General features: G+C 45.9%; 84 protein-coding genes and 2 tRNA genes (2 of these 86 cut by a window edge). 45 read left to right on the top strand and 41 right to left on the bottom strand.

Annotated elements, in window-relative coordinates; translation table 11 throughout:
• Positions 1-1,028, top strand: partial view of an arginine/agmatine antiporter gene (gene adiC, locus BTJ40_RS14345; protein ID WP_255422914.1) — the 3' portion only. It extends 454 nt beyond the left edge of the window; the window shows 1,028 of its 1,482 coding nt (coding positions 455-1,482); its start codon lies off the left edge, out of view; it ends in the stop codon at positions 1,026-1,028.
• A 2-nt stretch (positions 1,029-1,030) separates the two neighbouring features.
• Here adiC and BTJ40_RS14350 read toward each other — a convergent pair whose 3' ends face one another.
• From BTJ40_RS14350 to BTJ40_RS14360, 3 genes are all read right to left on the bottom strand, one after another.
• Positions 1,031-1,501, bottom strand: coding sequence for a YpsA SLOG family protein (locus tag BTJ40_RS14350; RefSeq protein WP_157954081.1), 471 nt, complete (start codon positions 1,499-1,501; stop codon positions 1,031-1,033).
• A gap of 220 nt (positions 1,502-1,721) precedes the next feature.
• Positions 1,722-2,351, bottom strand: coding sequence for a malonic semialdehyde reductase (locus BTJ40_RS14355; protein WP_108733736.1), 630 nt, complete (start codon positions 2,349-2,351; stop codon positions 1,722-1,724).
• Between the two features lie 55 nt (positions 2,352-2,406).
• A complete protein-coding gene (locus tag BTJ40_RS14360) occupies positions 2,407-2,871 on the bottom strand; it encodes a DUF3429 domain-containing protein (protein WP_108733737.1) in 465 nt (154 codons plus the stop codon).
• Between the two features lie 71 nt (positions 2,872-2,942).
• On the opposite strand from BTJ40_RS14360, the gene BTJ40_RS14365 reads away from it, so the two are divergent.
• On the top strand, positions 2,943-3,203 hold the full coding sequence (locus tag BTJ40_RS14365; RefSeq protein ID WP_108733738.1) for a DUF3081 family protein: 261 nt from the start codon (positions 2,943-2,945) through the stop codon (positions 3,201-3,203).
• A gap of 642 nt (positions 3,204-3,845) precedes the next feature.
• Here BTJ40_RS14365 and BTJ40_RS14370 read toward each other — a convergent pair.
• The 3 genes from BTJ40_RS14370 to BTJ40_RS14385 all read right to left on the bottom strand — a co-directional run bounded on the left by BTJ40_RS14370 (position 3,846) and on the right by BTJ40_RS14385 (position 7,257).
• Complete coding sequence (locus BTJ40_RS14370; protein ID WP_108733739.1) at positions 3,846-4,064, bottom strand: hypothetical protein; 219 nt, start codon at positions 4,062-4,064, stop codon at positions 3,846-3,848.
• Positions 4,065-4,531: 467 nt separating this feature from the next.
• Complete coding sequence (locus tag BTJ40_RS14380; protein ID WP_108733741.1) at positions 4,532-4,735, bottom strand: hypothetical protein; 204 nt, start codon at positions 4,733-4,735, stop codon at positions 4,532-4,534.
• A gap of 1,895 nt (positions 4,736-6,630) precedes the next feature.
• Positions 6,631-7,257: a tRNA-(ms[2]io[6]A)-hydroxylase gene (locus tag BTJ40_RS14385; RefSeq protein WP_108733742.1), complete on the bottom strand. Its 627-nt coding sequence runs from the start codon at positions 7,255-7,257 to the stop codon at positions 6,631-6,633.
• A gap of 219 nt (positions 7,258-7,476) precedes the next feature.
• Between BTJ40_RS14385 and BTJ40_RS14390 the strand changes: the two genes are divergently transcribed.
• Positions 7,477-8,412 carry a hypothetical protein gene (locus BTJ40_RS14390; RefSeq protein WP_108733743.1) on the top strand — a complete coding sequence of 312 codons (936 nt, stop codon included), beginning with the start codon at positions 7,477-7,479 and terminating at the stop codon, positions 8,410-8,412.
• Between the two features lie 43 nt (positions 8,413-8,455).
• Here the strand turns inward: BTJ40_RS14390 and BTJ40_RS14395 are convergent, their stop codons facing one another.
• On the bottom strand, positions 8,456-8,905 hold the full coding sequence (locus BTJ40_RS14395; RefSeq protein ID WP_108733744.1) for a DUF1289 domain-containing protein: 450 nt from the start codon (positions 8,903-8,905) through the stop codon (positions 8,456-8,458).
• 304 nt (positions 8,906-9,209) lie between these two features.
• On the opposite strand from BTJ40_RS14395, the gene acnB reads away from it, so the two are divergent.
• Together acnB and BTJ40_RS14405 are read left to right on the top strand one after the other, a co-directional pair.
• Positions 9,210-11,825: a bifunctional aconitate hydratase 2/2-methylisocitrate dehydratase gene (gene acnB, locus BTJ40_RS14400; protein ID WP_108733745.1), complete on the top strand. Its 2,616-nt coding sequence runs from the start codon at positions 9,210-9,212 to the stop codon at positions 11,823-11,825.
• Between the two features lie 531 nt (positions 11,826-12,356).
• Positions 12,357-13,175, top strand: a complete 819-nt coding sequence (locus BTJ40_RS14405; RefSeq protein ID WP_108733746.1) for a sulfotransferase family 2 domain-containing protein — start codon at positions 12,357-12,359, stop codon at positions 13,173-13,175.
• 223 nt (positions 13,176-13,398) lie between these two features.
• Here the strand turns inward: BTJ40_RS14405 and BTJ40_RS14410 are convergent, their stop codons facing one another.
• Complete coding sequence (locus BTJ40_RS14410; RefSeq protein WP_108733747.1) at positions 13,399-13,740, bottom strand: hypothetical protein; 342 nt, start codon at positions 13,738-13,740, stop codon at positions 13,399-13,401.
• Between the two features lie 350 nt (positions 13,741-14,090).
• Here BTJ40_RS14410 and BTJ40_RS14415 point away from each other — a divergent pair, with 350 nt between their 5' ends.
• Positions 14,091-15,908 carry an alginate lyase family protein gene (locus BTJ40_RS14415; RefSeq protein ID WP_238152010.1) on the top strand — a complete coding sequence of 606 codons (1,818 nt, stop codon included), beginning with the start codon at positions 14,091-14,093 and terminating at the stop codon, positions 15,906-15,908.
• A gap of 15 nt (positions 15,909-15,923) precedes the next feature.
• On the opposite strand, the gene BTJ40_RS14420 is transcribed toward BTJ40_RS14415, so the two are convergent.
• Positions 15,924-17,309: an MFS transporter gene (locus BTJ40_RS14420; protein ID WP_108733749.1), complete on the bottom strand. Its 1,386-nt coding sequence runs from the start codon at positions 17,307-17,309 to the stop codon at positions 15,924-15,926.
• A 389-nt stretch (positions 17,310-17,698) separates the two neighbouring features.
• On the opposite strand from BTJ40_RS14420, the gene BTJ40_RS14425 reads away from it, so the two are divergent.
• The 3 genes from BTJ40_RS14425 (at position 17,699) to BTJ40_RS14440 (ending at position 19,600) form a co-directional block, all read left to right on the top strand.
• Complete coding sequence (locus tag BTJ40_RS14425) at positions 17,699-18,169, top strand: hypothetical protein (RefSeq protein WP_108733750.1); 471 nt, start codon at positions 17,699-17,701, stop codon at positions 18,167-18,169.
• A gap of 344 nt (positions 18,170-18,513) precedes the next feature.
• The gene (locus BTJ40_RS14430) at positions 18,514-18,693 is read left to right on the top strand and encodes a hypothetical protein (protein ID WP_108733751.1); all 180 of its coding nucleotides are present in this window, start codon (positions 18,514-18,516) and stop codon (positions 18,691-18,693) included.
• A 469-nt stretch (positions 18,694-19,162) separates the two neighbouring features.
• On the top strand, positions 19,163-19,600 hold the full coding sequence (locus BTJ40_RS14440; protein WP_108733753.1) for a hypothetical protein: 438 nt from the start codon (positions 19,163-19,165) through the stop codon (positions 19,598-19,600).
• A 460-nt stretch (positions 19,601-20,060) separates the two neighbouring features.
• On the opposite strand, the gene BTJ40_RS14445 is transcribed toward BTJ40_RS14440, so the two are convergent.
• The gene (locus BTJ40_RS14445; RefSeq protein ID WP_108733754.1) at positions 20,061-21,434 is read right to left on the bottom strand and encodes an MFS transporter; all 1,374 of its coding nucleotides are present in this window, start codon (positions 21,432-21,434) and stop codon (positions 20,061-20,063) included.
• 326 nt (positions 21,435-21,760) lie between these two features.
• Between BTJ40_RS14445 and BTJ40_RS14450 the strand changes: the two genes are divergently transcribed.
• Positions 21,761-22,102, top strand: a complete 342-nt coding sequence (locus BTJ40_RS14450) for a hypothetical protein (RefSeq protein WP_108733755.1) — start codon at positions 21,761-21,763, stop codon at positions 22,100-22,102.
• 930 nt (positions 22,103-23,032) lie between these two features.
• Here BTJ40_RS14450 and BTJ40_RS14455 read toward each other — a convergent pair.
• On the bottom strand, positions 23,033-23,356 hold the full coding sequence (locus tag BTJ40_RS14455) for a DUF5992 family protein (protein ID WP_157954083.1): 324 nt from the start codon (positions 23,354-23,356) through the stop codon (positions 23,033-23,035).
• A 1,493-nt stretch (positions 23,357-24,849) separates the two neighbouring features.
• Between BTJ40_RS14455 and BTJ40_RS14460 the strand changes: the two genes are divergently transcribed.
• The 3 genes from BTJ40_RS14460 to BTJ40_RS14470 are packed head-to-tail and all read left to right on the top strand — an operon-like array spanning position 24,850 to position 30,620.
• Entirely contained in the window at positions 24,850-28,866 is a 4,017-nt protein-coding gene (locus BTJ40_RS14460; RefSeq protein WP_108733757.1) for an RHS repeat domain-containing protein, read from the top strand.
• Between the two features lie 10 nt (positions 28,867-28,876).
• A complete protein-coding gene (locus BTJ40_RS14465; RefSeq protein ID WP_108733758.1) occupies positions 28,877-30,253 on the top strand; it encodes a polymorphic toxin-type HINT domain-containing protein in 1,377 nt (458 codons plus the stop codon).
• A gap of 1 nt (position 30,254) precedes the next feature.
• Positions 30,255-30,620, top strand: coding sequence for a hypothetical protein (locus tag BTJ40_RS14470; RefSeq protein ID WP_108733759.1), 366 nt, complete (start codon positions 30,255-30,257; stop codon positions 30,618-30,620).
• Between the two features lie 357 nt (positions 30,621-30,977).
• Here BTJ40_RS14470 and BTJ40_RS14475 read toward each other — a convergent pair whose 3' ends face one another.
• The 12 genes from BTJ40_RS14475 to BTJ40_RS14535 form a co-directional block, all read right to left on the bottom strand.
• Complete coding sequence (locus tag BTJ40_RS14475) at positions 30,978-36,170, bottom strand: OmpA family protein (protein ID WP_108733760.1); 5,193 nt, start codon at positions 36,168-36,170, stop codon at positions 30,978-30,980.
• Positions 36,170-49,219 (bottom strand): isopeptide-forming domain-containing fimbrial protein, encoded by a 13,050-nt coding sequence (locus tag BTJ40_RS14480; RefSeq protein ID WP_108733761.1) that lies wholly within the window; start codon positions 49,217-49,219, stop codon positions 36,170-36,172. The genes BTJ40_RS14475 and BTJ40_RS14480 overlap by 1 nt, the downstream gene beginning before the upstream one ends.
• A 304-nt stretch (positions 49,220-49,523) precedes the next feature.
• Entirely contained in the window at positions 49,524-50,903 is a 1,380-nt protein-coding gene (locus BTJ40_RS14485; RefSeq protein WP_108733762.1) for an AgmX/PglI C-terminal domain-containing protein, read from the bottom strand.
• A gap of 9 nt (positions 50,904-50,912) precedes the next feature.
• Positions 50,913-51,452, bottom strand: coding sequence for a biopolymer transporter ExbD (locus BTJ40_RS14490; RefSeq protein ID WP_238152011.1), 540 nt, complete (start codon positions 51,450-51,452; stop codon positions 50,913-50,915).
• Positions 51,449-52,039: a biopolymer transporter ExbD gene (locus BTJ40_RS14495; protein ID WP_108733763.1), complete on the bottom strand. Its 591-nt coding sequence runs from the start codon at positions 52,037-52,039 to the stop codon at positions 51,449-51,451. The genes BTJ40_RS14490 and BTJ40_RS14495 overlap by 4 nt, the downstream gene beginning before the upstream one ends.
• Complete coding sequence (locus BTJ40_RS14500) at positions 52,039-52,770, bottom strand: MotA/TolQ/ExbB proton channel family protein (RefSeq protein WP_108733764.1); 732 nt, start codon at positions 52,768-52,770, stop codon at positions 52,039-52,041. The genes BTJ40_RS14495 and BTJ40_RS14500 overlap by 1 nt, the downstream gene beginning before the upstream one ends.
• 69 nt (positions 52,771-52,839) lie before the next feature.
• On the bottom strand, positions 52,840-53,160 hold the full coding sequence (locus BTJ40_RS14505) for a hypothetical protein (protein ID WP_238152012.1): 321 nt from the start codon (positions 53,158-53,160) through the stop codon (positions 52,840-52,842).
• A complete protein-coding gene (locus BTJ40_RS14510) occupies positions 53,157-53,741 on the bottom strand; it encodes a tetratricopeptide repeat protein (RefSeq protein ID WP_108733765.1) in 585 nt (194 codons plus the stop codon). The genes BTJ40_RS14505 and BTJ40_RS14510 overlap by 4 nt, the downstream gene beginning before the upstream one ends.
• Positions 53,742-53,773: 32 nt before the next feature.
• On the bottom strand, positions 53,774-56,908 hold the full coding sequence (locus BTJ40_RS14515; RefSeq protein ID WP_238152013.1) for a tetratricopeptide repeat protein: 3,135 nt from the start codon (positions 56,906-56,908) through the stop codon (positions 53,774-53,776).
• Complete coding sequence (locus BTJ40_RS14520) at positions 56,905-58,935, bottom strand: tetratricopeptide repeat protein (RefSeq protein WP_108733766.1); 2,031 nt, start codon at positions 58,933-58,935, stop codon at positions 56,905-56,907. Before BTJ40_RS14520 ends, BTJ40_RS14515 begins: the two co-directional genes overlap by 4 nt.
• 2 nt (positions 58,936-58,937) lie before the next feature.
• A complete protein-coding gene (locus BTJ40_RS14525) occupies positions 58,938-59,447 on the bottom strand; it encodes a hypothetical protein (RefSeq protein WP_108733767.1) in 510 nt (169 codons plus the stop codon).
• Between the two features lie 303 nt (positions 59,448-59,750).
• Complete coding sequence (locus BTJ40_RS14535; RefSeq protein WP_108735283.1) at positions 59,751-61,166, bottom strand: MFS transporter; 1,416 nt, start codon at positions 61,164-61,166, stop codon at positions 59,751-59,753.
• Between the two features lie 258 nt (positions 61,167-61,424).
• On the opposite strand from BTJ40_RS14535, the gene BTJ40_RS14540 reads away from it, so the two are divergent.
• Both BTJ40_RS14540 and BTJ40_RS14545 read left to right on the top strand, forming a co-directional pair.
• Positions 61,425-61,838, top strand: coding sequence for a DUF4174 domain-containing protein (locus tag BTJ40_RS14540; RefSeq protein ID WP_108733769.1), 414 nt, complete (start codon positions 61,425-61,427; stop codon positions 61,836-61,838).
• Between the two features lie 233 nt (positions 61,839-62,071).
• A complete protein-coding gene (locus tag BTJ40_RS14545; protein WP_108733770.1) occupies positions 62,072-62,719 on the top strand; it encodes an NAD-dependent epimerase/dehydratase family protein in 648 nt (215 codons plus the stop codon).
• Between the two features lie 60 nt (positions 62,720-62,779).
• Here BTJ40_RS14545 and BTJ40_RS14550 read toward each other — a convergent pair whose 3' ends face one another.
• The gene (locus BTJ40_RS14550) at positions 62,780-63,379 is read right to left on the bottom strand and encodes a CPBP family intramembrane glutamic endopeptidase (protein WP_108733771.1); all 600 of its coding nucleotides are present in this window, start codon (positions 63,377-63,379) and stop codon (positions 62,780-62,782) included.
• 380 nt (positions 63,380-63,759) lie between these two features.
• Here BTJ40_RS14550 and BTJ40_RS14555 point away from each other — a divergent pair, with 380 nt between their 5' ends.
• Positions 63,760-64,341 carry an exopolysaccharide biosynthesis protein gene (locus BTJ40_RS14555; RefSeq protein ID WP_108733772.1) on the top strand — a complete coding sequence of 194 codons (582 nt, stop codon included), beginning with the start codon at positions 63,760-63,762 and terminating at the stop codon, positions 64,339-64,341.
• Positions 64,342-64,364: 23 nt separating this feature from the next.
• On the opposite strand, the gene BTJ40_RS14560 is transcribed toward BTJ40_RS14555, so the two are convergent.
• The 3 genes from BTJ40_RS14560 to BTJ40_RS14570 are packed head-to-tail and all read right to left on the bottom strand — an operon-like array spanning position 64,365 to position 66,836.
• Positions 64,365-64,976 carry a CPBP family intramembrane glutamic endopeptidase gene (locus tag BTJ40_RS14560; protein ID WP_157954084.1) on the bottom strand — a complete coding sequence of 204 codons (612 nt, stop codon included), beginning with the start codon at positions 64,974-64,976 and terminating at the stop codon, positions 64,365-64,367.
• Positions 64,977-64,995: 19 nt separating this feature from the next.
• Positions 64,996-65,523, bottom strand: coding sequence for a GDYXXLXY domain-containing protein (locus tag BTJ40_RS14565; RefSeq protein WP_108733774.1), 528 nt, complete (start codon positions 65,521-65,523; stop codon positions 64,996-64,998).
• Complete coding sequence (locus tag BTJ40_RS14570) at positions 65,520-66,836, bottom strand: DUF2157 domain-containing protein (RefSeq protein ID WP_108733775.1); 1,317 nt, start codon at positions 66,834-66,836, stop codon at positions 65,520-65,522. Before BTJ40_RS14570 ends, BTJ40_RS14565 begins: the two co-directional genes overlap by 4 nt.
• 242 nt (positions 66,837-67,078) lie before the next feature.
• On the opposite strand from BTJ40_RS14570, the gene ahpC (BTJ40_RS14575) reads away from it, so the two are divergent.
• Positions 67,079-67,645 (top strand): alkyl hydroperoxide reductase subunit C, encoded by a 567-nt coding sequence (gene ahpC / locus BTJ40_RS14575; RefSeq protein WP_108733776.1) that lies wholly within the window; start codon positions 67,079-67,081, stop codon positions 67,643-67,645.
• Positions 67,646-67,840: 195 nt separating this feature from the next.
• On the opposite strand, the gene BTJ40_RS14580 is transcribed toward ahpC (BTJ40_RS14575), so the two are convergent.
• Positions 67,841-68,923 carry a sugar MFS transporter gene (locus BTJ40_RS14580; RefSeq protein WP_157954085.1) on the bottom strand — a complete coding sequence of 361 codons (1,083 nt, stop codon included), beginning with the start codon at positions 68,921-68,923 and terminating at the stop codon, positions 67,841-67,843.
• Positions 68,920-72,276, bottom strand: coding sequence for an iron-containing alcohol dehydrogenase (locus tag BTJ40_RS14585; RefSeq protein WP_157954087.1), 3,357 nt, complete (start codon positions 72,274-72,276; stop codon positions 68,920-68,922). The genes BTJ40_RS14580 and BTJ40_RS14585 overlap by 4 nt, the downstream gene beginning before the upstream one ends.
• 389 nt (positions 72,277-72,665) lie before the next feature.
• Here BTJ40_RS14585 and ahpC (BTJ40_RS14590) point away from each other — a divergent pair, with 389 nt between their 5' ends.
• From ahpC (BTJ40_RS14590) to BTJ40_RS14600, 3 genes are all read left to right on the top strand, one after another.
• Entirely contained in the window at positions 72,666-73,232 is a 567-nt protein-coding gene (gene ahpC, locus BTJ40_RS14590) for an alkyl hydroperoxide reductase subunit C (RefSeq protein ID WP_108733779.1), read from the top strand.
• Between the two features lie 76 nt (positions 73,233-73,308).
• Complete coding sequence (gene ahpF / locus BTJ40_RS14595) at positions 73,309-74,859, top strand: alkyl hydroperoxide reductase subunit F (RefSeq protein WP_108733780.1); 1,551 nt, start codon at positions 73,309-73,311, stop codon at positions 74,857-74,859.
• 479 nt (positions 74,860-75,338) lie between these two features.
• Positions 75,339-77,024, top strand: a complete 1,686-nt coding sequence (locus BTJ40_RS14600) for a YHYH protein (RefSeq protein WP_157954088.1) — start codon at positions 75,339-75,341, stop codon at positions 77,022-77,024.
• Between the two features lie 57 nt (positions 77,025-77,081).
• On the opposite strand, the gene BTJ40_RS14605 is transcribed toward BTJ40_RS14600, so the two are convergent.
• Both BTJ40_RS14605 and BTJ40_RS14610 read right to left on the bottom strand, forming a co-directional pair.
• Complete coding sequence (locus BTJ40_RS14605) at positions 77,082-77,483, bottom strand: hypothetical protein (protein ID WP_108733782.1); 402 nt, start codon at positions 77,481-77,483, stop codon at positions 77,082-77,084.
• The gene (locus tag BTJ40_RS14610) at positions 77,477-78,031 is read right to left on the bottom strand and encodes a hypothetical protein (protein WP_157954089.1); all 555 of its coding nucleotides are present in this window, start codon (positions 78,029-78,031) and stop codon (positions 77,477-77,479) included. Before BTJ40_RS14610 ends, BTJ40_RS14605 begins: the two co-directional genes overlap by 7 nt.
• 750 nt (positions 78,032-78,781) lie before the next feature.
• Here BTJ40_RS14610 and BTJ40_RS14615 point away from each other — a divergent pair.
• From BTJ40_RS14615 to BTJ40_RS14625, 3 genes are all read left to right on the top strand, one after another.
• A complete protein-coding gene (locus BTJ40_RS14615; RefSeq protein WP_108733784.1) occupies positions 78,782-79,723 on the top strand; it encodes a right-handed parallel beta-helix repeat-containing protein in 942 nt (313 codons plus the stop codon).
• Between the two features lie 561 nt (positions 79,724-80,284).
• Positions 80,285-80,731, top strand: coding sequence for a hypothetical protein (locus tag BTJ40_RS14620; RefSeq protein ID WP_157954090.1), 447 nt, complete (start codon positions 80,285-80,287; stop codon positions 80,729-80,731).
• A gap of 503 nt (positions 80,732-81,234) precedes the next feature.
• The gene (locus BTJ40_RS14625) at positions 81,235-81,744 is read left to right on the top strand and encodes an ester cyclase (RefSeq protein ID WP_157954091.1); all 510 of its coding nucleotides are present in this window, start codon (positions 81,235-81,237) and stop codon (positions 81,742-81,744) included.
• 455 nt (positions 81,745-82,199) lie between these two features.
• Here the strand turns inward: BTJ40_RS14625 and BTJ40_RS14630 are convergent, their stop codons facing one another.
• The 3 genes from BTJ40_RS14630 to BTJ40_RS14640 all read right to left on the bottom strand — a co-directional run bounded on the left by BTJ40_RS14630 (position 82,200) and on the right by BTJ40_RS14640 (position 85,504).
• Positions 82,200-83,069: an SDR family oxidoreductase gene (locus BTJ40_RS14630; protein WP_108733787.1), complete on the bottom strand. Its 870-nt coding sequence runs from the start codon at positions 83,067-83,069 to the stop codon at positions 82,200-82,202.
• A 596-nt stretch (positions 83,070-83,665) separates the two neighbouring features.
• On the bottom strand, positions 83,666-84,490 hold the full coding sequence (locus BTJ40_RS14635) for an SDR family NAD(P)-dependent oxidoreductase (RefSeq protein WP_108733788.1): 825 nt from the start codon (positions 84,488-84,490) through the stop codon (positions 83,666-83,668).
• 171 nt (positions 84,491-84,661) lie between these two features.
• The gene (locus BTJ40_RS14640; protein WP_108733789.1) at positions 84,662-85,504 is read right to left on the bottom strand and encodes a type 1 glutamine amidotransferase domain-containing protein; all 843 of its coding nucleotides are present in this window, start codon (positions 85,502-85,504) and stop codon (positions 84,662-84,664) included.
• Positions 85,505-85,630: 126 nt separating this feature from the next.
• Here BTJ40_RS14640 and BTJ40_RS14645 point away from each other — a divergent pair, with 126 nt between their 5' ends.
• Positions 85,631-86,542 (top strand): LysR family transcriptional regulator, encoded by a 912-nt coding sequence (locus BTJ40_RS14645; RefSeq protein WP_108733790.1) that lies wholly within the window; start codon positions 85,631-85,633, stop codon positions 86,540-86,542.
• 182 nt (positions 86,543-86,724) lie between these two features.
• Here the strand turns inward: BTJ40_RS14645 and BTJ40_RS14650 are convergent, their stop codons facing one another.
• The gene (locus BTJ40_RS14650) at positions 86,725-89,112 is read right to left on the bottom strand and encodes a phosphoketolase (RefSeq protein ID WP_255422634.1); all 2,388 of its coding nucleotides are present in this window, start codon (positions 89,110-89,112) and stop codon (positions 86,725-86,727) included.
• Between the two features lie 597 nt (positions 89,113-89,709).
• Between BTJ40_RS14650 and BTJ40_RS14655 the strand changes: the two genes are divergently transcribed.
• Both BTJ40_RS14655 and BTJ40_RS14660 read left to right on the top strand, forming a co-directional pair.
• Entirely contained in the window at positions 89,710-89,958 is a 249-nt protein-coding gene (locus BTJ40_RS14655; protein WP_157954092.1) for a hypothetical protein, read from the top strand.
• 192 nt (positions 89,959-90,150) lie between these two features.
• Positions 90,151-91,392: a patatin-like phospholipase family protein gene (locus tag BTJ40_RS14660; protein ID WP_108733793.1), complete on the top strand. Its 1,242-nt coding sequence runs from the start codon at positions 90,151-90,153 to the stop codon at positions 91,390-91,392.
• Between the two features lie 51 nt (positions 91,393-91,443).
• On the opposite strand, the gene BTJ40_RS14665 is transcribed toward BTJ40_RS14660, so the two are convergent.
• From BTJ40_RS14665 to BTJ40_RS14675, 3 genes are all read right to left on the bottom strand, one after another.
• Positions 91,444-93,177: a SulP family inorganic anion transporter gene (locus BTJ40_RS14665; RefSeq protein WP_108733794.1), complete on the bottom strand. Its 1,734-nt coding sequence runs from the start codon at positions 93,175-93,177 to the stop codon at positions 91,444-91,446.
• A 91-nt stretch (positions 93,178-93,268) separates the two neighbouring features.
• Positions 93,269-93,682, bottom strand: coding sequence for a TIGR01244 family sulfur transferase (locus BTJ40_RS14670; RefSeq protein WP_108733795.1), 414 nt, complete (start codon positions 93,680-93,682; stop codon positions 93,269-93,271).
• Between the two features lie 55 nt (positions 93,683-93,737).
• Positions 93,738-94,616 (bottom strand): MBL fold metallo-hydrolase, encoded by an 879-nt coding sequence (locus BTJ40_RS14675; RefSeq protein ID WP_108733796.1) that lies wholly within the window; start codon positions 94,614-94,616, stop codon positions 93,738-93,740.
• Between the two features lie 92 nt (positions 94,617-94,708).
• On the opposite strand from BTJ40_RS14675, the gene BTJ40_RS14680 reads away from it, so the two are divergent.
• The 19 genes from BTJ40_RS14680 (at position 94,709) to BTJ40_RS14765 (ending at position 111,384) form a co-directional block, all read left to right on the top strand.
• On the top strand, positions 94,709-95,023 hold the full coding sequence (locus BTJ40_RS14680) for a metalloregulator ArsR/SmtB family transcription factor (protein WP_108733797.1): 315 nt from the start codon (positions 94,709-94,711) through the stop codon (positions 95,021-95,023).
• Between the two features lie 4 nt (positions 95,024-95,027).
• Positions 95,028-95,468, top strand: a complete 441-nt coding sequence (locus tag BTJ40_RS14685; protein ID WP_108733798.1) for a YeeE/YedE family protein — start codon at positions 95,028-95,030, stop codon at positions 95,466-95,468.
• Positions 95,469-95,470: 2 nt separating this feature from the next.
• Entirely contained in the window at positions 95,471-95,905 is a 435-nt protein-coding gene (locus BTJ40_RS14690; protein ID WP_192879337.1) for a DUF6691 family protein, read from the top strand.
• A 107-nt stretch (positions 95,906-96,012) separates the two neighbouring features.
• Positions 96,013-97,743, top strand: coding sequence for a SulP family inorganic anion transporter (locus BTJ40_RS14695; protein ID WP_108733800.1), 1,731 nt, complete (start codon positions 96,013-96,015; stop codon positions 97,741-97,743).
• A 68-nt stretch (positions 97,744-97,811) separates the two neighbouring features.
• Entirely contained in the window at positions 97,812-100,031 is a 2,220-nt protein-coding gene (locus BTJ40_RS14700; protein WP_108733801.1) for an ATP-dependent helicase, read from the top strand.
• A 166-nt stretch (positions 100,032-100,197) separates the two neighbouring features.
• A complete protein-coding gene (locus BTJ40_RS14705; protein ID WP_108733802.1) occupies positions 100,198-100,455 on the top strand; it encodes a hypothetical protein in 258 nt (85 codons plus the stop codon).
• Complete coding sequence (locus tag BTJ40_RS23200; protein WP_108733803.1) at positions 100,397-100,579, top strand: DUF1993 family protein; 183 nt, start codon at positions 100,397-100,399, stop codon at positions 100,577-100,579. Before BTJ40_RS14705 ends, BTJ40_RS23200 begins: the two co-directional genes overlap by 59 nt.
• Positions 100,539-100,745, top strand: a complete 207-nt coding sequence (locus BTJ40_RS22515) for a hypothetical protein (RefSeq protein ID WP_192879434.1) — start codon at positions 100,539-100,541, stop codon at positions 100,743-100,745. Before BTJ40_RS23200 ends, BTJ40_RS22515 begins: the two co-directional genes overlap by 41 nt.
• Before the next feature lie 84 nt (positions 100,746-100,829).
• Positions 100,830-101,471: a porin family protein gene (locus BTJ40_RS14715; RefSeq protein ID WP_108733804.1), complete on the top strand. Its 642-nt coding sequence runs from the start codon at positions 100,830-100,832 to the stop codon at positions 101,469-101,471.
• A gap of 250 nt (positions 101,472-101,721) precedes the next feature.
• A tRNA-Arg gene (locus BTJ40_RS14720) sits at positions 101,722-101,798 on the top strand.
• Positions 101,799-102,904: 1,106 nt separating this feature from the next.
• The gene (locus tag BTJ40_RS14725) at positions 102,905-103,930 is read left to right on the top strand and encodes a hypothetical protein (protein ID WP_108733805.1); all 1,026 of its coding nucleotides are present in this window, start codon (positions 102,905-102,907) and stop codon (positions 103,928-103,930) included.
• Positions 103,931-104,135: 205 nt separating this feature from the next.
• Positions 104,136-104,212: transfer RNA gene (locus tag BTJ40_RS14730), tRNA-Arg, on the top strand.
• 197 nt (positions 104,213-104,409) lie between these two features.
• Positions 104,410-105,390, top strand: a complete 981-nt coding sequence (locus BTJ40_RS14735) for a right-handed parallel beta-helix repeat-containing protein (RefSeq protein WP_238152014.1) — start codon at positions 104,410-104,412, stop codon at positions 105,388-105,390.
• A 162-nt stretch (positions 105,391-105,552) separates the two neighbouring features.
• The gene (locus BTJ40_RS14740; RefSeq protein WP_157954095.1) at positions 105,553-105,828 is read left to right on the top strand and encodes a hypothetical protein; all 276 of its coding nucleotides are present in this window, start codon (positions 105,553-105,555) and stop codon (positions 105,826-105,828) included.
• 65 nt (positions 105,829-105,893) lie between these two features.
• Entirely contained in the window at positions 105,894-106,370 is a 477-nt protein-coding gene (locus tag BTJ40_RS14745) for a hypothetical protein (protein WP_157954096.1), read from the top strand.
• A gap of 203 nt (positions 106,371-106,573) precedes the next feature.
• Complete coding sequence (locus tag BTJ40_RS14750; protein WP_238152015.1) at positions 106,574-107,407, top strand: GyrI-like domain-containing protein; 834 nt, start codon at positions 106,574-106,576, stop codon at positions 107,405-107,407.
• Between the two features lie 555 nt (positions 107,408-107,962).
• The gene (locus tag BTJ40_RS14755) at positions 107,963-109,123 is read left to right on the top strand and encodes a patatin-like phospholipase family protein (RefSeq protein ID WP_108733810.1); all 1,161 of its coding nucleotides are present in this window, start codon (positions 107,963-107,965) and stop codon (positions 109,121-109,123) included.
• 733 nt (positions 109,124-109,856) lie between these two features.
• Positions 109,857-110,456, top strand: coding sequence for a hypothetical protein (locus BTJ40_RS14760; RefSeq protein WP_108733811.1), 600 nt, complete (start codon positions 109,857-109,859; stop codon positions 110,454-110,456).
• Positions 110,457-110,709: 253 nt separating this feature from the next.
• The gene (locus BTJ40_RS14765) at positions 110,710-111,384 is read left to right on the top strand and encodes an MOSC domain-containing protein (protein ID WP_238152016.1); all 675 of its coding nucleotides are present in this window, start codon (positions 110,710-110,712) and stop codon (positions 111,382-111,384) included.
• A 112-nt stretch (positions 111,385-111,496) separates the two neighbouring features.
• Here BTJ40_RS14765 and BTJ40_RS14770 read toward each other — a convergent pair whose 3' ends face one another.
• The 3 genes from BTJ40_RS14770 to BTJ40_RS14785 all read right to left on the bottom strand — a co-directional run.
• Complete coding sequence (locus BTJ40_RS14770) at positions 111,497-112,981, bottom strand: APC family permease (protein WP_108733812.1); 1,485 nt, start codon at positions 112,979-112,981, stop codon at positions 111,497-111,499.
• A gap of 629 nt (positions 112,982-113,610) precedes the next feature.
• Positions 113,611-114,432 (bottom strand): serine hydrolase, encoded by an 822-nt coding sequence (locus tag BTJ40_RS14780; protein ID WP_238152017.1) that lies wholly within the window; start codon positions 114,430-114,432, stop codon positions 113,611-113,613.
• A 276-nt stretch (positions 114,433-114,708) separates the two neighbouring features.
• Positions 114,709-115,343, bottom strand: the 3' portion of a protein-coding gene (locus tag BTJ40_RS14785; RefSeq protein ID WP_108733815.1) for a hypothetical protein. 472 nt of this gene lie beyond the right edge of the window; 635 of the gene's 1,107 nt are visible here — the last part of the coding sequence; its start codon lies off the right edge, out of view — the gene reads right to left on this strand; the stop codon is at positions 114,709-114,711.

A 115,343-nucleotide genomic window follows, 5' to 3' on the forward strand; every position in this document is an offset into this window, starting at 1 on the left:
CAAGCCTGGTTTTGCTTCCGATCCTCGGCACCGCTATTTTTGGCTGGTTCTGGTTCGATGAGCAAAACTTTGTCAGCAGCTGGAATGTCTCAGGCAAGAGCGACTCCAGTGCCATTATGGCAAGCCTGACCTTCACGCTCTGGGCCTTTATTGGGGTGGAAACTGCCTCAGTATCCGCCGCAGTGGTAAAAGACCCCACCAAGAGCGTCCCAGTCGCGACCGTTGGGGGGGTAATCCTGGCTTCTATTGCCTATGTACTCAGCTCATCGGTCATTATGGGGATGCTGCCAAACCAGGATTTAATCAGCTCCTCCGCTCCCTTTGCCGATGCTGCTCGCCTGGCACTGGGAAATACTGCGGCCAATGTCGTAGCCCTATGTGCCGCTATCGGCTGTATCGGTTCGCTGGGCGGCTGGATACTGCTGGTGGGGCAGTCTGCCAAGGCGGCGGCAGATGATGGCCTGTTTGCAGCGCTATTTGCCCGTACCAACAGCAAAGGCGTGCCTACCGGCGGATTGACCCTGGTGGCTGTGCTGATGTCTGTATTAATACTTACCACCATATCGCCAACGGCCAGCCAGCAGTTTGGCAAAATTGCCTCTGTCGCTGTGATTATGACGCTGATGCCCTATATCTATTCAGCGATAGCTTTGCGGGTTTTGGCCTACGGCAAAATGCCGCCTCAGCAGTACGGTCTGTTTACTGTAATTTTACTGATTGCAGCGGTGTACTGCCTGGTGGCCCTGGTGGGATCTGATGGGCAACAAACCCGCTGGTCCCTGATCTTTGTGATTGCGACAGTCATTTTTTATGCACTAATTTTAAATCGCCGTCGCAGCGTTGAAGAAAAACACTTTCTGCCCGGTGGGCCAGAACCAGCCTGGGTTCACTACTTCACTCTATTCGCCACAATTGCTGCCCTGTGCCTGTTCTTCTGGTTTTCCGTAGGGCAGTATCCGGACCTGGAGTTGCGACTGCGCGCACCCAACCCCTCAGATCATCATATTGAGAAGCACATTGAACCCTAATCTCAACGGGTCAGCGCCCTCTCGATGGTTTCGGCAGTAATTTCAGTAATCCCCTGGGAGTTGGATTCACGATTACCCGCCACATTAAGCGTCTGCGGACGGTTCTTGAGGATAAAGTCGCTCACCAGTTGTACTCGATCGGCGTCGGTCGGACTGACCACCAAGTGCGGTTTTCCCGATACCTGGCAGAATTCAATAGTAAACAGGGTGCCATCACTGCCGGGATTGGTTGTAAAAATAACAGTGGCATCGGCGTTGCGGATATTCTCACGGGTACGCTCTTCCAGGTCCGGGGACGTATTTTCAATCAGTCCAAACCCTTTTAGAAACTCCGGCCGATCCCCGATCTCAGTCCAATAACCCAGCGGTGCTGTACCGCCAGTGGCAATTCCCAGGCGCTGCCCTGCCAACAAGCCACCGATATCAGCCCCTGTCTGGCCACCACTGATAATTTTCTCCGGTCGAAAGATCACTATTTCCTCCGATATTGTAACTCAAACAGATCTCTCCACCATGACCCAACTAATATCTCGGCCAAATAACTACTGAAGAAAATCTTCATTCCCGACAAGAAATATTCTTTCAGGTGAATTAACCGTTGAGATCGTTTAAGAGCCACTAACGCACACCTGGTCTCGATTAATTATTATCAACCCTTGATAAGCGAATACGAATTATATTGAGAGCGGCAACTTACAAAGTTCTGCATACTTCATCGAAATCCAACCGGGGATTGCGCGGGTGTAATTTTTCAGTTTCGCCATAACCGAGATTGCACAGGAAGTTTGACTTGATATGACAACCGGGGAAGTGCTCTGGCAAAAATGCAGGAGCTGAACACTTTTCACTGAAGAACTCCTCATCGACCATTGCATTATCGAAGCCCGACATTGGACCGCAATCAAGCCCCAGGGCCCGCGCCGCCAAAATAAAGTACCCTCCCTGCAGGGAGCCATTGCGAAATGCCGTCACTTCAGAATATTCCGGACTATCAGCAAACCATTCCCGCGCAGGCACCTGAGGATAGAGCCTGGGCAGAAGTTCATAAAAGTGCATATCGTAAGCAATAATCGCTGTCACTGGGGCCCGCATTGTTTTTTCAATATTTCCCGTATTCAAGGCCGGTTTAAGCCTCTCCTTCGCCTCCTTGCTCACAACAAACACCAATCGCATGGGGCAACAATTGGCACTGGTGGGTCCGAACCTGACTAGGTCGTAGAGCTGTTTCAAAACTTCTTCCGACACAGGTCTATCCTGCCAGTGACTATGGGTTCTGGCATTGTTGAACAGTTGATCGAGTACCGCGGAGGAAACCGGTTGCATAACAGCTACCTCTAAATAACTTCTCTAGCTAAAAGTCTAGTTTGCGCCAGCCATTTCAAAGGAGCAGCAGAATCATCAGCAGATGGCAGGCCATCACCAGATAAGTCACGATGCTGCGAGTGCGAAAATACTGGTCCCGTCCTGGCAGGTTGGGGTTTAGCCGAGACTCCGCCCAGGAAACAAAACCGAAAGCGAGTAACAGCACTGGTAGTGCCCAGGCAGTGCGAAACATCAGCAGCGCGACCCAACCAATCAATGTCACCAGATTACTCAACAGCGCCAACATCAACCGATGCGGATGCCCTACCCGATTAAGTGCAGCACCCCACCAGACGCCACAAAGAAAACTGAGAATCACAGCGCTATAAGCCGTGAACAGCAGGCGCGGGCTCACTCCCCAAATAGAAAATCCCAACCACTGCATAAAGATTCCAGCGACAAATGGAATCAAACCAAGGTAAGCCAGCCAGTCAAACAGCCGCGTATCTACCGGAGGGTAGTTATGGATGTCAGTGTCCATGTCGTCTAAGCTTCCAAGTCAAAGACAGTTTCGTCCCAAAACAACAAGCTTAGCGGCAGGAGCAAGCAGCAATGGATGCCGAACACAAAATTGATGTCAAACAAGCGCTGCGGGTATTTGATAGAGCGACAAAGGAGGGGCGTAAGGAGGGTAATGAATGGCATTATCAGGGTTTGGCGGTCAGCACCGACTTTGACGGCTATACGGTTTTTATCAATTCCCCCAAAGTGAAACTCACCATATTTTTCCACAATAAATTTTCTGTGGACTCCACCAGCAGTAAAGAGCTTGAAGAGTTTATAAGGTTGCTAAATAAGCTTGATTCAGAGTAAGAGGCAGTAACCCAGGATCATCAGACTGAGCAAATTTTGAGCATCAAAATGACGCCACTTTGAGAGCAATCCCTCGATACTCACTTAAAGAACACCATAAGCACAAATAGAGACATTATCCGCCACCACACTTAAAAGTCTCAGAATACCGAATACATCCGGTTTAAGATGGGAACCTGACACTGCCGCAGCTATCACCCAGATAAATTGATTATTTTATAGCGTTGTTTGGGTGATACAGATTTTTGAAGCCCCAAGAAACTGACTAATCAAGTCTGAACGACTACATCTTAGCTGTGAGGGTCTTTTCTAAGCACCCTCAAAACACTGGAAAATTTTCTACTGATCCACTGTCTGCATACTTATAAGTTGAGTATGCGATAATTACAATATATGGAAACGACTTTTATTTGTACGATAACAACATTTACCACTGTGCTTCAGCAAAGTTTCACTGGCCTATGAAAGACCAGATACGCTGGCAGTTACGGCAACAAGAAATAATCCATATATAATCTTCATTAAGATTCCGCTTAAATGATCCAGATTTCCATAGTTTCCTGGTTTTCGATTCAACCAGAGAAGATTAACCCAGCGGAACACTGCCCCACCATTTTACCATAAGTCCGCTGGGCTAAAATATTACTCCTCTCCCAGTAGAGCTCTAATTATTGCCCCAATAATATAACCAACATTATCCACCATGGTACCAGATATACCAGCTTCAGCCGTTAATATTTCTTTTGAAAGGGTTTTTCCTTCTGCTAATACCGGATTATGAATCACATCCTCATGCATTGAGCCAGCAACACATACACTGACAGTTGCGGCAATAAAAAACAATCTATATATAATCTTCATTGATATTCCTCATAATTGTTCCAGTTTCCCATCTTCCAACAATCACACTATTTATGGGACATCCACATTAATGGATATTTGAGCGGTCTTCAAACCTATTAGATTAAAATTGAAAGCTCATATGAAACCTTATTAGCTTCCAAGAATGAAATAACGCCAACGAGATCAGCCTAGGCACATCTATCTGACGGGACAATGTGGCCAGCCAGCTTGAACTTGCAGTAGTCGACTGCCCTCTGAATCATATTCAATCTCCCTGGAATCTTAAAAAGCATCAAAAGGTTCAGTGTTATCACCGGGATAAGCGCTAAGTACTTCTCTGCCGTCACTAAAAACAGGAGATCACCACTTGTCCATATGGTGGAATCGATTTTAAAAAATCCAACCACCAATTATCCACAACCAGATATTTCATAAAACACCAGTCCCAAATGACAGCATCTACACCTAGTGTAAAGTCAAGGCCATCAAGGAAGTGAAAGCTTTGCGCCAGATTCTGGATCTGTTGTCATATGTATGACACCATATAACCAAGTAATCATCTCTCCAATTTCCTTTTGAAATCGCTCCTTACATTTCATTGCTTGTAAATATTTTTTAACACCCTCAAGAGTCAATAAAATCTTTACAGCTTTGAAAAAGCTTATTCCAGCCGACATCATTGATCGCATAAAATATCGCCTTGTGCATCAATATTGATGCAGGGTCAGCTATCCATGTTGGCGTTCAAACGGCAAAATATTAACCTATTCCGACAGGGTAAAGTTAGTAATTTGCCATCTTTTTGCAGCCCTTCTTGATGAAAGTCAGGTAGCCTCAACCCCTAAGAGGAGTCTTAAAGACCTTATTGATACGCCCATCTATCCAAGGGTAAATGTAAATCAGGGTCATATCTACTATAGAGCGTCCCAAAGTCCTTTATCTTAGCTACAAACCAAAATGCCAGGCAGTCTGAGTGATCAGACTCACCGTGATAGTGCCTTGTTTTATAAGGCCTTACGCAAGATTTTCCAGTAAAGAACAAAACAGCCTTGCCTTTGTGTTTCTCTCAGAACCTATATATTTATAGGAACTGAACGATAGTTTCTCCATTACTTACTTTTTTTGGAGGGAGGGGAGAAAAACCGGGCCCCGATGGGAATTTTTATACTGGGTCACTTTCAGTGTGAGCTTCATTAAATAATCGCCTCGATCAAGCCAGCCGCCTCAGCCGGCTGTTACCTAGGAAAACTGAGAGATTGACACATTCATCTTATTTCCCCGACCAGATAAACTTGGTGTAACTCCATCGGCCGCGATGCCGCCCCCCCACAGTTAATCACCAGCCTCCTAAAACACAAAGAAACTTCCTATTTGGCATCCACCTAAGTTTGTACAAAAACGGTAACTAGCCCATAAAGCAGTATTAACATACCCGGGTTTCGATTCTGCGCGAAATTGGTACTTCTGAACAATTTAAAGAAAAAAGAGAGTGGAAGACCATCGCCTAAGGCATAGCCCCTCCCTGAACCCGCTGAACCCGCTGAACTCGCTGAACACCTCAAGCAGTTGGAGATGAGTGGATTTTTCATTAATCAGTGTCATCATATCCCGTGAATATCCCCCCCCTTAAAACCCCAAGTATCTTTATTTTAAAAAGCTGGGTTCTGCTCCTATTCTTCCCTTCCAACTTACTCCTTGCTTAGTTAAATAGATCTTTCTATCTGGTTATCAGTAAAAATTTTAGCCAAAGGCCAGCCAGATCTTTTCTTGACACTAGCCCGGACAGGTTCGAGTAGTTTTTGGGAATCTCAATAACTCGCTACCTACTTCTTTTAGAGAGCTCGAAGTAATCAAACCGAAACGAAAGAGTTACAGCACTTGCTTAAGCATTATTGCTCTCTGGGCATAGATGTAGATTACGGACTATTAAGGGGATATTCACTGCACACTTCAAGCATAACGTATGCTCTCTGCTCCTATAATAACTGATTGAAAACAACAGGCTGATTAAGAAGCGGCTCTTGAATTTTCAAAGGATGGCATTTAAAAACTCTATTTCAACGCATTGATGCCATACCAACTTTGCTTTGTCGTTTTAAGGGAAGGATGGTCAGTAGAAATCCACTGGGCAGAGCAAAAAAAGCTTTTATTAAAGCTGGGGCTAATAGGGCTTTTATATGATATCCCTGGAGTACAAATTTTATTTTCCAGCATTCTAATGATGGTACAGCTTAAGAATACCCTTTAGTCTTAAATAATTACTACTCACTCCACTTACCTATAGTGTTCGATCAAGCAATATCGGCTTGTACCAGCGAGATATTAAAGAGATCCATACTGATTTTTAAAGCACAAACGTAGAACGGGGTAAACGTAACAGGATCACCAAGCACTCCCACGATAACACCTTAGCTAACGATTAGAGCTACTACCGGTATAACTCAGCTTAGTGAGCTTTGACAGCTAGTATTCTGGAGTTTCCCCCTATAAAAGGGGCTTCATAGGATCAGGAAGCCTGCAGCCAATAAACACCCATTCAAAAGCTTCCTGAAAATCTGAGCCACCTTAGCAGGCCAGGCGGGAATTACTGCCCGGTACTCTCCGGCACACCACTGTGAAAGCGGAACTGCCCATCACTGCCTTGCACTAATTCCTTTTCTTTCTCCAGCAGCGCTTGAACTCTGGGTTGAATATCTTCATCAGAAGCCTTCTGGGCAAGGTGCAGGTAATCGCGGAAGTGACGCGCCTCAGATTTAAGCAGGGAGAGATAAAATTTCTGCAACTCATCATCTAATTGAGGCGCAATCCGCGCAAAGCGCTCGCAGGAGCGCGCCTCGATAATAGCGCCACAAATCAACGTATCAATCAAACGTCCCGGCTCTGCGCTACGCACTTCGGCGCGAAGGCCGGCGGCGTAGCGGGAAGCACTGACGTGGGGATAGGCGATACCCCGTTTCTCCATAATCGCCAGCACCTGCTCAAAGTGGCGCAGCTCTTCACGGGCCAGACGCGACATTTTGTTCAGAAGCTCAAAGTCATTCAGGTAGCGAAACATCAGGTTCAGGGCAGTACCCGCCGCTTTTTTCTCGCAGTTGGCATGATCGATCAGCATCATTTCCGGCTCCTTCAATGCCGCCTCCACCCAGGCATCAGGCGTGGGACACAACAGGAATTCATTGATAGCGGACAGATCTGGGACTTGAGCATTCATAGGACGAACAAACTTAACCGGAGCAAAATAACTTGGCGCGGGATTATAGCGGCCCTAAGTCACAAAGGCCCGCTTTTAAACCGCCAACGGACTCTACTCCCCGACTGACTAACCCTTGCAGCAATTATCCAGGAAGGTCCCTAGTGACAAATACACTCACCTTGATAACGATTTATTAAGTGCATTAATATAAAGATTGCTTTTTATCCGGCATATCTGATGAATGACTACAGAACTCAGGCAAAAGCTATACCACCGCTATTGGAAAACGTCCATGGCGCCGCCCAGGCCCTGAGAGAATCCCTGGAGTTGCTGCAAAATGCCGAGAAACCCTGGCAGCACTATCTACTTCAGCCCCCTTTCGCACAGGATGCCGCACTCAGTCTCAATCAGAGCTTTGAACGCCCCTATTCGCTATCAGGCGATCTCTACTCACAACTCGACTATCTGGAGCCCATTAGCGCCGGAGGAGATGCCCGCGCTACTTTACAGGTACCGGGTTTATTGGCAGTGCCGGCCAAAACCCTTGAGCTTGCCCAACAACTCAATAACCACAAAGAGATCTTTGCCAAGGCTATTGCCGAACTCCGTAGCGCCCTCGCAGAGCGGCCAGTGGCCGAACAGGATCGCACTGTGCGGGAAATCCTTGCGGATGCTGGGTACCCCCGCGCACATCTACGCCAATGCTACCGCCTGGTGTTGATGTGCCCGAAGCGGCCCGATGCCATCACTCTTTCATGGATCAAGGCGCGTAAATCCATTCGCAAGGTCACGGTGAAATGGTGTGAAAAGAAGTTGGTGCAGCTCGACCCTCAGGGGTCCGATCCCGGTATCCAATACCAGCGCCAGCTACTCGCCGGGCTACATAAAAGCCAGCAGGAGGATTTACGCCAGGTGCAAGTGCAGAGTCGCCCCAATCTCCAGGTAGCGGAAATCTTCTATGGGCACAAGTTAAGAGAGGAAGAGGAGTATCACCAGGTTGGCTATTCCTCCATGCCGATTCTGGTGGAGGCCAATGAGGCCGGGCAGCTGCCCGAATTCACCCGAGTCGACCACCAGCCGAGCTTGAGCCGGCGGCGCCAGCGACGGGATCTGGCAATTGCCAGCGAACCCTTTCTACCAGCGCTCAGAGTATTTTTGCGCCAACAGCGCTGAATCCAAGCCCCCAAATGGGGCTGCCATCAATTTTTGAACCGTCTTATGTAATACCAGGCGCCACATAGCGCTGGTAATAGGCGACAGACAGTGCGTAAAAATCTTCATCAATAAGGCGGCGAATTTCCACCAGTGAGACGCCGCGCGCCTGCGCAGTGGCCTGCAATCCAAACGCTTTCAAGTCGGCTATTTGGCTGGCACCTGCCCGCAACAGTTCAAACACCCAACAGTAGGGATTTTGACTTTCATCAAAACGGACCCGCTGGTGATGGAGCTGCTCCAATAGCATCTCGCGATCCACGATCTCCAATTGGCTGCGCACTGCGTTCACCAAATACCCTTCGCGGCGCTCAGCAATTACCCGGCGCTGTTCTTCACTGTAGGCATTCCAATCAATCACCTCGTGTGCAAAGCGCTTGCAACCACGACAAACATCATCGCCAATTCCCGTGGAACAAACACCGATACAGGGCGTGCGAACCTTCTTATACATTAACTATCCGACCAACCTATTTATGCCGCCCGCGCGGCCTTCAAATTGCGCGTAGCCTATTTTGTTTCCGCCGCCAAGAAAAGGGGGGAAGTACCAGCTTCCAAACCACTATAATTCACCTGGCAAATAGTCATAATTCACTTAAATTATTGATTTTTCGATAAACTTAACAGCAGTAGGGCTTTCCTGTAGTATTCGCCCCCCGCCATCAGCGGCCTCGAAAAAAAAATCCCGGCTGACAGTTAATAGACCGGGAATTCCACCCGCTGTAGGTGCCACCCCACACACCAAGAGGGACTTATCAGTGCTTGAAGCCTATCGCAAACACGTCGCCGAACGCGCCGAACAAGGCATTCCGCCAAAGCCATTGGACGCCGAGCAAGTCGCCGGCCTGGTTGAATTGCTGAAAAATCCGCCAAAAAGCGAAGAACAGGAACTGGTTGACCTGCTCACCCAACGCGTTCCACCGGGCGTTGACGAAGCCGCTTATGTTAAAGCTGGCTTCCTGTCCGCCATCATTAAAGGTGAAGCAGAATCCCCGCTGATCGATCGCAAACACGCTGTAGAGCTGCTGGGCCAAATGCTGGGCGGCTACAACATCTCCACCCTGGTCGAGCTGCTGGACGACAAAGATCTGGCCGAACTGGCTGCCGAGCAGCTAAAAGGCACTCTGCTGATGTTTGACGCCTTCCACGATGTGGAAGAGAAAGCCAAATCCGGCAACGAATTCGCCAAAGCGGTAATGCAATCCTGGGCTGACGCCGAGTGGTTCACCAAGCGCAATAAAGTGCCCGAGAGCATCAAAGTTGCTGTATTCAAGGTAACTGGCGAAACCAACACCGACGACCTGTCTCCGGCACCGGATGCCTGGTCCCGTCCGGACATCCCCCTGCACGCGCTGGCCATGTACAAAATGAAGCGCGACGGCCTGGAGCCAGAAGAAGCAGGCGTTACCGGTCCGCTGAAGCAGATCGAAGAAGTTAAAGCCAAGGGCCTGCCCGTTGCTTTCGTTGGCGACGTAGTAGGTACCGGTTCTTCCCGTAAGTCCGCCACCAACTCCGTGCTGTGGTACTTCGGTGAAGAAATGCCTGGCGTACCTAACAAGAAGGGCGGCGGTATTTGTATCGGCGGTAAAGTTGCCCCGATCTTCTACAACACCATGGAAGATGCCGGCGCGCTGGTATTCGAAGCCCCCGTTGACGAACTGGGCATGGGCGACGTTATCGAGATCCGCCCTTACGACGGCAAGATCCTGGCCGAAGACGGCAAAGTCCTGTCTGAATTCCAACTGAAGTCTGACGTACTGCTGGACGAAGTTCAGGCTGGCGGTCGTATCAACCTGATCATCGGTCGCGGCCTGACCGGCAAAGCCCGTGAAGCCCTGGGCCTGGCGCCTTCCGAGCTGTTCCGCAAGCCTGAGCAGCCCGCCGACACTGGTAAGGGTTACACCCTGGCGCAGAAGATGGTTGGTAAAGCCTGTGGCGTTGAAGGTATCCGTCCGGGCACCTACTGCGAACCGAAAATGACCACCGTGGGCTCCCAGGACACCACTGGCCCCATGACCCGTGACGAACTGAAAGACCTGGCCTGCCTCGGCTTCTCCGCCGACCTGGTAATGCAGTCCTTCTGTCACACTGCTGCCTACCCCAAGCCTGTCGATATCGACACCCAGCACACCCTGCCGGACTTCATCATGAATCGCGGCGGTGTTTCCCTGCGTCCGGCTGACGGCATCATCCACAGCTGGCTGAACCGCATGCTGCTGCCGGACACCGTAGGTACCGGTGGTGACTCCCACACCCGCTTCCCCATGGGTATCTCCTTCCCGGCAGGTTCCGGTCTGGTAGCTTTCGCCGCCGCTACCGGTGTTATGCCGCTGGATATGCCTGAGTCCGTACTGGTGCGCTTCAAGGGCAAAATGCAGCCCGGCATCACCCTGCGCGACCTGGTTCACGCCATTCCTCTCTACGCCATCAAGCAGGGCCTGCTGACCGTTGAGAAGAAAGGCAAGAAGAACATCTTCTCCGGCCGCATCCTCGAGATCGAAGGCCTGGAAGACCTGACTGTAGAGCAGGCATTCGAGCTGTCCGACGCCTCCGCCGAGCGCTCCGCTGCTGGCTGTACCATCAAGCTGTCCGAAGACACCATGTCTGAGTACCTGCGCTCCAACGTAACTCTGTTGCGCTGGATGATCGCTGAAGGTTACGGCTCCAAGCGCACCCTGGAGCGCCGTGCGCGCGCCATGGAAGAGTGGCTGGCCAACCCGAAACTGATGGAAGCGGACGCCGACGCCGAGTACCTGGAAGTGATCGAGATCGATCTGGCCGAGATCAAAGAGCCGATCGTATGTGCTCCTAACGACCCGGACGACGCACGCCTGCTATCCGACGTTGCTGGCGACAAGGTAGACGAAGTCTTTATCGGCTCCTGTATGACCAACATCGGTCACTTCCGCGCTGCCGGTAAATTGCTGCAAGAACACAAAGGTGGCATCTCCACACGCATGTGGATCTCTCCGCCCACCAAGATGGACGAGCACCAGTTGATGGAAGAGGGTTACTACAACATCTACGGTTCTGCCGGTGCCCGCACCGAGATGCCCGGATGTTCCCTGTGCATGGGTAACCAGGCGCGTGTGGCTCCGAACAGCACCGTACTGTCTACCTCTACCCGTAACTTCCCCAACCGTCTGGGCGATGGTGCCAACGTGTACCTGACCTCCGCTGAGCTGGCTTCTGTAGGCGCCATCCTAGGTAAACTGCCGACTCCGGCTGAGTACCAGGAATACGCACAGAACCTGGACTCCATGTCCAGCGAGATCTACCGCTACCTGAACTTTGATCAGATTGAAGACTTCCAGAAGTCTGCCGAAGAAGGCAAGCGCATCGCCGCGACTGAGATCCAGGAAGTGAATGTCTAAGTGACAGCCTGATCCAGACTAAAAGCCCCGCTATTTAGCGGGGCTTTTTTTGCGTATTGAAAATTCATCCAATTAGTGCCCTCCAGCCAAGCAGAACCCAATTTATCGGCATAAATATTTCACATCACTCAAATCCCACAGAAAGCCTTAAAGTCATACCGCTACAACTGCTGGCGAATCACTATTGAAGCCTTCAAGAACTCTTCTGAGAACTGTAAGTACACTCCTACGACCGAGATCCATTGAATTGCTCTTTAAATAAAAGAATAAATAACAAAAAAAACGCCACTTTGTGAAGTTATATATTGCCCTACCCAAAACCATCATCTAAATTGAAAAATTCGCATCTGTAAAAGACTTACTGGAAGCAAAAATTGCAAAAACAGTAAGCTTAAACAATTAAAATGATCTTCAACAAAATATGGATATCAATCAACCTTAAAAATAAACAGAAGCTATCACTTCCACCAAATTAAATCCGATATTCAACCAAATTATAAAATCATTGTGAACCCAATAGAATTTCTTTAAATGAAAAAATTATTGATAAAGTTAAGCCGTCCCACATTGAAAAATTTTCCAGTAAAAATCACCTCCCCACCTAAAATATTTTTTTGCCATATCCCAAAATGTGCAGGCTCTTCCTTACACTCCGCCATTAGCTCTCAATACTATGAACCAAATAAATTAGGCAGTTTCAGTATCAAACGGGCGGTGAGTAAAAGAACAGCAGATATTTTAGAAATACCAATGATGTCAGTACGAGAGACCGTAATGGTCCACAATCTATCTATAAAGTCTAATTATTACGGTCATGGTCACTCATTCTGCCGCCCACAAGTTGTAAAGAACTTTTCTGATGAATGGAATTTTTTGACGGTATTAAGAAATCCTGTCGATAGGTGGATATCCTTGTACACCTACAATACCTACAAGAAAAGTCAGTGGGATAGAAACGCCCTCCCCCTGAATAAATATATCGAATCTGAAGTTGGAAATATGGCGGGGCAAGCATTTATTCGATATTTTTCCAATTTCAACGGCTCCTGCGCATCAGAACATATAGAACAAGCCTTACAAAACTTACACCAGTTCTCTATTGTTGGGACCACTGGCCACCTGGATATACTAACCACTCAAATCGCAAAAGATTTTGATATCAAGCTAGACATCCCCAAAATCAATAAAAATCCCAACAGTAAACTTTCCTTGGAAATCAAATCAGACTCAAAAACAGTCAAAAAGATTGAGAAGGTTTGTCAATACGATATGGAGATCTACGAGAGATTTACCGACGAGCATGGGACAATATATTCCGGCAAGAGTAGAAAGTGGATATCAAAACGTTAATAACTGATCAATTAATGGCATGCTAATAATAACTCTAGAGACAGTAAATCCATTTAAAACACCCATTATCCCTATAACTAAAAAAATAAGAGGTCGAACTACAGACAAAACAAAGTAGATTTTTTCAAGTAAAGATAGGGCAATATCGAAATCCACACAGAAATATTCAAGCTCCCCTCTGAGCAAGTAGCTCACGCACGTATTTCCATACACCCCACATAGATCACCTGTACCAGCATTTACCACAACTGTCAGGGCTCCATATCCAGGTGAAACCTATAACCCCTAAGCTTTGATCAAGTTGCAGGCATTCATAATAACCACGAAAAAACCAGGCAGTTTGGCGCAAAATTTTTTGTCTTCCAGAGGTACCTCTATTTTTACTTGGCCAAGAGTAATAAATATCCCATATGGCGTATTTTTCATCCAAAAATCTCGTGCCAAGCCCTAAAATGAATCCAGCTATAATTATTTGTAGGCCGTAAGAAGCAAGTTCGACCACAATCAATTTATCGGTAGACAACAAGTAATTGCTTAAGAAACCAAAGCCGAATAATAAGAACATAGATGCCAATGCCTATCAAACATTCTGCTCATGAAAAAGAAACAATAGCACTCTACGAGAACAGCTTTTGGTTAAGGTGGCGAGCTCGGTGGATATTTTTCATTAGTAAACTGAAAAGAAAAACTCTGAAATATGCCAAGCGTATAGCCAAAATCATTATTCTCAGGCACCGGCACTTTCCTACTTTTTACTTTCCTAACAATCGCCCCTCCTACCCCAAAACCAGACCGGTTGAGACCTATAATACTTCAATAGATAAAACCCAGACTTTTATTCTCTACAGAATAATCGGCAATGACCTGGTCCCCCGGCACAGTGCAGGGCAATCCCGCAAGAATCTTGAATTCATTTTGCAACATGAACCGTTGCTGGAAGGCTGCGAGAAGATATTTATCCTCAATCGAATTGTCGACCCAAATGAAGAACAAGCCATTGTTAAATTACTCTGTGACTATCAACAGGCCTATCTGAGAATCCCCTTTAGTTGGGACGACTACAAAAAAGCTGAGTGGAATATTCTGGATTACCCCATCAGCTATGCGCCCTATAAATTAAAAGACCTGAAACTACGCCAGGATTTGGCAGTGCAAGCAGAGTTGAGCCTTTATCGCCATAAAAATAACTATGTAATGAATAATAACGGCGCGAGGAATCTTGCTCTGCAAGATGGAAGATCAAAAGCTGACTGGATATTACCTTGGGATGGTAACTGCTTTGTGAGCCAAGCGGCTTGGCGGGCAATAAAGCAGCAAGTGCTCAACAATATCGCTTACCCGTACCATGTTATTCCAATGGCAAGACTATTGGACAACCAATCAATACTGTGTACAGACTTTGAACCGGAACCGACAGAAGAGCCACAAATACTATTCCGATCTGATAGTACAGAGAAATTTGATAGCCGTTTTTGCTACGGGAGACGCCCCAAAGTAGAGCTGTTGTGGCGTCTTGGGGTCCCAGGGAAATGGGATGACTGGGCTATTTTTCCCTGGGACCTTCCCTGTCCCGATTACTCTAAAGACGCAGGCCATTACACTCAGGGCGCCTGGGTAGCCAGACTATTTTCTGGCAAACCACATCTGGAAAGAAAAGATCAACAATCCAGCCGGGAGCGAGGAGAGACCCGCTCCGAAGCCATTCTTACCATGCTTGATCAACTGGATGATTCCAGCTACTCCAACAACACAAGTACCACTACCAGTTTGTTAACCAGAGTAACCTGTACAAGCCACTGTGATGGCTCCAATCTAGCGCTATTGAAAGAGGCCACCAAAAGAGCAGCAGGAAAAAAACACCAGATAGAGTCTTATTCTGTTAATCAATTGCTACAGGATTTAGTGATTGGCAGCCTTGCACAATGCCATTCTGCAAGATCCGAATTCTGCCAACTAATCGGCAATAACCTCAATAAGCTCTTCCCTGACACCCAGGAAAAAGAATGCAGCAAACGACTAAAAGTGGCGGACCCCAGTCTACTGACTCTTTTCCTTTTCACTATAAAAACACTAAAACAAAGACAAGATCCTGGTACGATTAATACTGAACGACTGGATATCCATCTTGAAGATCATCTCAACTGGCTTATAAAAAGCCATCCTGGGCAAATCATGCGCTCCAAGTCGACATATATCGGCACACAGTATGACCTACTGGTTTCCGCAATAAGTCTCTACTTCGGACAAACACAAACTGCCAAGAAGACTTTTAGGGACTCCCGATTTCGGATACTCGAGCAGTTTGATACATCAAACGAAAAACACCTGACACGCAGAACAAAAAATAATCTCCACCACGAATGCCTCAACCTGCAGCTATGGATATACCTTGCGGAGCTTGCAAAAACAATTGATGAGGACCTCTGGAATTTTACTGCAAGAAACGGCAATGGAATCCAACAGGCAATTCGCAGATTCCTAAAAAAATTTGAAAACTACAAAACATTTAGTAAGTTTGACAAGCAAAGGCTTCTTCCAATTTCCGACGCATACCGACAGCAATATGTAGAACCTTTTAACTTGCCAAGCAGGTTCAAAACTGGCCCTATCAGCCAATGCAAGCCTGTTTTTCCAATAGAGACGGGCATCTTTCCATTTTGGAACCTGGGTGCTGGAACAATTCCTAACCATCCGAAAACATCCAAAAAGTTAACACCTGAATACCAGGAATAGGGAATCTATAAACTATTAAAATTGGTCCAAAGACCTTTTATCCTCAATAAACAGAACGCAAATAATAAAAGCAAACATTGCCAGGTAGGCATTGACAGTAAATGCATAGTCGATACCTGACGGCATATCAGTAGCCATTGCCACTATTGTGGTATTTAACCCCAATCCCACGGCGCCTCCTGCTATTTGAAACATAAAAATTATTGCACCTGCTAAGCTCGCCCTACTGGCATCAACAACTGTAATAGCCACAGTTGTAATAGTGGAATTGAATAAACCGATACCTGCACCCAACACCACCAAACCTGGAATTAAAGTAATGTAATGAGTGTCTTTATGGATATGGGATAAAATATACATTCCCAATGTCATCAGCAATGTAGCTGCTGATACTATTTTCTTGGCCCCGAGGACATCATAGAACTTCCCCGCCAGAAAACCAAAAATACTAAAAGATAGCATCATAGGAATGAGCCCCATTCCAGCCTTTATCGCCGATGCACCGTGCATATTGGTTAGAAACTGTGGAATAAAAAACAACCCAGCAAAAAAAAGCGCAGAAATAAGTAAGGTAGCGATTCCAGCAAAAACAAACTGCTTATTACCTGCCACATCTGGAGGAATTAATGCCTGCTGGCCCACCCTTTTCTCAACAGCAACAAAGAAACAAATAAGTACGAAAAAGGAGGCTATAAAACCAAGGACCAACGGGCTTTTGAAGCCAATATCAACAACAAGATCGAAAGCAAGCAACAGTGCAAATAGCGCCATCGATAGAAATGCAATCCCACCGTAGTCAATACGCTCGTCACAAGCTTCGGGAGAGTCATCGGGAATGACTTTCCAGCACACGTATAGTGCAATTGCTGATATAGGCAGATTGATAAAGAAGATCCACCTCCAACTGGCATAATCAGCCAGAGCACCTCCCAACAGGGGACCGACTGAATTGGCGATACCGCATACAGTAATTACCAATCCCCCCGCCAATCCCGCTCGCTTTTCAGTCATCAAACTGTAAGTCATGCCCAAAATCGATGGCCACATCATCGCTCCCCCAACCCCCATCAGGGCGCGGGATATTAACAACATTTCCATATTAACCGCTAATCCGCCCAATAGTGAGAAAAGCACGAACAGTAAGGTTCCAACAAAGAACACCCTTCTTCTCCCATACATATCAGCAAGACGACCGCCCGAGATAATCAGTACACCAAAAACCAAGGCATAACCATTGATAACCCACTGGGTCGTTGTTATATCTGAGTGGAATTCTCGCTCCATTGCCGGCAGCGCGGGAGAGAATGCAGTAAAATCATTGGCGACAAGAAAAATCGCTAAGGAAAGTGCAACTAAACCGAGATATAAATTTCTTTCAGTTGAGATTTCTTTACTGTCCATACCCACACCCTCAACTTCTCTTCAAAAGAAGGTTATCTTTCGACTGCCACATAATTTTTTAAATTTAAAAAAAGGAAATCCTGAATCCTAGTAGTGACTATTAAGCATCTATCGCAAAGCGCCTCCCAATACCTTTTAAAATATTTGAAATCATTGCCAATAAGATCATATTAACTTCTAACCCAAAGGCTTCGCCCACAAACCCAAACATAAAGATAATCGCTATGCCAAACTAGCACCGTCAGATTTGACTACACTGATTGTCGCTACAACAATCCTAGTCGCTAGAATATTTACTTCACCGAACATGGCAAGTAGTATTGAGAATGTTATATCTACCCTAACAGAGATAGATCAGAGTGCATTAATAGAGTTTCGCTAAGAAGCACATGTCTACAAATTACTACAAAGCGCCGAAGGCGAGCCTTGAAAGCAAGGCCCTTACCCAGAGAAGCACCATATCCTTCTTTACCGCCCTTAAAGCAACTTCTATAACATGTATTATCCTGCCAATCATTATCGCGATATTTTCCTTACCAGGTGCCTCCACTCTTCAGATTATTAATGGCGTAGTGCCTATGTTGATTTTTTACCTGATCACTTCTGTCATATCCCTGATCGCAATCATGACTTACGGAAGGCTTATAAAGCATTTCCTGCTAAAACTGCAGATATATAACAGCGCCACCATGCTTTTAGGTGGCGCCCTGCCAAGTATTATTCTATATCTTATCGGTACGGTAACTTCAGAATCAGGCTTTTTTGCACTCGCAATCATTATTGCTTTATATGCAATTCCTACTGCTTTTCTATGCCATTACTTTTTGGCCAAATCTAACAAGATTAAAGGAAATAAATGAAGTAGTCCTCAACTGCCTTTCCTGTGGCATAACTAATTTTTGGTCCAATATCTATTTACTACGCTGCCTTGGGAATTTCTTCTCATTACATTGACAGTTAATTCCCAAGGAAAAAATCTACGTTATAGCCGAAAATCGGAATATCATCCTTTAATATAATTCAATATCGATTCAACGATAGCATTTTGAATGTCAGCGGTAACTTTGGGTGGAATAATTCAAGTAATTGCCCACGGTTTTGAGAGCTGTCTTTGCTTAAGTAACTATTTAGCAGAGTCCCAAATCGACAAATATCGGGCACCAGTTTGATATAAATTAATGAGTCGTTTTTTAAGGGAAAAGATATGAAAATTTACACCTCCATTGCCGCGGCAATCGCATTATCCATTAGCGGATATTCAGCTGCCAATACCACCATTGTTGTTCAAAATGGAAGTGGAAACAAAGCTACATCCAATCAGGCTGACCCAATCACTTCAGGTAACTTTTCGATATTCACACAAACCGGTGACAATAACTCATAAACCACATCTCAGGTCATCAACACTACGAGTAGTGTTATTAATAGTACCCAGCTCGGTGACAATAATACTGTTCTATCGATCGATCAAAGCGATGCCATTACATCCACCATTACCATATTACAAATATGGTCAAACCAATATATTTAACGCGCTTCAAAGCAGTACAACATCGAGCGCCTCAACAACCACACAAACGGGCACGTTCAATCAATACACTACAGTACAAACTAATTCAACTTTTGATACTACCGTAATCATCCAAAATGGAGACTCTAATAGCGGCTCTATGGTTCAGTCATCCTCTTCAGATAATGGGCTATTTATTACCCAACTTGGAACGACTAATGTTGCAGGTGGAACTCAGTCAAGTGAGATCTCAGGAACCATCAATATATTACAGGATGGCACATCAAATATGGCAGGAGGTACCCAGGCTCTTGGGGTAGGGAATAATCAGAGCACAACCTAATTGGGAACGAACAATACCTCATTAGTTCTTCAGTTTACCAGTAATGGCGATTTCGCCGAATTAATACAGGATGGAGATTCAAATGATGCTGATATTGAACAGGATTCAGGTATTGGTAACAGCATTTACGCTGAGCAACTAGGCAACAGCAATATGGTTATGACATTTCAAACAGGGGCAAGCAACGAAGGAGAAATCGAACGGGGTGGCATGAACAACTCAGCAGACCTCTCTCAGGATGGAGATATACTGGTAGCCTATATGGAGCAGGTTGGAGATTCTAACGGAACTACAATTACTCAGACATCGACGATGAATACAGCCAGCACCATGCAAATGGGTACTACAAACATCCATGACACCACCCAGGCATCAGCTGGGAACTCTGCAACAGCAACCCAAGTGGGCACCAGTAATGTAGGCACAATCCTGCAATAATCCATTGGGCGGCCTCTGGAAATTGAAGACTGAGGTCAGCCAAGTCCGTGGCATTGGTTTTCGAAGGATTAGCTTCTAGGACCTTGGATACTCACCAGTGCCCTTCTTCTCAAACTGATCAAGATGCTCTTTAGCCCGGTGTAAAAGGTTATAGATAGGTGGCTTGTTGGATTTAAAGCCGATCTTGAATTGGGGGGAAACCGCACACTCAGGACCATTATCCGAGGTGAACAAAGCAAGGCATTATTTATCTGATCTGTTCCCTGTAACGCACTAACCAACTGCACGATTAAAAATTCATCTGCACCATACAGTCGCTATATACCGTACGTGCCCCTTACAATTAAACTTCTCAAAGGTAATAATTATGACAGCATCAACAGATATATTTGAAAGGAAATTCTTTACTCTTAGCCCTATAACGAATCTCATTACTTGAGCAACAATAACGATTTTTCAGTTAGTTATTCGCTTTCCCCTGAAATAAAACAAGCGAAAGCAAGAACCCTATCAGTACAATAAATCCATCTACCAGTAGCGCTCGGTTTACGCCGGTTGCAATATCCGGCGCTGATGCCAATATGGCTGAGTTAATCCCCAAACCAACAGCACCACCCAAAAAACGAAACATATAGACAACAGCACCAGACAGACTCGATTTACTGGACTCCACAGAAGTAATTGCGGCAGTCACAGCGGCAGGACTGAATATACCTAATCCAATACCGATCAATAACATACCCGGTACAAAGACTGGATAGACGATGTGATTACCGTGAACTGAAAGCATAAAAAGCCCCAGACTCATCGCCAAAGCACCGGAACAGAGCAGTAGCTTTGGGCCAAGCCGCTCATGAATTGCCCCGGATACAAATGCAAAAATGCCAGAAGAGACCATAGCTGGCAACAAAGCCAATCCGGCCTGAAATGCGGAATAATGATGCACGCTAATAAAAAGCAAAGGGATATAGACAAGGATTGCAAAGAACGCGATAGCGACAAAAAAGACACTAACTGCTGATACCATGAAAACACGATTGCTAACCAAACTCGCAGGAATCAGTGCATCATCTGCCATATGTGACTCAATTATGATAAAGCTGATCGTAGAGATAAGCGACACCACCAACAAGTAAACAACCAATGTTCCAGAAGTGGTTTTTCCCGTCATAAAATCCAAGGCCAGTAAAAACAGGAATAAAGACAGGGAGAGTGTCAACACACCGAGATAATCAATTCTCTCCTCTTTTTTCTCATATTTTTCTTTGGGGTACTTTAATCCATAAAAAGCAACCACCAAAATAGCAATGGGAATATTTACAAATAGAATCCAGCGCCAACTCAAAAAATCTGACAACACCCCACCAATGACAGGCCCGCAAGCTGTAGCCACGCCTAGCGCAGCCAAAATAAATCCCCCGACAAATTCAGCACGATCTGATGGCAACAGAGTGTAAGCCATTCCCAGCATTGCCGACCAGGCCAATGCACCCCCTAGCCCCATTAATGCTCTGGCGATTAACAGCACCTTAACTTCATTCGCAAGACCACCCAGGAGAGATGAGAGAGAAAAGATAAAGATACCTATCAAAAAAATCTTTTCACGCCCGTAGATATCCGCCAAACGACCACTGGTCACAATAATGACTCCATAGGCCAGGGCATAGGCATTCACTACCCAGTGCACAAATGATATACGGACAGAAAAGTCTTTGGCGATAGCGGGGAGAGCTGGTGAAAAGGCGGTGAAATCGCTGGCGATAAGGAATACTGATAGGAACAGGACAAACAGGCCCCAATATTGACTCCCAGTAATACTATTTATATTTGCCATTTTGGGCGTACAAGCTCTCTAGGCTGCTATAATTTAGCAGTCTAGCTCATGTTGCGAAGTTATTGCTTATCTATAAAACCACTCATATAGATTATAGAGAAAATTATCAACAATAACTTTATTTAAGTCAGTATCTATTTCTCAAATGATCATCCCCAAATAAATATATTTTAGCGCTCTACAGCCATACTTAACTATTACCAACCTACCCCTACAATTCCACCTCCATAACTTTCTTATTGTTGCCATACACAGCCACAACTTGCTAAATCATCTTAAGCAAAGTTAAAATAGATGATCAACATGAACTGCATCTAGAGCATATAATGAAATTTTTGAAGTTAATAGCTTTTGGATTATTTTTTACATCGAACTTAGCCTTTGGCGAAGAAGACTTAAACACATCCTCCATTAAGCATATTGTATTTTATTCAACCGCATCATCTCGAGATGGTGAAATTGTTATTCAATTAGAAAAGGAAACTGAAAACTGCCAGCAGTACTGGATAAGTGCAAAAGATAGCTTAGGCTACCGAAACACCATATCTTCAGCACTATCTGCATATCACGCTCAATCAGAAGTATTAATAGGTGCCGATCCAAGTAGCCTATGGACTGGCAGTGGTGTTTACGACACCTGTGAAATTATTCATTTTCGAGTACTTTAATTAAACTCTCTCAATTTGAACCTAAACCGCCTTTAGAAAGGCGGTTACATCGGGAGATTATCGCTAAAAATATACCACCTATCCTCATAGCAGCTACGCCCCAGGAAAACTACAACCGATAATTTAACATTTTATATACCTCATAGCCTTTAGGCTTATACTGGCACGGTTTATTAAACATCTTTCAGTTAAGCAGGCGCTCTTGATATACCTCCCCCCTAAAGCCTTCCATGATAATAGGTTTCTCACTAGCTATAGAAATTCGAAAACTTGAGTAGACTTTGATTCTGTTTTCATTCAACAGTGTATTCACGCTGTAGCCTCAAATGTGCGAACCAAAGAGCTGCCCCCACTAGCACCCTGTTGATGTGCAAATCCAATATAATTCTAACTCTAATCAATCCAAACTTCGAAGCTGCATTAAAGGATTGGAAGACTGATAGCGGCCGAACTAGCCTTTATCCACCTCAATAAACGTTAGATTACCAATATCAACGACTGTTAGTGATTCCTTTCTAAGCTCCTAACAATTATTACCGCATATCAAAAAATTCGAATATAAATATAACCTTTTACCAGATCTTTGCTTCTAATCAATGGCAGTCCATATGATTTTTAATAGTGCTTTATTTTCTCTATAGACACTAGGAACTAGATATTGATAGCTCTAATACTTGGCAGGGCTCCCCATCCACGCCGACCTTTCATTTCAGCCCGTATTAAAAACAAAAATTTCAGCTCCTAAATCTTTCCCAGGGCTGGAGCACGAAACTAGAAAAAAAATTTATTTAAGCAGGCACCATAAAGTCTTAGTAAAACTCAAAAGAATCTAAGAACTAAGAACTAAGAACTAAGAACCCTATTTTCAAATACATATAAATCAATATCCTACTAGAAATTAGAGTAGCATGACAACAACACTAAATATATTTAATAAACATCAATTGAAACACCTGAAAAGCAGTCAGTGTCATCCTTGTAACTCCAAATACCGACTTTCTTGCCAGAAACTAAAGCCGTTGTTGCCAGGGTAAAGCTCCTCTGAAATACTCCTTCAGTCCCTGCATTAACAAGCTGGAATTTTATCTTACCAGAGCAATTATCTGTATTTGATGAATACCACACCCAAAAAGCATCTGCATTCTGCGATGTAGATGATACTTTTGTCACTATAGCATCCTGAGTAAGATATCCCTCACCAGCATACGTGTTTATCGAAAGAAGCATGAAGAATAAAGTCAAAGATTTTCTCACGTCGGTCCTCTACACATTAAGAATTTATTTAAAAGTAATTTAACTGCATTTTAACAATTTATACACCTTCCGTCACCTTAAAAACACTTAAAACTAGCAAACCCACCACCCACATTGAAAGACAGAGGAGGCTGAGCTTAAACTGTATTATTGAAATTACTCGCCCTGTATATTTTGAATTCAAATCTAACTACTTTCTTCAGACCCACCTTAATTTAGCATTATTCTACATCTCCTCAAACAATTCAAAATATCTGATTTAAGTTATTTTTATAAAAATCCAAAAGAAACGATCACCCAATGGATGAGGCTATACTCAATATTAATTTTGCCTATATTACGAAGTCTGTTAGTCCGCCAGACTTTACTTGATGGAGTCGCCCTGGCTATTTATATGCTTCATTTAAACCCAACGGCATACTAATGTAGTAATAATTGGTGCCGAGCCCAAAAAACTACTGTCGCGTGTAGACGACGAACACCCCAATATACCAAAGGGAACCCCTTCCAGCGAGCTCACTATTTAAAAGTCTCGTATTGTAGCCATCGGAATTTATGCCCTAAAAAGTGCAGCACTACACCTAAAAATACTCCGCCTATTCTATACCCGCTTAATATTCCACCAAAATAACGCTTCCATTTTAATCGAAATTTAAAGGTTGCTTTAAAGGGCGTGCGGAAGCACGTAGATGACCCTATGCCAAGCCTTGCCTCTGCCCAATAAATTCAGTGCATTGCATTGGCAATTGGCAGCACTCTTTTTCTTTAATACACCGCTAATCATGACTCCACCCCATCATCACTATTGTAGACTTTCATCCAAAATCCAAACTCTCGAATTTTGAATATAATTACTGGTCGCCCCATCAAAGCTTTATGCTAAGCCTAAATAAATGTCCACCAAGAAGAACTCAAAAACTGGAACCCCCGCCCCCTGAAATAAGCTGTAAATCCCAGCAATTGATACCATTTCTAACAATTATTACCCTAAAATATACATTTAAATCCGCAAGCTAAACCTCTCAGCACTCTACTGCGTTTTAGCGCCAAATTAGAGAACTACATTCCAAGAATTCAAACCTACAAATTACTTCCCAATTCAACCCCTAAGGATCTAATAATGCATCCCTATAGAAGATATCTAAGCGATATTAATCAACTTATTGTACATTTATTTAAGTGGGAATCTAGATATTCTAACCCAAGCATCAACGTCGAATTAAATCGAGTTTGACTATATTGTTGATTCCCTTTGTGATAAAATTTACATGCATAAAGCTACAAGAATCATTAACTTGCTATTGGTATCTGCACAAGAGAATAAGTCCATGCGCTGATACCATAGCGTATTTGTTTGGCTTTACCAGCCGAGTCTTTTGCACAATTTAAGTTAAGGAGATAACAAAGGAAGATTTATATAATTATTGCTTGACAATAATATTAATTACTTAATCCTTAGACAAAATAAACCATAGCACTATTAAGGAAACTATATGCTATTGAAACATAGAGCTATATTGATAAGTCTGATTGCTTTACTAGGCAATTCATCAAGTAGTTATTCCGGGGAGCCTGAGGCAGGCACTATTGACTCAAATAAGAAGTCTATTAAAGAGCAGCTACCAGGTGAATTTTTTGACAACAAGAAAGGGGAAGTGTTCTGGGATATAAACTTGTTAAATATTCCAGGTCCAGCAGGTTTAGATATATCAATTAGTTTATCTTTTGATAAATTCAAGAAAGGTAGAAGCAGCAACGATCATTATGTTGCAGGGAATTGGCAGCTAGAGTTACCCCGTATTAGGCATTCAAGCTGGAATGGCTACGATGAAAGTTATTATAAAAAGGGGTGTGAGCATCCTATTGGTTCCGAGGTAATGTCAATGGCCCCCGGACCAAGTACTTTATCGGCGCCAGGAGTAACATGGCTTTCCTCTGAAGCTGAGCCACGAAGTTTCTTACACAACAAAAATTGGACTTATTTTGAAACTGGGCAAGATGCAGAAAGATTTCTTCCATCTAATTATGACTATGTTTCCCTTGATAATTGGGTTAGCTATTGTGACTCAAATGGCCTAGATTTTATTACAAAATCCCCAAATGGCCGAACTTATACCCTTGATGTATTGGCTTGGGATTACGGTGACAATTGGCTTCATGATTATATCTATGGCTGGGATGATGCAGAAATTATTCGCTACGCCTCAAGGGTAGAAGATATTCATGGCAATTGGATAGACTATGAGTATGAACATTTTACCACAACCACAAAAGATAGCTTCAATAAAACTATTTATGGCCAGCAAGCACTAATTAAAAAGATAACAGCAAGTGATGGCCGAGTTGTTACTTTTGATTATACTTCAGGCGACCGAAAAAAGCTAAAAGCCATAAATGCTTACGGCCGGACCTGGGAATTAAGCTATAAAAATGAAATTCTGGATAAGATTATTTATCCTGATGAATCATTTTACGAGTTTGAATATGAAGAATTCAATTCGTCATTAAGAATAACTGCCGTTTCCACTCCAACAGGAGCCAAACTAGATTATACATATAGCTCTGTAGAATTTTTACAGAGCATATGGGACAGCCCCATTCAAGGAACTGATCAAGGAGCTGACTACTATAATTGGCCAATTATATCCAGGAAAATTTCTGGGAAAGATATAGATACGCTAAGCATTACCTACAGCTATTCCAGTCCAAGTGAATCTACGAGCAAAACTGAAATTCACTATAGTACAACATTGGAAAAACTGTTCTTTCACCGCGGAGATAATAAACAAGGCTTTTTATCTAAGCATGAAATATACGAAGATGGGTCCTTAAAACGGCTGTTTGAATACGACTGGGTGAAAGGTGAATACTATGGACATGAACCCTACGGCTGGTCTACGAAAAACTTCCCTTTTCAAACTGTTGTAGATAGAGCTTGGGTAAAAACATTACTAAGTGCTGTTACTGTTGACTCAAAGTATAAAACAGAATATTCAAATTTTGACATTTATGGAAATCCCAGGTCAGTCACCCACTCTGGAGATGGGACCAAGCATATTAGCCGCACCTATTACAATAATACTTCAGGCAACAGCTGGATAATTGGTCTTACTGAAGACGAAACCTTTACAAATGGAGAAAAGATTAATCGCACCTATGACTCAAATGGGCGACTTACTTATTTGGATGAATTTGGTCTTAAAAAACAATTTTCATATCATAGTAATGGAGATCTGCATAAAGAGATCGGGTTTCGCGATAGCACTTCTCGACAAATAGTCACTGAGCACCTCGATTATAATCGAGGTGTGCCCCAGAAAACACTTTTTACTGATGGTAGCTTCATTGAAAGAGATGTTAGCTCATTTGGCGAAGTAATTTCTGAGAGGAACCAGCTTGGCGATGTAACCAACTATCAATATGATGAAATGAGCCGTATTAAGTTAATTGATCGGCCCAGTTTCAGTGACATAATTATTACATGGCCGGACCCAAGTTTAAAAGTTGAATCTAGAGCCAACTCCGTTACGGAGACAATATTCGACTCTCTTGGGCGCGAACTACTTGTTAAACGCTATGACAAAGATAATCCATCAGAAGCCATCTATTCCGGTACAAAATATGATGAGCTTGGTCGAGTAATTTTTAAGTCTTTTGAGTCTGAAAGTTCCAGTAATATGAAAGGTGTTGAATACGGATATGACGCCCTCAATCGAAAGACCTGGGTTAAGAAATCTGATAATTCCATAGATCATTATTATTATGATGAGGACTGGAACACTCTTTCTGGCAATGGATACCCTCACATTACAAATGGCTATGGATTAATTAACTCCGAAGGTTACTTTCAAACATATGATTATAAAGCATATGGCGACCCTGATAATCGAGAGCTTTATAAAATACACGAGCAAATAGTAAAAGATGGTTCTTCCCAAACTTCAAAATATGTAACAACCACCATGTCTTACACCGATCTTGGAGATATAAAGAGTGTAACCCAAAGTGGGTTAAACCGTACCTTCGAATATCATAGTGATAGACCAAAACTTCTTAAAAAATTAACCCAACCAGAAATTGGAGATATTACCTTCAACTATGATTATGCAGGCAATATGACGGCGCGGTCTATCGGAGGTAATACTACCAATTATGTCTACAATGATCTGAATCAGCTAATATCTATTGATTATCCTGGCGCTACCAATGATATAACTTACGATTATTATGCTAGCGGCGATATTAACTGGAAAGCTAATGGAGCATCCAAGCTTATACACACATATAACAAAAATCGTCAATTATCTTCTGAAACATTGGAAGTGGACGGTTATTCAAAAACCATTCGATATGGGTACAATGACTTGGGGGATATGTCCTCGGTAACCTACCCGTCCGGCAGCCAGCTAGAACTTAACCCTGATGTATTTGGCCGCCCAAGAACGCTTGGGAAGTTTAGTTCTTATATTGACTATCATCCTAACGGCATACCAGAAACAGTAAAATTAGCAAATGGTATCACTGCCTCATTTACATTAGATAACCGGCACTTTATTAAATCAATCGATTCAACTGGACCTAAAGGTTCACCTATTAGATATCACTATACCTATGACAGCCTTGGCAATGTCGATACCATTATGGACTATAAGTTAGCCTCCAATGATAGATCCATGTCTTATGATGGACTGAACCGATTGGTGACGGCCTATAGTAATTATTGGGAAGGGATTAATGAATATCACTATGATGATATTGGCAATATCACAAAGAAAGTAACTCCAAGTTCAAGCATTAGCTTTAATTACAACAATAATAATTTATTAACCTCTACAAGTTCTGGGAAAAGCTTTAGTTATGATAGCTATGGCAACATCACTTCTAATGGATCGTTCTCATTTGTTTATAATCATGCATCTAGGTTAACTAATGCCGCAGGGAAGATATTTACCTATGATGCCAGTGGTAACCGCATTAAAACTAATAAAGGCAGTGAAACCAATTATCATTTTTACAATAAAGCCGGGCAACTTATGTATGAATGGGACTCTACAAAGAGTTCAGATTACATCTACCTTGGGACCCGACTTTTTGCCAAGGAAGAATACTGCTCTGAAACGGATACCGACTCGGATGGAATTCCTGATTGCGTAGAAACCAGCTGGGGATTAGACCCCAACAACAACCTAGATGCTGTTCAGGATCTGGATTCAGATGGCGCTTCCAATCTGCTTGAATATCAGTACAGCACCAGCTTGATACTTAAGGATACTGATGGCGACAACATTGATGATGGATACGAGATTCGCTTTGGCCTTTCTCCACTTGATCCCACGGATGCTGATTCAGACTCTGATAATGATGGGCTTACCAATTATCAAGAATATTTATTAAATACCGACCCCAAAAACAGTGATACCGATGGTGATGGCATACCAGACAAACTCGATGACAAGCCTAATTTCAACTTAGGTGCCTTTATTGCCATTATCAGCACTACATTACACTAAGGACGGCCTGATGCAATTTAGAAAAATGACTACAAGATATCTAATACTCTTGTTCTTGCTGTTTAGCAACTTCTGTTTTGCTAATGGTGGAGCTGTTACTTTCTTCCATACGGATGCGCTCGGTTCGCCGGCATCTGCCACCAATGCTGCCGGGGAGATTCTGTGGGAAGAGCGGTATATGCCTTACGGCAGCCGTGTGGATCAGCGAGCTACTGATGAAGAGAACGAACTCTGGTACACCGGGAAGCGCCAAGACAGCACTACAGGCCTGGTTGACATGGGAGCCCGACAGTACGACCCAGAGATAGCACGTTTTTACTCTACTGATCCGGTAGGATTTGTTAGCGACAATACAATGAGCTTTAACCGCTACTTGTACGTCAATAACAACCCCTATAAGTATACGGACCCTGAAGGCGAGTTTCTCAACAACGCTCTCGGCGCATTTTATGCTGGAACACAAAATGCCGCTATTCAATATGCGGAGATGTCCCTCGGTTTGCGGTCGGAATTTAGTTATTCTGAAGTTGCTCTAGACGCAGCTTTGGGGGCAGTAACCAGTGGTGGATCAGGTGTAAAAAATACAGGTCGCCTTGTTGATTTAGTCAAAAAAATTGCAAATGGCGGTGGAAATGGCTCTAAGAGAGGTGGGTGTGCGACCTGTGATAGCGGTTGTTGTTTTGTAGCAGGGACTGAAATCCTTACCAAAGATGGCTATAAAACAATTGAAACGCTTACTATCGGAGACCTGGTTCTCGCAAAGGATGTAGAAAACAATATCCAGGACTGGAAGCCAGTATCTCAATTATTTACAAAGTATAGAGAAATTTATGAACTAATAGTCGTCAGTGATTCCGGTGAAGAGAAACGCATTGAGACAACTGATGACCATCCATTTTATATTGCTGGCAAGGAGTGGGTAGATGCAGTAGAGCTTAATCCTGGCGACCAAATAGAAACCGATAAAAATAGTACTGCGATAGTAAAACTTGTTCGATTAGTCGGACGTACTGATACAACCTACAATATTGAGGTTGCAGATTTCCATACCTATTATGTCACTAGGCTAAATTTACTGGTGCATAATTGTGGTGGGAACAAAGGGAAAGGGAAGCGATTCAAAAACAGAATCCCAGATAGAGGGGAGCCTGGCACAGTCGCCGAAAATCCAGCTGGTACCACTCGTAAAAAATATGGTCCTGATGGAAATGTACAAAAAGAATGGAATAAAGGACATGGACCAAAAGCACCCCAAAATGAACAAAGTGACCACATTCATGACTACAAGCCCAACCTCTACAACCCTTCTGGTCGAGGTGATAGGCAACCAGGCAGAGAACCTAGAAATAAAGACTTGGTAGATTTAGAAATTATGAAACCGGACTAAAATGAAAACAATTTGCAGCAACACAAACCTAGTTGATTTTTTCGTTGGAGATAACACTCTAATTGATGGGAAGATAGAGAAAATAGAAGTTTTTGAGGAAAAATCAACAGTTTCTATCAACATCAATATTCATATGAGATCTTCTGCCACTCATAATAAGGTGAAATTTAAGTTTTCTAAATGTAAGCAATATTCTTTTTCATACTCTGAAGAATATTATTTTTACAATATAGAAACGATTAAACTATTCAAAACTGGTGACAGCCTATTTTATATTTCATTTGACCCTTATGATGAAAATGACAATATATCTCCTAAAGACCAAGACTACATCTTATGCAAGGATATAGATGCATATAACTATTAATCAATAATAAAGGATTAAAGTAGACTCAGTAAATGCCCCCCCCCAGCAATACTCGGGGGGGGGACAAATTTTGAGTTTGAGAGAGGCCTGTACAGTACAATCATGTACTCTACCCCCTGGGAGCCACTTATATTTTCATTCAGAGCACAATTAATTATAAGCAATCTTTTTCCTAGTAACTCTAGTCAGCTTACTAGACTCATCTACAATGTAAGTTACTTATACTTCTATTTTTGTGCAAACTAAACTATTCATAGGCCTCAGGGATAAAACCTTTGCTTACTTGCAGACTAGAGCTATCATGAGGCTTCCTAACTATGCTTCCTTTCTCAGATCTTTTTTTGATTACTCCTAAAATCACAACTTACCAATAATATTAATAAACACCCCATGACTGTCATAGTCCAGCTGGGTGAGGTCATCAGAGAAGTCGGTAAAGTTGTAGCCCACCCCCAACTTAAGGTGATCGCCAACATGGCGATACAAGCCGATCAAGGCGCCGCTCTTGCTATCCTGGGCATCGGGTAGGTCCAGTAAGCGGGCTTCCAGGAGGAGATCCCAGCGCTTGATAAAATGCCAGTCGGCACGCAGTACATAGAGGCTGGCGCGGCTATCGAAAAACTCCGGGTCTTCCGTATCCATACTCAACTGGCCCAGGCGATAGGCGTACTTGCCACCCAAAGTCCACTGTCGATTGAGGTCGTAACTGGCGTCTATCGAAAAGATATGGCTCTTTTGGATAAATTCAGTGGAGGTGTTTTCAACCGTAACCTGATCCTGAGTCGGCACATTATAGAAGTAGGTGTACTTCATCAGGGTATTCAGGCGGTCATTGTTTACCGGGCGATAGGCATAACCCATAACCGCTTCGGTAAATTTACCATCGTAGAATTCGCCCTGTGAACTTTTGCTGTCAGAATAGTTGAGCTTGCCCACCAGGCGCCAGTCCGGAGTGAACTGGTAGTTGAAAGTATTTTTTAATAACCAGGTATCACGCTCATTTTCCGATACCGTATTTTCATCCGATACGGTTTCCGTTATATCCGTCCGATATTCCAGCGCTGATGAGATACGTATGGCATCAATACCATAGCCCATATTAAAGCCCATGGCATTGCGCTCGGTCTTGGCTCCTGTATCCGGGTCTTCGAGTGTGCCCGCCTCCAAAGTAGTGCCATAGGTCCAACGGTCATTAGGAGCCAGATCCATACCCAGGGCGTGGGTCAGACCAGTGGAAACATCACCGTGACTGTAGCGCTCCTCACCGTAAATATTTAGCGTGTCAGAATAGCGACTGCGGAAGCCGGTACTCATATTGCCCTTGCGTGCACGCACACCGGTATCGCTGCGCTCATTATCCAGCGCATAGTTCATATAGAGGCTGGTTCTGTCAGTCACCAGAAAGTCCGTACCGAGTCGAGCAGCTGTGCCGGTATCACCACCGGAAACCTCACTGTCCATTGTCAAACGGTCACTCACCCGATAAGCGCCACCAAGGCCGATGCGATTGTTCTCTTCGCGGGTACCAGTCACTTCCATCGTATTCTGAACAAAACCAAAGGCGCTCCAACTCTCACCGGAATCGTAGCTCGCCTCGACAGCAACATCTGTACGATCCCCTTCGGTCTGGGTAGCGGCGACAACTTCGGATTCATCTTCACGGCTATCATTGCGAACTGCGGAAGTGAGTCGCCAGTGATCATTAATCCGGTAGCCAAGCATCAGGTCCATGGCATTGGTTTGTAACCCCTGCTCTTCCTCTTTGGTATCGGCTTTGATTCTTACATCAAAACTTTCGCCCATCGGCAGGTTAACGCCACCGCCATATTGGATGGTATCGCCATCCACAAATTGGCCTGGACCGGAAAAACCAGCTTCACGTTCTTGATGATAGAAATTACCAGAGCCACGCAAACTCTCGAAGAAATCTCCCAGCTGTAAAACGCCTTCCACTTTAGTTGCACTGGCAGCAACCGTGGAATCCAGGCTTTCGTCATCAAAGGTATAGCCACCATCGAGTGAACTGACGCTATCGAGATTACTGCCCTCGCTGTCGGCCACTTCAATTTTTACCCAACTACTGGCGCTTTTACGCAAAGTCAGGTCAATACCCTGCAAGGAACTTTCATTCTCATCTTCATCCTGCTGAATACTGCTGAGGCCCAATTTGACGTGATCGCCCAACCAGTAGTGGGCACGCCCACCGACAGCCAGGGTATCCATTTCTTCAAAACCGGGAGTATATTCGTAGCGTGCTACCAGGTATTGGGGATTACCGTTGTAAGCTCCATCTTCAATTAGCAATTCATCATTTGCCAGGGAAGATAAGGGGCTGTTAAGCAGGATACGCCCTTGGAGATAGTCAATATCGTAATCAACTACTGCGGTGAGGGTCTTAACTGCGAGCACCAACCCGGAATCTTTATCCCGAACTTCTACTCGTAAACTTTCCGAGCCACTGGAAATGTCCTGGTGGCGAAGGTAATACAAGGAACCGCCGGTTCCACGATACTCATCGCGCCCGGCAATGGTTCCCGGCTCTGCTCCAAAGGCATCTATTTGAAAGCGTTTCTCACCAAAGCTGGTCATCGCGTCCGTTTCAAAGTGGCCACTACCGCCGTAGAGCGTTCGGTCAATTTGGGCCAGCTCATTATCGGCGTAGTTGGCTTTGAAATTACCCCAGAGACCGTAATCATCGTACTTGGACAATTTCACATAAAATTTGCCTGACGTTGGGGCGTCTTCAACTACGGTGGAATCATCGCCAAACGTCGGGTAATACAAATCACTATCCAGGCGGCGAAACAAGGCGTCGGGAGACTTTTCCATAAAGTTGGAAAACAGATCCTCTACCGGGCCCTCTTCGGTATCTGCACTGGCCGACAGGCGCCAGCCTTCCCCGAAACCGCCGTTGGTGTAAAACGCCAGACGGCCATCGTAACTTACTGAATTGTCATAGTGAGTTTCGTCACCGGTAACCAGGGCTGCGGGGCCATTGGTTTTATCGTAGCCCACGGTAAGGTCGGCAATCCCTACAGTAAACCAGTCGTTTTTGGCAAAATCCAAATCCCGCAGGAAAAGTTCGCCATTACCCTCATCATCGAGTATCGCCACTTCAACCGTATGCATACCCGGCTCAAAAATTTGCTCGGCGATAAACTGGCCTTGGCTGTCAACAGGGACCGGATTGCCTGCTAACCAAACGGTGTGTCCGGGCGGCACCTGAGCGCCATTGACCAGCACACTGTTGCCATCTAAAGGAATGTTCTGTTGCGCTAAGCGGTTCTCACCGTAACCTACTAATAACTCCCTGCCGATATCTTCATTTTCTGAAGACTCTTCAACTTGATCTACCAACCACAGGGTCTGTTCCGTGGTCTCGTCATAGCGGCCCTTGCTGTCATAGGCACGCAGTACGTAGTGCAATTTTTTTAGAGGCGCCTGGAATTCAGAAAATTCTGCATGCCATTCCCCTTTGCCAAAGTGATCCAGCGGTACAATTGCCAGAGGTGTATCGCGCAGAGACTGTCCCTCTTCGAACAATCGCACTTCGGTACTTTTAATAAAAGAGGGATAGTTGGTATAGCTACTGAAAAATACCCGGTTCTCTGCCAGATCGGTATCCGGGTTATCTGCGTAACGGATCGTATTGGGCCACGCTGTCACATTCAGGCGTGGTTGCATTTTTTTATTGTCGAAGCGGAACTGAATATTGGCTTCCTGCAAAGCCACATCGGTACAGCGCTGTAAGTCCGCCGAGTTTTTATAGGGGTCGTATTCCGGGCTGCCGTCGACGGTAATACGCATCAAGTTAAGTGCGTAGGGATTATTAGCTATGGCTTCACGATTAATGCGCTCAATTTCCAGGCGATCACTTTCAGTGAGAATTGCCAGTTCATCGTACAGGATTTCGACCTCAACCCTGGCGCCATCCCGCTGCTCAAAGCCATTGCTCACTACATCTGCGGACTGGACGTAGCCGCGCCCTTCAAATTCCACCTGGGTATCTTCGAGGTTGAGCAACTCCTGTACCTGTGCCATAGCGCGCTGAGCGCGGGCACCGGACAGTCCCTGGTCATCGCCGTAAACCATCGCTTCGCGGCGATCCATACGCTGGTTATCACTGTAGCCAATAAAGCTCAGACGAACATTCGCTTTATTGGAAATTTCAGCCATGGCCGCACGTATTTGTGTCAGCTGTGCCTGACTGATAATCGGATCGCCATTATCAAAACGAATCGGCGACAGTTTTCCACCGGCAGACTCATAGGCAATGGTGAGAGTTTCCGCAGCGGCAGCTTCCGGACAGGCCTGAACAGAATCTGTAGCGACTTCCAATGGGTCGTCATACCAAAATTCCACTTCTACGCGACGGTTGAGGGCTCGGCCTTTCGGCGTATCGTTGGCCGCTATTGGTTGACTTGCCCCCTTGCCACTGCTGGTGACCATGGCCGCAGGCAAATTCAGTGCAGAACCCAGGGCCTGAGCGACACGGCGGGCTTCGCTATAGGATCGCTCCTGATAAGCACTCTGTTGGGCTTCCGGATTTTCACTCACGTCCAGGGGGCGGGCGTCGGTATGACCAATAAAGTGAATAACCAGATTGTTTTTATCCGCAAGGTTGGATCGAACCTCGCGGATACGGCGAATAAAGGCTTCCGGCAATTCTGTTTGCCCGGGCTCCATCCTCAGTGGCGTCACCAGGTTTCTAAGGCGTGCCCGCTGTTCACTGCCTGCGGCATAAGTAAGTCTGCACACCGTTTCCTGGCGACATACTTTAACCCGGTTGAGCAACAATGCCTCCGCACGGGCACGGTCCGCCATGGCTTTTTCATCCAGGGCGTCGTAGGTTACTTTTACCTGTACTCGGCGGTTCTCTTCACGACCTGCGGTAGTAATATTATCCGCTGTGGGTTCTATATCCCCTCGCCCTTCAACAACAATCATTTGCTCAGGCAGTTCAAGGGCCTCTTGAAGGAAGTCCGCCACGAACTGGGCCCGCGCCAAAGTAAATTCTCCTTTGCTGGCAAAGTCTGCTACCTGTTCCCCGGTAAGGGGATCGGAATCTGTATGGCCAATAAAGTGCAACTTAAAATTGGGCGTCTCACCCAAGTCATTCAAACTCTGGCGCAGTAACTCCACTGCCTCCAGAGGAATTTCATCCTCAACGCCATAGAACAGGATTGGGTCGATAAAATCTTCCACCACAATCGGGTCCAGCGGTGCAACAAATTGAGTCGCATCCTGCAACCATTGATTTGTAGGTGCGCGCAGCAGCATACCTTCAGTATTACTACCTATCGACTGCTCTTCGAGTTCAGATTGGGTTTCACTTTCTTCAGAACTCAGGCTTGGAATGTTTTGCCAGACCTGCCACCAACTAGGCTCATCTACTTGCGCTCTCGCTTCCTGGGCCTGCGCTGGAAGTGTCAATGCCAACGCGATCGCGGTGGCGAGACGGCAGTCCCGCCGGGGGAAAAAGCGGGTCGTCTTCACGGCAGTATTTATCGAGCAAGCTCGCTGATCACGATTCCGTTTTGCAAAGGACATCACTCCAAACCTCCTTTACCAGGAGGCGCTCCACGGCGCCAGAAAACTTCAGTTTCTATGGTCAAATCGTAGTCACCTTCACGGCTCTCCCAGTCCTGGGCGACCTGATCTTTAATTGCCTGCAGACGCTCGTCCACCAGATCCGGATCTTCATTCTCCCCAAGATAAGCAAGGCGTAAAACAGAGGGAGCTTCACTGAGTTTTTCCAACAATAAATCCATTCGGGAATGCCATTGCGGGCGCAATTCTGTTGTGCCCGGTTCAAATACCGCTTCGGCAATATCCAGACGCACTACCCGGTGCAAGCTGGCTCCAAAGTTGAACTTCAGCATCTTGCCTCGGGTGGCTCGCAGCACACGCGGGTTTTCAGTGGTGAGACGATACCCGCTTGGCAAGCTACGATCGTCGAGCTTGAGCACAAAATTGGAACCTCGATCCCCATTCGGCACCACTGCGCAGGTAATATGGAATCGACCGTGGGAGTCCGCTGTAGCATTCAGGCCGGTAGCAGTCACCACTCGAGCACCCGGTAAACCACCCTCACCTTCATCCTGGTAGCCATTCATATTTTTATCGTCAAACACTTTGCCGATAACATCGGTGCAGTCGAAGGTGGGATCGGGCACCACACGCACAGTGGCAGAGGCTTCACCAGAGGCTGCCTGTCCAGAGAGCTGATTAAACATACGGGCGCGGTTCACATATTTGCCCTCGCCCACACCGGAACCCACAACCAATAGCAATTTCAATACACGGGTTTCTTCCGCTTCCACGCGCAGATCCGACCACCTCAATTGCAGGCCTTCGCTTTCAGGCTCAACCGCTTCTCCATCAAGGCGCGCCGAGCCCGCGACATATTTGAAGCCTGCCGGGAAGTAATCTACTAGCTGTAGATCTGTCAGTGGAATTGGCAGCGTATTGCCAAAAGTAATGGTGTAAGGAACCAACTGACTGCGGGTTACGTTGAGCATGGCCGCGGTTTTGGTGATGGAAAGCGCTCCTTCCAGCTCCGGATCCATGGCAACATGATTATTGAACAGCTGGCTTTCCCCTGGAATCTGGCCGTCATCCAGGGTCATACGCAGGTAATAATCCGTTGCCGCGTCCCGTGCCTCCACGTCCAGGGAAGGATGAGCGGACGATTCCTGCACCTCGCAGTGGTTCGCAGTAGCACGAACCATATCGGCGTTGCTGCCCAGGCAACCGGCCACATCAAAACCGGCAGTTTCGCTGTTGGTCTGCGAGGGAATTACCAGTGATTCCCCACCGGTGTAATCATCATCAGCGATATCTACCTGGATCAGGTAATCCACGTTGGACGGACAAGCCGCATCGTTGAAGTTGATATCAAACTTATAGTAGCCCCCGGACTGGGTAACCTGCCCCTGCTGCCTCTCATCATCAAAACAGCGCGCCGGCAACTCCTGCCCGGAACTCACTCTCAGCATGGTGAGAGTGGCACCTTCAATGGCGGAGCGGGTTATGGAATCATAAACCACACCATTGGGCGTCAACGGCAAGTTCAGGTCCTGCGGATTTGCTCCCGACTCCACGTAGATGTCACTAATCGATTGCGGGCCGTTGGTGAAATCAGAAACCGGATTACCCAATGAGGCCGTGTTTTCAGTGGCATCCGGTGCGCTGTAACGCATCTCATAGCTGAGTCCGCCATAACTGTTCGGTACCAGGCCCTGGAATTGGAAATAACCATTTTCATCGGACTGAACTGTTTCCATCAGTTCATCATTGAAATACAGGTCTACCGCCCAGTTAAGCAGCAGGCGTTCATCAGTATCTGCGCTGTTGTTGAAATTCACATCGTGCCACAGATAACCGGCCAGATTGGCAATGCCCGGGGTACCGCCAACATCGATAGCAACGCTGGCCTGAGCGCTGGAAGCCGGATCATTCCACTGTACTTCTGCGGTATTCACTACGGTAAAACCATAATCCAGGTTTTCCGACATCTGCGCTTGGAAGCGCAGCGTAACCACTTCTCCCGGCTCCAAATCGCCGTAGGTTGTGGCGTAGTCTGCAGTGATCAGCGTGTCGACAACAGTTATTCCGTCGGCTTGTCCGTTGAGCATGGCCGAATCGGCGATATAGGTAAGAACTCCATCTCCGGCTATAGCCAAGTCATCGGTGATCTCAACATAAGTTGCGGGGACACCGCTGATGTTTTCGACGGTTACCAGGTATTCCAATACCGCACCCGCTTCTGCGGCACCGCCACCGACAACAGCAACTTCTTTCACAATGGACAGCAACTGGGCATCACCCACGACAACGTCAGTTGGCTGTGCGCCATTGGCCGGGTTGCCATCTGCATCGGTCAGGGTGAGTGCCAACTCATCCGCTTCAACACTACCCTGGTTGCTGATAACTGTACCTGTCGGTGTGCCAGCATTCACCATCACTTCAAATGTGACAGTGGCAGTTTGACCCGAGGTAATAATCCCTTCATTGGCTCCTGGTAGCGGTGGTGTCAGGTCATCGGATGAAACCGGCAGGGCAGAATCCAACTGTGAATTACCACCACCGTTATCCGCTACCACTTCACCATTTAAAGTGGTGGTGCCGGCAACATAAGTGGTGTCATTTGGTACCTGGTCGGTAAGCGCAACTTCGAGGGCATCTACACCCCCCATATTAGTAATAGCGATGGTATAGCGAAGTACATCACCCGGGTCGACAATCCCTGCGGAAATATAGTCTTCAGAAATTTCCACAGTCTTGTGAGCAATTAACAGGGGTACATCACCGACAATATCAATCGTGGGATCATTGGGAGTATCGGTGTTCGGGTCATCGGAGGGCACTTCATCAAAAGTACCGCTACCCGCACCCTCACCGTTTACAAATCCCTGGTTCGAAATCACGGTGCCATCATTAACGTCATTAATGGTGACATCAAAGGTGATTACCGCAGCAGGTGCGCCATTAGCCGTTGCTCCGATAAAACCATCGGCTTCGCCATCGGTATTAACGCTCATACCCGCAGCCAACGGAGAGGTGCCGCTGACGTCAGATAGTGTGGTGCCGTTCAGGGTGGTAGAGCCACTGACATAGGTCGTATTAGCCGGAACCTGATCCATTATCAGGGCATTGATCGCATTCTCATTACCGACATTTTCCACGGTAATGGTATATCGCAGGGTATCCCCAACCATCAGCAGGTCGGCATCATCAGTCATATCTGCCGATGTTTTTTCTACCACCAGTAATGGCTCTGACTCAATCAGTACTTCTGTGGGATCTTCATCCCCCGTCGTATCTGGATCATCGATGCCATTGATATTGGGGTCGTCACTGTCTTGCAGTAATTGCCCGGGAAGCTGAACCTGGGCTTGGTTGAAGACTTGGGTCCCACTATCAATAACTGCAGCCAGGGTAACTTCATAAACAACCTGAATAGATTCCCCCGTGGTACCGCTCGCCGCAAGATCCAGATTACTGACTTCCAGATAACCACTATTCCAGGTACCGGCAGAGGCATCGATAGCACTGCTGTCACTGCCTGTCGGTGCACTCACCAACTGTAATGTCCCCGATTCAAACAGTGCAGAGTTATTTAATCGACCCAGGTCATCGGTAATTTCAACTCCGCTCACATCAACACTGCTCGTATTGGTCAGTGTCAATGTGTAACGTAAAACTTCTGTGGGACTGGCGACAGTGGCCGGGTTTTCTCCACGGCTGATATTTTCCACTGCTTTGTAGAAAGTCACTTTCGGCACAGAGGCGCTAATCGAATAAGCGTCCTCATGATCCAGCACACCGGGAGTGCCATCGGTGGGCGCCGCACGGGTGAACTGGCGAACTTCAGTGAGGCTGCTATCCCAGCTGTGCCACTGAGTAACACCAGCAATATTTGTCAGCGTATCCCCATCGACAGTGTCGGCATCCAAATAGGCATCGTAACCAATCAGCAGATGGTAATCCGCATCCAGCATTGCCACTGAACCAATGGAGGTAACTGTGAGGGTGCAGCTATCGTTATCGAATACCGCGCTAAAGTCGGAACCTTCTGTCAGGGTGGCCGTCGTAGTGCCAGCGCTGTCAGTAATTTGCGCGGTGAAATTGGCCGGGGCCGTTTCACACATTCCACCGGGATTATTATCCGGCAAAATATCGGTAACACTAATATCCCAGGCCGGGCCCGTACCGGTATTGTGCAAATCTAAAGTAAAGGTACCGCCTACACCGGACTGAACACTGGTGGGGCCAGTTTTAGTCAGGGTAATAGCCGTGGGCTCTACTACCGTCATGTCCGCCGTAGTATTGCCGCTACCCGCACCCTGCCCCGCAGAGGAATTATCATTATCGTAGTTGTAACTGTAGCTGGCACTGGCGGCAAAATTCAAACCGTCCACATTCGGCGGGTCCATATCCAGCAGTCGCAGTGTTACATCAATAACGACTTGCTCGCCGGCGGGCACATCAATTCCGCTAGTGCTATCTGCAATACTGAGACTGGTGGAGCTGCCGTTATTTTCCGGAGTGAAAGATGCACTGCCAGATACTTTACTGGCGCTGACAAATTCCAGATCCGCAGCAGACGCAGTCAGATCCATCAACACAGTGACATCGTGAAGCGCCGTGGTCAGCACCGTTTCCGGGATGGTAATGCGATAGTTAAACGGCTCGCCAATGGAAGCTGTTAATTGGGTAACTTCAATCAACAGTGGCGCGGCATTGGGAGTATTAAATTGGACACTCACCGGAGAAGTCGGGCCATAATCCTCACGTAAATCGTCAGTGACCGCCACGGAATTCAGAGACGGCAAATCGTTATCATCAAGCGAATAATAAACTTCAACATAAGCCGCATTCTGCAGGCTAAGTCCAGCACCCAAATTAGAATCCGCCACAACACGATATACCATTTCCATGGATTCGCCCGCGTTGATTCCGTAACCAGTACCTGCGGAAAAATCCCAAACGGCTTCGCCAGTGCTGCTATCAAAAGTGGGCGCAACCACTGTTGCTGCAGCACTATTTACTGTTAGGGATTGGACACTGACTCCCCCTTGGCGCAGGCCTAAGGGAATCACATCGCGGAATACCGGATCATAGGCCGGTGAAGAGCCGTTGTTGGTTATCGTAACGGTATATTCAATCGTATCGCCGGCGGAAAGCGTGCTGCCATCAGCGGGAGTTGAGCTTATGGCTACGGCAAGATCCGGCTGTAACAAATCCAGTGTTTCACTATCACTGCGGGTTTCGGCTCCTGTGGCGGCATCAAAACCAAACTCTGCGGTATTGGTCAGTGCAGTATTCGTTGCCGGCCAGGGGTGGGAATCCTCATTGAGAACCCGCACAAGGTAGCGCACAACAAATTCATCGTTGCTGGTATCGTTATCACCCGTATTGACCAGGTCGGGAATGCTCCAGGTAACCGTAGTGGCACCAGTAGAAGGATCACCAGACTGCACTGGCTCTGCAATATCGGTGTGGGTAAATGGTGCCGCAGCCGTAAATGGTGCAGAAGTCTGGCCATTAATTGAAAGTGTGCTTACAAACACCATTCCCTGGGGCAAAGTATCGACAATAAGTCCATTGGAAGCCGTGCCCTCTGGTAGGGAGAGGGTAATCTGGTACTCAACCAAGTCGCCCACTCGCAATTGCTCATCAGCGCTACCATAGCTGTCATCTGAGCGGATTTTGGTGATTGTGCTGTCATTGGCAGCATCTAGCCGAGCGGCAATATTTTCCAGCAAGTAATCGTTCAGACCGCCGCTGCCATCAGCACCGTTACGTTCATAAATACTGCTGTTATCTTCATCGAGACTGGTCCATTCCACACTGGCAGTTGCGGACAGCGCCGCCGCCGGCTGTACACTGTCGAGTACAACCACATCGAAGACCAGTTCACTGTTATCACCAGCGGCAATATCCAGATCACTGTTGGCCCTTTCCCAAACCAGGTTTTGCGCAGTAGTAATTCCGTCACCAGTTACGGTGGGGTCTGCCTGGGAGGCTCCGGCAAAAGTCACGGTGCCCGGTACAAACTCAAGCCCCAGGGATAACAGCTCATTAACCGAAAGATCGTAAGCTGCAGAATTTTCCGCATTACCCGCAGCACTGAGGTCCAGGGTAAAACGCAGTACATCGCCCGCATCCGGATCGTTTCCAGGATTGGTTTGGTTTGCGACAGAGGCAATTGCACTTATCTCTGGCTCGACGATGGTGAGTGTCGCCGCAGTGCCGGTGCCTCCGGACTGCGAAGTGCCGCCATCAGTCGCTGCATAGGAATAAGTCACCTCATTTTCAAAGCTGTGACCAGCCTGGGCTGTGGCATTGTTGGCAACCCGGGCGCGAACTTCAAAAATTGCCACGGTACCGGCTGGGATAATATCGATTGCCAGGTCGATATTATTGCCACTGGTATTATCGGTGTAGGTAAGCCCATTAATTTCCTGCAATTGCACCAGCTCTAAGCTGGGGTCCAATACATCGGAAATTTCAATATCGTAAATGGCCGAGGTGGTGCCGCTACCGGGGACCTGTATCTGGTATACGACCTCGTCACCGACAGCGGCAGTAGTCGCTGTTTGCAGTGTTTTTTGTGGAGCAGTCACACTGGTCGCAACAGTGCCCATAGGATAGGGAGTGCCCAAAGTAACTGCAGAGTACTGTTCGCCATTACTAGCTTCCAGCGACCAGAATTCATCGACAGTAAAGGTATTAACCCAGCTTTCACCGCCACTAATATCTGTATAGAAACCGATGTCGTAACTGATTTCCAAACAGGTGCCCGCTTCAACCGGCACCAGGAAATCGAAGCCCATATCATCACCGCGCGCTGCGGGAGCACTGTAGGTGTAATCCGTTCCCTGTACCAGCACAGCACCGTCGAGGCTCACCTGGAGATTGGCAATGGAGCCCTCATCCATTTGCGTGGCCAGATCATCGGTCAGTGACAAGTTATAAGCGGAGGCAAGACCCGAGTTACAGGCCTGCAGAGTAAACTGCATAATATCGTTGGCCGGGTCCACATTCATATGGGAGCTGGGCCAGGTGGCATCGGTCTTGGTGAGACTGTCGATTACTGGTTGCAGTACAGTAATATCAGCGCTGTCCTGCAAGGTGCTGGCAGCGCCGGTGTAATTCAGCTGGGCTGTATTGGTCAGGGTTGCGGTAGGCGCGGTGATTCCCGAACCTGCCACTACTTTAGCCGTGTACTCAATAACAAAGTTATTGGTATTACCGAAATTACTGGTGATATCCCCCAGATCCCAGGAAACTGTACCGGTATCGCCGGCAGTGGGAACCGAAATAGCTGAATAGGTAAAATCATTCAGGCTATCGTCGTAGGGAGCAGTGGTATCCCCATTCACGCTGACAACAGTGTCAAATTCCAAACCACTGGGCAGCGCATCATCAATAGTTACTGCAGGTGTTGTTCCCGCCTGTAAATTCAGGGTGAGCTGGTAAGTGACAGTATCGCCAACACGCAGGGTGCCCACAGCAGTTGCGGTATCTGTATCGGCAATTACTGCTTTTGTAATGCTGGTATTGTCTACCGTATTGATACTGGCTTCTGCAGGACCAACACAGTAATCATCAGGTGCAGAAATACTCGGGCATCCAGCACCATCGCGCTCATAAGCCAGATCATTGATACTGCCATCGTCCAGGGAGGTCCAGTCCACCATCACACTGTTGCTGATAGGCGAACCAAAAACGCCTGTAACCTGGGTTCGGTAGGTGAGCACCAGAGTTTGGCCCAGCGCTAAATCCAGGCTGTTATCGCTGTTATCCCGCCCCCATACCAGTGGACCTGATGGAGCTGCTGCCGGTGTGGCGACAAAACCGGAAACTGCGGTACCGCCTATTTCTGCGGTGGGTGTAAAGCTGCTGTCAAAGGTCAACTCTGAGGGCAAGGTGTCGACTAAATTCAGCTCATAGGCTGCAGCAGTGGAGCCGGCATCATGCTCTACGGTTATAACATATTCCAGTACATCACCACCCACCGGCAGATTGCCGGGATTGGTGGCATTACTCACTGTCTTGCTAATCGCGAGTAACGGCTCTACTACCGTTACACTGGTTGTGCTGTCGTTGACATTTTCTGTGCTGCCACTTTCCCCATTGCTGTAAGTAAGCGCAGCATTATTTTGGCGATTGTCACCATCATTAGTGGCGAGATCATTTTCGATGCGAGCAAAATAAGTAATTCGAATCAGCGGGGCAATAGCGCTTCCGGCAGTGTCATTTTCACTACTGGTATCGACGGTGCCGATATCCCAGGTGGCATTTCCGGAAGTATTATCCCCCGGGAAACTGTTAAAGGCGGATTCAGATGGCGTGCTGCCATTAATAGTCTCAATACCGACAAAATCATAAGTGATATCGTAATCGGTATTGTGAGAGAGCACATAGCCTTCAGGGCTACCCAGCTGATCAGTGACAACTACATTTTCACTGATACCTTCCGGCAAACTGATTTCCAGTTCGAATTCTTTATGGGCGCCAATAGTGGGAACTACTGAGGTGTCCAAATCCGTTTTAGTCAGCTCTGAGGCCGGTACTTCGGTCTGGGCGCTGGCAGTAGTTTCATAATCATTGATGGGATCGCCGACATTGGGCAGAACACCAATACGCATGCCGTCAGCAGCACCATCAGTACCAATAGAATTGCCACTGTTAAGTGCAACATCCGAGCCCGGCAGGGATTGCCAGCGAGCCTCAATGGTGTTGTCCAAAATTTCATGGGGCTCAACGCCCTGCTCTACCTGGACTTCAAAAGTGAATATTTTTGTATCGCCAACCGCAATAGTGTAATCGCTATTGCTGCGATTCCAGCTAAAGATGGGGGCATTGGTGCCCACCGTAGTGACATCAACATTATTGGGGGGATCATTGCCGCCCACATTGCCCAGGTAAATAAGATTACTGCCAGTGAGATCGTCGAGTACCTGTAAGTTGTAGGCATCGGCGCTGCCAATATTTTCGGCAGTAACCGTCACTGTGAGAATATCGTCAGCATCACTATTGGTGACAGCAAAGGATTTTGTCAGCTGTATTTGTGGCTCGAGTACTGTTATTTCATGAGCATCAAATGGCACTGCCACCGCCGCACCGGACTCGTCTACATAGGTAACTTGCGCAGTGGTATAGCTGCCGCCATTACCCAGAACATCGCCATCATTGGTATTACTGCTGTTTTCAATACGGGCAATAAACTCTACCGGAAAATCAAACAGGCTACCGGATACGGTGGTGAGTTCCTGATCACCAAAATCCCACTCAACGTAATCTGCAGTACCTGTGCTGGTACAGGTAGCACTAAAAGTACCTCCTGGTACAAAGCCAGCGGCATCATAAGGGGAGGCACTTAAATCGATAGTCTCCCCTTCGATACAGCGCATACCTGCCGGCAATTCATCACGAATCACAAAGTCTCGCAGTTTCGCTGCCGGAATCTGTGCTGTCAGTTCATAACGTACCTCTTCACCGACAACCGCTGTATCACTGCTGGTTCCACTGGCCGTGCCATTGGAAAATTCAAGGGCTTCCTTCGGCTCTGCCTGTACTTCAATAATCCGCATCTGCGCTTCGGCATCGTCAGACTGGTAGTGGCGCGCCCGACCCGCTGCGGGAGTGCCATCACCGACACCATCATTGTCCGCGTCACTGTCAATTTGCGGGGAAGTCTGATAACCAAAATCGCCTTCCAAGCTGTCATAGCGAGCGAAAAAAGTGTTGGTAAACAACTGCAGTGGTGCCACTGACTGGTGTGGCTTCACTCGGTAATACAGGGTAACGGAATCACCTGGATTAATTCGCTCAAGCGCAGTGGAGTGCTCATAAGAGAAAGTAATAACAGCCGGAGTGCCACCATCACTACAGTGGGTAGCTTCCGAATAGTTATTTGCACCGGATGTAATTCCCACCAAACCATCATCACCACTGACAGTTTCCGAACTGCCATCGGCATCGTTATCCAGGCTATCGGAATCCATTGCCTGCACACACATCTGGCCGGAGGAATCCAGGGTATCAGTTACCACAACATCGTATGCGGGAGCGCGATCAACACCACTATCTGCGGCCCGGTTGGTCACGGTGAGGCGGAAGATATAGGTCTGGTCCCGGTGCCCTTCATCAGTAAAATCAACAAAATTGCTACAGCCTGTTCCAGTGCCGTAGAGATTTTCGTTACAGACTTTTTTGTCGACTTCTATAGAGGGCTCAGTAACAGTAACGGATTCCGACCACTCAGTGATATCCGGAAATCCAGGGACCGTCGTTGGAACACCATCAATATTGGTGAGGGTTCCACTGGTATTGTAGTTATCTACAATAATCGTTTCAGTATCAAAAACAGCAGTAAACTGGGCGCGAGCGTAATCGATACTGTCATTTGCGTGTTGGTTCGGGTCAGTGCTTTCTGTATCCACTGGGTCATTCAACAGGCGGGTTGTCATATCCGCAAGGAACCAGCGATCTTTCTCAGTAATATTGGTAGTAATATCCCACTGTAAATCCGTTTCGCTCAGAGAGTTATTCAGACCACCGCCCTCGACAATATCACTGGTGGAAATAACCACACAATTTGCCTGAGAGGTGGGGTCGGGAAGGCTGACGTCTGAGCAATTTAGGGGGGAATCCGCAATATAGCCCTGACCATCGGGAAGGTCATCGATAACATCAATATCCTTCACTTCAATTAAAGTGAATCCGGGAGTATCAAAACCAAACCAACCACCGGCCTGAATCTCGAAACTACATTCTTCACCTATCAATACACTGCTATTAGGGAAAGCACTTTCACTGGTCAGTTCGGTACATTCATCGGAACGGTCCTTGACCAGGTTAAAGCCCATTACCCGCGCGCGCATACCATCGAGGGTATAGTTGTTGGCCAGCTGTTGATTTGGGGTTGTATCCGTCAGGGAAACCGGATCGGGGAAATACAGTGATGTCCCGTCGTACAGGGTAATTTCACCCACGACATCCGCGCGGAAAGTAAGGTCGTCATCGGTGGCCGAGTGGTTTTTCTCAACCTGAAAAACCACTCGCTCTGTATCGCCGGGTCCGATTTCACCGCCCAGATCACCACTGTCACAGAGGTACACCCTGGAGGAACCTGGCAAATAATCGGGCTGATTCCAAAGTGGATGCCCTGGCACTGTACCCGAGCTGGGATTTCCCAGGGCCGTACAGCTGCGGTCATTGGACAGGACCGTCATCGCCTCACCGAAGGTGATATATACGGAATAATCATCCGCGTCATGGCCACCGTTATTAGTGATATCTACCGTCAATTCTGAAGTGCCACTATCGCGAACAATATAAAGTGGATAAACGGTGCTGACGTCCAGATCTTCAGGGTCAGGAGTAACCGATTGGTTTTCTACCTGAGTGGCAGGAGTGGTTGAAGAACAGAAATCCTCATAATCAATCGTCAGAATATTATCTGCCAGGGAAATATTACTGTTGGGGTCAGTATTGGTGGTGGAGGACTCTTCCTCTACATCCAGATCCGCTTCCAGGTCATAGAAGTCCGGCTCGATCGTGACTATCCGGAAGCGAATTTGGATTTCATCCCCATGCCGCATCATGTGCTCTTGGTCTGAGTATACCGAGTGAACAGTGCTACTCAGCAAGCGGAATTCCGGTTGGTTATTATTAAGTGGATCCGTATCCCATTGATTCCAGTTAGAACCCACACGCCATTCCAGCGTATCGACTTTGCCGTCATAGGTTGAACTGTAGTTAGCGCCATGGCTATCAATACCACGACGCTCACGGGTAATTTCCGGTGTAAAGGTGGTATCAACCACATATTCGTCGGGCAGATCACTGACAAACTGGATATCTCTTACCGAGCCACCCGTCTGGTTATTTACGGTAATGGTAACGTAGCCGGAAGCACCCAGAGGTTGATTCAAGTTGGTACCGGTAATCTCCTGGGTAATAGTGATATCTGATAAAACCTCAACACGCATTTCCGAAGAATCGGAACCCGGAGCCGAAGCTTCCGCAGGACTTGAAATACCACCCACACCGGTATCGCCGTCAATTTCACAACCCCACTGTAAATCTGACACCGTATTGGTGCCATTGCTACAGGAAGTATTTACCTTACCCACCAGGTAAATATCCAGGCTCCCGCCAGACTGAACATCAGTGCGTCCTGAGCCACTGGAGAAATCGCCATCCAACTCAAAATCATTGACCGTATTACTGGCCGAAATACAGCTACTGCCACCAGGCGCAACACCATTATTATTGGCAACAGCTTCAGCGGCACTTTCACTCGGACAGGCGTAGTTGATATCCATATTGGGGTTGGACATCAAATCATCAAAACGCGCATCCTGCATATCCGCGTCACCATCATTGGAGATACGAATACGCCAGATCACATCATCTTCAATATTTCCATAGACATTATTGGTGTAGTTCGTTTGTGCCGCATCAATGTTACGGCCGCGCTTATCCATGGAGGGTTCGGGCTCGCGGATAGCCAGCTCCATGCTGTGAGTATCTGTAGTGGTGGGATAACTGCAGTAGTCAAAAGTTGCAGTCGCATTTAAGGTGCGATTATTAACAACCAGCTCTTCCTCTTCGTCATCCTGGCTGCGAACGTTAAAGGTGATCGTCAGGGTCGTATTTTCGTCACGCTCTGCGAGTGCCGACAGATCATTTTCATCCCAGGTAATAGTGGTGCCGCTTATCGTAGGCTCACCTAAAACAGATCCAGCACTTACTGATGTGGAACCTGTTACATACTCGAGACCGGACGAGCCCAGATTCTCCGTAATAACGATATTCTGAATAGACTGGGTACCCGATAGGCCGCTGAAAATACTGGGTACATCAACTTCGATGGTTACCTGGCCATCACCACATAAAACACACCAACTGTCGCTGGAGCGGTGACTGAGAATATTGAACCCTGCAGGATCATCGGTAATAGAAGGACAGTTAGATTGAGCAAATGCCTGCGGTGCAGGGAGCAGAACCGCCGCACAGACCAATAAAAATCCAATAATCACAGACTTGCAGGATTTTTGCTCAACAAATTCCGACTTCATTATCACTTAACGGCCGCCACTTTCTAATACAGATATTTGGAGATAAATCGGGCATTTACACCAGACACTCCACGGTGGGCGAACTTTAATTACAACCCACTCAGGTAGCCGTGAAACAAGTCATAATTAGCCAGCTAACAAGTGGAACTTTTGTGGGGATTGCCAAGTGGTTCTCAGGCGAGCACTCAGAGAGGGAAAATTTTGTCCAGAGCGGACAAATAATAACTGAACAGGTATGCCGAAAATTTCATCAGTTTGAAACGACCGGAGCCCACTATTCAGTGGGCTCCGGCCAATTATCGACCTAGGTTGGTGGGAAGAAATCAATCGGATAGAGAATGGTTATGGTCGGCACTCCGGCCTTTTCACCAAAGTTAAATCGTTTGACCCTGGCCACAATTTTCGCGCTTAGCGACGGTGAATCCACATCACTGGAATCTACACTCACAGCAGAAACCGATCCGTTCGGCTCAATGGTAATCTTCAACACCATCTTACCTTGCAGTGCGGGATTATTACGCAGCTCACGATTGTAGATACGGTACAAGGTGGCCTTGTAGCGATCGAAAACAATCTGGATTTCCTCGTCTGTCCGCGACGGACCAGCACCATCACTGAGAGGACGGTCCTCACCGGCAAAGTCACCTTCAGTACCGATAGAGCTTTCCACTCGCGCAAAGGCAACGCCACCCAGGTCCGAACCAGACCCGCCCACATTGCGACTCAGCTCTGCTGTGTTGATACCACCACTTCCCGCGGTAGATGCTGCAGTGATCAGTGAGCGCTGACTGCGGTTCTCTTTTTTGCCAGCCGTACTCAGCTGGGTTTGCTGGCCGAGGCGGTTATCCAGATCATCCTGTATCAGGTCCTGGAAGTTATCCTTAAAGGCGAGAACACCGGATCGCTCAGCTTTTTTACGCGCCTGCTTTTTCTCCGCCTTGGAGGGTTTCGGATCCTGCTTGGCTACCTTCTGCTCAGGCTTCTTCTCCGGTTTTTTCTCCTCTTTCTTAGGCTTGACTTTTTCTGGTTCCGGCGGTGGCTTGGGCTTGGTTTTCTTCTCAATAACCAGCTTTGCCAGGCGCTCGGGAATTTCCACTATTTGAGACTCGGGCTGGGGAACCGTATACAAAGGCACCAGGTAACCCAGCAAGGCAGCGATAAACAGTGAGGCAAAGACACAACGGCGAAAACGCTTTTCGTCCTCGCCCTGCTTGTTCCATGGCATCACCATAGGGCGGAACTTTGGCTGTTCGAATTCCCGTGTTATCTCGAACTCAAACTTTGATTCTTCCTCCTCGCGACGCAGCTCATCCGCTTGCTCATCCAGCGTAAAGACCTCTTCCTGGCACCGAGCTATGCTGTCCTGTAAAGCACTGCGCTCATCGCGCAGCTGCTCCAGGCTCTGGTTGAAACTGCGCGTCGACTGGCCGATCCGCTCGATAACCTGCGCAGAAGCATTCTCCCGATAATCTTCCGCCCAGAACATTTCTCCCGCGCCCGCTTCTTCAAGCTTGCGCAGGCGTTCGGAAATCTCGTCAAGCAACTGGTACCTGGACCCCTGGTCCTGCAATTCAGCCAGCTTCTCTTCGATCTGGTGCCGCTCATCCTCGAGCAGCTGCATGCGATGGTGAACCGCCTCAAGCGCCTCGCCTACCGCCCGCTGTTGTTGAAGAAAATTACTCACAAACTTCCATTAACCCTGAGATGCTTTCTGAATAACCGCCAGTGAAACTTTGGTATAGCCAGCGTCTGTACAGCTGGACATCACCTTTTTCAGCAAACTGAACGGAATGCCTCTGTCCGCGAGAATATTGACCTCCGGTGGTTCCGGGTCCTGGCCTCCCTCGACATCGCCCTCACCCGAATCTGCCGAGGCCTGGGCAACACCAATTGCCTTGGCCAGCTCCGCAACCATGGCTTCTTTAATGGCCTCAATAATAGTTTCCTCACTTTCCAACACTTCGGAAGTGGCAATTACCGAGTTGGATTCCACCAGGATTTCATCATTGGTCACCATCAGGGTCACCGTTTCCCGGGGTTTAGTCTCCACCACTGAGTCCGGCAAGGTAATCACCTTGGGGGGCTCCAGCGCTTCATTGCTGGAGGTGTTAGTCAGCAGGAAAAACACCAGGATCGTAAAAACATCCATCAGGGAAGTCAGGTTCATGCCTGAAGTTTTCTTGCGCTTATGGCTTCGCGCCATACGCTTCATGCGTCGGCTTTCATTTCTCATGGCGCATCTCCTATGGAAATATCAGGAAATAAAACCACCTTTTCCACCGCATCCAGATCGCTGGGATCACTCCCCTCAACCCGCACTTCAGCTCCGCGCACAGTATCCATAATGCCCACCAAATGCTCATAGGCGATTGTGGGCTCCATCAAGATGATGGAATCGGTTTTATCCGGATAACTGGCCTTAACTTCCAACAAAAATTGCGTGAGCTTTTTAAGGTCATACACTTCTGCTGTGGGCAGCACAGCGAGAACCTCAGCTTGTTCGGTATCTGCTCCAACGGGAGCCTCAACCGGAGCATTTTCACCCTCGCCATCGATATTCAGGTTGGGGAAGCGAGCGATAACCTTTTCACCATCACTGATTTCCAGGGCTTGTTCTCGCACAACTACCTCCACCGTAACCGTGGGATCATCCGGCGCTCCACCACCGGCACCACTCGGCATATTGAGTTCGAGAATTGTCACCCGCGAAAATACCGCCGATACCAATAGAAAAGGCACCAATACCACCATCAAATTCAAGAAAGCGGTGATATCCAGCTCAGGAGCTTCTTTATCCCGCCCGTGGCGCCGCCTTCTCATTACGCAGTTTCCACTTGCTGTGCTACTGGATTGGTTTTAGCTGGGGCAGTTTTTTCACTAGACAGCTTGGATTTTCCGGGCTCCACTTCAAAGCGGCGACGGGTTGCACCATCAATCAGGTTGGATGCTTTTACAGAGACCATCTCCAGACTGTCGATAATTTCTCCGGTGAGTGAGTTCAGCAGTGCGTGGACGATCAACAACGGGATACCAGTCATCAGACCGAAGGCGGTGGTGTTCATCGCCACGGAAATACTGGCGGAGAGCAGGTCCGCTTTTTCTGCCGGGTTGGCATTGGCTACCGCTGTAAAAGCTTCGATCAGACCCATAATGGTTCCCAGAAGCCCGAGCAAAGTTGCGATATTGGAAAACAAAGCTACGTAAGGGGTGCGTTTTTCCAGCTGTGGAGTAATCTCCATCATGCTCTCTTCCATCGCGATTTCGATATCTTCACGACGGCGAACAGCCCCCTGCCGGGCCAGCCCCATAGACAATAATTTGCTCACACTGGATTCGTCTTGTTTTACCAGGTTGCGGGCGCGATCGAAGTCTCCTGAAGCTAATACCGGCTGAAGCTTATCCCACATATTACGGTTGCTGCGGCGCTCCAAATGCAGGCGGATAAAGCGCTCGATAGCCACAGCACCACCCAGTGCGGCAACCACGAGAATCGGGTACATAAAAGTACCGCCCGTCTGGAAAAACTCGATGACGTTATTGAAAAAGCCCATTACAAACCCTCTTGAGAAATACAGCTAAAACTTGGTGCTACTCCGGCGACAGCCGGAGTCAATATGGCGTTAATCGCCGGACAGGCTGAGCTGGTAGAATTCCAGCTCACGCATGAAAACTTCCTTGTCGAGCGGTTTGAGTTTGTCATCCATCAAGCTGGAGACAAGGTCGCTTTCGACACCCACTTCGGAACTTTTCCAGGGGACAATATAGAGAGACTTAGGGGCTTCCTTGTTACCGATAATGGAAATACCCGACAACTCCTTAATTTTCGAATCCACCTTTTTATCGGTGGATTCTTTTTTCTCCTCACCCTCAGACTGAGCCAAGGCATAAGGAAAAACCATAAAGCTGGCTACGAATGGCAAAGCCCAACGAAGTTTAATCATTTACCAGCCCTCCGTTGAATATCAGCTAACCAGATAGTGACATCCCGGTCCTCTGGTTCCAATTGAACATATTGTTCGAATTGTGCCAGAGCACACTGGAGATCTTGCAGATACAGATCACACAATATGCCCAGATTTTTTATCAAAGGTAGATATTCTGGATTTTCTGCCAAAGCATTCACATATATTTTTCGCGCCTCGGCAAAGCGCCCTTGCTTTCGGTAGAGAACAGCCAGTTCATTAGTTGCCACCGGATGCTTTTCGTCCAGCGCCAATGCCTTTAAAAAAGCCTCTTCCGCTTTTGCCTCATTGCCACTTTTGTAGTGGGCAATACCCAGATTGATATAGGGTGCAGGAAGGCGCTGCTCGCGCTCCACCACTGACCGCAGAAGTTCAATAGCACTCGCATAATCCTGCTCGGCAAGATATTCCAGGGATCGCTCGAAGTCCCGGCTCACACTGCCCGATACCCGTACCGAAGAATAATCAGAGATTTTTCCCGACTTGGTTTGGGTGCTGGCGCAAGCTGCTAACAACAAGGCTAAGCCCACCAGAAAAAACAAACGCACTTGTTTTTGCATAACTTTCCACTCCAAAAGGCAAATGCCAGTTATTACTGACCCGAAACTGCCGATCCCGCTGAGGGCAATTCCGGCTCCGGCGGCAGGGGTACAATATTCTGGAGATACTCACCAGCCTCTTCCGCCCGTGCATAGCGAGCGGGCATTAAATTGGCAAGCTTGCCAATACTTTTATCAATCCAGAGGTTATAAATACCGACGCCCAGCAACTCGACATTCTTCTGGTGAACAGAGATGGCTTTTTCCTCGAAGGGATAAATCTGCTCCTCCAATGCCAACTCATACTCTTCCAGCTCCAGGGCATTCAGGTTAGTTGGACGTTCAGAGTCCTTCAGGGCCACGCTAAAGTGGAGATAAATTTCAGCCAGGTAAAAGGTTGCCGCAGCGGTCACATCGGCCACCTGATAATCAATCAGGTCAGTAAATGCACGGGTGGCTGCTTTCATACGCTTGCGCTTGAGGTTGAGACTTTTCTCGATAGGCGCAACCAAATCCACCTGGGTGAAAGCCTCAAAGCTGGGTTCAGCCAATAGCAGGGCCGCATTACCGGCGAGATAACGGGTGCGGTCGCTGCGCTGGGAACCACCGCGGGACTCAACTTTCACCAGTTCACGAAGCTCTGCCATGTAAAGCTTTTGATTCCCGGACACTTTGTAGATATCGGCAATTTTCTGGCGGGTTTCCAGCGCCGGCTCCATGGGTTCGGGGAAATAATCGACATAGCGACGCAAAACAGACAGCGCTTTAGCGCTGTCTTCTGCCGCTGCATAAAGATCTGCCGCCTGGGTTAAGGCCTCACGGCGTATTTCATCGTCCTCGGATTCCCGCTCAATACGCTCAAATTCCGCTGCTGCCAGCACCAGCTCACCGCTCTCCTGGTAAACCACTGCCAACTTCTTGGTGACATCTTTCGCCAGCTCATGCTCCGGGAAGTAACTGCGGAAGTTATTTAATACCGTTGCCGCTTGCACCCAATCCTTAAGCACGATCAATGATGCGGCAGCATCGTACTCCGCCGTAGCCAAAATGGTCGCACCGGGTGCAGAACCTCGAATACGCAGGAAATGGCTCGCTGCGGTTGCATGATCCTCCTGCTTACGGGCCATATCACCCTGCTGGTAGATAGAAGCCGCCAGGTTATCTACCAGACCCGCCCTATCCTTTGCATCCTGGGCAGTCAGCGTCAACGTTTCACCGTAAGCGATTTCTGCATCCGCAAAGGCCGCAGTATCGAAAGAAGCGTGAGCCACCAGCAGCCAGGCAGAACGTCTGATCTCCTGCTCCGCAGTGGGGAACTGCTCCAACAGTGAACGACCATTGGCGATCGTCGGGGCAAAGTCTTTTAACCCGTAGAGATCCTCCACCGCTCCGAGCATGATTTGCGGTGCTTTAGCATGCTCGGGGAATGCGGCTGCGAAAGTCAGCGATGAACGGATAATTTCCCGTAATAGTGGTGCACGCTGCTCTTCCGTTGCATCTTTTAAGTTATTGGCCAGATGTTCGCGATAAGCGTAAACCGCTGCGTAACCTGCTTCGCTGGAATCCTTATGCGCAGGATATTCATAGGCCGTACGCTCGTATTCCAGAGCCGCACCATGGAAATCCCGGTTTTCCAACATCAATCCGGCAAGCTGATAATTGATTTCCGGTGCGCGCTCAGTTTCCCGGAAGGAATCGAGATAGCTGCGATACCAGTGAATCGCCTCGCGATAATTCTCGGCCTTCTTATCTTTTAACTTCTTATTCTGGTAAGCCGCATGGTAGTGCCCGGCGAGGTCGATCAGGTTGGTCTGCAGGAAGGCAACCACCTCTCCGTATTCATTAATATCGAAGACAGTCCAGTAATCGGCATTAAGTGCATAAGTAGTGGCGAAATCCTTCTTCGCTTCCAGCACCAGCTTGGGGAAGCCGCCTTTACTGTAAATTTCAATAACACGAATTGAGAAATCCGCAGATACTCTGTGCAACTGGTTTCGATCAACAAACGCAATATAGGATTTTGCCGCATCCTGGTAGCGGCGCTTTTCCAAATAGTATTCACCCAGCTGGCTGTATACCCGGAATTCGTAATCTCTATTGCCCTTGCGAGTGAAGTAATCGACAACCGAATCAGGGCCTTCCAGGTAAGAAAAGCTCAAGCTGACCACACGGAAAGTATCGTCAATATGCTTGCGCTCGCCCTTATTGTTTTGCTGGTCGAAGTCATAGCCCTGGGAGACTTTGTAATCCAGCATGGCGATATAGTCATCCAGGGCCATTTCATACATATCCTGCTTAAACAGCGCCCAACCGCGTTTATACAGGGCAAGCTCGTAGAAACTGGATATCACACCAATATCGATAACTTTTCCGTAGGACTCTTCCGCATCGAGAAACTTCTTGCGAGTAAAATAGTATTCACCCAGCCGGAACCAGGATTCATCGATATGTCGCGAGTCCGGATAGTTGGCCACCAGCTGACGCAACACATCCACCGCTGCATCAATCTCTCCCGCCTCTTCATAAGCCCGGGATAACTGATACATCACCTGGTCGTTGCGGTGATACAGGGGGTACTTTTGCAGTAATTTAATATAGAGATCGATAGCCTCGCGGGCATTGGCTGACATCATCTCCTCAGAATCAACGCCCGGCGCTTCAAGCGGAGTATCATCTGCAGCTATTTCAATACTGCCACTAGCGCGGGTTTCAAACTCCTCATCAGACTCGACAACCTCAGGGGCCTGCTCCTCAGTCACTACCGGCTCTACCTTCGCCACCGGCGCTGTCGTCTCTGGAGCATCCAGGGTATTTTCAGCCATAGCTTCTGACGCATCGACAGAGATCACCGCCCCGCTTCCAGCAGCTACTCCAGCAAGGTTATCGAATTCTGCATCTTCAGCGCGGTGTGCCTGCTTGATTTTCAGGTCGGCAATCCTGCGCATCGCCTCGGGGGTCAGCTTGGATTCAGGGGTTTCCTGCAAGTACTTCTGGTAGCTGGCCAGCGCCTTCTCCAGGCTGCCATCAATATGCTCTTCCTTAATTTCTACTTCGACATTTTGAAGACTACCGATGGTCTTGCCGCTGTTTCCCGCACAACCCCCTAGCACTATAAGTGCAGAGAGAAGACCGGCGGCGCGATTGAGAGATTTACCAGCTCGAGATTTAGATTTGAGCAACTTACTCACGAATCGCCCCCCTCTGCTGATTCTTCTTCCTCCACCGGCTCCATCTCCGCTGGATTCTCCTCAGGGATTTGCTCTTCCAACAGTGCCTTGTGCTGCTCTACCTTGAATTCATCTTCACGCTGCTCCTGCAGCTCATTAGCGCGGTCATAGCTGTCTGCCAGGGCGAAGCGGGCTTTGATTTGATAACTTTCCAACTGTGCGCGACGGCGTTCCAACTCAGCAATTGCCAATGCCTCAAGCATGGTACCCTGGCGCGCCATCAGGGTTTTCAGTCGCCGCTGGGTTTGCTGGATACGCGCGCGCAAACGAGTAATATCGCGGTCGTAACCGGTATAGCTGTGAGTTGCCGCCTGGCGACTGCGCACAAAGGAGTCGTAAACAGACTGGAGACTTTCGATCTCCTGGTTTAATTCCGCCAGGTGTTTGTAGGCCTCGGTCAAACGCTGGTCGTACTCAAAGGAAAGACGCAGGTCCAAAACACCTTTGAGCCGCTGTACCCGCTCCAAAGTAGTTTCAGTAAAGCCCTGGGGATGCTCAGCAATTTTTCCGCTAAGTTCCAGAAGCTTCAATCGCGCTTCCTGCTCTTCGGCCGTTGCCAGGTATTCTGGTCGACGGGAAATCAACATCTGCTCTATACGGCTGGCAAATTGATCACGCTGTTCCATCCGTAATTTGATACGGGCATCGAGTTCCCGGAATTGCCTGTCCAGCTCCGGCAACAGGGGCTCGTAATAGTTGCGGCGAATACGAATAACATCGTCGTAGGCTGTCAGGCTTTTTAGCCACTCTTCATTGCGCTCATATAAATCGTTGAGGTCGCGATAGTTACGCAGAAATTCCTGATAGTCATTGGACGCCATCAGATCGAGTAAGTAATGGGTTTCTGGAGCTTCCGGCAAATTGCGTAAGGCCACTACCCAGTTCTGTACCTGGGTGGCCTCTTTACGGCGCAGCGCCTCAAGGAACTTACCTTTGCGAATACTATGAATAGACTGAGTGAGGGTATCAATCTCACGCCCGAAGGCGTCCAGCGCGCGGCCATAGTTAATTGCAGCGGTACTGTGGACATCCAGTTTGCCGTAGGCATAGGGAACCGCCAACATGACCTCTTGCACTGGCTCACTGGTGCCTTTGCGGTCTTGCAACAGTCTCCAGGGCACCAGCGCCCGGTCATAGCGACCTGCACGGGCCTCTACCCAGCCAGCACCCAGCAGCGCCCTGTTTGAGAATGGGCCATCGAGGTTTACACGATCAAAATAGGGGCGCGCCATATCCAGCTTGCCCAGCTCCATTAAATGGGAGCCCAATAAGAGGTTGGTTTTATCGTAAAGGGCCTGCAGGGCCGCCTCTGAACTGCGCTTTCTTCCCAGTGCAGTCAACTCCAGAACACCGCGTTCCTCTTCTCCCGCCTTCAGTTGGGCAATACCCAAATTGAAGGAAACAAAGCCCTCTAGCGACTCTTCACCCTTCAGGTCTTGCAGCAGTTCTACCGCCTCCTCGAATCGACCGAGCTGCATATAGACTCGAGCACGTAAAAACTGCTCATCTGCACGGACCCTCTCGGGAACCCGCCCGTCAATCATTTCCAGGGCGTGTAAGGCGTTGCGCGGCTGTTGTTTGTGATAGTGAATTTTTGCCAGTCGATACGCGGCTTCATTGCGCACCGGCTGGGAAACATTTCCCTGCAGTACAGCCTCAATAGCCCGCCCGGCCTCCCTGTGCATTCGATAGGACAATTCCAAGTCACCCACCGAAAACTCAGCTTGCCCCAAGTGCGCACTGAAAGGATCGAGTTCAGGCTGATCTAAGCGGTGATACTGAGCAAGTTCTGTGTCCAGTGCCACAATCGCATCAAAATAACTTTCCTGATGGGCATGAAACATTGCCGCACCGAAAAACAGGTCTTTAAGTTCTGCCTGCGGTTCAGCCGCGGCTTTAGCGGGAAGAGCAGCCAAAGAACAAAGGGATAGAGCACCAAGCATCATCCTGGTTTGACAGGACAACACATTTACCAGGGACCTGAGCATGATTACCAGTCCTTGAAGTTTATCGTGGACTCGGTTCCCAGAACCTTAATCTCGACAAATTTAGGACCCACTGCTTTCTCCACGGTGTAGGAAGCCGTAGCCCTATACTCCTTTCCAGATGGAGTTTTACCGATAAAACTAACCTCTAATGGGTGCCCACCCACTTGCACATTGCCAGTGTATATTTTTTGTACCCCACCTTTTTGCAGGGATTCAATTTCCCGATAGGTATAGAGATGATGGGCAACAATTTTGCCATTGAGTGTTACCTCAACCGATTCCAGTTCGAAGGGCTTCTCATCAGCCACTGAGACAAAAAGTGCTACTTGCGTATTCGAAGGAAATAACAGCTTTTCCTCCAACTGCGCCAACTCAGCGGTAAGATCAATTACATCTTTCTTAACATCCTGGATCTGCTCATCCAGGCCACGGATATCATCTCTATTAACGCTCTGAGCATGCCCAGCACTGGCCAACAGAAAGAAAAGTACAATCTGAAGAATTCTGAACATGCGGCCTACCTCCGACCAAACCCTAAACTTTCAACTCCTGCCAGATAACCTGAAACAGGATCACAAAATACCCAGGCGCAACAGGGCCTCGAGCTGCGGCATTGTATTGAATAGAGGACTAATCAGATGTGAGGAAATTCAAATCTCACAAAAACTCAAAGAATGGATAAATTTTGAAAAGCGATTTAAAAACCCACCATTGAGACATGCTTCTCAAGATAGTTGTGCGGCAAATCAAATTTAGAGTCAGCTTTGATTGATATCCCATCAAATTGCACAAAAGCATACCAACAATATAAATATTCAGTGCAATTCCCCGCTCTGCTCCATGGGCCTCCCAATGACAAAAAATAAACAAACTATCAGGCCCACTAACGCCAGGTAAGCATTTACCGTGAAGGCTCTATCTATACCTGAAGGAACATCCGGCGCAAAAGCGACGATGGTAGCATTCATACCCAGTCCCACCGCTCCACCGCCAATCTTAAACATATAGAGAATAGCGCCAGCCAGGCTTGCGCGATGGGGCTCCACCACAGTGATACCTGCAGTAGTGCTGGAGGGGTTAAACAAGCCGATACCAACACCCAAAACGATCAATCCCGGACACATTTCGAGAAAGCCGGTATCCGACGTCAGATCTGAGAGCAGAAACATTCCGACGCTCATCCCCAGAATCCCCAAAGAAACAAGCAACTTTGGCCCGGCCACTTCATAGAGACGACCGGAGATAACAGAAACCAGTGCCGATACAACCATTAGCGGGATCAAACTCATTCCGGCCTGAAGCGCTGAATAACCGCGATAATTCGCCAAGAACTGTGGCACATAGAGGACGGCTGACAAGAAGACTACTGAAATTAGTAGTGTTGTAACACCTACAGCCAAGAACTTTCGATTCTTGGCAATATCCGGGGGAATCAAGGCATCTTTGCCAACTTGATATTCCACAACGGTAAACAGGCAAAGCAGAACCAGGAAAAGTACCACCAGGCTAATAACCGCTGGATGCTTAAAACCAATTTCCGCAGAAACATCCAGTGCAAACAGCAGGCAAAATAAAGAGGTGCAGAGTAACAACACACCGGGCAAATCTATTTTTTCCTTGATGTCCCGAGGCTTATCCGGCGGCACTACCCACCAACAAGCCAGCATTGATATCATAGCGATAATAACATTTAAGAAAAATATCCATCGCCAACTGAAAAAGTCAGCGAGAAGCCCTCCCAAAACCGGTCCGATCGCATTACCTAAACCACAGGTAGCCATCAGAATACCACCCGCCAGCCCCGACCGCTCATAGGTCATTAAGCTAAAGGTCATTGCCAATATTGAAGGCCACATCAGGGCCGCTCCCATCCCCATCAAGGCCCGGGATATCAATAACATCCACATATTCATGGCCAGGCCGCCAAACACGGAGAAGAAAATAAAAATCCCCGCTCCAATCATAAATACTCTGCGGCGACCATAGATATCCGCCAAGCGCCCGCCTGTAATGATGAAAACACCAAAAACCAGGGCGTAACCATTAATAATCCATTGGGAGCTGGTTATATCTGCATTAAATTCTCTTTCAATAGCAGGAAGTGCGGGGGAATAAGCGGTGAAGTCATTACTGATAAGGAAGGCCGCGAGAATTAATGCAGCCAGTCCAAGATACTGTTCACGTGTAAATCCGCCGCTCCCTTTCGCCACACTGCGTAATTCATCTGGCATCCGAGCAGCTCCAGCGATCTTTCGGAAACCCATTGGTCTCCAGAATATTTTTGATACTTTCGCTTAGAGATTAGACTACCCAGATAATTTTGAGCCACATGACCGCCAGGTTCTCACTGTCGATAGGGATTATCTTCGCCTTGTAACTGGCAGTTAATAATTTAAGCTTAAGAATATCCGAGCACTTGCGATCTGGGTAATGCGAATCACCCCCCCAGCAGAGCTCTTAAAAATTATGCTTATAGATGAGATTAGTTAATGCACAAGTCCATTGTACTTATCTTGGTTCTGTTTATCTCTCCCACATTCGCCCAAGGATCTACTGTGAGCAGTCTGAAAGACTTTCAGTGGAAAAACCGCATCCTGTTACTTAATATTCCTGAGAATCCCGATAGTACAATCAATGAATTACTCAAGTTAGCACCGCAGTTTGCTGAGAGAAATCTGATATGGTTCCTATTCTCTAACGGTACTCTTGAAACTAACTTTCCTGGCGAGGTCACGGATAATTTTGCCAGTAATGTAAGGAACAAATATTTACAAGGATCTGGAATGCAAGTAATTCTTATTGGAAAGGATGGGGGCGTAAAGTACAGATCAAATACCTTCTCGGCCGTCGAGATTTTCCAGCGAATCGACAGTATGCCAATGCGCCGGGATGAGATGCAATAGCTACGATCCCCGTAACTAACGCTTAATTATGGAACTTGGATAAAAAATTAGCCTTATTACCTGAGCATTGCTGAAGAGCAGCAGGCCAGGCTATTTGCGCTACCCAAAGCTCATATTTGGCTGCCTGCTTGAAATCCACTTCAAAGAGAAAACATTGACAAACACAGATACTTCTGGGCTAAAGCGTCCGCTTGGTCTCTGTCAGTTTATCTTTCAATGGAAGTCTATCTTCAATGACCCAAAAAGCCATTATCGTCGGGGCTACTGGCCTTATCGGTGCACATCTCACCGAACAACTCGCAGGGGAGGAAACCTTTGATGAAATACTTACCCTTACCCGACGACCCCAAGCAGCAGCTAGTACCAAAGTACACAACCATATTGTCAACTTTGACCGACTAGAGGAAGCCGCTCCTCTTTTCCAGGCGAATACTCTATTTTCCTGCCTGGGCACCACGCGCAAACAGGCCGGTAGCCTGGCTGCTCAGTACCGGGTAGACGTTGAGTATCAGTATAAAGCTGCCCAAATGGCGGCTGAGGCAGGGGTAAGTCACTATCTATTGGTTTCATCCAGTGGAGCTAACAGCAAAAGTGCCAGTGCTTACTTACGGATGAAGGGAGAGCTGGAGGAAAAGATCAAGAAGCTGCCTTTTGAGCGTATCAGCATACTGCAACCTTCCCTGCTGCTGGGCAATCGGGGGGATGCCCGACCGGGAGAACAAATCGGAGCTATCCTTCTTCCCCTAATTTGTAAACTGCCCGGCCTTAAGCGTTACAGGCCCATTGAAGGGCGAGAAGTGGCTGCCAAGATGGTCCGGTTAAGCCAACAAGAGCAAACCGGTATCGAAACTCTGCGCCTGGATCAGTTATTTACTTCTTGAAGCTCCAAAAGCTGAATCAGGGAGCACTAGAAAAAGTTGATAATTCCCAGACATCCACGTTTATTCTTCTATCGTTATTCCTAGCCAGTGTGGGTATTGGGTCAAAACAATAAGGACAATTGCATCATAAATTGCATGCCAGATTATCACTCCCAACAAGCTTCCGAACACTTGATAAACCACACCTAATACCAAGCCAATCCCAAAGGTGACAACAATATATACCCAGGAGGAAAAGTGAAATAGTGCGAATGCAGTAGTGGCGGCCAACACCCCCCAAAAAGGTGTACTAAGTTCTGACAACCAGGACTGTAAGAATCCCCGAAATAAAAGCTCCTCACAAATTCCGACTACAAGAGCAATTAATAGAAGTTGAAAAAAAGACAGTTTTGAAAATAGCGGAATCAAAACCCCTGTCTGTTTCCGCAATAAGTTGCCAAATGATGTATCCGAGCGGGTGAGTAACAGAATTGCTCCGCAGGTAAAAACCGCTCCAAGAATACCAATTATCACCTGTAACCCCACACCATCACCAATAATCAAAACCTTAGGAGAGGCCAGATAAAAGCCCAGAAAGGCCAGCAGCAAGCAAACAATCTGAGTACCTATTAATGGGAGAAAAACTGGTGGGTTCCCTTCTTTTTGGTCAACAGCATCCATTTATGACTTCCCTTTATTGAAAAATTTAATAACCTGAAAGGGCTTAGGGGCAAAGCAATTACGTCTCAAGAGAGTCTATTTACTACAAATGAAATCTGATGGAACAAATTGCCAACAACATAGGCTCATTAATGTAACAAAATTTTTTTAGAGTCATTCCAGTGCCAACTACAAAACCGACAGGGAATTAAGTGACATTATCGTCTTCCGAAAACCGGTTCAACTGCTTTCACAGGGAAAGGATATATAAGTGCTATGCTCGACATTGGGAAAGTACTGCCGAACTCATGACTCAGGGAAGTAAGTAATGCCCTAGTTTCCTTTACGACTGATTGACATATTCTGTGCCGCACCTGACTGCACAGCAACGAACTCCTATCATGGAACAAGAGATCATAGGGCTGGGCCAGCTGCTGAAAGATATCGAGGCAAAAAGCCAGGGGCGGGAGCATATCTCTATCCGGCATGTAATTGAGGCTGTAGGCCTCAGATCCTTTGCCCCTTTCCTTATCGTAATTGGACTGATCTTGTTTTCCCCTCTCAGCGGTATTCCAGGACTATCCACCGCTATGGGTGTTTTACTGCTACTGGTCGCGATACAACTGCTGCTTCATCGCAAACATATCTGGCTTCCACAATGGCTTCTCAATCGCTCCATTTCCAGTAGAAAGCTTATGAATGCGCTGCATTGGATGCAAAGACCGGCGCGCTTTGCCGACCGCTGGATTCAGCCAAGAATGGAGTTTATTGTCCGCAGCTATGGGACTTATGCTATTGCCACTACGTGCACAGTTATCGCCTTGACCCTGCCTTTGATGGAAGTAGTGCCCTTCTCTGCCTCAACTGTAGGCCTCGCCCTTACAATTTTTGGGCTGGCCCTGGCAGCCCGAGATGGGCTTCTTGCCCTGATTGCATTTATCATCACCGTATCAGTATTACTGCTGATTATTGCCGCGATATAAAGTAAGCGCGCGGATGTTGGCCGCTAATCTCGCCTGGAAATTTCATTGTCCATTCCCAACATGTGGGGAAAACGGACTATGGCAAAAATCGCGAACAGATCATAAATCGAGTGCCACACCATAACCCCCACCAGCCCCCCGGACATCTGGTAAAAGATTCCTAAAATAAGTCCGATCATAAAAGTGAGGAAGAAGTAAACCCAGGACGCACAATGCAACAGCGCAAATATCAGCGACGCCCCCAACAACCCTAAAAATGGCGAACTGAGCTGCGAGAGCCACGACTGTAAGAAACCACGAAACAGCAGTTCCTCACAAATACCGGCGGCAATGGCCACCCATACCATTTGCGAGGAAGTTAATTTAGAGAACAGCGGGGTCAACTGAAGGCAGTGTCGCCGCAATATATTCCCGAAAAGGGTCTCAGAGCGGGCCAGTATCATCACAACAGAGAAAGTCACAACAGCGCCCAACAGTCCTAGAAACAGCTGCAACCAAACCCTGTCCCCAAATACTGAAATCTCTACAGGAGCAAGGTATAGACCTAAAGCTGCAAGCAACAGGCAACCCAGCTGAATATCCATTAAAAAAAAGAAAACCGGCAGGCTCCGCCTTACCGGGCTCGTTACTTCCATTCCTGGCCTTTCCTTTTTCTTATTGATTTCCTGAGCCCCTGACGACCTTAAGGCTCGCCCGCCCATCGGCAGAGATCATCAAATCGGCCACGCCGCCATCTCGCAATTGCTTTTCGAGATCCAATGCTTTTTCTTTTGGGGCGAAATAGGCTTCAATACCATAGCGAACCTGGTAACCGTCTGACGAATTCCAGAAACTGTTGCCGGCTATACGCCCCCGGATAAAAATACCACTCTGCGGCTGCTCAAGACTGACAGAAGCCAGTTCATACAAGCCGGAAGTCCCTTTTTGTAGGCTCACATAGACCACCTCCCCCTGACGCAGGCGGCCACGCCCTTTAAATAAAGCTTTATCCAAGGTGGAGAAGGGGTAGCTTAATCGAGCATAGTTACCCCGGAACAGGGATCTCGGGTCCACAGGAACTGTTTTTACTGAAACAGGCTCGCCCGTCCAAATTGGCATCTGGGCTTTTACATACATTCCCACCAGAATAAAAAACTGCACTGCAATGGCGGCAACCAATCCAATCACAATCCCAGGCTTCATCGCATACTCCCCTCGGTCTGGTGATACTTCCAATACCTGGCCGCTGCCAGTAACAGAGCTGCGAATAGAATAAACAGAAGGGCAGCACCCACATAATCGCCAATCAAATCAATATAGCGCAGCAATGCGGTCAGTAGGATCGCCATAACCCCAAGAAAGAAATAGTGTGAGATACCATCGTGAATCCCCCTGAAGATCAACCAGATCCCAGTGGCAATCAAGGCAACATTGGTGAGAATTTGTAGCCATATCGCGTAATCACTGGAATCAATGGTCGTCACAACAGCGAGCACAGTGACAAATACACCACATATCCCCAACCCAAACATCGTTCTATGAGCGAGTAACGCCAGTACTATAGCCATGACGGCCATAGTTCCTACGACCGCCCACATGGATGGTAAGTGGCTCCAGGGACCCCCTATCAACTCCTCCCAGGGAAATTCAAAACTGAATATCAGCAATCCAATTAAAGTAAATCGAAGGCACCAGACAGAGATAACCGCCGCATAGTCCTTTGCTATTGCCGATGTACGAGTTGCGAGCCAATGGGCGAAGCAATACATAAGAATAAAGAAGGAAACTGCAACCGCCAGGTTCTCCGGGTAAACATCCGCACGGAACTTGCCATCCTGCAGACGCCAAAACTCTGACAAAGAAAACTCCAGCCAAAACCCTAATCCAAATATAAAGGTCAACAGGAGTACCACACTCCCCCGACCGCTCAGCAATATATAGAGGGCTCCTATCAGGAAGATTGGAAACAGAGCGGGATAAAAACCCAGGCTCGACTCCAGGAAGAACCACAACAGAGCCAATAACAAAGCCTGCTGCGCAATCCATGGACTGCGAGTAATCAACGCAAATGGCAAGCTGCCCAGTGCCCACCAGAAAATACCGTCTGGCATGTGTTCACCGAGATGGTATATCTGCGAGATCAAAATAATCGCCGCACCAAAGAACAGGTTACCCAGTAGAAACAGGCCCTCTCCAGCTTTCTTGTCTCCCGACAGGTAAACCTTAAATGCCACACCTTGGGTAATCAGGGTCAATGCAATCAGCCCCCCCATTCTCAGGCCCCTGGGGATCTCTTCCCAATTGGCCCCGATCAGGGTGATCACCGCTAACCCTATAAACAGGTACGCCAGCCCAACCAAGATGCTGTACCCCAGAGTTCGCTCCTGAGCCCGGTGATAATCCACTTGATAACGGGCACAGATCTGCTCGGCCTGAGACTCACTGATAACACCATCCTCAACCCAATCACCGGCCTCGCGAGCCAGGTCATGCTTCAGTAACCGAATCAATCGCATAGATGCGCCTTGTAAAAATTACCCATACCTTCTGGGTGGGTATTAACACTTTGGTCCCGAGTATCCCCGATGTATCCAGCGACCTCAAATTGGTACGGATTGAAGGTTAAATTATCGCCAGACGGGCTAAATAGCAGAAAACTATCTCAAGCATTTAAATTGTTAATTTCTATTAAAAGATAATCAACAATAGTGTGGACGGCATCAAAGTTAAGAATTAAGCACCCAATAAGGAGCTATTCATGTCCCGCTATATCGAATCAGAACTCAAACCCTTCAATGCCAAAGCCTACCAAAACGGTGAGTTTCACGACGTCAGTGACTCTGATGTCAAAGGCAAGTGGGCAGTATTCTTCTTCTACCCCGCAGACTTCACCTTTGTTTGCCCTACTGAGCTGGGTGACCTGGCGGATAACTATGAAGAGTTTAAGAAGCTGGGCGTGGAGATCTATTCAGTTTCTACCGACACCCACTTCACTCACAAGGCCTGGCACGACTCCTCCGAAACCATTGGTAAAATCCAATACCCGATGATCGGTGATCCCACCGGCACTATTACCCGCAATTTCGGTGTGATGATCGAAGAAGAAGGCATTGCCGACCGTGGCACCTTCGTTATCGACCCCGAGGGCCGTATTCAAATCGTGGAAATCACTGCCGGCGGTATTGGCCGCGATGCCAGTGAACTACTGCGCAAAATCAAAGCCGCCCAATACATCGCTGCTCACCCCGGTGAAGTTTGCCCAGCGAAATGGAAGGAAGGTGCGGAAACCCTGGCACCGTCTCTCGACCTGGTAGGTAAAATTTAAAATCCCCCAAGCCCTCACAGGATTGGAATCGGCTTTGCCCACCTTTTGGTGGGCATTGTCGTGAATCAGATTTCGCTAATCGGTGTTATTGGCTTCTTTGCTTCGCAATGAGTGACAAAAGCAAGCAACATACAACCCCTCCCAAGAGGAACACAGGAACTACAAAGATTGCTGTTTGTATTCCATAACTTTCATCTAACCCCCCACCAAAGCATGCGCCAGAATCAAGAAAATTCCCCCCATGCCTAAGGAGAACGAAACTGTAAAAGGTGGATTCTTACTACAATGTGTCAACCATTCCATTGCATAAGGAAACAAATAGGATAGTGTCAATCCACATACAGGGAACCATAGAGGACTCACCCAGTAGCCCAGAGAAAATACGGCTGCTGTCGATAAAAAAGAGACTATCAACCAGAAAAAAGCACTTCCCTTCAGCAGGATAAAAGTGAAGGCCACTCTCCCTAAACAAAGCAATCCGAAAAAGATTGAAAGTAAAATATCCGCCTCAACGGCCCAGTGCCCTCCCCTAGCTTCAAGAAGTAGTACCATCCTACTCGCCAATATATGTTCGGCGCCGTTGTAGGCAGAAACAATAAACCCACCACCAATTGCGATCCACCACTCTTTCGGTTCTTTATCTCGTTGGCTTGTCTCTTTATAGGCGCCAGGGTTAAAAGAACTCCCATTTTTCCTCAGCTTTCCTTTTCTTCTTATTAATCCAGACAAGATAAAAAATAATATGCTTGCCGCTAGCCCCCCAAACAAATAAAAGCCGCCCTCCCATCCAAAGTGAAATTTATACAACAATCCGGGTAACAAAGGAGACAATATGGAGGCCATCCCATAGGTACTATGTAATCCACAATAACCTTGACGAGTTAAGTTTTCAGGCACAAAAAGAGGAATTGCCACATTAATCAAAACCATGCTCCCGCCGGCACCCAAACCAAAAAGGAAGCTGCCCAGAATAAGCAGGGTAAACGAGTGCAGATATCCAGAGATACCTGAAAGTACCGACCCTACTCCCATAAAAACTACGAATAATGCTAATCCAGAGATCACTCTTATTTTTTTCACCCAGAGAGACCCTGACAAAGTCATAAGTAAGGCAGAAAAAGTGGACAGGAAGAAAAAGGTGGAGCCCTTCGTTGGGGAAACAGAAAAGAAATCTAAAATCTTGGGGTAAATTGGATCTTTATAGACCTCTATAAAGCCCAGTAAAAATAGAGCCCCATAGCATGACAACAATCCAAACCAGTAGATGTTGCGTTTCACGCAGCCCTTCTTTTGATATATTGATCACATTCTTCAATCATTCGGATTGCTTGTATAGAATCGGCAAGAGGAAGATCCGGTGATTCTCTTAAATTTTTTTCAATACATAACTGAACGGCCTGTGCCTCATAATAAAGTCCCTCAGAATTTGGATAATTAAACCTACCTCTTATTCTCGGCAACGGGAATTCGTACAACTTAGTCTCATTATCTGTCCTTCGATCACCGGTGATCCGCGTCACTGACACCTTAGTTGGACAATGTGCCGGGGCAAACACTTTTATCCGCCCTTCGGTACCATAGATCTCCAACTCTTCCGCACCTTCAACCAGATGACTCCAGGAAACTACAGCTGTTGATCCACTATCGAAGTGAGCATAAATGAGTCCGGCACCATCCTCCTGGAAACCGTAGTTATCCAGCACCCCAGAGAACTCCAGGTCTGATATCCCCCTACCCAATACCATCAGCGCCGTGTGAACAGGATACACACCGGCATCCATACCAGCTCCCACCTTCCATTTCGGAGACTGCAGCCCTTCATCCTTGCGCAGGTCAAAGCTCAAATCTGCACGAAGCTGGCTTACCTTACCTATATTTCCAAGATTAATAATATCTCTACAGTATTTAATAGCAGGGAAGAACCTCATCCACATCCCTTCCATACAAAACAGCTGTTTTTTATTGGCAAGCTTTTTAATCCTTACAGCATCCTCAACCGTTAGCGCCAAAGGTTTTTCAATAAGAACAGGCTTACCTGCCATTAAAGCTAATTCAGCATGTTGTCGGTGTAGCTCAGGGATAGTTGCAATATAGACAATGTCAATATCAGGATCAGAAACAAGTTCCAGGTAACTGCCATAAGCCCGAGTTGCTCCATGTCTATTTGCAAACTCTCTCGCTCTATTAAAATCCCTGGAAGCTACAGCAAAGACTTCCGAGGAATCCAGGTAATCGAGGACTAGTGCAAAATCATTTGCTATTCTTCCACAGCCTATAAATCCCCAGCGAAGCCTTCTCAAAGGTAACTTTTTAGCACTTTGATGACTGGTCAAGTCTAATTGCTTAGGTAAATACCCCTCCTCTGCTATTTCATCAGGATCCAATATGAGCTCCGGATGACGAGTAAGCCTCTCTTGCAGGTCATACCAAGCGCTTTCCAGATGGTTCGCCTCTATCTTATTGACCCAAATACAGTTTCCTAGAGGGGCTGGGAGAGGCGCTCGCAAAGTACCGGAGCGATGAATCGAGATCTGTTTTATTGCCGTCTTGTATACATCCAGGCTCAGCCCTTTGACACTAGCTGCAAGTCCCAGCTGCACGTAAATTCCAAACAGTAACTCAATGTCTGCCTTGGATATCAATCCCATTTTTTCAGCTACCAGCGAAGTAAACAGGCAATCAATACCCACAGCCTCACCATGCATCAACCTGAAAGCCTCATCACGCTCCAACCATCGGGATAACGTATGTCCAAAGTCCATTGGCCTGGATAAATTCTCTTCATTTAAGTCTCCCGCAATACTATCCAGCATGGCATCAATACAATTTATCAGCAGCTTATAGGATGCATCACCCGGTAGGCCATCAGGTTCCAAAAATTTATTTTCCAACAGAGTGGCGCCCTGAGCTGACAAGGTATCGAGCACATCCTTATTGAATACCACGCCTACCTTAATCATTTCACCAATCGCACTTTTTAATACCCGTTGTGGATTAGTTTTCAAGAAAGAGGGATCAATGATGGTATGCAAGGGACAATGAAAAGCACCAATCCCATTCTTAATATTGTGGTTCACACTGACTTTGATGCCGATAGAGGAGTCAATCATTCCCATTAGAGTCGTTGGGATACGTATCCAGGGTGTATTGCGTCGCCACACCGCACTGACAAACCCAATCGTATCGGTTACCGCCCCTCCGCCCATAGCTAAGATTGGCTCCCTATAGCGAAGAGGATTTGCCTTCCATATCTCATCAATCATACTGATAAGACTATTAATATTTTTTGACTGTTCGCCACCCTTCATAACTATCGGAATAAACTCAATCCCCATGGACTCTTGCCACTCGGTAATACCCTTCCCATAGAGTTCCCATACCTTGTCATCAACACAACAAATAATTCTATTCTGCGGCGGTCTTAGGAGTTCTATAAGGAATTTATTACCAGAATTAAAGAGTCCATGGTGGTACCAGATTCTTTGGTTTGTTGGAGCCTGACAAATAGTATCTGAAATTTGTACGATAGAATGATGGCCTTCATCTTCTCTTAATTGAGCCTTAATACTGGGCTCTATCGCTGCGGCCAATTCAAGAACACCACATGCATGAAGCAGTCGCGGCAGGCTCAAGTATTTCTCATCATCGCTATCTAGAATGGATTCAATAAACAGCCGCTTCAGATTGCGATAATCTCGCTCAAACAAGTAGCAATACCACATCCCTCCCTTTTCTTTTCTAGTAAGCTCAAGTGCCCGATCGAGCACATCTTGTATGGCCTGGCGAATAAAAATAGGCCTACCTCTAAGGCCTTTTCGCATCACTATGCAATTTTCGACGCCTTCACAACGGGTAGCCAGAAAAGAGAAACTCACTCCCAGATTAGTTTTTAACGTAAAAGACAGCTTTTTGAAGTCCTCGATATCACCGAAACGCTTCTGCACGGTTTCATCTCGATTCACCACTACATCAGTAATGTTGTGAGGAGCAAGGTTCCACTTTGCTATACAAAGTTCAAGTTCATGGCAACACTGGTTGAGCAGCATACCCTCGGAATTTTGCCTAAAAATGCTTTCCAGGTTGGCTTCCGGATGCGGATTGTGATGAATAAATCCGACGCTCCTGGACTTCAACTTCCATTGCTCATTAAGCCTCTCAGCTTTATCCACGTAGTTTGCGATATGCTTTTGATAGCCAACAACAACATTTACATTCTTTATGTCGGCGATCCTTTCCATTTCACGCAGTTTTTCCAACGAGTCGGCACCAGGTTTTTCAAGATATATATTCCTATATCCTTTATTAACTACCGATTCAAAAATTCCCTTCGTGAGTAGAGTCCTCACCGAGATAACAACCAAATTTTTTAAGGAGGGATGCGCATCAGGTATTTGCTCCACCGAGGAATAAGCTTTGAAATCGCCATACTGAGCTTTTAGTCTTGCCATCTCCCCTCGGAAAATCACCCCTTTTTCAGAAGATGCGATATCACTTGAGAGCCAATACTCTTCAACAACCGCATCTACCACTACATTTGCCATATTCATTAGCTGAGACAAATGCAGCCATCCGATTGACTCCCCAGGCAGACCGACACCTACCACCGTGACATGCACCACATTCTGTTTCATAGCGGCAACATTTAACCTCGCACCCGCTGGCACTACCCAGATCGTCAGAACCGGGCTTGCACTTCTAACTTATTGCTAATGTGCGCCGATTTACGACTCAACTCTTTTTCGGTGCCTGAGGGTATAGACCACGATCAACGCTTCTATCTGGCGTCTTTGCAGCTCAATAGACGTCAGGACGCGCCGATAATGCTTCACCTGACGGCTGTCGCTTTGCCAAAGCCATTAAATAGCGGCTGAACACTAAATCAATCAAATATCCAACAAAGATTGCCAAAAGCTATCACACGCATTTACATTAATAATTTTTATCAAATTTCATCGACCGATAGTATAGATCCCACTTCCAAACAACGACCGACAAGACAGTGATGAATAAGGAGCTATCCATGTCACGTTACATCGAATCCCAGCTGAAACCCTTTAACGCCAAGGCTTATCAAAACGGCGACTTCTTCGATATCAGCGACGCCGACGTTAAAGGCAAGTGGGCCGTATTCTTCTTCTACCCCGCAGACTTCACCTTTGTCTGCCCCACTGAGCTGGGCGACCTGGCGGACAACTATGAAGAGTTCAAGAAGTTGGGCGTTGAGATCTACTCCGTATCTACCGATACCCACTTCACCCACAAAGCCTGGCACGACTCTTCCGACACAATCGGCAAAATCCAATACCCGATGATCGGCGACCCCACCGGCACCATCACTCGCAACTTTGGTGTGATGATCGAAGAGGAAGGCATCGCCGATCGCGGCACCTTTGTGATCGACCCGGAAGGCCGTATCCAAATTGTCGACATCACTGCCGGTGGAATCGGTCGCGATGCCAGTGAGCTGTTGCGCAAGATCAAGGCTGCCCAGTACATCGCCGCTCACCCCGGTGAAGTCTGCCCGGCCAAGTGGAAAGAAGGCGAAGAGACCTTAGCCCCCTCTCTCGATCTGGTAGGAAAGATTTAACCCAAATACCTCTGACCCGGCCAACCAAGAGGTGGGCCACAACCAAGCCTTAAATTGTTAGAGAAAGGACACACCGATGTTGGACGCAAACCTGAAAAAACAACTGGACACTTACCTGCAGAATATCGTCAAGCCGATCGAGATTCGTGTGTCCACAGATAACAGTGAAAAATCCAAAGAGCTGGAAGCCCTGGTAGATGAAATCTCCGGGCTCTCCAACAAGATTACTGCGCAGCAGGGCCAGGCCAAGCGCACGCCGAGTATGGCCATCGCTCCTGCCGGAGAGGAACCCCGGATTAGCTTTGCCGGCATTCCCCTGGGACATGAATTTACCTCACTTGTACTGGCACTATTGCAAGCGGGAGGCCATCCCTCAAAAGCAGACCCGAAGCTACTGGAGCAGGTGCGAAACCTGAAAGGTGAATTCCACTTTGAAACCTATATCTCGCTCTCTTGCCAGAACTGCCCGGATGTTGTCCAAGCGCTGAACCTAATGGCAACCCTCAACCCAAACATCACCCACGAAATGATCGACGGTGGCCTGTTCCAGGCGGAGGTTGAAAAGCGCAATGTAATGGCGGTACCTGCGGTCTACCTCAATGGTGAGCACTTCGGCCAGGGCAGAATGTCCCTTGAGGAAATTGTCGGAAAACTGGATACCGGCGCAGCAGAACGCAAAGCTGAAGAGCTGAATGAAAAAGCACCCTACGATCTTTTAGTCGTAGGGGGTGGCCCAGCGGGCGCGGCAGCCGCTATTTATGCCGCACGCAAAGGCATTCGCACCGGCATAGTGGCAGAGCGCTTCGGCGGCCAGGTGATGGATACCGTAGGCATCGAAAACTTTATCTCTGTACCTTACACCGAAGGCCCCAAGCTCGCAGCCAGCCTTGAGCAACATGTTAAAGAGTATGGTGTCGATATTATTACCGACCAACTCGCAGCCAACTTGCGACGCAACGAAATGGTAGATATCAAACTACAAAGCGGTGCGACCCTATCCAGTCGCTCTGTAGTATTGGCCACCGGTGCCCGCTGGAGAGAACTGGGGGTACCTGGAGAAGCGGAGTACCGCACCAAGGGCGTAGCCTACTGCCCCCACTGTGACGGCCCCTTCTTTAAAGGTAAGCGTGTAGCCGTGATTGGCGGCGGTAACTCGGGCATCGAAGCAGCGATCGACCTCGCCGGAATCGTAGAGCACGTTACCGTACTGGAATTCGCCGATAAACTGCGTGCAGACGAGGTATTGGTACGCAAAGCTCAGCTGATGAACAACATCGATATTATCGTCAATGCTCAAACCACCGAAGTCCTCGGCGACGGGAACAAAGTGAACGGCCTGGCCTATACCGATCGAGAGACCGGCGAAAATAAACAGCTCGACCTGGCTGGTGTTTTCGTACAGATTGGCCTGGTACCTAATACGGAGTTCCTTAAAGAAACCGATGTGGAGATGAATCGCATAGGCGAAATTGTGATCGACGAGCGCGGCGCAACTTCAGTCCCCGGCGTTTACGCCGCCGGCGATGCGACTACAGTCCCCTACAAACAGATAGTGATCTCTATGGGTGCAGGTGCAACTGCGGCGCTGGGCGCATTTGACTACCTGATTCGATCTTCGGTTGAATAAGCAATAGCCCAAGTAAAAGCCGGTCTTTGACCGGCTTTTACAAATCTTCAAGGCTAAGCTACTGAAAGCATATTTCCAACGCACATCTCTATATCCTAAAACCTGGCCCACATAGAAAAAAATATTTAATTATTCTCTTCCTACACCGCATTTCTCACTACCCTTCAATACCTCCTCCACACAAGCCTGCACAGTTACTATCCTCACTCCTATTGGCCTTCATTGGGCCAATAAATTGTGAGATCACTCTCCATTATGCCCTTTCAATCGCTTCGTAAAATAATGTAAAAACCAAGAACATTCTTAAACCTTGGCATAATATAAGAAGAATAAAATACTGTAGCATCACCTACTCTCTAAACTTCCAAGGAAAAGTCATAAAGAAAAATTTTTATCCCAGCTTTGTTCCTAATGAGAAAAAATGCTTAAAAGAGAAATGTTCCTGTTTTAATCTTACCAATACAGTTGAGAGTAACATCGTGACCCTATTAGCATTGAGAGTAGTTGTGCCCTTACTACTACACATTACCAGTGAAGCTTTAGCCCATACTATTTCTGAAAATCATTATAAAATTGATGTGTGGGCAGACAACTGGTTTTCAGCCTATATAGACGGAACCCCCCTACTGGAAGACTCCACACCAATTACCACAGAGCGATCCTTCAATAAGGAAACAAAAAGCTTCTCCGCAGAGCCCCCTTTCGTATTATCCTTTAAAATTAAAGACTACAAAGAAAACAATACCGGACTTGAGTACATAGGTACTCACCGCCAACAAATGGGCGATGGTGGCTTTATCACCCAGATAACCAATCAGGATACTGGCAAAGTCATCACAACTTCTGATTCAGCCATGCGTTGTATTGTGATTCACAAAGCCCCACTCAGCAGCAGCTGTACCCAGGAATCTAACCCGATAGCCGGCCAGGGGGGATGTCAGTTTAATACTTCACAAGAACCCAATGATTGGAAGACAGCATCATTTGATGACAGCTCCTGGCAACAAGCTACTGAATACTCCGCACATCAGGTAAGGCCTAAAGACGGCTATGAACAAGTTGAATGGAATTCAAAGGCAAAACTGATTTGGACAAGTGACCTAGAGAAAGACAACACTATCCTCTGCCGAATGGTAGTTGGTATTACTCCAGCGACAGTTCCAGTAACGCAGGAAAATACACAAAATGAATTACAATCCCAGTTTAGTCACTTCCCAAATGTAAAAACCCGAGTGGATTCAAATTATTTATATATAGAATCCAACGGCATGCCCAACCACGATATGATGGAGGGAATTACCAGCTGGCAGCAACAAGTTCCATTACCCCAGGGCTATACCGGTAACAATGCATGGCGAGTGCCACTTAAGCCAGTCCTTGCAAAAGAGCCAATCTTAACCAAAACCCATTTCTTCAAAGGTGCGATTGCTATTGCCGTCAATGGTGTTCCTATTTTTAATGCCATGAATAATCGTGGCGAATTCGCTGCCGACATCGGTGAGCTGGATAAATGGGGAGGTCATAGTGGCAGAGGTGATGACTACCACTACCACCTGGCCCCCATTCATCTGGAACCCATCGTTGGCAAAGGAAACCCTATTGCCTATGCATTGGATGGATTCCCCCTGCTGGGGAAAACTGATAAACCTCTGGATCAGTATCTGGGAAGGTTCAACGAGGAAGGCTCTTACCAATATCATGCCGTTGATTACCCTCCCTACTTTATCGCTGGTCTGCGTGGAGAGGTGAACACAGACTCACCAGCGAATGCCCCTGAGGACCAAATTATTCCTCAGCCTAGTGCCTTGCCAGTTCGCAACGGGGAATATGGTCCTTTGCAAGGTGCAATAATTACTACTTTTACTAAAATTTCTGACAACAGCTACAAGCTTACTTACACTCTAAATGGGAGTGAAAATCAGGTAAATTATAGCTGGGATAAAAGCGGCACCTACCAGTTTGTTTTTATTGATAAAGATGACAAGAAAACTGTGGAAACTTTTCAGAAAAATAAAAGCCCTACACCTGAAGATGGTAAGCAGAGGCCCTCATTACGGGATCTCGGAAAGAAGAGTGCAGGAAGCCAACATAAGCCAAGAAAATATTGCGGGGATGGGCTATGTGACAAAACTGAAAATAGGCAGCAATGTCCAGCAGACTGCTAAACAGCCATCATGATTAACCCGGCTTGCACCGGGTTAATCCACTCAAAGGCTATTTAACTACTGATATATAATCCTTACATGGGTAAAACCCGTTTGAATGGCCAATGCCGTTTGACCAGAACCACTCTGCATCGCAGTGATAGAGTTATCTACTCCAACCTGATTAGTGATAGCGGAACTAAAGGGTGCATCGGATTGGAGTATATTGGCGTTATTCATCATCCCAAATTGCTCTGAAATCACATCACCAGCTCCAACGACTCCCTGTTCTATATCTGCGGTATTGTCCGCTCCAATTTGATTTATTAGCGATGAACTGACTTCAACATCTTCCTGAATCAGGGTAACACTATTCAACTCTACAGATTGATTCAAACTAGCATGACTGGATATAACGGACGCAAGATCGTCCTGTTGAAGTAAAGCATTATTCATTAGCCCCAGCTGATTAACTAGCACAACCGATGACCCCCCCCCTCTTCCTGAGTTATTCGCCTAATATTTAAAGATCCTGCTTGACTAAGCACTGATAAGCTAAAAGATGTATCTTCATCCTGGTCGTTTCTTGCCTCATTAAGCTCACCTAACTGGTTGATACCGGCAAAACTGGATACTACAACCTGGTGCTGATCTAGATCAGCAAAGTTACCATTTCCGGCTTGATTGATAACCGAAAGCCCAGCATCAACAATGGCACCCTGCCTCAATTCTGCTTGGTTTGCAGCTACATCAATATCCTGAATAATAAAAGCATCATTTCCGGTACCTAACTGAATAATTGATAAAGCACTTGAAGATACATTACCCGCTTGAGTACTTGATGCAATGTTTAACGATCCAACCTGAAAGTGAAATGCTGCATTATTACCAGCGACAGGCTCTTGTAAAGCTGTTGAACTGTTTAAGGTACCTATTTGGGTTTGAGAAGCGGAATTGTTGTCAGCCAACAAATAGCTTGAGATTGCTAGAGAGAGTGCAGACACTAACGAAACAATTGAAGATCTCATGAGTAACGCCTTTAACCTCTACTCAATATCAAAAACTTGAGAATGATCTACTACATGCATCTTTAGCTGCAATTAAGCCAATTACCCCATCACCGTCAATAACGGGTAAAGCAAACCCAGATTTCAATACCACTCATGAGAGAAAACAAAAGGAAACTTATACCAAATCATTCAATTATAGATTTATAGAGATAAAATCGACCATCTATAAGAAATAAATAGTGAAAGATTAATAATAGAGCATGGAATTATATAAAGAACACACATCCAAAGATGAGTTACATGAAATTTAACTCAAGATAAAATTCACAAAATAATACTACAAATGAAAAGGTATTTTTACAGCTCACAACGGAATATACAATGCTTTGCAAAACAACAAAGTGGTTAACTGCATCATATTCACATCATTCATATATTCTCACTAATTATAGACACATAAAAATATATTCACTTTTAACAACACTCTACTTCTACCCAATTCACCTCACACCAAAACCGAATCCCCTGACCACCCAAGCAACATAATAATTCACCAGGCATGAAGAGCCTCTGCGATCGCTTTGCCAAAGGCATATTAACATTCGAATTTAAACACCACTACATCATTAAAATTTATTATTACAAAAAAATCGGAAACTATTTAAAAATATATGGAAAACAATTAATAGCCATCTAGATTTTTACTTTTGTTCAACCCCCAAGGGGAGTTCTCTATAAGCAATAAACCTATTAACTCAGGAATAAACCATGAATAAGCATCAAACACCATTTGGCCTTATTTTAGCATCATCTCTTGGACTAACAATTTCCCTTAACAGCTTTGCCGTTAGCTGTGGAGACACAATTACTACCCAGGAAACACTGACAGAGGACCTATTGTGCACCGACAACCCTGCCCTTACTATTTCCGGCCCAGGTGGCGGGCTTGATTTAGCTGGATTTACTGTAGAGTGTTCTGACTCATCTAATGAAGGTATTTATTTAACAGGTCTCGCCGCAAGCGTGACTTCAGGTGAAGTGACAAATTGCTTCAACTCAATACTACTGGTGGATGATGGCGTTCATTCAGTTACTGACATTGAAATAACTGAACCTGATGAAGTAGGAGTTGTTATTGATAGTAACAGTAACTTTGTAACTGGAGTCCAGGTAATTGCTGGTTCAGGTGACTTTGCCACTGGCATTAATATAGAAGATCCAGCAAGTTACAATCAGATTCTTGGAAACTTCGTAGAGGGTGCAGTGTTTGCTGGAATATATGTAGAAGGCCGAGGAAATAATATCACCAGCAATGAAATTGTAGGCTCAGACAACTTCGGAATAAGACTTGATCCCGATGGTTTCAGCAATCTAATTCTTCAAAATATCATTGATGGAGGTGCAGGAATCGGAATAGCAGTAAACTCTGACTTTAACTTAATCTCCCAGAATTCAATAAATAACAACCAAACGGGAATCAGTATTGAGAGCGCTGACAATAACACAGTCAATATCAACACATCTGACAATAACAGTGTCTATGGGATAGCGATTCAGGGCACAGACGCTAACTTCAATAGTATTCTTTCAAATAGTGCAGACAATAATGGCGATTTTGATCTCTTCGCATCAGATGACCCAGACTGCACCTCAACAAATAATTGGATTGGCAATAGCTTCACCACTAGCGACCCAGGCTGCCTGAATTAAAATACATACCTAAGTCTGACCTTTAAATAGCATTGAAAGCGATACCCAAACTGTATATCGCTCTCAATGCTGGCTATTGCTTTATAGACGAGGAAAAATGCACACTTAGAAACTTCCGTGTCATCGCTAAACGTTCAACTTCCAGTTTCACTCTATCCATACCTGGTTTGAGCTTATTAATATCCTACATAAACACACCTTCATTACAGGCCTTCATGAGAGTCAAAAATATCAAGGATTTTCCCTTGGAATCATATATAAAAGATTCCATAAATTAAGGGGTAACTACTGCTATATAAAATAATCAATAAGCGACTAAATAAAGTAGCTCCATTTTAAACTTATATCTCATTAAATCAGCACTTACCTCTCATAGTACCCATCAACAGCTTCTATCACACTCATATCTGTATCAATTGTCTTCTCACAAGGAGTATTAGTTTGAACGTCGGTAAAAATCCGACTGTCAAACTAATGGAAGACAATTGATGCGACTTCAACCTCCGAAATGCAATTGAAAACGACATACGTCGCACAGTCTCATCACTAAAGGAGTTAATGATGAAGAATATTGCACCTCTTTCCGCCGGTACTGCCCTCGCAATCATCAGTCATGGAGCTATCGCCGACTCTAATACCGCCACGGTGTATCAGGAAGGTATTAGTAACACAGCTACGGCCGTTCAAAGTGATCCGACCGCCACCAACAACACCATCGATCAAACTCAGATCGGTGATAACAACACCAGCTATGCAGAGCAATCTGCTAACAGTGATGGCGGCACCATTATTCATATCCAAACTGGTGATATGAATAATGCTGAGTCCTATCAGGACAATTCAGTTGGCGCCTATATAGAGATTAACCAGGGCGACAACAATCAGTACGTATTCACAAACCAGTCATTTATTGATGGCAGCTCCATGTCTATTACTCAAGATGGAGATGGACAGACTGCTATCGCCAACCAGGTAGGTACTGCGAATATAGGAAATATCTTCCAGTAGCCAAAGCCAGCTCATAATGCTGCCCAGCAACGGGCAGCATTCTCTTATTCAGGTATCAACCCTATTCCACATTCAATGGGGCTATTGGCATATTATCTTCACTACTGTAATCAAGCCCCAACAATCATATATCTATACTAAGTAGTACTATGGATAACTCAAATACGGAACCTTTCCGCTATAGAAGTGGCAAGACGTCCACCCACTCGTTTACCAGAAGTATTGAGCTTATAGTCTGTTCGTGCATTCTACTGCCAAGCATACTCAGGCAGCAGAACCTCTATCAAACCTCCATCTACTAATCCTCAGCAGCAGAATAACTGGCGATTTTTTAGTCCAACCAAAAAATTTAAGAAGGACAACTTGCCAAACTACCTGAATACCAATTCAGCTGCTCGTTTTGTGTCCATAATGTCAACTGACAAACTCATTTATACGCCTGCCATACCTTCAGCAGAAAAGTTGAAAGTATCTGACTTATTTCATCAGAGAGGGATCTACAAGTGCACAAACGACTTTCCTATATTGTACTCACATCGTTGCTATGTTTTTTCAGCTTTACATCTGCAGTGATTGCTCAGTCAAACAATCTGCAAGAGAATAAGAAGCTTGCTATGCAAGCAATCGGGTTATGGATGAGCGGGAACAAGGTTGACCCGGACACGATTCTTTCACCTAATTACGTAAATAATCTGGATTCCGCAACTACCACTAGTGCTGCCCCACAGAAGCGCGATCTGCAAGAATTTAAAGCTGAAGTGGCAAAGTTCCATAATGCTTTCAAAGACGTAAAAACTATCAACACAATGCAAGTTGCTGAAGGAGATTTAGTTTCAACCCATGTGACTGTCAGCGCTCAGCATGTCGGTTCATTTATGGGCGAGCCTCCGACCAACAAAACTATTACTTGGGATAGCGTAGAATTCGTCAGGATTAAGGACGGAAAAATAGTTGAAGCCTGGGTTACCTGGGATAAATATGGATTCCTAAAGCAGCTTGGCTTATTGAAATAGATTGACACAGAACTCTTTTCTTGACATTAACATTCAGAAAAATTCATTACTTTATAATTCCCGAATCTATCGAAACTAGATTTGACCGGTGTCTCTATGAGTGCAGAGACATTCTCTGAAGTAGCCAGTCTGCATATAGGGATGGCAAGGCCATCCTAAGGCGGGCAATAGCTGGTCCCAGGGGATGAATTTAGAGTTTATCAAAAATTTTCTGGGTAGTTAAAAGTATGAATATAAATTCAAAATCCATCTATACAAAAGGGTCTGGTGGAGTTGATTTTTGTTATCAATATTCATGTAACATTTGATAGTAGATCATTAATGATTATATTTTTCAGTTTGGGCAAACTTCTCTGATCAGGCATCAACATTAAAGAAGCGAAGAGGCACCTCTTAAAACCAAAAAATTTTAAGGTTTTTCTGAGGTGCCTGGCAGTCAATTAAGTCGATCAGCTCTATTTAATCTGAAATAGATTACTCATTCCATAAGCTGAATAAATCTCCTGCATGGCCTGCTCCGTAGCCTTGTTGATTCTCTCAATAGTGGGATTTAATCCGGCACCATCGACAGTTGTTCTAAATGGGCGTTTCTCTGGTTGACCTTGTAACAAATTTAGCACAGCATCTGCAACTAATTGCGGACTTGGTGCATCCTCTGATTCATGGCCCTCTTCAGTTCCAGCCCACATTTGCTCCGGGGCACTGGCATAGTCACCATAACTTGCAGCTACGTCTTTATCACTTGCTCTTAATAGGTTTGATCCAAAATCAGTTCCAAATCCGCCTGGCTGGACAATTAAAGACTGAATGCCGAATTGCGCTAACTCGACACGATAGTTTTCTGCAATTCCCTCAACGGCGTGCTTTGTAGCATTGTAAGACCCCAGGAAAGGTAATACGAACTTTCCTAAGATACTCGATATCTGGATAATAGTTCCACTACCACGCTGTTTCATTTGCGGTAAGACTGCGCGAATTAATCGTTGAACCCCAAAAACATTGATGTCGAAAACTTTTTTAAAATCTTCAATAGTGAAGCTTTCTTGCCAGCCAAGCGTACCTACACCGGCATTATTAATCAATATATCAATTGAGCCAACCTCATTAACCGCTTTGGCGACACCCTTGGCAACACTTTCATCATTGGTTACATCAATATCAACGACTGTAATCCCCTTAGCAATTAACTCACTTGCTATTGAAGCATTGCGGCCATTAGAGTCTCTCATTGTACCAATTACTTTATAGCCATTACTTGCAAGAGTGTTAGCAATCAGATAGCCAAAACCGCTGTTTGAACCTGTAACTAAAGCTGTTTGAGTCATATTTGTCTCCTTAAATTTACGAGCAACATCATTTGATAATTCGTGTACAGGTTATGTCTAATCAGCCCATTATTGAAATCAATTAACCTAATTTGGCGATGAATACAATTCATGACGCTCACACTTTAAAAGTACTTAGGCTCTTAAATATGGCTGGAGAGGTATTTTATTTCCAAGAAAATGAACCTATCTAGAAATATAAACTCAGGCAAAAAAATATTTTAATGAAGCAAAAAATCATATTACTAAAGTTCGCCAAAAACTGCCTAAAGTCGCAATGGAAATACCATTGAAATTCAATGAGTAATTTTTCACTGCTCTATTTTCCATATGGGAATAAACCAAATGAACACGTAGCCCCAGATGCCTGACTAGCAGAGACCTGGGCCACCAAAACTCAGGAGGAATCGGGGGTTTACCAATAGAAAACACCATTAATGTATGGTGTGGAGCCTTACCAGATTAACAAGTAAGACCCTTGAAACTTGAGGAAGGCACGGGATTTGAGTATGTAAAGTAATACTAATCAGCTACTTATTCTGGAACACATATAAAATACGAATATAGTTTGCCTGTATATTATTATATAACTATTATTATTTATTCATTTCCAAATCAAATGCTTCCCGGTAGTCGGGATGCCATCGAGACAATGGTGGGCGGTTGTGAATAATGTCTCCTGATGCCCAACTGATGCGTTTATTATCTATTGTACGATCTACATCGTTATCAGGACAAAGAATATAGAAATCTCCACGCTCAATGCTTCTAAACATAAAATCAACGACCTGATCAGCAGTCCAGGCGCTGTCAGGTTTAGCAGGACTATCAATCATACCAGTGTAAGTGAAGCCAGGTACTAGCAAATGAGATACTACTTGGCTTCCAGGATAATTTCGAAGGGAGTGCTGTAATGCCTCTGCAGTGGCTTTCACTGCTGCTTTACTAACATTATAGGCAGGGTTTCCTGGGGGCGTGGTTATCCCCTGCTTGGAACCGGTTGTAACAATAATAGAAGGATCGCTTTGATTCAACATTTCCGGAGCAAATGCGTGTATGCAGTTAATAACTCCCCATAGATTCGTATTAAGTATCTTTTTCCAGTTCTCCAGTTTTTCCCAACTTCCACTTTTAGCAGCAGTACCGGCATTAATAAAAAGAAAATCAATCCTACCGAACCTTTCCATTACTTGTTCTTTAAGCGCCAGAACCGCGTTGAAATTACCAACATCTGTTTCGACAATTAAAGCATTATTTTTCAAGCTGCTTCCAGCTTCCGACAATTTCTTTCGATTTAGATCAGCCAGACAAACCTTCATGCCTAGCTTGGAAAGTGCTTTTGCGGCTGCGAGGCCAATGCCGTCAGCACCGCCGGTAATGACTGCAACGTTATTCTTCCGAAATACAGTGGATGTATTCATACTGAAACCTGAGTTTTATCAAAGTAAAGCAAAGAATAAATCAGCTTATTTAAATATCGGTATTGATACCCACCCCAACAGGCAGCGGCTCAAGCCGCTATCGCTCATTGAAACTCATAATGTTTACTTGGACTAAGCCTGTAGAGGTTGGGCATAACTGCGTGAGACTAGCTATTTCATGAGTTTTAAAAGCTCTTGGGCAACGGCAGTAGATGATTTATTGTTTTGACCGGTGACCAGTTCGCGATCAACTACAACATGTGGTTGCCAATCTTCTTTACCACGAGAGTAGTTGCCACCTGCAATAGTCATGGCATTTTGGGGCCAATAGAAAAGCTCATCACCGCCCAAGTAGTATTGAGTCGCAACAGTTTCTTCTGAATTACTAAAGACGGTCATTTTATAGCCATCATAAACCCAGCCTTTAGCGGGTTTAGCCTTCTTGCCGGCTTTCATTTGAGCTTCAAACTCCTCGCTGTTAGGCAATGCCGACAGTAGTGCAACCGGGCCGTGACACACTAACCCTGTTGGTTTGGATTCTGAGTTGAAATGCTGTAAGAATCCGCCCAAGCGCTTATTGGATACCAGATCGCCTAAAGGAGCGTGGCCACCGGGTACAAACATCGCATCAAAATTTTCTATGCCCAGCTGTTCAATACGAGCAAAACTGACCACTGGACTGTGCTCTTTATCGGTCAGCATGAGTTTATTGAAGAGAGCCTTGTGGGCATTGTAGTTTTCCTGGCTAACGTCCAGGAAGTGGTCAGGTGTATCAGAAACAGGATCCAACGTCGGCGCCAATCCAGTTGGGGTAGCAAATGTTAATGTGTGGCCAGCATCCATCAAGATTTTAACCGGCTCCATAAGCTCATTTAAATAGAAGCCAGTTTTGTAGTCATAGCCACCCTTCAGCTTCATTTCAGATACATCGGACATCACAACAAGGACGTTATCCGCCATCGCCAGTGGGCTTACGATCAATGTCGCCATAGCAAGGAGTTTCTTCAGACTCATAATCAGTTCCTCTAGAACGGGGTTGATTGAATTGGAGTAGCTGCAGAATAGGCTCTTAGGCTTCATTACTGAAATTAATTGAACTAATATAGTCATGAACAGAGCTAATAGTTATGACTGAACACCATGAGCAATATTTCGGATGTAGAGCTAAATCAACTCAGGCTCCTACAGATCATCTTTGAAACCAAGAACCTGACTAGAGCTGGAGAACGAGCGGGGCTGACACAGTCTGCGGTTAGCCATACACTAAAGAAACTCCGCCACAGCCTTAATGACTCACTGGTCATAAGGCAAGGCAATCAACTGGTGCTGACGCCAAGAGCTGAGTCGCTGCAAGCACCTCTGAATCGATGGCTGAATGATTTTGAGCGGAATATTTTAAATCAGGAAGAGTTCAGCCCAGAAAATACCCAACGTACTTTCTTTATCGCTACAAGTGACCTGGTGGAACAAAGTATCGCTCCCGCTTTGATTTCGTTACTCCAGAAAGAAGCTCCGAAAATCCAGATTATTTTTATTAAATTAGATAAACGCAGTATTGCCAGTCAGCTAGAGAGTGGGGAGGCGGATCTGTCCATCAGTGTTGCTGAATCAACCCATCCCAGCTTAATGGTAAAAACTTTATATCGAGATGATTTTGTCTCTGTAGTAAGAAAAGAGCATCCCTTTCTAAAAACCAATAAAGATATTTATAACTTTTGCAGATATCCGCATATTTTAGCAGGGACTGGGCGTGACAATAGAGGAATGGTAGATGAAGCATTAGAAAACATTGGCTTATCCAGAAATGTTCAATTTAAAGTAGCCAATTTTTTAAGTGCGCCCTATATAGTGGAACGTAGTGATGCGATTCTTACCGCGCCAAAGAAGTTTATTAAATCTATCAACCCAAAATTTAATGTTGCATATTTTACTCCACCAATCGACCTTCCCCAGTACTCAATGAAAACTTATTGGAACCTAAAAAATAAAGATGACCAGGCAAACTGCTGGCTTCGGGAAAAAATTGTGGAAGTTACTAGGATTGAAGCTTAGCCTTACGCTAAGAAGCGCGCCTGTTTGATACTAAATGGTTGGTACGTATGAGGATAACGATTAGAAGATATTCGATTACCTAGTAGCTAAGAAATGTACCCGCAATGCTATGGCCCCCAAAGTCAATTGAATATCTATAAAAGCCGACTACTGATTAGAAATACGAGAGCCGCTTTTAATGGCTAACTACTCCAGCACCAGTTTCTTATTTCAGGGAGATCTTCTCCATACTTGTCAATGTAAGATAAATGTTGGTCAATTTTCATCTGGCACTTGGATATCAATTCACTGACACCATCGGTTGAAACAGGAGCTTGCTTCGCAACATCAATAGCCAGATGAAAGCGACTCATTTCATTAAAGACGACCATATCAAATGGAGTCGTAGTTCCGCCTTCCTCGATATATCCTCGCACAAGAAACCGACGAGGATTAGGTCTGCGGTAGATAAGTCCATGTATCACTCGAGGATGTCCATGAAAAGCAAATACAACGGGGATATTGCGCCCAAAGAGTGACTCAAACTCTACATCGCTAATCCCTTGAGGGTGCTCATCGTCAGGCAGAAGAGTAAAAAGGTTGACCACATTTATTACCCTTATCTTTACAGCTGGGATTGTATTCCGAATCGAACTGATAGCAGCCAAAACTTCGAGAGTAGGTGTATCACCAGCACAAGCCATAATCACATCCGGGTCTCCATCTTCATTGGAAGCCCAATCCCAAATCGACACACCAATTTGACAATGCAGCCTAGCCTGCTCGAATGTCAACCACTGGGGCATTGGTTGTTTCCCAGCGATAATCAAGTTGATGTAATTCTTGCTTTGTAGACAGTCGGCAGTTATTTGTAGCAAACAGTTCTCATCCGGAGGCAGAAAAATTCTTGAAATTGACGACTTCTTCTGTATCACTGACTCGATAAATCCGGGAGCCTGATGAGAATAGCCATTATGATCCTGGCGCCAGACATAAGAGGTTAATAAATAATTGAGCGAACTGATGGGGTGTCTCCATGGAACTTCTCCACATGATTTAAGCCACTTCCCATGTTGATTAAGCATCGAGTCGACAATCAGCGAAAAGGCCTCATAACAGGGAAATATTCCATGCCGTCCTGTGAGCAGGTATCCTTCCAGCCAGCCTTCACACAAGTGCTCACTAAGAACCTCCAACACTCTACCCTCAGGAGAAAGCCCTTCATCACTTTCAAGTATTTTTCCCAAATACATCCTTCCAGTAACCTCAAGTATATGACTGAGGCGATTAGAGCTAAGTTCATCCGGGCAGAAGACTCTGAAGTTGCTTTTATTGGCTTTGATAACATCGCGTAAGAAAGCACTTAATCCTCGGATACCTTCTAAAGTGACTTTACCGGGGAAAGTCAACTCCACCGCATAGTCTTCAATCTTAGGAAGTTGTAACTCTTTTAAAACCTTACCACCATTTGCGTGAGGATTTGCCCCTATTCTTAGATTACTTATTGGCAATACATTAAGCACTTCTTCCGACGGCTTGCCATTACTATCAAACAAGCCCTCTGGTTGGTAACTCTGGAGCCACGTATTGAGAATATTCAGATGCTCACTATTACTTGCTACATCCGGCATCGGCACCTGGTGAGAGCGAAAGCTACCCTCACTCTTCTGCCCATCAATTAACTTTGGGCCTGTCCACCCTTTTGGTGTCCTGAGGATAATTATTGGCCAATCCAACAGCGTTTCTGCTGGGGACTCACATTTCTTTAGGCGAATTAAATGATAAGCCCAATCCAAAGCCTTCCAGAGTGACACATGCATTAGTTCGGGATTATCCCCCTCAACAAAACGAGGGGTATAGCCGCATCCTCTAAAGAAGTGTTCTAGCTTAGAGCGACTCATCCGCCCAAAGACTGTGGGACTTGAAATTTTATACCCATTCAAATGAAGAATAGGGAGAACAGCACCATCCCTCTGAGGGTGGATAAACCGATTGGAATGCCAGCTCGCAGCAAGAGGCCCGGTCTCAGCCTCGCCATCCCCAACAACACACACGGATATAAGTTCCGGGTTATCAAACACGGCACCATATGCATGAGATAAAGAATATCCAAGCTCCCCACCTTCATGAATGGCACCGGGAGTTGCCGCACACACATGACTCGGAGCCTCTCTCGGCCAACAAAACCCTCTAAACAAATATCCTATTCCAGCCGTATTCAAAGCCAGCCTGCGGTCAACTTCACCCAAAGCACCTTCTAAGTATAAGTTTGCGCGTATTGCGGGAGCACCATGACCCGGCCCCACAACAAGTAATATCCTGGCGTCAGTATCTTTAATCAGTCGATTCAGGTGGGCGTAAATTAAGTTTAATCCTGGGGAAGTTCCCCAGTGACCGATTATTCTCTTCTTTATATGCTCAGGCCGAAGAGGCACTCTCAGCAACGGATTTGCGCCAAGATACAGCTGCCCTACAGACAAGTAGTTGCACGCACGAAAGTAGGCGTCAATTGCCACCACTCTTTTTTGGTCAATTTGACTCATAGTACCCTCCTTTGCATTTTGTATAGAGGAGGACCAAGGACTATGCAATTTTCAAACTGTAGGGTTTGGCTTGCTATTGATTCTTATGAGAATCATCAAATCCAGGTACGATTAACGCCAAAAGGCACAAGGAGAAATATCAAAATATTTTAAAGGAGGTAATGGTTTTCAGATATTTTATCAGCGACAACCTAAATCAGTTATTCAGAGAAGCAAAATTTCCTTAGAAGCCCTCTGCCATAGATATTGGCACTGCAATAGTCTTGGATGTATAAGCTATGCTTTAATATTTTCGAAAGGTACCGCTACCTATACTGCAATGAGCAACCGCTAGTATATCGTACGCATATAACACGGAGGACAGGATTTAACTACGCCAGTGCCATAGGTCAATCGCTATTGATAATAACTTCTTAAAGATTCTATTTTAGCTCAGCACCTCATTCAAAGAATCTCATTTAATTATATTGATACACAAAGTTAATGTACAGTTATGATAGATAAGAAGTTTGTTGGAGAATACCCCCTTATCAAATCTACCTTTATCTGGCAAAGAAGCACGTTTAATTTTTCTTAATCTCGCCACACATTATTTAGAAAAAAGCTTATAACCAGTTGAAAAATGAGGAATTCTACAGCATCACTATGAAACAAAATAAAAACCGCAGGGAACCCATTAAAACAGCAGGCCACCTGACCGCTAAAAAATTCTTTTCATCTGGTATTTGTGAAAAAAATACAGGGAATATACAAGATTTTACCAGCCTGGTTTCATACCATGACCTAATCATGTCAATTCAAACTCATGAAGCCCATCCCATGGCGGTCATCACTTACCCGACAAATGGAGAAGAGAGTCTTTGCCGTCTGATATTTCCTCCCACTAACCCGTGAAAAGCGGGCATTGAGCTGCGTGAGAAATTATATAAAGATATCTAAACGGACTAAATTTATGGCCATATAGCTTGTGAATATTTCTTTATCTCCAATAAGACTTTGAAGCTAGAAAAAAGTAGTTAGTATAAAAATTGGAGTTTTTCTTTAAAAAGATTAACTCAGGTAGACTGGCTGGTTTTTAGGCTCAACATGGCAAGTAAGTTCAATACTTCTTTAAAGAAAAGCATTATTACCGTTGTATACATAGCTATCGGATATGCTTTTTTCGCCTACATTTATAACAATTTTTTTACGCAAACAACCACATTCTCCCGAGAGCCAGTCACATACGATCTTACTCACAATACCAATTACCTCCAACAAAAAGACACTATTAATATCCTTGTGGTAGCAGGAGGAGGAGTCAGGGGTTTAATTCCTCTACATGTACTGCAGTACATTGAGGATAAACTTGGGAAACCTATTGATCAAGTGTTCGACGTTTTTTCAGGAGTTTCCACTGGAGCAATTATCGCGACAGGCCTCAACATTCCTGACGAAGCCATTCCTACCAGAAACGGGCAAAAACTTTCTCATCTTGACTATCTGGTTGAGATATATGAAAACGAAGTAAATTATCTTTTTTCTCCCCCTTGGTATCACAAGTTACTAACCGCAGGTGGTCTTTTTTCACCCTCTTACTTCGGCAGCCGATTACATGAAGTAATGGAGAGGCACTACACTAAAGACCTTAACTTTACTGAACTTGAAAACTACGTAATCATCCCCTCTTTAAACTTAAAGGACGGACAAATACATCTTTTCAAGAACAAAGGTCAAACGGTTAGTGATCTTCCTACAAATAGACTTTATCAATTAATGACAGCTGCGGTAAGTGCAGAAACTGCTTTTCCACCTGTCGTATTCAGTTATCCAGAAGATGAACAAAATCAGTTTTGCGAGGCTGAATCTGCTAAATCGGAAAACGAACCCCAATGTGTGTTTGCAGATGCAGCTATAGCCATGAACAACCCGGCGAGTATAATTCTTCGAAATATTATCAACGAATTCCCCAATAAAAATTACTATATACTGGTATTAGGTGCCGGAAGCCCTCGACTTCTTAGTTCAACTACAAACTATGACACACTGAAAAACTGGGGCCAAATAAACTGGTTCCGAGATGCGTTAACAAATATGCAGCGTTCAATGGACAATCACCAACTCCACACACTGGAAATTGCAAAATCCTTATCTGAAGAGGGGAGAATAGAATATGACTATCTAAATATCGAGATTCGAGAGCCCTTTATCGGGATATTTGAGCACAAAAAAATTCCACAATTAAAAGACTATTCAGACCAGCTGATCAAAGATAATCAGGCCCAAATTGATTTAATTGTCGACCACTTAAAAAGTGAGAATAATAAAAACTCAAGTAATAAATCTTAACAGATGACTCTTAAATAAACATAAGGATAACCAAGAAGTTTTTCGAGGCGCCTATAGATTTCCTCCCTGATCCACTTGTATATTTATAAAAGCCTGATACTGACTTAAAAATACCTCGCCAGAAAGCTTCTGTAAAAAACTACTTTTCTCTAAACGATCCATCACCGGCCCTTTAACTTCAGACAAATGAAAACGAATTCCTTTACTTGCTAAGGTAGTGTTTATACTCCCCAACACTTCCAGGGCACTCCAATCAATTTCATTAACGGCACTACACATCAGAATGACATGCTTTACCTGGAAATTACCAACAAGGCGGGTATAAATACGTTCTTCCAATATGCCTATATTGGAGAATATCAGGCGACCATCTACTCTAAAAGTAAGAATCTCAGAAGCAGTTTTAACTGGGTGTCGATCTATATTTCGGAAATGCTCAGTGCCCTCGACTAAGCCTACTTCAGCTATATGAGGCTTCGACGCTCGCCAAAAGAATAACATTAGCGATGCAGCCACCCCACAGAGCACACCCGACTCAACACCAAATAGTAAAGTTACTAAAATTGTCACCGATACTGCAAGAAAATCAGCTTTGGAAAATTTCCAGGTTTTACGCAATATAGAGAAATCTACCAATGAAAGCACGGCAACTATAATAGTGGCAGCGAGAGTAGCTTTCGGAAGGAAGTATAGTGGTGACGTAAAAAAAAGAGCCGTAAAACCAATGCCTAATGCAGTAAATAAGCTAGCAAACTGTGTTTGCGCTCCTGCATCAGCATTCACTACAGAACGTGAGAAGCCACCACTTACCGGAAATCCACCTGAGAAGCCTGCCCCCATATTCGCTAACCCTAGGGCCACCAGTTCCTGGTTGGAATCAATTCTTTGTCTACGTTTTGCGGCTAAAGTCTTTGCCACAGATATCGATTCTACATAACCTATGATGGCAATCATTAGCGCAGGTAACGCAAGTGACTCTAATAGGGAAACAGACAACTTTGGAAAGGTAAATTGAGGCAGACCCGAAGGAACACTGCCAACAAGGGCTACTCCCCATGCTTCAAGGTTATAAGCATACGAAAAGTAGATGGTTATCAACACTGCTATTGCGGGGGACGACTTGGCCAGAAGATTGGCGGTAGCAGCTTCAATTCCCAAAGTTTTCAATAATTGCGCAGCACAGGCTCTAGATAAGTATAGAAATAACACCACCCCCAACCCAACCAACAAAGTCAGCTGATTATAGCTACTCAAATTTTCAAATAAGTTAGGCAGTAGCTCTAGCAGTGTATCTCCACGGGCTGATAGTCCCAGTAGTTGAGCGATTTGGTTAAGTGCAATTAATAAAGCAGAGGCAGTTATAAAGCCGGAGATTACCGAGTGTGATAAAAAGTTAGCGAGAAAACCTAGCTTTAATACGCCTAATATTGTGAGAATTCCTCCTGATAACAACGCCAATATCGCTGCTGCAGTGAGGTGGTCCACCTCTCCGCTCGCTGTTACCTCGCCAAGGGCGGTGGCGCTCATTAGGGAGATCACTGCTACAGGTCCTACAGATAGGGTTTGACTGCTACCAAATAAGCCATAGACGACCAGCGGAACAATACTCGCATAGAAACCCACCTCAGCAGGCAACCCGGCAAGCAAGGCATAAGCAAGGGACTGAGGGATCAGGAGCACGGTAACAATCAAGGCCGCCAGCAGGTCCTGGGTTAGCAGCTGCCGGTTATAGGAATGAATAGTAGCCAGAATAGGAAACCATCTGGTGAAATGCTGCATCGCCATGATCTGTTTTCCACTCTGGCGTCACAGCCCGAGTTCTATCGCCTTAGAAGGAGGGGTTGAGTTGCAGCACCGAAAATGCTGCGCTTTAGTGCTAGGGTTCAATCGATATCAGCACAGCGCCAATATCAAATCCTGCTGCCTGGGCCTGGGAATTGAGCTGCTTTTTATCTGCCCCCATCAGGATTTTGGCTCCAGCCCATACCTGGCTGGAGCGATTACCCGTCCGGCAAAACGCGTGTACTTTCTCTCCTTCCTGCAAGACATCACGAAATGCCTCGCAGTGATTTCGCATCATGCGTCCACGTGTAAAAGGAATAGCCACAAATTTAATTCCCACCGCTAGTGCGGCCTGCTCCATTTCCACATAGGATGGGTGAGCTTCACTCTCACCTTCCGGGCAATTACACACTACAACTTGCACACCGCTCTCAGCCAAAGACGCCATAGCTTCACAGGCAATATGCTCAGAAATACTCACCTGTCCATCTAATTGTTTAATATTCATTATCACCTCGATTTTCTGCGCTCATGTAAACGAATGCTTCAATCTACACATTCATTTAGAGCTGGTTCAGCGGCACTTTTAAGTAAATCGTACCATTGGATTCTGCCGGTGGCATTTGCCCTGCCCGAATATTTACCTGTACGGAAGGAACAATCAGTCTTGGCACCGATAGAGTTGCATCACGCTTTCGACGTACCGCAACGAAATCCTCCTCGGCAACACCATCGCGCAAGTGGATATTTTCTCTACGCTGTTCACCAACACTGGTTTCGCACTGATAGCCCCGCCTACCTTTAGGCGGGTAGTCATGACACATAAACATACGGGTTTGATCGGGAAGGGATAAGATCTTACGCACCGAACGATACAATTCCGATGCATCCCCACCGGGAAAGTCACATCGCGCACTACCAACATCCGGCATAAATAAAGTATCGCCAACAAAAAGCGCATCGCCGATTAGCCAGGCCATATCTGCGGGGGTGTGGCCGGGGCTGTAAATCACTTTCGCTGTCAACTTCCCCACTTGGAAAGTTTCACCATCCTTAAAAAGATGATCAAACTGACTACCATCTGCCAGGAACTCCCTCTCAAGGTTAAATACATCGCGAAAGATTTTCTGCACCTGGCAAATCTGTTCACCGATCCCAATACGCCCACCAAGTTGCTGCCGTAAAAATGGTGCCGCCGATAAGTGGTCAGCATGAGCATGGGTCTCCAGTATCCACTCTAGAGTCAGGTCTTTCTCTTGAATAAATGAAACCAGCTCCTCAGCACCTCGGCTACTGGTACGGCCTGAGGCTGCATCAAAATTCAGCACAGAATCCACAATAGCGGCTGAGCCCCCTTCCCTGTCGTACACCACATAGCTCCAGGTTTCTGTATCCCGATCCAGGAACGGCTGCACCCGGGCACAGTGTTCTTCTTGAGCCACCTTCTGCTCTCCCGTATTCACTACACCAACAATATACAATGTGATATTATATAAAACAATATATTGTAATTGTGTAAATTGATTTAGTTCCCATGCCCGATACTGAACATCTCGATCTCAATAAAATGCGTGATTCTGCCGGCCAGGCTGCAGCAATGCTCCGCTCCCTGGCCAATCAGGACCGCTTGCTACTTCTATGCCAGCTCAGCCAGGAAGAGCTAAATGTAGGCGAATTGGAAGAGCGCCTGGGTATTCATCAGCCAAGCCTGTCCCAGCAACTGGGAGTCCTCCGCCGCGAAGGCTTGGTCGAAACACGCCGAGAGGGAAAAAATGTCTACTACCGGGTTGCGGACCCGCGGGTACTCGCCCTGTTGCAAACCCTTTACCAACTCTACTGTGCGGAGTAATCCCATGACCATCGATTGGACAGCTTTCACTCCAGGCTCCGCACTCGCAGGGGGACTGCTAATTGGCCTCGCCAGTGCCGCTTTACTCGCCTTCAACGGCCGTATCGCAGGCATTTCCGGCATCATCGGCGGACTGCTTGACCAAACCCAAGGTTCCCTGTGGCGCCTGGCCTTTATCGGGGGACTATTGATAAGCCCTCTTGCATGGAAAATCTTTGCAGTTGTACCCGACATTGATATCCAGGCAGCTTATCCCACCTTAATTGCAGCGGGATTACTGGTGGGCCTGGGCACGCGAATGGCATCCGGTTGCACCAGTGGCCATGGTGTTTGCGGCCTGTCCCGACTCTCCACTCGCTCGCTAATCGCCACCCTGATATTTATGGCTGCGGGCTTCGCGACCGTGTTTCTAATGCGGCACCTCTTGATCGGCCAGCTGGGGTAATGATGATGAAAACCAATTTCAGTGCATTTCTGGCTGGGCTGACTTTTGGCCTGGGATTATTGCTCTCCGGTATGGCCAACCCGGAAAAAGTCCTGGGCTTCCTTGACCTTGCCGGCGCCTGGGACCCATCTCTGGGGCTGGTAATGTTTGGCGCCATCGCTGTAGGACTACCTCTATTCCAGCTCATCAAGCGCCGGGGACAATCTGTTTGGAACCAACCGCTACACCTGCCTGCAGGCAATCGAATTGATCGCCGCTTGATTCTAGGCAGCCTTCTCTTTGGCGCAGGCTGGGGATTGGCGGGTTTTTGCCCCGGACCGGCAATTGTCGCTTCCGGGACCGGGCAGCTTAAAGCTTTGATATTTGTCCTCGCTATGCTCGCAGGTATGGCGCTGTTCCGGCGCCTTGGGGTCAATCGCATCGTCGTCGCTGGGTAAGCTGTGGGATAAATTGTGCACAGGACCAACTATAGGGCGGCCGCCGTCTATCTTGTTTGTGCAGTTCACACAATTGCGCCTGGAATAAAGCAGAAACAAGAGTAAGGATGCGGCTACCCCACCTTATCCCCCCATGGCTTAGACACTACCAGTCACGATGGCTGGTCGGTGACGGTGTTGCCGCCCTTCTGGCCAGTATGATGCTCATCCCACAGGCCCTGGCCTACGCAGCACTAGCCGGCCTCCCCCCCTATTTAGGTCTCTATGCAGGACTGCTTCCCCTGGTCGGATATGCACTGTTTGGCTCGAGCTCGGTGCTGTCAGTAGGCCCTGTAGCCGTTCTCGCGCTAATGACCGCTTCAGCACTCACCCCCTTAGCCACACCGGGAAGTCCCGAGTACATTTCGGGCGCCATACTGCTGGCGCTCTTAAGTGGAATACTCCTGTTATTAATGGGGTTTCTTGGACTTGGCAGCCTAGCAAATCTATTGAGCCTTCCGGTTGTTGAGGGCTTTGTCTCTGGAGCTGCCCTGCTGATTATTGCCGGTCAGATTGCCCCCTTGCTGGGAATATCAAGTAATGGAGATACGGTCCTCGAAATATTAATCAGCACCTTTAACCACCTGCCTGAAACCGATCGAGAAGCTGCCCTGCTGGGATTAATTGCACTCGCCAGCTTGATTGCCGCTCGTTTAGGTTTGCCGTTCTTGCTCAGGAAAATCGGGGTCGGCCCGGCACGATCCAAATTGCTCTCACGATTGGCGCCCATGCTTATCGTGGTAATTGCCATTGTGCTCACCACTATTTTTCACTGGGAGAAAGAGTTACCCGTTGTAGGGGTTATTCCCGATGGGCTACCGCACCTCACGGTTCCCTCTTTTAACCTGGGACTGATTTATAAACTTCTGTTACCCGCCCTGATTATTGCCCTGCTCGGCTTTGTCGAAAGTTTGTCTATTGCTCACTCTATCGCCCAGCGGCGGGGCGAGAAGCTCAACACTAATGCGGAGCTGCGAGGGCTGGGCGCTTCCAATATTCTCAGTGCATTTTCAGGGGGATTCCCAGTAACCGGTAGTTTTGCGCGAACAGCAGTCAATGATGAGAGTGGGGCAAAAACACCCCTCAGCGGCGTGATAGCAGCGGTGCTAATCGCCCTGCTCCTTCTCTATGCCACTAAAGTCTTTACCGAACTGCCAATCTGCGTGCTAGCGGCCACTATCATTGTTGCAGCCGCAAACCTGATCAACTTCCAGGGTATCACCCACCACTGGCGCTACGACCGCACCGATGGATTAGCCATGGCTGGTACATTTCTAGGGGTAGTATTTTTTGGAGTGGAAACCGGGATTGCCTTGGGTGTCGGGCTCTCATTCACCACATTGATCTGGAGAGCCAGCCGGCCGCATATCGCAGTAGTGGGACGCGTGCCCGGTACGGAGCAATTCCGCAATGTGCTTCGCCATACAGTGAAAACCGATTCCGAGATTTTGTTCCTGCGTATTGATGAGAACCTGTTCTTTAGCAATATCAATGCGATTGAGGAGCGTCTTTTTGTAGAGATAAAGCGGCACCGCAATACCCGCCACATGGTTCTTATTTTGTCGTCCGTTAATCGTATCGACAGCACTGCCATTGAGCGTCTGCTACAGGTAAACAGGGATTTACAGAGTCGAGATATCCAGCTACACCTGGCAGAGGTGAAGGGTGCGGTATTGGATCGGCTGGGCCACTCCAAGCTGTTGCAGGAATTGAGCGGGCGAGTGTTTCTCTCCCCCTATATTGCTGAGCTTGCACTGCGCCACCACCAGATTTCTGATAGTGACAAGCCGTCTAAATAAGATATATCGCGACTTGTAACCTAATGCCAAATACTGGCAAAATATCCAGTATTTGAGTAAAGAGCGCGATGGGCGGGAATAATCTTACCTCTGAACAACAGGCAATTGCAGGCCACACCGGTGGTCACGCCAAGATCATCGCCGTTGCCGGCTCCGGCAAAACTACCGCCCTGCTGCATTATATAAAGAATCGTCTGGATGTAGGTATCGCCCCCGAGCGACTGCTGGTATTGATGTACAACCGCAGTGCGCGAGAGGACTTCGATCGCCGCATCCGGCAACTGGCCGAGGGCCCAATACCAGCAGTACATACCTTTCACAGTGTCGGATATCGTTTGTACCAGCGCATGATCGCCAATGATCATATCGCCGCTGCCAACCTCACCCCCCTGCCTCAGTCCACAATCCAGTTACAAATCTGGAAGGCTATCGAGGAATGCGCCCCTACTCACGAGCTTGAAGAGATTAGAGCGCGTAAGCAATCTGAGATTGAGGCCGCTGAATTCTTTATCGACTACACCAAAACCATTTTGTCAGGAGACCTCAGCGCATTTCAGGAACTGAAACTCGGTGATGAATACATGTATTTTTTACAGGTATTCCGCACTTTTGAGGCTTGGCGACGCAGCCAGAATGCGGTCACCTATGCCGACCTGATTTACGACCCCGCCATGCTGCTCAGCATGGATGAGGAAATAGCCGAGCAGTACGGCAGCTATTACGAAGATATCCTGGTGGACGAATACCAGGATATCAATGAGATACAACACTTTTTATTGCGAGTTCTCTACGGAAAATCTGGCAACGTAATCGCGATTGGCGACCCAGACCAGACAATTTACGAGTGGCGCGGCTCCAAACCTGATTTCCTGCTCACATTTTTCGATGGGGATTTCCCCCCCTCAAATGTCTACCAGCTAAGCCGCACTTTCCGCTACGGCCACCAGTTATCCCTCGCCGCCAACCACTTTATTGAGAACAATCGCGATCGCGCCGATATATTCTGTGTTTCCGCCAATGAAGATCAGCAAACAGAAATCGAGCTGGTAAAAACCGATAAAGAGGGGCGCTGGCTTGTAGAGCACCTGCGCCGATGCCAGAAGCAAGGCCAATCTCTCAGGAATATCGCCGTATTGGTGCGCCTGTGGTCAATAGCAGCCCCTATTGAACTGGCGCTGCTGGCCAATAATATTCCGTACCGGTCGGCAAGCCGCAACACCGTCCTTTCGCGCCGGGAGCTGCGCCCCTTGTTTTGGAGCCTAAATATTGCCTCCGGTCGGTTCACTGAACTCCCATCCAAGCGTCGACAGCAGGGCCTTTATGAATGGCTGACAGCTCCTCATGTACGTATTCCCCGTAAAGTATTGGAGCCTATTTGCTCTACCCTGGCAGCCCTGGACAAGGGGTGGGGCAAGCAGCTGATTGCCCTGCTACCTGAAAACCTGAGCAAACCCCAGACTAAACGCCTGCGCCAGCGGGCAGACCTTCTTACCCAGATCGAGAACTGGCGTGGCCATGCCGGAGAGTTGCTGCGTCGCCATATCGGTGAGCTGGAACTTCTCAGCGGAATCGCCGACGACGCCTTTACCCGCCAACAAGGAGAGGAGAGGCAACAAACCATCCTCGCTTTCTGTAAATACCTGGACACACTGAAGCAGCCTCCCACCGAAGCCCTGGCACATCTACAAGAGCTGCAACGCCAACACCGGGAGGGTGAACAAACCGAATCGGATGCTATACAAATAACAACTATGCACCAGGCTAAAGGTTTGGAGTGGGAACAAGTGATTATCCCCACACTCACCCAGCACAATATGCCCTATCAACCCCAACGTGACTTCAACACACCCGCGTCACTGGAGAGCGAACGCCGCTTGATGTACGTGGCGATGACCCGAGCCAAGTCAAAACTCTTCTTGTTGGCCCCTGTAGAAAACTCCAAAAAGAATGATCCAGAGGCTTCACAACCTTCATTATTTATTAATGAAATGCAGCTTCCTTTAAGTAAATTGATGGCAGACTCCCTAAGGGAGCGCCCGGAAAAAATCGACACCGATGTACCGGTATCGCGCCAAGCGCTCCACTATTTAGAAGCTTGCAATTACAACCCCAATATCAGTGCACCCCGGGCGCCAATGCGAAAACCCGAACCTGGTGAGGGGCTGCGCCATAGAAAACTTGGTTATGGAAGGGTTTTGGGATGGGAAGACAAGCGTATCGAGGTTTTATTTAGTGACGGTAAGACTCGACGCTTTGATTGGGAGACTTTGTCACAATATCTGATGTAGTAACACCCAGAAACTTGTGTACCAACAAAATTAATTCACTCCGCTATTATCAGGTTACCTAATGCAAATATCTATCAAGCGCCTTCTTCAGAATCATCTTTCCTAACTGCTTTCAATTGCGACTAAAGTTCTGCATGAAATATTTCACAAGCAGCTGGCACCTGACATGTTCAGTCTGGCCGAGAATGTAAAAATCGCAGCCAACTTTTTTCTTCGCGGACACTGCCCACTCGTTGATAAGAAAATTGTGACTTTTGAAGAAAATGGGAATACAAAGGAGGGTATTCTGAGATCTATCCAAAAAACACTAAATTATTTAGCTTCTTTACCCGAAGCAACCGACCTGGACAGTAGTAGAAGAATCAATGATAAAGCGGGTTTTACAACCGTGGATCTCCCACAGCCACAATATCCATCAATATAGACTTCCAAACTTACTATTTCATATAAGCATGTTTTATGCAATCGCACGCCACTGCGGTGTAACCCTTAGCAAAGGTGATTTTGATGGGTTCCACAGTTATCCGGCTGAATTTAATTTTACGTAAAACTCACCAAAATACTTCAGCGCCACATTCTACCAGTCCTTTACTATTAAAAATACTTCGCCAAACATTACTCCTCACAGCATTGACCAGTATTTCAATACAAGCCGCAACTATTACTATAGTGCTAAAAATTCAGGCTCAGAAAATTTCACCTCATTTAAAATAACTTGACCAATTTCATCAAAAAAAATATAAACGCGATATAATTCGACATCTACACCAAACTTTTCATGGAATAGAAGTAACCGGTATGAAAATCTCTAAACTATTATTAGTTCCCTTAGCTCTAACAATCTCTAATGCCTCTTTAGCAGAAAAAAACCCGTTCTATATCGGGTTTGGCCTAGGCTACTATGACCTCGATGGCCAGAAAGCCCGATCCGGCCACTACCTTGACGGACAGCGCTTCGGCGATCAAACAAATTCTTTAAATATTTATCTCGGCTATAATTTTAACCCTTACTTCTCTGTAGAAGCTGCATACAGCAACTTTGGCAGTGCCCAGGATGAGTATCTCTCCCCGGTCACCTATTATGACGAGTGGGAAGAAAAATACATAAACACCTATGTCGAGGATGACGAAACCCTTGAAGTCAGCAGTTTTCAGCTGAACGGTGTGGCTCACTACCCAGTTCTCGAAAAACTGACCTTGAGTGCGAACCTTGGTATTTCCTATACCAGAGTCGATAGTGAGTTCAGACCTGTATCTACTTGGTGGTCACTTATATCCCCAGTTGAGAGGTACAGCGAAAAAGATGTGGATCTAACTTACGGCCTTGGTGCTAAATATGACTTTACCGATAAATTCTCAGGAAAGCTTCAGTGGAAGACAATCGATAACGACATCGTAGCCGTTAACGGGTTTGACCTATCACTGGAAGCCCGCTTCTAATCCATCTTGCAAGCAGGAGGGGCTACAGAGAAAAAAGCTTCAACTTCCCTCGCTTGCCGATTCTACAGACAGTCAATTGCCTCTTGGCTGTCTGGCATTGGACGGGAGCCAGTCAGCCGCCGCGGCAATCTCAGTCAGCTCAAACACCCCCCAAAGTGCCCAATCTTTAGCCAACATAATGATTTTTAAAGGTTTTTTACGCTTTAGGTTGACTTGCGCCAAGAGCATCTATAATATCCGCACCCGTAACGCGCTCGTAGCTCAGCTGGATAGAGTACCTGGCTACGAACCAGGCGGTCGGAGGTTCGAATCCTCCCGAGCGCGCCACACACGAAAAGCCCGCACCGAAAGGTTCGGGCTTTTTTATTCTCCAGCCACACCAGAACCTCACCGGTATTTACGCCAGATACCAACTTTACTCCACTGAATTCCCATAGCGATAGCAGCAGACACCACCAACACTTTCCCTGCACCGATTGACCTGATCAAGATGTCGCGATAAGGATGACTGCAAGGAGGTCACCTAAAGGGCTCCCGTGAGACAAGTGACAAAGTAAGTTGAGGTCAATCGACGCACACCCTACCGCCAGCGACTTCCGGCCTTTTTTGAGCACCACCTCTTCAGCATTCAGCTACAACTGTCTTTAGTATCACTTACGCCCCCAAAAACATTTCCACTCGTGATTATTTGCATCTGTCGATATCAATCAAAATCTAAATAACCCAATGTAAGAGAGAGAGTAACTTATGAGATCGCAGATCTTAATCGCTGCCATTGTACTTACCACTGGTAGTATTTCGGCGCTGGCAAACAATAACACTTGGGTTTAACCCGGAATGGTGCAGGCAATACTGCAATTTTTCAAAGTGGCACACTGATTACAGCAAACACTTTTCAGAGTGGAATCCCCCAGACAACCACTATTAGGCAGGTTGACACAGGTAATTCAGACACCTTTAACCTTTAGTGAAACCAGTACCGCATGGTTATGCTCTTCAAACACTCGGGAGAATTTAAAAAAACTCCCCCAAAGTTATTATTCACTTCCTATTGCTTGAGCATATAAAACCTTAGCTTCTACACTTTATTACTATTATTTTCCAACTTAATTCCCATAGTAAATCAATTCAAAATCTACAACACTTTTAGTGAATCATTTGACCTCATCAGGAAACTGCAATAATGATGACTATCCAGGAACACCTGTAGATACCTCGTTAGATAATTGTCAGAATAATCATGAAATATAGTCATTTGCAATCTATTAGTATCCAGATCGAACTTGCAGCTGAACAGCTCCTAAATATCCAGCCTCAATTCTGACATTATCATTCATACAGAATCTCTCTTTTCTTGGTAACAAGACTGAATATGCCCACCCTGCTGATGTCAATCAAATTACTGTTGTCACTTATACCCAAGAGATCGCATTATGAGAGCACATTTTTTTGTTACGGCAGTTGCACTTACTACTTTCAGTGTGCATGTACTGGCAAACAACAATACTTCCATTGTTCTGCAGACCGGTATGGGCAATATGGCTATGACCGATCAATCTGACTTCAGCACCCAAGACAGCACCATTCTACAAGTGCAAAATGGCACTAATAATTTCTCTGGCGCAACTCAATTTGGAACTACCCTAAACAGCACCATCAACCATACACAAATAGGTAGTGCCCATAGCAGCCTTGATTTGGAACAAGAGAATGCAACCTCTTCCAGCATTACTATTTTACAGAGTGGGAACGGACACTTGCTCGCAGACTTTCAGATCGACACCATAGGAACTACATTATTACAGACTCAAATTGGAACTAATAATGGTGTTTCCGGAACCCAGATCCGTTCGACCAACGACCAAGCAACCTTACTACAGCAGGGCGATTCCAACCTTTCTTCTCAAACTCAAATAGATAGTGAAAATAACATTATTAATATTACTCAGAATGGCAATACTAATAGTGCGCCATCCATACAGATTGAAAGCTCCCTTGGCACCATTTTGATAGACCAGACCGGAGATCAAAATGAAAGTGGGATATCTCACAACTTAAGCACTTCCGACTTTGCTAGCTCTACACAATTTGGCACAGCAAATATGATAAGCCTTGGTCAAGGTGGGGGTAGCAACAACCTTGCCACTGTTGACCAGGTTGGCGAGCAGAATTCTATTCAGGCTAATCAATTTAGCACTTCCTTCACGCAGTTAATTGTTGACCAGCAAAGAATGCTAAATACACAAATTATCTTTCAGACGGGTTCATTAATCAGCTCATTAACCATCCAAAGCGGTATGGAAAATTCTGTAGTATCTAATCAGAATGGTATGAACCAGACTTTAACATCCCTTCAAAATGGAACCCTGAACAGCCTCACAGCCAACCAGAGTGGGGCCTCACAACTTGCCAATGTAACCCGGCTGGGGACAAGCAATAGAGGAACGATCAATCAATAGTCACCATATCACCTCTCAAGCCTCTCGTAATCTTTAGGAAGCTCTACACACGGGCTTCCTACCTATGCTCCCTAAGCCGAGCCCCTTTGGAAGACAGCAAAAACAGGCAAACAGATCTTACAGTCGCCAAACAACAAAAAAGCACCGTAGATGAAGAAAGTGCTTGACTCTGACTATGCTTATCTATATTGTGCGCCTCCTCGACGCGCTCGTAGCTCAGCTGGATAGAGTACCTGGCTACGAACCAGGCGGTCGGAGGTTCGAATCCTCCCGAGCGCGCCACTTTCAAGGGGCTTACGTTTTTTGACGTGAGCCCCTTTTTTATTTCGGCAAAAAGCTCTTCCCAAAAAGACTCCCTGACTTCAGTCTCATATAACCACATTGCCGCTCGGCAAAGTAGATTTTTGGACAACCCCAATACCAATACGCAGCTACGCTTTGAATTGTGGAAACATGGAAAGTTTGCCTGGGTAATTCCTATGGGTATCACCAATCAAGACATATACAAACAGTTGGCATTGGTCCTGGCGCTAAGCGCATCCACAGAAGTCCTGGCGGTGGAGTGCGGTGACACAATATCCAAGCCCACCACTTTAACCCAGGACCTCAGCTGCGAGTTGAGCACTGCGAATCCAGTTGCGCTCACGATTGTTGGCCCGTTAGGCAGCTTGAATATGGCAGGATTTGAACTTGGCTGCGTATCCCTTGACCCCACGCAGACGGAATTCTATGCAGTAGAGTTTCAGGGGACCTCTGCAATACTAAGTAACGGCCAATTGACCAACTGCACAAACGGAATCATCACTTCTAGTTCCGGCTTTCACTCTATATCTAATATCGTAATAGATAACGCTCAGAGAAATGCTATTTTGCTTTTTGGCGATGGTAACACCATCATCAATGTCGATATTACAGGCCCAGCGACCTCTACAATATTTGACGGTATTGAAGTTTTTGGCGATTACAACGTGATTAGCCGCAGCTCGGTACTGGGTGGCGGGGATGAAGGGATTGAAATCCTGGGAGACTACAACAATATATCATTTACTACCGTCTCAGGATTTAGTGAAGATGGCTTCGAAGTTGACGGCAACTTCACCTTCATATCCAACAGTATTATTGAAAATAATGTTGAGACTGGAGCTATATTAAACGGTAACTTTACCCACATGTCTCAAAACAGTGTGACGGGAAATGGGCAGGCTGGTATTAACCTGAGTGGAGCTTCGAACAGCACAATTGCAGACAACATCGTGGCAAATAATGGACTCTTAGCGCTATCGGACAATGGCGGTATCATCGTTACCGATCCGGACAGTATGGACAATCGGATTATCGGCAATACACTAACCGGAAACCAACAGTTCGATCTCGCTGACCCCTTTGACCCAACCTGTAGCGGGACGAACCTCTGGAAAGGCAACCAGTTCACAACTTCAAATCCAACGTGCTTGGAGTAGCAACACAGTCTAGCCTCATTGGAGCCACTAACTAAGATCTAAACTGACATAAACAAGACAAAAGTACCAAAAACCGTTGAACAAAGATAAACCAAGTTGAATCGAGAGTCTCAATAGTTAAAAATGCATGAGGATCTGTCAAAAATAGAAGTAAGGGACTACATGACTGATATCCTCAAAGATATACTCGCGTTTGTGCAGGATATGGGGCTGAAGAACGGCCTCTTTGTCATATTTTTCATCTTTGCGCATTATCTGCTTTTTTGGATGTACAGCGGACGTCTGAAAGACCGTCAAGTTGAAATTGATCGGCTTGCAGCAGATAATAAGGAATATAGAGACAGGTTTTTGAAGCTTATGGATAATGCCTTCTCTTATTCTCCACCCACTAGAAAAGCGACACCGAAAAAGCCGGTTAATGAAAAGGAGTTTGAGTAGTGCTTTACATATTGCCAGCAATTGCTCTTTTCTTCATTTCCATACAGATATATCGGCTTTTAGAGATGAAAAAGCATGATCAGCACTTATATGAGTTTTGTCAGCTTCGGAGAGATACGATCAGCTATCTCTCCAATTCGTATGACAACCTATCAAGAACTGATTATATTGCCTTAAGAAAGATTAATGATGCCCTTAGCACTATTATTGCTGGTTATAAAGAGCACCGGACAGTCGTATTTAACCTGAGACTATTTTCTGAATATGTTAATGAACTAAAAGCCTTTGAGAAGAAGGCAGAAAAAATATCAACTAACAATAAAGATATACAAGACCTACTAAATAGAATTCACCAATCTACCTTTAAAGCATTTCTGGCATTTACACCCTACTTAAAGTCAGAGCTGGCGTTCTCAGTGGTAATGAAGCTTATCTCACTTGGAGTAAATGCCGGTGTCAATTCCATGAAAGTGCACTTACGAAACCTCAAGGAAGCGAAATCAATGCTCAACACATTTAAGAGGCTCTCCTCTCCCTGCTAGACGCCTATCCAAGTATCATCAAACATTAATAGAGGCTGTATTCCCTCTGGTATTTAGTGCCGCCACTCCCTATACCCTACTTTAACTTGATCACCTCAAATACAGCAACTTTGGTCAAGTTCACTCCCTCCTCTAGGTGTACTATTAGCAAATGCACATAGAGGCAGTACAGTGCCAATCAAAGAAAACAGTTCATCAAGATATTGAGTTATATCGAATCTAATCTTGATGACGATCTCGATACAAGTACTCTTTGCCAGGTCGCAAACCTGTCCAAGTATCAATTTCATCGTCAATGCTCACTATTTTTTGGCCTACCCGTTATGAACCTGGTACGAATCCTAAGACTAAAACGAGCTGTACACCAACTTGTCTATCGAGATAATCTCCAGATATTAGAGATCGCACTGAGCAATGGCTTTGAAAGCCATGAAGATTTTTCACCATCATTCAAGAAATACTTTGGATTAACCCCATCAAACTTCAGGCAAAATCCAGATTGGGGAAAATGGCACTCTAACTACCGGAAAGTAAAGGAGCTTAGAGATAATACCATGACAACGAGGACAGACCTCCAAGTGACCCTTAAGGAGTTTCACAGGACAACAATTACTGTCCCGGAGCATCGCGGGTGCCCATCTCGAATAGGTTCCAGTATCAAGCGATTTATCAACTGGCGAAAGCGGATCGAGCTCTCCCCACCAGAAAGTAGAACATTCAACATTATTTACAATGATCCAGAATCTGTGCCCCCTGATCAATACAAAATGGACATAGGCTGTATTATTGATCCCTCCATCGAAATTGAAGATAAAGAGATCAAAAAGAAAATGATCCCCCAAGGAGCTTGTGCAGTGATAAGGCACCTGGGTAGTGATGACTACCTGGGCAGCGCGGTTAATTTTCTGTACCAAGAGTGGCTGGAAATATCTGGCTATACCCTCAGAGACTTCCCACTATTCTTCGAACGCATTAAGTTTTTTCCTGATTCCTATGAGAGCAAGGCTATCACAGACGTTTACCTTCCCATTGAATAGCTGCACATTGAATATGCAACACTTGATTAATGCCTGATGGGCTCAAACAGGTAATATTCTTGACTTTATATTCAAGAAATTAAACCGGCCAAAATGCTGAAAATACTGGCCTGACAGTCAATATAAATTGACTAAAAAAACAATTAGTTGATACAACCAGGCTTATAATTTTATACGGCTTAATTTTTATAAATTAGGATACTGTAACTTACCTTTACTTCCTTTGGATGGGTAACACGCAACATCCCTCCTAGAGGATTTAAGGCCAATTGGTCAAACTTCGATATCTCTACAATTTTAGAATATTCGATATACGATAAAATCATTAATTAAAAACCAAAAATGAGTCACCGAAATATAAGAACTACACTTCCATACTATTTAAAAATCAAGATGAAAAAAACATCCTAGGGGAGCGAAAATTATTAACAAAAATTATGTATTCTCATTTTCGCTGAATCTATCCTCAAAACCACCTACCCATCCATCGACCGGAAAACATCTCAGGCGTGATGTCTATATCTGTGCAAGGTAATTGCGATCATAGGTGTAGACATGATTCTCGAATATATCATCATCGTTTCCATATTAGTTACCATGACTATCATTACTTATGCCTATCTGTATAACTACTTCCTGACAGTAAGTATGACTTTTGATAAGTCCCCAGTAGACGATGCGAAAGCCACCGAACGCGATAATATAGATGAGAAAGATACGATTAATATCCTTGTAGTCGACGGTGGTGGTATTAGGGGCTTGATTCCCCTCTACGTCATCAAACATCTGGAAAAGCAACTCGGCCAGCCCATTGACAAATTTTTCGATGTGTTCAGTGGTGTATCAACAGGTGCTGTGATTGTAACAGCCTTGAATGTTCCATCCAGCCATATTTTGAAAAGTCACGGCGTTATCAATTCAAAAGCAGACTTGCTTATTGACCTCTACAAATCCGAGAGTGACTATCTATTTTCCACTCCTTGGTATCACAAGCTTTTAACTGGATGCGGCCTTTTTTCTCCTAAGTACCTTGGGCATAGACTGCATTCTGTCATGGAGAAACACTTCTCTCGAGAGCTTAACTTCACTGATCTGAAGAAATACGTGATTATTCCTTCTCTCAACATGCATACCGGTGAACTACACCTCTTTAAAAACCGTGGTGAAGATGTCAATGAACTTCCGACTAACAGCCTCTACCAGTTAGTTACGGCCGCTGTTAGCGGGGTTACCTTATTCCCGCCAGTAGACTTTATGGCACAAGGTAAAGGTGAGCGCAGTGGATACTTTGTTGATGCTGGTATCTCAGCGAATAATCCCGCCAGTATTGCCTTGCTGGATATCATTAGAGAGTATCCGGATAAGAACTACTATGTACTTATTCTTGGTTCAGGAACCCCACCTCTGGAAAGTTCAAGGACTAGCTATAAAAAATTGAAAAACTGGGGAAAGCTCCGTTGGGCCTCAGATGCCATCAAAAGTGTTCAGCGATCAATGGACAGTCAGCAATTGAATACTCTTGAAATCGCTAAATTAGTTGGTGGAGATGTAAAGGTTACATATAACTACTTGAATGTAGAGGTTTCCGATCCACATATTGGACTATTCGAGTACAAGGAAATTAATGATCTGCAAATTCACTCCGACAGACTTATTAAGAAAAATGAGGACGCGATTAAGCAAGTTATTGATCATCTTTGTACAGCACAAGCATAATTAAACCTGGCTGATATTGTAATTACTGGGTAACGGGAAGAGTCGCCCAATAATTACAATATTTACACCCTTCATTTTTCTCGCCTCACAAAATAGATAACCTCAACTATAACTGAACACCACCAGATTTATTCACAGTTTGATATTCCAAAAAAATATACCTAATCTTCGTACTTCGAGAAAAAGCACATTACCGTTTAAAAATATTTTTGCTTATCCTCCTTGTATGCAGACTAAAAGCCCTTTCTTGATAACGATATCCATACTTGCAGTTACAGCAACCGCTTGGGCTAAAGGAGGTGAGCTACATGAGCGGGAGGCCAGAAACCGCTGCATAAAAACTTGCAAACAAGCCTATTACGACTGTATTAGCGATAATCAAAACCAAGACTGGTGTGTAGAAAAGAAAATTCACTGCGACAATATTTGCTATGAATATGAAGAAGATCGGTGGCGTTGGTATAGAGACAAGTCATCCCGCCATTGAAACTTACCCTGATGCAAAGTAAGTCCGGCTTCAATAATTGATTACAGACAATATCCAGATAACCTAAAGGTAAAAGCAGACTATGCCTTCACAGGTCACCCGAGTACACAACAAAATACTTTAAGTTACAGCCCCTTAAATCTGTAATCCATTGACATTGATCAATTGAACAGCCTGATTTAACGTTACTCTAGTGCCGACTAACCGGTCACATACTTGATAAATTTCCAATAAGGAGTAAACCCCATGGCCGTTCGACTGGGAGGTAACTATGCACAATACCGTTTTCGACCTGAGTGTACCTGGGTAACTGGTAACAACGCAGGAGTGCTGAGATCTGATGGGTATGGCTCTTGTGTGGGACTGGTGCTTTACAGTGGTGCTCCCAGAAGAATTGGGGTAGTAGCCCACTTTTCGGGATCAATGCAAGCTCCTCAGGTAAGGGCTGACGCTCTCGAGATCATGGCCGCAGTTTGTCCTATTGCACCAGGTCGTAATTGGAGAGGCTGGGTATTCGGTGGTGTCTCGCTCAATGGCAGCTCATCTTTCCAGACCTTGAGCAGCAATGGCTCAAGCTTCCACCGTACAAAAACCCTAATCGACCAGGTACGTGCCGTCCTAAATTTTAATCGAATGTTTGATGTTAATTACAATATTCCAGGTCCTGAAAAATATACTCTCAGCACACAGGGCGTACTCCGGGAAATGTACTTACAACCAGGTAACAATTATATTGGCCACCAGGGTGTAAATCTCAACCTGGCTAATGGAAGGGTAACCTGGGATGATGGCGATCATAGCACCAAGAACTCTAATAGTAAAAAATTGATTAACTCCATGATTTAGGTCGTACCACTGTGAATTTGTGCAACGCTCTTACTGTATTAAATTCGGGGCGTTGCTTCATAGTCAACTTTAGAAGCTATGAATTCCTGCTTAACCAGAAGGCTGCTTCTATTAGAACATCTTACCGATTCTTATATCTCCTGTAATTACTCCCAGCAACTACATCAGATGATTATTGGTTGCAGTTACTTTTTAGAAACCTGGCTTGGTATCTAACCCACCCCAGGTTTGCTATCATGTTTTCTAAAGCGTAATGCAGAAAATAAATAACTCATTTATGAAGCTAGTTTCCATAAACGTATCCAAGAAACAAATAGCCGAGTACAAAGGAAAGCCTGTCTCAACGGGTATCTTTAAAAAGCCTTTACAGGGGAAAGTTTATGTAGGCAAAAGAAATATTAATGGGGATGAACAGGCAGACCTAAAGCATCATGGCGGCATAGATATGGCCGTATACGCTTTCTCCTATGACCACTACCCTTACTGGGAAAAGCTTTTAGGCAGAAATGATCTCAAATATGGCATCTTTGGTGAAAACCTGACAGTGAAAGGCCTAGTAGAAGAGAAAACTTTTATTGGCGATCAATTCCGAATAGGTAGCAGTATTTTAGAGGTCAGCCAGCCCAGAATTCCCTGCTTCAAACTCGCTATGGCTCTTGATGACGATTCTGCCCCAAAGCTGTTTACGAGTAGTTTCAATACCGGCGTATATTTCAGAGTTATTGAAGAGGGACACATTACAAAGGATGATTTATTCAAAAAAATCATGCAACCTCCCAACTCTGTCAGCGTTCGTTCCCTATTTCGGGCCATGTACGATAAAGCATATATTGAAGCGGGACAGGTACTTGAAGTGGCAAGCCAGTTAACAACTCTTTCGCAAGAGTGGAGAGAGAAAGCTAAGAGTCGACTTATAAGGCTCAAGTAAAAAAACAAAACAGTATAAGCGAAGAAAAAATATCATACAGGGAAACTTATCAGCCTATAATAACTTTTCACTAAAAAGCTTTTTCCCTATAAGGAACCCAACAACCGTAATCTTACCCTTCATTATAAATTTTACAAAATCTCACAAACCAGCGAGATGATATCAACAAATAAAATACAGCAGATAAAACCATAATTAACCATGTATAAGGAACAAAATATAAAAGCCACAAATAGACAATAAATGGCAATACTAGTACAGCCAGCTTTTTCAGGCCGATACTGGAGATATGTAAAGTTGCATATATACAAATTAAAAAAGTGAGAGATGCGCAAACCAGAAGCAGTGAGGATGGTGTAATAGTGATCATTAAGACGCCCAGCAGGACAAAAACTACTACGCCAAAGTAACGAGAGTCCGGTTCAAGGGCCCCCATACTGATTGGGGCAGCCATATAGCCAACAATGTGATAACCGGTAACAATTACCATAAGGGCAGCCCAGCTATCAGCATTAGCAAGAACAATCGCTGCAATAATCCAATTAGTGAGAATGGATCGCCTGGACAAATTATGAATTGGGTCCAAAACTGCTAACCAGCGCGGCATCTGTCCAACGGATGCCATCGCAAATAATATCCTCGACGAAGCCCCCAAGTACGTAAAACCGGATGCCGAAGGACTAATGACACTATCAGCGAGTAAGACCATTCCAAGGAAATGAAGACCCAGGATAGTAGCGAGGTCCAACAGAGGGGAGTCAAAGTTTATTCCCTGCCAGCCGCCATTTTTTACCAACAGTTCATTGGGGACTGCTGCCATAAAAGCATACTGCAGCGCCAGATAGACCAGCGTCATAATAGCTATCGAAAAAGTAACTGCCAGAGGAATGTTACGCTTTGGATTCCTCACTTCGCTGGCAAAGGCAACACTAATCTGAAAACCATTGAACGAATAAATTAGCCCCGCACCTATGATAGCGGAGAAAGCGCTGCCAAACCCAAACTCCTGATTCGAGTCAACCGAAAAATTAGATGTACCGCTATCACCACTAAAAACTACAATAAGTAACACCGTTATAGCAAATGTCGGTGTGAAAATTTTTAATATAGTAATAACGTTATTTATTTTTGCTAACAGTTGAATCCCATAAAAGTTGATAATCAGATAGACAGCCAAAATGCTTAGGGCCAGTACTTTTCCCCATAGTGTTAGCGTATGATCATCGATTAATACGGTAGATCCAATCGCTGATGAGAGATATTGGGTAGTAGCTTGCGCTTCTGTTGCGACCACCATCAAAGTGCCAAACCAATTGGCAAAAGCGAAAGGCATGCCGAAGATACTATTGTGGGAAAGAGCGCTGGATTGGGCCAAAGCTCCGCGAACAGGGTAATAAGCCACCACCCGAGCAAGGCACAAACCTACCATCAAGACTAAAAGAGCTGCAAGTATCCAGGCGGCAAAAGCCCAGTTCCCCGCATAATTTGCCGTTAACTGGGCGCTGAACAGCCAGCCCGACCCAATCATACAGGTCGCACTAAGCAGTGTTGCACTAATCAGGGAAACATGTGTTTTGCCGCCCTTGGCGTAATCCATATTTACCGTTTTCTCGGATGTAACGCAGGCGTAGCCAAAAGTTACTCTTATAATTCCTGCTTGTAACTTTTATAGTTTAGACATCACAATCCATTTAGCCCAGACATTGGCCATCAGCTCCTGATCTAATTCTTAGTCACATCTGCGCCTCCGAAATAGGAAACAACCAAGTAATTCAGATATCTTACGATATTGGGCAGCGTATTTTATCCCGCTAAACAAACCACCCATATTCCTCCCTCTGTATCCGAACCTGACATAATTTCGAGACCATCAAGGAAGAGAGACAAATGTATGCGCCAAAAACTAAATCCTGCCATTAGGTGGCGTAAGCTAACCTGAAAACCTATTACATTGGGTGCCATCAATAAAACTTTTAAGAACAGATGCCATACGTCCACGTATCTTCCAAAACCTCTCAGGGACATAGTTAGTAGCAAATGCAATTGAGGCCTCGCATTCAGGGACAACCAGAAGATAAGAGGTAGCTGCATTATCAGTTACCCCACCATGATGGAGTGCTATCCAAGGTTCCTTAACATCACCTAATTGAACCCTTCCTACTCGCCAACCTAGAGAGTACTTCTCTTTATTAACCTCGCCATTCCTTAGTTTTACTGGAGTCATAATCAAATTGAGTGACTTACCTGAAGGTATCCAATACCATAAGTAGATCGAGCCATTTTCACCAAATCAGTAGGAGTTGAGATAAAGCCACCTCCACCAAACAGGAAGCTTCTATCTCGCTTGGTTGTAGATCTCATATACAGACCGTTATCATTCCTTGTTGTAAAGTAGCTTGCCTCATTCTCTTTTCCTGCAGCCGAGGTATCTAACTCCGTCGCTGACATATCTAATTTATCCCAGAGATCGGAGCGCAAATACTCTACATATGCGTGCCCAGAAGCTTTCTTAACAACGGCAGATAACAAGATATATCCATTTGATGAATAGTGATACTCAGTCCCAGATTCAAACAACAAGGAATGAGTATCAAATACGTAGAATGCATCAAGTGGGCTTTTGTGATCTCTTACATTAGTAAACTCCGCAAGGTCTCTCTCTGGTGTATCATGTGGGACCCCAGCAATATGTGCAGCGAGTTCAGCCACACTAAATAAAGCAGTGTATTCAGCTTTCTCGACATAGGTACTTACAGGAGCTTGTATTGTCACTTTTCCCGAATCAACCAACCTGGCAATAGCCAGGCCTGTCATGGGTTTAGCCAGACTGCCAATCGAGTATTGTGTGTGGCTATTTGCCGGTCTATTTTGACCGATATCTGCCAAACCGTTGGCTTCAGAAAAGACCACTTCATTCTTGATCCCTACTGCAACCGATAAAGATGGCAGACCATACTCCTCTTTAACATCCTCCATTACTTGTAAAACTGAGGCATGTTTAGCCTCTTTAGCAAAAACACTGTGGCAAGTGATCATAGCAATAGCCACTAACTCCCACTGCAGACACTTATTTACTAACATCGTTATATCTCAACATTCAATCAATACACACTTCACTAAATTTATAAGAGAAAGTACTACTCACTCCAGTAAGATCCGCACTATATACTTGCAATAAGTATAAGGTATATGCTGGAATACGATTGGTTAGATGCAACTAATCCTAATTTTGGATGCACAATATTATTTTTTATATCCTCAAGCTCCAATACTCTAAGCAAGAGTTGACTATCTAAACAGTCACTACTCTCTTAGTTACTGAATCTACTTTTTTTTACACTCACGGTAAGTTCCAAAATTGAACGGCCCAGGCACAAGTACAGGTTCACAAAAAACACCATCCTCCTTAAACCAATAAGGCGTCCCTGCTACAATTTTTGTATCAATAGATGGTTGATACTTCAATCCACCATCAATACTCAAGGATTCAGGAGAAGGATTAACTGGGAGCGAATTAAAGAAAACATCAGCTTCTCCGTCCCTAATAGCCTCATAACATTCTTTAATATCGAATTCTCGTTTTGTTAAAACGACATTCCCAGAAAAGTAACGGTTGACTGTCTGGGTTGAAAGATTTCCCGTGCAGATCTTTATTTCCGGGTTCTCAATTAAATCATCTATAGATCGAACTGTAAAAGGTGATCCAATGGGTAAATGGATATACTGACCAGAGCTAATTACTGTACAGGTTTCCCGCCTCCCCTTCAGTCGGCGTAACCCTTCAGATTCGCCGCCTTTTGCATTGATCTGGTCTATAAAATCAACCGTAACACCTGGCATGCTTACAAATTCAAATAGCTCATAACTTTCACTAAATGGGTTTAGATTGGTACCAAAAATCCCATCCTGCAGTGCTGAAGTTGTATTGAACGGGAATGGGATTTCAATTGAAAAAATTT

Origin of the sequence: Microbulbifer sp. A4B17, assembly GCF_003076275.1 — a bacterium.
Classification (GTDB): Bacteria; Pseudomonadota; Gammaproteobacteria; order Pseudomonadales; family Cellvibrionaceae; genus Microbulbifer.

Coding starts and splice junctions, on each gene's coding strand:
- BTJ40_RS14430 (WP_108733751.1), top strand. CDS start 18,514: ATGAAAATTTACACCTCCATTGCCGCGGCAATCGCATTATCCATTAGC.
- BTJ40_RS14755 (WP_108733810.1), top strand. CDS start 107,963: ATGATTCTCGAATATATCATCATCGTTTCCATATTAGTTACCATGACT.
- ahpC (WP_108733776.1), top strand. CDS start 67,079: ATGTCCCGCTATATCGAATCAGAACTCAAACCCTTCAATGCCAAAGCC.
- BTJ40_RS14565 (WP_108733774.1), bottom strand. CDS start 65,523: ATGAAGCCTGGGATTGTGATTGGATTGGTTGCCGCCATTGCAGTGCAG.
- BTJ40_RS14420 (WP_108733749.1), bottom strand. CDS start 17,309: ATGGACAGTAAAGAAATCTCAACTGAAAGAAATTTATATCTCGGTTTA.
- BTJ40_RS14615 (WP_108733784.1), top strand. CDS start 78,782: ATGAATAAGCATCAAACACCATTTGGCCTTATTTTAGCATCATCTCTT.
- BTJ40_RS14745 (WP_157954096.1), top strand. CDS start 105,894: ATGAAAAAGCATGATCAGCACTTATATGAGTTTTGTCAGCTTCGGAGA.
- BTJ40_RS22515 (WP_192879434.1), top strand. CDS start 100,539: ATGGGTTCCACAGTTATCCGGCTGAATTTAATTTTACGTAAAACTCAC.
- BTJ40_RS14475 (WP_108733760.1), bottom strand. CDS start 36,170: ATGTCCTTTGCAAAACGGAATCGTGATCAGCGAGCTTGCTCGATAAAT.
- BTJ40_RS14725 (WP_108733805.1), top strand. CDS start 102,905: ATGAGAGCACATTTTTTTGTTACGGCAGTTGCACTTACTACTTTCAGT.
- BTJ40_RS14535 (WP_108735283.1), bottom strand. CDS start 61,166: ATGCCAGATGAATTACGCAGTGTGGCGAAAGGGAGCGGCGGATTTACA.
- BTJ40_RS14410 (WP_108733747.1), bottom strand. CDS start 13,740: ATGTTCTTATTATTCGGCTTTGGTTTCTTAAGCAATTACTTGTTGTCT.
- BTJ40_RS14760 (WP_108733811.1), top strand. CDS start 109,857: ATGGCCGTTCGACTGGGAGGTAACTATGCACAATACCGTTTTCGACCT.
- BTJ40_RS14610 (WP_157954089.1), bottom strand. CDS start 78,031: ATGAGATCTTCAATTGTTTCGTTAGTGTCTGCACTCTCTCTAGCAATC.
- ahpC (WP_108733779.1), top strand. CDS start 72,666: ATGTCACGTTACATCGAATCCCAGCTGAAACCCTTTAACGCCAAGGCT.
- BTJ40_RS14630 (WP_108733787.1), bottom strand. CDS start 83,069: ATGACTCAAACAGCTTTAGTTACAGGTTCAAACAGCGGTTTTGGCTAT.
- BTJ40_RS14540 (WP_108733769.1), top strand. CDS start 61,425: ATGCACAAGTCCATTGTACTTATCTTGGTTCTGTTTATCTCTCCCACA.
- BTJ40_RS14635 (WP_108733788.1), bottom strand. CDS start 84,490: ATGAATACATCCACTGTATTTCGGAAGAATAACGTTGCAGTCATTACC.
- BTJ40_RS14570 (WP_108733775.1), bottom strand. CDS start 66,836: ATGCGATTGATTCGGTTACTGAAGCATGACCTGGCTCGCGAGGCCGGT.
- BTJ40_RS14385 (WP_108733742.1), bottom strand. CDS start 7,257: ATGAATGCTCAAGTCCCAGATCTGTCCGCTATCAATGAATTCCTGTTG.
- BTJ40_RS14550 (WP_108733771.1), bottom strand. CDS start 63,379: ATGGATGCTGTTGACCAAAAAGAAGGGAACCCACCAGTTTTTCTCCCA.
- BTJ40_RS14660 (WP_108733793.1), top strand. CDS start 90,151: ATGGCAAGTAAGTTCAATACTTCTTTAAAGAAAAGCATTATTACCGTT.
- BTJ40_RS14770 (WP_108733812.1), bottom strand. CDS start 112,981: ATGGATTACGCCAAGGGCGGCAAAACACATGTTTCCCTGATTAGTGCA.
- BTJ40_RS14365 (WP_108733738.1), top strand. CDS start 2,943: ATGGATGCCGAACACAAAATTGATGTCAAACAAGCGCTGCGGGTATTT.
- BTJ40_RS14680 (WP_108733797.1), top strand. CDS start 94,709: ATGCCCGATACTGAACATCTCGATCTCAATAAAATGCGTGATTCTGCC.
- BTJ40_RS14705 (WP_108733802.1), top strand. CDS start 100,198: ATGTTCAGTCTGGCCGAGAATGTAAAAATCGCAGCCAACTTTTTTCTT.
- BTJ40_RS14740 (WP_157954095.1), top strand. CDS start 105,553: ATGACTGATATCCTCAAAGATATACTCGCGTTTGTGCAGGATATGGGG.
- BTJ40_RS14470 (WP_108733759.1), top strand. CDS start 30,255: ATGAAAACAATTTGCAGCAACACAAACCTAGTTGATTTTTTCGTTGGA.
- BTJ40_RS14715 (WP_108733804.1), top strand. CDS start 100,830: ATGAAAATCTCTAAACTATTATTAGTTCCCTTAGCTCTAACAATCTCT.
- BTJ40_RS14450 (WP_108733755.1), top strand. CDS start 21,761: ATGAAATTTTTGAAGTTAATAGCTTTTGGATTATTTTTTACATCGAAC.
- BTJ40_RS14735 (WP_238152014.1), top strand. CDS start 104,410: ATGGGTATCACCAATCAAGACATATACAAACAGTTGGCATTGGTCCTG.
- BTJ40_RS14405 (WP_108733746.1), top strand. CDS start 12,357: ATGAAAAAATTATTGATAAAGTTAAGCCGTCCCACATTGAAAAATTTT.
- BTJ40_RS23200 (WP_108733803.1), top strand. CDS start 100,397: ATGATAAAGCGGGTTTTACAACCGTGGATCTCCCACAGCCACAATATC.
- BTJ40_RS14460 (WP_108733757.1), top strand. CDS start 24,850: ATGCTATTGAAACATAGAGCTATATTGATAAGTCTGATTGCTTTACTA.
- BTJ40_RS14640 (WP_108733789.1), bottom strand. CDS start 85,504: ATGAGTCTGAAGAAACTCCTTGCTATGGCGACATTGATCGTAAGCCCA.
- BTJ40_RS14520 (WP_108733766.1), bottom strand. CDS start 58,935: ATGCTCAGGTCCCTGGTAAATGTGTTGTCCTGTCAAACCAGGATGATG.
- BTJ40_RS14395 (WP_108733744.1), bottom strand. CDS start 8,905: ATGTATAAGAAGGTTCGCACGCCCTGTATCGGTGTTTGTTCCACGGGA.
- BTJ40_RS14380 (WP_108733741.1), bottom strand. CDS start 4,735: ATGCGATCAATGATGTCGGCTGGAATAAGCTTTTTCAAAGCTGTAAAG.
- BTJ40_RS14645 (WP_108733790.1), top strand. CDS start 85,631: ATGAGCAATATTTCGGATGTAGAGCTAAATCAACTCAGGCTCCTACAG.
- BTJ40_RS14525 (WP_108733767.1), bottom strand. CDS start 59,447: ATGTTCAGAATTCTTCAGATTGTACTTTTCTTTCTGTTGGCCAGTGCT.
- BTJ40_RS14685 (WP_108733798.1), top strand. CDS start 95,028: ATGACCATCGATTGGACAGCTTTCACTCCAGGCTCCGCACTCGCAGGG.
- BTJ40_RS14560 (WP_157954084.1), bottom strand. CDS start 64,976: ATGGAAGTAACGAGCCCGGTAAGGCGGAGCCTGCCGGTTTTCTTTTTT.
- BTJ40_RS14700 (WP_108733801.1), top strand. CDS start 97,812: ATGGGCGGGAATAATCTTACCTCTGAACAACAGGCAATTGCAGGCCAC.
- BTJ40_RS14655 (WP_157954092.1), top strand. CDS start 89,710: ATGAAACAAAATAAAAACCGCAGGGAACCCATTAAAACAGCAGGCCAC.
- BTJ40_RS14445 (WP_108733754.1), bottom strand. CDS start 21,434: ATGGCAAATATAAATAGTATTACTGGGAGTCAATATTGGGGCCTGTTT.
- BTJ40_RS14510 (WP_108733765.1), bottom strand. CDS start 53,741: ATGCAAAAACAAGTGCGTTTGTTTTTTCTGGTGGGCTTAGCCTTGTTG.
- BTJ40_RS14355 (WP_108733736.1), bottom strand. CDS start 2,351: ATGCAACCGGTTTCCTCCGCGGTACTCGATCAACTGTTCAACAATGCC.
- BTJ40_RS14490 (WP_238152011.1), bottom strand. CDS start 51,452: ATGAGAAATGAAAGCCGACGCATGAAGCGTATGGCGCGAAGCCATAAG.
- ahpF (WP_108733780.1), top strand. CDS start 73,309: ATGTTGGACGCAAACCTGAAAAAACAACTGGACACTTACCTGCAGAAT.
- BTJ40_RS14370 (WP_108733739.1), bottom strand. CDS start 4,064: ATGAAGATTATATATAGATTGTTTTTTATTGCCGCAACTGTCAGTGTA.
- BTJ40_RS14390 (WP_108733743.1), top strand. CDS start 7,477: ATGAATGACTACAGAACTCAGGCAAAAGCTATACCACCGCTATTGGAA.
- BTJ40_RS14425 (WP_108733750.1), top strand. CDS start 17,699: ATGTCTACAAATTACTACAAAGCGCCGAAGGCGAGCCTTGAAAGCAAG.
- BTJ40_RS14585 (WP_157954087.1), bottom strand. CDS start 72,276: ATGAAACAGAATGTGGTGCATGTCACGGTGGTAGGTGTCGGTCTGCCT.
- BTJ40_RS14465 (WP_108733758.1), top strand. CDS start 28,877: ATGCAATTTAGAAAAATGACTACAAGATATCTAATACTCTTGTTCTTG.
- BTJ40_RS14555 (WP_108733772.1), top strand. CDS start 63,760: ATGGAACAAGAGATCATAGGGCTGGGCCAGCTGCTGAAAGATATCGAG.
- BTJ40_RS14620 (WP_157954090.1), top strand. CDS start 80,285: ATGAAGAATATTGCACCTCTTTCCGCCGGTACTGCCCTCGCAATCATC.
- BTJ40_RS14545 (WP_108733770.1), top strand. CDS start 62,072: ATGACCCAAAAAGCCATTATCGTCGGGGCTACTGGCCTTATCGGTGCA.
- BTJ40_RS14695 (WP_108733800.1), top strand. CDS start 96,013: ATGCGGCTACCCCACCTTATCCCCCCATGGCTTAGACACTACCAGTCA.
- BTJ40_RS14500 (WP_108733764.1), bottom strand. CDS start 52,770: ATGGGCTTTTTCAATAACGTCATCGAGTTTTTCCAGACGGGCGGTACT.
- BTJ40_RS14495 (WP_108733763.1), bottom strand. CDS start 52,039: ATGAGAAGGCGGCGCCACGGGCGGGATAAAGAAGCTCCTGAGCTGGAT.
- BTJ40_RS14690 (WP_192879337.1), top strand. CDS start 95,471: ATGATGAAAACCAATTTCAGTGCATTTCTGGCTGGGCTGACTTTTGGC.
- BTJ40_RS14505 (WP_238152012.1), bottom strand. CDS start 53,160: ATGATTAAACTTCGTTGGGCTTTGCCATTCGTAGCCAGCTTTATGGTT.
- BTJ40_RS14360 (WP_108733737.1), bottom strand. CDS start 2,871: ATGGACACTGACATCCATAACTACCCTCCGGTAGATACGCGGCTGTTT.
- BTJ40_RS14670 (WP_108733795.1), bottom strand. CDS start 93,682: ATGAATATTAAACAATTAGATGGACAGGTGAGTATTTCTGAGCATATT.
- BTJ40_RS14480 (WP_108733761.1), bottom strand. CDS start 49,219: ATGAAGTCGGAATTTGTTGAGCAAAAATCCTGCAAGTCTGTGATTATT.
- BTJ40_RS14665 (WP_108733794.1), bottom strand. CDS start 93,177: ATGGCGATGCAGCATTTCACCAGATGGTTTCCTATTCTGGCTACTATT.
- BTJ40_RS14765 (WP_238152016.1), top strand. CDS start 110,710: ATGCAGAAAATAAATAACTCATTTATGAAGCTAGTTTCCATAAACGTA.